This window comes from Thermoflexus sp. (assembly GCF_042408815.1).
Lineage (GTDB): Bacteria > Chloroflexota > Anaerolineae > Thermoflexales > Thermoflexaceae > Thermoflexus.
Genome location: NZ_JBHOQR010000014.1, coordinates 1 through 113,766, shown reverse-complemented (window position 1 = coordinate 113,766; position 113,766 = coordinate 1). Strand labels below are relative to the sequence as shown.

Here is a 113,766-nt window from a genome sequence, read left to right as displayed (position 1 = left end):
AGCGGCGCAGGAATCCGCGCACATGGGCGGAGCTGGGGAGAAGCGAGAAGGCCTCGTTCTCCAGCGCCTCCAAATAGAGGCGTTTGATCCGGGTTCCTGCCGCCGCTTCCTCCAGGGAGATCCCCCGGGCTTCCCGGGCTGCCCGCAACTGCTCCCCGATCCCCACGCTTACGCCTCCCGTTCCACCACCACCTGGACCTGGGCGGAGATCTCCGGTCCCAACCGCACCTTCACCGGGTGAGTGCCCAGAGTGCGGATAGGGGCCTCCATCTCGATCCGCCGTCGATCCACCTCCACCCCGAGCTGTTGAGCGATGGCCTCGGCGATCTGCTGGCTCGTGATCGCGCCGTAGAGTCGATCGCCCTGCCCGGCCCGAGCCCGGATGGTCACTACAGCTCCCTGGAGCCGAGCGGCCTTTTCCTGAGCCGTGCTCAGCTGACGGATCCGGCGTTGCTCGGCAGCCTGGCGGGTTTCCACCGCGTGGCGGATGAGACCTTCGGTAGCTGGCGTGGCCAGGCCTTTGGGGATCAGGAAATTGCGCGCGTAGCCGTCGGCGACCTCTTTCACCTCGCCGGCCCGCCCGAGGTTCGGGACATCCCGCAACAGCACCACCTTCATTGGGCGGATCCTCCAGGCTGAGATCCCTTGATCCGGATGGAACTCCTAGGGTATCTTATCAGGAATCCGATGGCGGGACAATCGCGATCCGGGAAACCGGCGAGCGCCCGGCCGGCTTGTTTCCAGGAGAACGCTGACCACGCTCCCTATTCCCAGGGCCCAGAGCATCTGTTCGTTGGGCTCCCGGCCAAGGAGGCGGGAAGGCCTCGCCCCTCTTTACCTCCCCCGCCGAGGCTTTTCGGGACCCCTTGACAAAAAATCAGGCGCGTGCTATATATAGCCCCAAACTTCGGGGGCGACCGAAGGCGATGATAGGGATGCACTCTACCCCACCGGCTCGCGCGAGGGGCGCTCCGCGGTTGCGGATCGCGCAGCGGGTGGACTTCATCTCCTCGATGAATACCTGTATCTGTCCTGAGCGGGGGCAGAAGGTGGCCGCCCGCTTAGGACGCGCGCCCCGCTGAGTGGAATCGACCCCCTTCTGCCTCCGCTTTCTCCCCTTCCTAATCCTTGCTCGGATCGGCAGGATATCCAGCCGGGCCATTCCTTTCGCCGGACGGAAGGGGCAGTTCTCATCAAATATTCCCACGGCCTCATCATCCCATTCGGGGGGATGGGGATCTATCGGTATGGATGAGCCATGGTGGTGTGGGAATCCCTTTTCCCAAAAATCGGACGGAGGAGGTTGTCATGGCGACGTATGCGGATCCGTTGGCCTTAGTGGACACCGAGTGGGTGGCGCAGCACCTTCATGATCCGAAGGTGCGCATTGTGGAGGTGGATTATGATCCGGCCAGCGCCTATCATCTGGGTCACATTCCGGGGGCAGTGCTCTTCGACTGGCGCAAGGATCTCAATGATCCGGTGCGGCGGGACATCCTGAGCAAGGAGGCCTTCGAGGCCCTCAACAGCCGGGCCGGGATTTCCAATGACACCACGGTGGTGCTTTACGGGGATTTCCGCAACTGGTTTGCGGCCTTTGCCTTCTGGATCTACAAGTATTACGGCCATGGGGATGTGCGGTTGCTGAACGGCGGCCGCAAGAAGTGGATCGAGGAGAAACGCCCCCTTACTGAGGAAGTCCCTTCGTATCCCCCAACCCCCTATCGGGCTCAGGATCCGGATGCTCGGCTGCGGGCACATCTGCCCTACGTCCTGAACGTGTTGGGCAAGCGCGGGGTGGCCCTGGTGGATGTGCGTTCCCCGGCGGAGTTCATCGGGGAGATCACCGCTCCGCCGGAGTATCCCAATGAGGCGGCCCAGCGCGGCGGCCATATCCCCGGCGCGGTGAACATCCCATGGTCGAAGGCCCTGAACGACGATGACACCTTCAAGGATGCCGAGTCCCTGCGTCGAATCTATGAGGAGGCGGGGATCACCCCGGACAAGGAGGTTATCACCTATTGCCGCATCGGGGAGCGTTCTTCGGTGACCTGGTTCGTGTTGCGCCATCTGCTGGGTTACCCCAATGTCCGCAACTATGACGGTTCCTGGTCGGAGTGGGGCAACACCATCGGCGTTCCGATCGAGCGCTAAGGCGAGGCAGGGGCGGGCCTCCGGTCGGAGGCCCGCCCTGCGGGAGACCGGAGGGAAGCCATGGCACGGATCGTGCGGACCGTGGATCTGCGGGCAGGGATCGAGCTGTGCACGGATTCCCCGATCGGGCGGGTTCAGCAGGCCCTGGCCGGCCTGGGGCCGGAGGAGGTGGTGGCGGTTTGGGTGAAAGGCTACGCCGACGAGTTCACGGTCACCGCGTGGGCCCGGCGGAACGGATATACGGTCCTGGAGGTGCAGCGGGAGGGGGAGGAGGTCCGCATCCTGCTCGGGGCATCTCCCGAGCAGGAAGGTGAGAAGTGATTTCTGCGTTCGGGAGGAGAAACCATGTTGCTTTTGATCGGGGCGACGCCGATGGCTTCGATCGATGCAAAGGCGGTGGCTCGGGCGTTGCAGTCCCGGGGAGATCGCTTGGTGGAAACTCAGGTGGCAGCGGATCTCTCCCGCTAATCGTCGAGGCCTCAGGGGGCGGGTCCGCCGAGCAGGCGGTGCGCGAGGTGGGGTTGGAGGTTCGGCTCGCCAAACCGGTGCGCCGGCTCGGTCAAGAGGTTGAAGAGATCTCCCGGAGCCCTTCCGCCGTGGATTTCATTGTGGAAGGGAATTTCCCTCCCGGGCTGGCGATGGAAGATGATCTGGCCCGTAAGCGGGCGGATTCCCCACGTTATGCCCTCGTCCCCGAGGTGCGCTTTCGGCGCACCTACGTGTGTGAGGATAGGAGCAAATGCATCTGCTTCTATGAGGCGGAGCGCTCAGTGTGTGTTTCGGACCCTCAGGAGGTGAGAGATGATGCTTTGGAGGCCTGATCCCAGCTTCTATCCGTCCCCGCGGCTCGCTATGCAGGCGCCCCCGGAGCGCCTGGCCTATGTGGCCACGGTGAACCCGAATCCCGATGGGCGGCCCGATGCCTTGGCCGTGGTGGATGTGGAGCCACGCTCTTCCACCTATGGGCAGGTGGTCGGGAGGTTGGAGCTTCCCTATGCCGGAGATGAGTTGCACCATTTCGGCTGGAACGCATGCAGCTCAGCGCTGTGCCCCTATGCGCCCCATCCCCACATCCAGCGCCGTTACCTGATCCTACCCGGGTTGCGCTCATCCCGGATTTATATCGTGGATACCCAACCGGACCCCCGTCGCCCTCGCCTGGTGAAAGTGATCGAACCGGAGGAGGTTTTCGCCCGGACGGGCTACGCGCGGCCTCACACGGTTCATTGCGGGCCCGACGGGATCTACATCAGCGCATTGGGGAACCCGCAGGGAGATGGGCCTGGCGGGATCTTTGTAATCGATCATTTCACGTTTGAGGTTCTGGGGCGCTGGGAGGTCGATCGGGGGCCGCAGTTCCTGGCTTACGATTTCTGGTGGCATCTGGGCTATGACGTGATGATCACCAGCGAGTGGGGAACGCCTCGCATGGTGGAGCGAGGGGTGGATGTGGAGGCCCTTCTCAACGGGCGTTACGGCCATCGCTTGCACATTTGGGACCTGCGGCGGCGGCGTCACGTGCAGAGCCTGGATCTGGGGGCGGAGCATCAGATGGTCCTGGAGCTCCGGCCGGCCCACGATCCGACGAAGACTTACGGGTTCGCCGGGGTGGTCCTCTCGTTGAAGGACCTTTCCGCCTCCGTTTGGCTGTGGTATCGCGAGAATGGCGCCTGGTCGATCCGCAAGGTCATTGAGATCCCGGCGGAGCCGGCGGATCCCGATCAGCTCCCGCCCATCCTGAGGGATTTCCGCGCCGTCCCGCCTCTGGTGACCGACATCAATCTCTCTCTGGATGATCGCTTTCTCTATGTCTCATGCTGGGGTACAGGGGAGCTGCGGCAATACGATGTCTCCGATCCTTTCCATCCGCAGCTGACGGGAGCGGTGCGTCTCGGGGGGATCGTGCGTCGTACTCCTCATCCGAGGGATCCCGCGCGACCGTTGAACGGCGGACCTCAGATGGTGGAGATCAGCCGGGATGGCCGTCGGGTCTATGTGACGAACTCCCTGTATATCCCCTGGGATCCGATCTTCTACCCGGATGGCATTCGCGGATGGCTGGCGAAGCTGGACGCGGGTCCCGACGGTGGGCTCACGGTGGATCCTGCGTTCTTTGTGGAATTCGGGGATGACCGGCCGCATCAGGTCCGGCTGGAGGGCGGAGACGCTTCCTCGGACTCCTTCTGCTATCCGTGAGGCAGCAGGGGCGACGCGTAGGGATGGCGGACTGGATCCCGTGGGGCGGGATGTTCTTGCTGGGGGCCTACCATGGCCTCAACCCGGCCATGGGGTGGCTTTTCGCCCTGGCCTTGGGCCTGCAGGAGCGGCGACGCTGGGCCCTTCTGCAGGCTTTGGGATCCATGGCCCTGGGCCACCTGCTGGCCGTTGGGCTGACCGCGGTGCCCCTCCTCGTGCTCCAGGTCGTTCTGCCGCTTCCGCTGCTGCGCGGCATGACGGCGGCGATCCTGGCGGCCTTCGGCGTTTACCGGCTGGCCCGCGCCTGGCATCCCCGCTGGGTGGGCATGCGGGTGGGGTTCCGGGACCTGATCGCCTGGTCGGCGTTGATGGCTTCCGGCCACGGTGCCGGTTTGATGCTGTCCCCTTTTCTGATGGGCCCGTTATGCATCGTCTCCGGAGGGCATGGAAGTGTGGGCCTGTATCCCGTGGGGATCCTGGTATTGCGGAACGGCCTGGGCGGGGTAGGAGCGCACACGCTCGGGTATGTGCTGACTGCCGGCCTCATCGCCTGGCTCATATATGAAGGCGGCCACTTGGCCTTCCTCCGCCAGGCTTGGATCAACCTGGATCTCCTCTGGGCCCTCGCCCTGATCGGTGCGGCGCTGATGATGCCCTTCTTGTAGGAAAAGCGCCTCCTCGATCGTTGCCCCCGCCGGCCTCCCGCTTCCCCCGCTTTGTTCCACGGCGCACGGAGGGTGGACGCGGCCTGCCCTTTGTGGTAAAATGAACAAAAGTTGTCAGGGGGCCATCGATGTGGACCAGGACGCTTTTGGACTACATGCCCATTGCGATGCTGTTCCTGATCGGGCTGGGGCTCGGGGGCGCGGCCATGCTGACGCCGGCCTTGCTGGCCCCAAAGCGGCCCAGCCGCCGCAAGCATCTCCCCTACGAGTCCGGCATGGTCCCCATCGGGCCGGCTCAGCGCCGCTTCCCCGTCAAGTTTTATCTCACCGCTTTGCTCTTTATCCTCTTCGATGTGGAGATCATCTTTTTTTATCCGTGGGCGCTGCAGGTGCGGGCCTTGCGGGCCCTGGCCCTGATGGAGATGGGGCTCTTCGTTCTGGTCCTGCTGATCGGGTATGTCTACGCCTGGCGGAAAGGAGCCTTCGAATGGGAGCGGTGAGCGGAGCGGTGGTGGATGGGACGTGGTCGCCCGACCGGAAGGACGGAGAGATGGGGGTGGTCCTGACCACCCTGGAGGAAGCTCTGGAGTGGGTGGCCGCCTGGGGGCGCACCCGGGCGATGTGGCCGCTGCTCTTCGGCCTGGCCTGCTGTGCCATTGAAATGATGGCCACCCAGGCCAGCCATTACGATCTTTCCCGTTTTGGGATGGAGATCATGCGGGCCTCTCCCCGTCAGGCGGATCTGATGATTGTGGCCGGGCGGGTGAGCCGGAAGATGGCCCCGGTGGTCCGGCGGCTCTACGATCAGATGACCGAGCCCAAGTGGGTGATCGCCATGGGGGACTGTGCGGCCACCGGCGGCATCTTCAACAACTACGCCATCGTCCAGGGGGTGGATGAGATCATCCCTGTGGACGTCTACGTTTCCGGCTGTCCCCCGCGCCCGGAAGGACTGATCGACGGCATTATGCGCCTTCACGAAAAGATCCGCCGAGGCGGGCGATCCCGGTGAGGGGGAAGGAAGCTCCCGTCGGCGGGGCGGGTGCCGGAGAGGCCCTCAGATGCCGAAGTGAATCTGGGTCTAGAGGAGGATGGCGGTGTCCATCTCGGAGGTGATTGAGCGGGCGCGTGCGCGGTTCGGCGAAGCTGTCCAGGAGGTCATTGAGTTCCGGGGAGAGACCACCCTGGTGATCCATCGGGAGGCACTGGTGGAGATCTGCCGTTTCCTGCGGGACGATCCGGTGTGTCGTTTCAATTTCCTGTCCGACCTGTGCGCAGTAGATTACTGGCCGGAGCGTCCTCGGTTCGCCGTGAACTATCATCTTTACTCCCTCCCCCACAACCTTCGGCTGCGGGTGAAGGTCTTCCTGGAAGAGGAGGACCCGGTGGTGCCTACGGTGAGCGGGATCTGGCCCACCGCGAACTGGCACGAGCGCGAGGTCTACGATCTCTTCGGCATCCGCTTCGAGGGCCATCCTGACTTGCGCCGCATCCTGTTGCCGGAGGACTGGGAGGGACATCCCCTGCGTCGGGATCATCCGCTGGTGGTGGAGCCGGTTCAGTTCTCCTTCAACTGGCGGGAGATCGACGCTCGCAAACCCTATGTGCGGGAATGAGAGGGCCGGCCATGGCCATCCGGGAAGGCGAGGTTCAGGAGTTCACCCTGGAGCAGCTGAAGCATCTGGTCTCCGAGCGCGCCCTGCGCGGGGAGACCCTTCTCCTCAACGTTGGGCCCCAGCATCCCAGCACCCACGGGGTGTTGCGCCTGCTGGTGGAGCTGGATGGGGAGACCATCGTCTCCGTGGTCCCGGACATCGGCTATCTCCACACCGGCATTGAGAAGACCTGTGAGTCCAAGACCTACACCAAGATCATCCCCCTCACCGACCGCATCGATTACCTCTCCCCGATGTCCAACAACCTGGCCTACGTGATGGCTGTGGAGAAGCTGATGGGGGTGGAGGTCCCTCTGCGGGCCCAATACATCCGGGTCATCCTCACGGAGCTGCAGCGCATCGCCAGCCATCTGGTCTGGCTGGGGACCCACGCGTTGGACATCGCGGCGATGAGCGTATTCCTGTACTGCTTCCGTGAGCGGGAGATGATCCTGGATATCTTCGAGATGGTCTCCGGCCAGCGGATGATGGTCTCCTATTTTCGGGTCGGAGGGCTTTGGCGAGACGTCCCTGAAGGATTCGAAGAAGCCGTGCGTGCCTTCCTGAAGCTCATGCCGGCCCGGATCGACGAATACGAGCGTCTGTTGAAGCGGAACCCCCTCTGGCTCCGGCGGACGAAAGGGGTCGGTGTGATCTCTCCGGAGGATGCCATCGCCTGGGGTGTCACGGGCCCCTCCTTGCGAGGCTCCGGGGTGAACTACGACGTCCGCAAGGCCCAGCCATATTCCTCATACGATCACTTCGAGTTCGATGTGCCGCTGGGGGAGAACGGGGACGTCTACGACCGCTTCATGGTGCGCCTTGAGGAGATGCGTCAGAGCCTGCGCATCATCGACCAGGCCCTGCGACGCCTTCCGAAGGGCCCTTATATCACCCCGGACCGGAAGGTGACGCCCCCGCCGAAGGAAGAGCTGGCTTGGAGCATGGAGGCGCTGATCCACCATTTCAAGTTCTGGACGGAGGGATTCAGCCCACCGCCGGGGGAGGTCTATCACGCTGTGGAATCCCCCCGTGGGGAGTTCGGGGTTTACATTAACAGCGATGGCTCGCCGAGGCCCCGTCGGGTCCATTTCCGGGCTCCCTCCTTTGTGAACCTCCAAGCCCTCCCGATCATGGCGAAGGGGTGTCTGGTGGCCGATCTCGTGGCCATTATTGGCAGCATCGACATCGTGCTGGGGGAGGTCGATCGATGAGCTCTCCGAAGGAGGAACCCATATGCCTGAGGTGACCCTGCGCGGATGCCGGATGTTCTACGAGGAGCACGGGAGAGGATTCCCGGTGTTGTTTGGGCACAGCTATTTGTGGGATGCCCGGATGTGGGAGCCCCAGGTGGCGGTCCTGTCGCGGGCCTACCGCTGCATTGTGCCCGAGATCTGGGCTCACGGCCGTTCAGACCCTCCACCGCATTCGCCCTACTCGGTGGACGAGCTGGCCGAAGACATGTGGGCCTTCGCTCAGGCCCTGGGCCTTTCCCGGTTCGCGGTGGTCGGCCTCTCGGTGGGTGGGATGTGGGGGATGCGCCTTGCCTTAAACCACCCCGAGGCCGTCGCCGCCTTGGTGCTGATGGACACCGATGCGGGCGCGGAGCCGGAGGAATCCCAGCAGCGATATTTCGCCATGATGGCCGCCGTGGAGCAGGCCGGGGCGCTCCCCCCACCTATCCTGGAGGCGCTCGTGCCGTTCTTTTTCTCGCCGGTCACAGTGCAGCGGGATCCGGATCTGATCGCCCGGTTCAAGGCATCCCTCGCGGCGATCCCGCCCGAACGCCTGCCGGGGATTTTGGCGGTCGGGCGGGGGATCTTCAGCCGGAGCTCGGTGCTGGAGCGGCTGGGGGAGATCCGGGCGCCGACCCTCGTGGTGGTGGGGGCGGATGACGTCTCCCGGCCGCCGCACGAGGCGGAGCGAATGGCCCGGGCGATCCCCGGGGCGCGCCTGGAGGTCATTCCCGAGGCTGGGCACATAGCCAACCTGGAGCGCCCAGATGTGGTGACGCCCTTGCTGGAGTCGTTCCTGGCCCAGGCGTTGGGGGAGGGAGGGCGATGAGCGGGCAGCTCACCTATCGTTATGCCCGCCAGATCCTGGACGCGGCCCGATCCATCATCGGTCCAGAGGCATGGCGGGATGCACTGCGGCAGGCCGGGCTGGCGCGTTATGAGGAGGCCTTACCACCCCTCAGCCCGGAGCTGGGGGTCACGTTCCAGGAGATCTCCGCTTTCTGCTACGCCATCCGGGAGCGGTTCGGCCCGGACGGGGGGTGGATGCTGCGCCGGATCGGCCACGAGGTTCTCCAGCGGGATCTTCAGGCCTATGGTTGGGTGGCGAACTTGATCCGCATGGTCTCTGGGTTCCTGCATGCACCCCGGGAGCGGGTTTACAACGCCTGGCAGCGGGCGGCTGCGGTGGTCCGCACGGAGACCGGATCCTCGCCCCGCGTGTGGCGGGAGGGGAATCGGATTGGTTGGGAGAACCCCTCCTGTCCTTACTGTGTGGATCTCCGCTGTGCGGAGCCGTGCTGTGATCTCCCCGCCGGCGTGCTGGAGGCACTGACGGCCTGGGTGCTGGAGCGGCCGGTGGAGGCGGTCCACGTGATCGAGGAATCCTGCCGTGGCCGGGGAGATGCCGCCTGCCGCTATCAGATCGAGGTGTGAGAGGAACTCTGCGGGCGCTGGGCTCTCCCATACGGGAAGCCGGGTTTTCCATCCTGAATCGAGGCGGAGAGGATGCTCCGGGAGAAATACGCACAGGAGATCGAGGCGATCTTAGCGAAATATCCGGTGAAGCGTTCGGCGATCCTCCCCCTGCTCTATCTGGTGCAGCAGGAATGTGGCTACTGCACCGAGGAGGGCATCCGGGAGGTGGCGGAGATCACTGGCGTCAGTCCCACGGAAGTTCGGGAGGTGGTGGGCTTCTACACCCTTTTCTATGATCGCCCCATCGGCCGCCATCGGATCCAGATCTGTGATGATCTCCCCTGTGCGCTGCGAGGGGCAGACGAACTGGTGGCGTATGCCATCCGCCGCCTGGGGATACGCCCGGGCGAGACCACGCCGGATGGCCGGTTCACCCTGGAGACCGTGATGTGCATCGGAGCGTGCCATCGAGCGCCCGCCATGCAAGTGGATCTGGAGTTTGTGGAGCATGTGACCCCTGAGGTTTTCGATCGAGTGATTGAAGATCTCTCCCGGGATGGGATGTGATGGGGCGCTATATCCTGTTGCGACATCGAGAGATCCCCGATCTCCATCGTCTGGAGGTCTATATCCGCCACGGCGGCTATGAGGCGTGGCGGAAGGCCCTCACCGCCATGACCCCGGAGCAGGTCATCGAGGAGGTGAAGGCCTCGGGCCTACGGGGGCGAGGAGGGGCGGGCTTCCCCACTGGGATGAAGTGGTCCTTCGTGCCAAAAGATGTGTTTCCGAAATATGTAGTGGTCAACGCCGATGAATCTGAACCGGGGACCTTCAAGGATCGCGAGCTTATGGAGGGGAACCCCCACCAGCTGATCGAGGGGGCGCTGCTGGCTGCTTATGCCATCCAGGCGGAGCGTGTTTACATCTATGTCCGTGGGGAATACCGCTCGGTGGCCCGACGCTTGGAAGCGGCCATCGCGGAAGCCTACGCCGCCGGCTTCATCGGCCGCAACGTCCTGGGCACGGGCTATTCGGTGGAGATGTTTGTCCACCTGGGGGCTGGAGCTTACATCTGCGGGGAAGAGACCGCCCTCCTGGAGTCCCTGGAGGGGAAGATCGGCCATCCCCGGGTGCGTCCACCCTTCCCGGCCACCCATGGCCTCTATGGCCAGCCGACAGTGGTCAACAACGTGGAGACGCTGGCCAACGTGCCCCCTATTATTCTTCACGGCGCAGCCTGGTATCGAACGATGGGAACGGAGAAAAGCCCGGGCCCCAAGATCTTCTGCCTGAGCGGGCGGGTGCGCCGGCCGGGCAATTATGAAGCGGAGCTGGGCAAGATCACCTTCCGGGACCTGATCTTTGGGGAGGAATATGGGCAAGGCCTCCTGGGGGAGGATCGCATGGTGAAAGCCATCCTTCCGGCCGGGGCCTCCGCCCCCATGCTGCCGGCCTCCGCCCTGGACACACCCCTGGATTATGAATCCGTCCAGGCCGCCGGTTCCATGCTGGGCTCAGCCTCCATTATCGTCCTGGACGACACGGTGGACATCGTCTGGGCGGCCTACAAGATGGTCCGTTTCTTCCAACATGAATCCTGCGGCAAATGCACGCCGTGCCGGGAGGGGACCTACTGGCTGCGGCGGGTCTACGAGCGGATCGTCGCCGGGCGCGGGCGGCCGGGGGACGCCGCGCTGCTGGAGAGCATCGCTCGCCAGATGGCCGGCAAGACCCTGTGCCCCCTGGGGGACTTCGCTACCAGCCCGGTCCTCTCCAGCCTGAAGTATTTCCGGAAGGAATACGAGGCCTATCTCCAGCGCGCGGCGAAGATGCCTGTGGAAATGCCTGCCTGAGCGGCGGGAGGCCCGGAGGCGCGAAGGGCCGGGCCAACCTCAGCGAGGGTAAGGTGGCGGCTGGATTCCGTGGGTGCCGATGGCGGGAGGGGCCAGGCCCCGGGCGCCTTTCTTGTGGAGCGGGGATTGAACCGATGAGGAGATCCAACGAATCCTTCACGAAGGGGATCCGGAGGAGCAAGCTCACCGGAGCGGGCAGAGTGCGGGATAAGCGACATCGCCCGTCAGGAAGGGCTGGCGGTGGCGCTCGAACTTGGAGGACTTCCGATAGTTCGATACCGACCTGGCGGAGACGTGGGTGTGTTGCTCCAGGCCGGATGTCTATGGGGGGGCGGAGGGGAGTGGTTAGAGCGCGGCGACATCGCAGCTCCCCGCCCCGAACTCATGATGAGGAGTGAGGGATGGCCGGAACGGTGCGGATGGTGATCGATGATCGCTCCATAGAGGTGCCGGCCGGCACGCTGGTGGTGGACGCGGCCAAGCAGGCTGGGATCGATATCCCGGTGTTCTGCTATCATCCCAAGCTGGAGCCGGCCGGGATGTGCCGGATGTGTCTGGTGGAGGTGGGGACGATCCAGGTGGATCCGAACACCCGGCAGCCCCTCCGGGATGAGGAGGGACGGCCGGTGGTGCGCTGGATGCCCCGCCTTCAGACCGCCTGCACCACCCGAGTCGCCGAAGGCATGGTGGTGCGAACGAACACCCTCCAGGTTCGGGAGGCCCAGCGGGCGATCCTGGAGTTCCTGCTGACCAGCCATCCTCTGGATTGCCCGATTTGCGACAAGGGCGGGGAATGTCCCCTCCAGAATCTCACGATGCGCTACGGCCCCGCCGAATCCCGCTTCGACTACTGGGATAAGATGCACCAGGAGAAGCGGGTCCCCTTGGGGGATCTCATTATCCTGGATCGGGAGCGGTGTATTCTCTGCGGCCGCTGTATTCGCTTCCAGGAGGAGATCGCCGATGATCCGGTGCTGGGGTTCTCCGATCGCGGGCGGGGCATGGAGATCATCACGTTCTCCGATCCACCCTTCGCCAGTTACTTCTCCGGCAACACCACGGACATATGCCCGGTGGGTGCCCTGACCACCACGGATTTCCGATTCCGGGCCCGGCCCTGGGAGATGACGCCGATCCCCAGCATCTGCCCCCACTGCCCGGTGGGCTGCAACATCACCTTGGACATACGGCCCTCGGCCCGCAAGGGTGGATGGGATATCCTTCGGGTGATGCCGCGCCAGCATGAGGAGGTCAACGAGATCTGGATCTGCGATAAGGGGCGCTTTGTGCATCACTTCGCCACGGCGGAAGATCGCCTTCGGCAACCCCTGATCCGGCGGGACGGCCAGCTGGTCCCGGCTTCCTGGGAGGAAGCGCTGGATCGCGTGGCGGAGGCCATGCGGCAGGCCGGGCCTCGGACCGCCGGCATGATCGGGGATCGTCTTCCCAACGAGGATCTTTATCTGTTTCGCAAATTGTTCGAAGAAGCTCTGGGATCCCCATGGGTGACGATGGATCCCCCCGTCTTTGGAGGGGAGTGGGTCGCCCGTTACGGGGTCGGGACCGGCACGGATTTCGGACGGATGGGGCCGGGAAGCCTGATCGTGGTGATGGCGGGCGATCTGGAGGAGGAAGCTCCCCTTTGGTTCCTGCGCGTCCGGGGGGCCGTGCGCCGGGGCGCCCGGCTGATCGTGGCAGGAGGCAAGCCCCAGAAGGCCGAACGCTATGCGAATCCGATCCTCCGATACCGCTTTGGGACAGAAGCCCTGGTCCTGGTCGGGGTGTTGCGGGTGTTGCTGGAGGAGAACTGGGTGGCCTCGGAGGCTTTACCCCGACTGGAGGGCCTGGAGATCCTGAGGAAGGTCGTAGCGGATTACCCGTTGGACGAGATCAGCGATCGGACGGGGGTCCCGGTGGAGCCGCTGAAGGCGTTCGCCCGGGCGATCGCCGAGGCCCATGAGGTGGTCTTCATATTCGGCCGGGAAGGAGTGATGGATGGCGAGGCGTTTGTTGGAATGGCAGCGAACGTGCTCGCCCTCACCGGCCATGTGGGCCGTCCGAACAACGGCTTGCTTCCCCTCTGGCCCCACGCCAACACCCAAGGAGCCCTCGATTTCATCGGCGTCCGCCCCCTCCCGGAGGAGGTCCCGGTCCTTTACGTGGTCGGGGCGGATCCGGCGGGGGATGGACGGGCGATGCCGCGGGCGGGTTTCCTGGTGGTCCAGGATCTCTTCCTCACGGAAACCGCCCGGATGGCCGACGTGGTGTTGCCGGCCCAGTCATGGGCGGAGCGGGATGGCACATTCACCAGTGGGGACCGTCGGGTGCAGCGGTTCTATAAGGCGATCCCGGCTGTTGGCGAGGCCCGAGGGGACTGGGAGATCTTCGTCGCCCTAGCCCTCCGCCTGGGTCAGCGATGGCTGTATCTCTCCCCCGAAGCGGTCATGGACGAGATCGCGCGGACGATCCCGCGCTATGCCGGGATGGATTATGGGGCGCTGGCCTGGACCCGGCCGCAGTGGCCGCCGGTAGGCACCGCGCGGGATCTCTACTTCGGTGGAACAGCTCGGCCGAACACGGCTGGGCTGGGCCGTGTCTGGGCGTCGGAAGCGGAGGACCCTGGGGCCCGATGGCCGCTGTTCTGGAAAGTCCTGGAGGTCCCCTCGGAAGAAGTGGTGCTGGCGGTTCCGACCCGTCGGCTCTATCACGCGGGGACGCTCATCGCCCGCACGCCCGATTTGCGGAGCTGGGTGGTTCCGTGGATGGCGCGCATGCATCCGGAGACCGCCCGGCGGTTGCAGCTGGAGGCGGGCCGGATGGTCATGATCCAGGCGAACCGCCAGATGCTCCGTCTGCCGGTGGAGGTGGACCCGGCGGTTCCGCCCCAGGTCATCCTGCTTCCGGCAAGCCTAGCCCCCCGCGCCGGCGCCGTGCAGGCCCTTCCGGTTGAATTCCGGGTGGAGGTCGGGGATGGTGCCCTTCCTCGTTGAGGCGATCATTAAGAGCGCGATCCTGGTTCTGCTGTTGCTGACCGGCTTCGCCTATCTCACCTTGGCGGAGCGCAAGCTGTTGGCTGATTTCCAGGCCCGCATCGGGCCGAACCGGGCGGGCCCTTACGGATTGCTCCAGCCGCTGGCCGATGCGGTGAAGCTGTTCTTCAAAGAGGACTTCATCCCCGCATACGCTGATCGTGTCCTCTTCGTGCTGGCGCCGCTGATCACCTTGATTCCGGCGATTCTGATCTTTGCCGTGATCCCCTTCGGCCCGGAGCTGACCCTGTTCGGGTATCGGACCCATCTCCAGTTGACGGATGTTAACGTGGGGGTTCTCTATATTGTAGCCATCACCTCGATCAGCGTGTATGGGATCACCCTGGCCGGATGGGCGTCGAACAACAAATACGCGCTGCTGGGAGGCATCCGGGCCTCGGCCCAGATGATCAGCTACGAGCTGGCGATGGGGCTGGCGATCGTGAGCGTGGTGCTGACCACGGGAACCCTCCAGGTGAGCGGGATCGTGGAAGCACAGCGCAATGGGTGGTTGCTCTTCCTCCAGCCGTTGGCGGCGATCATCTTCTTCATCACCGGGCTGGCTGAGATCAAACGGGCGCCTTTTGATCTGGTGGAAGCGGAACAGGAGCTGACAGCCGGGTATTTGACAGAATATAGCAGCATGAAGTTCGCCCTCTTTTTCATGGCCGAATACGTGAAAATGATCGGCTTCAGCGCCCTGATGACCACCTTCTTTCTGGGCGGATACCTGGGCCCCTTGGTGGACCAGTATCCCGCTCTAGGGGTGGTTTACTTCACCCTGAAGGTTGCCCTTCTTATCTTTTTGATGATCTGGATCCGGGCCACGCTCCCCCGGATCCGGTATGATCAGCTGATGGCCCTGGGATGGAAGGTGCTGTTGCCGCTCTCTCTGGCGAATGTGATGGGGACCGCGGTGGTGATGGCCTTAACGGCCTGAGACCAGGCCCCCGCTGCTTACTCACCGCGGGGGATGCCAATCGGTCCGCGGAGAGCGCCGATTCCACCGGCCGGGCAGGAGTTTGAACAGTGCAGATCTTTTTCCGAAAACTTCCCGCTCCGCAAGCGAGGTGATCCGATGGTCATGGAATTGGTCCGAGGATTATGGACGACCCTTCAGGAGTTCATCCGGACCAACTGGCGAGGCCCGGTGACGTATCCCTACCCGGAAGTGAAGCGGCCCCTGCGGGTGCGCTTTAAGGGGGTGCACGAGCTGCGTCGCTACAGCAATGGGCTGGAACGCTGCATCGGGTGCGCTCTGTGTGCCGCCGCCTGCCCGGCGGACGCCATTTACGTGGAGGCGGGGGAGAACACGGATGAGGAGCGTTACTCCCCAGGTGAGCGGTACGCGAAGGTCTATGAGATCAACCTGTTGCGTTGCATCTTCTGCGGCTACTGTGAGGATGCCTGTCCGACCAATGCGATCGTCCTGACCGATAAGATCCCGCCGGCAGGCTATACGCGGGAGTCCTTTATTGTTACCAAGGCACAGCTGCTGGTGCCGCCCCCGCCGGGCGTGCCGGGCACCCCCCAGCGGACCACGGATCCGGCCTTGCGCACGCGCTCCATCTGGGAGGAGGGGCTGGTGAATGAGCCGGTTTAGGGTCCGAAGCTGCCTGCAAACTTCAGATCGGAGGTTCTCTTGGGCGAGCTGGTCGTATTTTATCTGCTGGCCGGGATCGCCATCGCCACGGCCCTGGCGATGGTGATCACCCGGAATGCGGTGCACAGTGCCCTGTTCCTGGTGCTGAACCTGACCGTGGTGGCGGTTTTCTATCTTCTGTTGGGCGCCCCCTTTGTGGCGATGGTTCAGATCGCCGTTTATGCCGGGGCCGTGATGGTGTTGTTTCTGTTCGTGATCATGATGCTGGGAGCGGAGCGGGTGGAGGGGGCGACCGGCCTCCGCTGGCAGGCCCCGCTGGCGGGGGGTCTGGGAGCCGCGCTGGTCGGAGGAGCGCTGTTCGCTTTTCTGCGGACGTCGGCCAGCCGGACGCCCGCCGGGAACCTTCCCTTCCCCCTGGGGGATCCCGCGACCATTGGAGAGCGGCTGCTAACGACCTATGGACTTCCTTTCGAAATCACGTCGATTCTCCTGCTCATCGCCATGGTAGGCGTAGTGGTGCTGGCCCGGGATTCCCGATCGGAGGGGAAATGATGGTCCCACTGACCCATTATTTGGCCCTTAGCGCCATCCTCTTCGGGATCGGTGCCGTTGGTTTTCTAACTCGCCGGAATGCCTTGATCGTTTTTATGTGCGTGGAGTTGATGTTGAACGCGGCGGGCCTGGCCTTTGTGGCTGCTTCCCGCTACCGTGGCCTCCTGGAAGGGCAGCTGGTCGTCTTCTTTGTATTAACTGTGGCCGCTGCTGAAGTGGCGGTGGGCCTCGCCCTGATGGTCACCATCTTCCGCACCAAGAAGACCACGAACGTGGATGAGCTGAGCAGCTTGCGAGGCTGAAACGACCTAAGCCCGGAGGATATTTCCCGGTGGGTTTAAGCAGGATGCCGGAGGTGCCCTGTTCGACCCTTCTGAGGTTGAACCCGTTGCGAGGAGCCCGGAATGGAAACGCTGTTCGAGTGGTCCTGGCTGATCATCGCTTTCCCACTGCTTGGGTTTCTGATCAACCTGGTTTCCACCGGCCAGACCCGGGAGCGGACGGTGGGGGTGGTGTCCTCGATGGCCGCGGCCGCGTCCTTCGGGATGTCGGTTCTGATCTTTGCGGCCCTGCTGGCCTACCCGCCGGAGGCCCGGCTGGTGGAAGTCCGCCTATACCACTGGGCGATCGTTCCCCCACTGACGGCGGAGGTGGGATTGCGGATCGATCCCCTCTCCACGGCCATGGCGCTGATCGTCACCCTGGTGGGGACGCTGATTCACGTTTACTCCATCGGCTACATGGCGGGCGATCCCTATATCCGTCGCTTCTTCATGTTCCTGAACTTGTTCCTGGCCTCCATGCTCCTCCTGGTCCTGGCTGATAGCTTCCTCGTTCTTTTTGTGGGCTGGGAACTGGTGGGGCTCTGCTCCTATCTCCTGATCGGATTCTGGTTCGAGGTCCCCTATAACGCCTGGGCAGGCCGCAAAGCCTTCATTGTGAACCGCATTGGGGATTTCGGCTTCACCCTGGGCCTGTTGTTGCTCTTCTGGACCTTCGGCACGTTCCGCTATGGGCCGATTTTTGAGGCGGTGGAACACGGGGCGGTGGAGAAGGGGATGATCCCGCTCATCGCCCTGCTTCTGTTTGTGGGGGTGACCGGCAAAAGCGCCCAGATCCCGCTCTACGTCTGGCTGCCTGATGCGATGGCTGGCCCCACGCCGGTCTCCGCGCTGATCCATGCAGCGACCATGGTCACGGCTGGGGTTTACCTGATCGCCCGGGCCCATCCCCTTTTCGCGGCGGCGCCCGTCGTCCAGGGGGTGGTGACGTGGATGGGGGCAGTGACGGCGTTGTGGGCCGCCCTGATTGCCATCGGCCAGTTCGACATCAAGCGGGTGCTGGCCTTCTCCACGATCTCCCAGCTGGGCTACATGGTGGCGGCCGCCGGAGCTGGAGCCGTCGGGGCCGCGATCTTCCATCTGGGCACGCATGCCTTCTTTAAAGCCCTGCTCTTCCTGGGGGCAGGCTCTGTGATCCACGCCCTGGAGCATGCCCATCGCCATTATGGCGTGTCCTCGCCCTTTGACCCCAATGACATGCGCCGGATGGGAGGATTGGCCCGACGGATGCCCCTTACCTTCTGGACGTATGGGATCGGGGCGGCGGCGCTGGCGGGGCTCCCTCCGCTGGCCGGGTTCTGGAGCAAGGATGAGATCCTGGTCTCCCTGAGGGGTATAGGAGGATGGGCGACGTTCGCCTATGGGCTGCTGCTGGCGGCCGCTTTCCTTACGGCGTTCTATATGACCCGCCAAGTGGCGATGGTTTTCGCGGGCGCCCCCCGAAGCCATGCGGCCGCTCATGCCCACGAGAGCCCGTCGGTGATGACCGTGCCCTTGGCGATTCTCGCTTGCTTCTCCGTGGTGGCCGGCTGGATCAATGCCCCGGGGTTAGGGGCCCTCAGCGCCTGGCTGGAGCCCGAGCATCCTCCCGTTTTCCACCCGGAACCGGCGCTGTGGGGCACGCTGATCGCCCTGGCCGGGATCGGGGCGGCGTGGGCGATTTACCGGCCCCAGGCATGGCCGGAGGGGGTAGAGGACCCATTGCGCCCTGTGCTGCGGGGTTTCTTCACGGCGTTGAATCGGAAGCTCTATGTCGATGAGCTCTATGATCTCCTCTTCGTTCGCTCTTTCGAAAGGGTGGCCAGGTGGGTAGCGGAGGTGGTGGAGCCGCATGGGATCGATGGGGTGGTCAACGGTCTGGCCCGCCTGGTGCAATCGGCGGCCGGAAGGGTGCGCCGCTGGAGCAGCGGCTATGTGCGCCAGTATGGCCTCTCGGTGCTGATCGGCGCTGTTCTTCTGGTGTTCTATATTCTCTGGGTGTTGCGATAAGGAGCAGGAACCGATGGCGAGCTTCCCCATCTTGACGTGGATGCTGCTCCTGCCCCTCATGGGGGCCTCTCTGATCATGGGGATTCCCCGGGAGCGTGTGGGGCCCATCCGCTGGGTTGCCCTGGGAACCAGCCTGGGAGTCCTGGCGCTGGGGTTGGGGCTTCTATCCAGGTTCGACCCGGCCCAACCTGGCCCCCAGTTCGTTCACCAGTGGGACTGGGCGCCATCCATCGGGGCGGCTTATCGGGTGGGGGTGGATGGGATCAGCCTGTGGCTGGTGCTGCTCACCGCGCTGATCTTCCCCCTTGCCCTGCTGGCCTCGTGGGCCATCGAGGAGCGGGTGAAGGAATACATGGCGCTGATGCTGTTGTTGGAGACGGGGGTGCTGGGGGTATTCCTCGCCCTGGACCTTCTGCTGTTTTATATCTTCTGGGAATTCACCCTGGTCCCCATGACCCTGCTGATCGGGATCTGGGGCGGCCCACGACGGATCTATGCGGCGATCAAGTTCTTCCTGTATACGATGGCCGGATCTGGGTTCATGCTGGTGGCGATTGTAGCCATGTGGCTTCTCTCGCGCCCGCTCACAGGGACAGGGACCTTCGATCCGGTATGGATGGCCTCGCATTTGAGCCCGCTGCTCTCCCCGGCCGCCCAGCGCTGGTTGTTTCTGGCCTTCGGGCTGGCCTTCGCCATCAAGGTGCCGATGTGGCCTTTCCATTCATGGCTGCCGGATGCCCATGTGGAAGCCCCGACGGCGGGCTCCGTGATCCTGGCCGCCCTCCTGTTGAAGATGGGGGCTTATGGGTTCCTGCGGTTCAGCTTCTCGCTGTTCCCGGTGGCCGCTCGGGAGCTGGCTGTTCCTCTGGCTATCCTTGCGGTGGTGGCGATCCTGTATGGAGCGCTAGCTTCTTATGCCCAAGATGATTTCAAGCGCCTGGTGGCCTTCTCCAGCGTCTCTCATATGGGATTTGTCATGCTAGGGCTCTCGGCGCTGAACCCGTTAGGGGTGCAGGCGGCGCTTCTCCAGATGGTCAACCACGGCCTAAGCACCGGAGGGCTGTTCCTGCTGGTCGGGATGCTATATGAGCGGACCCACACCCGAGATTTCCGGGAGCTGGGCGGGTTGTGGAAGGCCCTTCCGGTATATGGCGGCATTCTCATGGTGGTAGGCCTCTCCTCGATGGGATTGCCTGGGTTGAACGGCTTCGTGGGGGAGTTCCTGATCCTGCTGGGGGCCTTTGGATCCGCAACGCTGGGCCCGGCTGCCCGCGGGTTGACGGCGGCAGCGGCCCTGGGGGTCGTGCTGGCGGCGATTTACATTCTGACGATGCTGATGCGCGTGCTCCATGGCCCGTTGCCGGACCGGTGGCGGGGATTGCCGGATCTGAGCAGCCGGGAGCTGGCGATCATGGCGCCGTTGCTGGCCCTGATCCTGCTGATCGGCCTTTATCCCATGCCGTTCTTCGCCGCGATGCAGGCTTCGATCCGGCAGGGCATGGAGGCTCTCGCTCAGGCAGCGCTTGCCGCGCGTTAATCCTTCAACGATCCCGCTTCCGCATTGGGTGCACCCTCTGGAGAGAAATCAACCGGGAGAACAGGGGCGGATGATGGGATGGCCGTTGCTGCCGACGCTGGTTTTGGCTGCAGGTGCCTTGGGATTGTTGCTCGTTGAGGCGTTCCGGCGTCCGGGATCGGCCGCTGGGATGGCCTGGGGGGCGTTGGGGATCACCGCACTGGCGTTGGGGGTTGTCGCCGCGCTGGCCGGCCGTGGGGAGGTCGAGGGCCCCTATCGGATGGTGCGCTGGGACCCCATGGCCTTCTGGTTGAGCCTGACCATCCTGATCGGTACCGGGCTTGCCATCCTGCTCTCGCGGCATTATCTGGCAGATCGAGGGATCGAGCGGGGGGAGTATTATGTGTTTCTCCTGCTGGCTGCTGCCGGGATGCTGCTGATGGCTGTGGCCACAGATCTGCTGATCTTGTTCCTCGCTCTGGAGTGGCTCTCCTTCCCTTTGTATGTGCTGGCCGGCTTTGCCCGCCCCCAGCTGGAATCCGAGGAGGCGGCCCTGAAGTATTTTCTGCTGGGCGCCTTTGCCTCGGCGTTCCTGGTGTTCGGAATCGCGTTGATTTTCGCCGGGACAGGCTTGACCAATTTGAGCGACCTGGCGGCATGGTGGAAGCGTCCGGATCCGGGGGCGCAACCGCTGGTCTGGATCGGCGGCGCCATGTTGCTGGTGGCCCTGGGATTCAAGGTGGCCGCGGTTCCCTTCCATCTCTGGACCCCCGATGTCTATGAGGGGGCGCCGACGCCGGTCACCGGTTTCATGGCGGCGGCCACCAAGACAGCCGCCGTGGCGGCTCTGATCCGAGTGTTCCTGCTCGGGCTGGGTCCTGCCGTGGCCCTGTGGAGCGGCCCGGTGGCCCTGATGGCGGCGGCGACCATGCTGGTGGGCAACGGGGTCGCTCTGATGCAGTCGAACTTCAAGCGGATGATGGCATACTCCAGCATCGCTCATGCCGGCTATCTGCTCATGGGATTATTGGGAGATCCTGGCCTGGCCGTGCCTGGCGTGATGTTCTATCTCCTGGCTTACACCCTGGCAACTATGGGGGCCTTCGCGGTGGCGGTGGGAATGGTCGGCCCCGAAGGAGAAGATCAATCCTTCCGGGCCTATGCAGGAGTCGCCCGGAGGTCGCCGGGGATGGGCATCGCAATGGCCCTCTTCATGCTGTCCCTCATCGGGGTGCCCCCCACCGCGGGGTTCTTCGCCAAGCTCCTGCTGTTTGCGGCGGCCTGGCAGGCCGGATGGATCGCCCTGGTGATCGTGGGCGTTGTCACAACCGTGATCTCCGCGTATTTCTATCTGCGCGTGGTGGTCGCGATGTGGATGGGTCCGGAGGTGCCGGCGCGCCTTCCGAGGCCCTATCCCTGGGTCCGCCTCTCTGTTTCCCTCGCCGGGGTGGGAACGCTTCTGCTGGGCATTCTATGGCTGATGCTCGGCAGGCTTTCGTTATGAAAACGCGCGCTGCCGCCAAGGAGCCCCTTGGAAAAATTCGCCTGGAGGGGGCGGGATCACTCCTACTCCCACGCCGGGAGGGTCTGATGATCAGATTCGGCCCTGGGGCGCTGGCCTGTTCACCCTCTCGCCCCGCATAGGCACACCCCCCTATTGACAAGGTGGAGAGAAAGGCATATAGTTATACGCAAAATTGATCTTTTCGAAAGACGGTGAACGGGAGGAGTAGGCCTCGGGCCGGCGCCCAGAGAGGCGGGGGAAGGTGGAAGCCCGCTGCGCACGCCGAGGCTGAATGGGCCCGGGAGTCGCCGGACGAACTGGGCGGACCCTGCCCACAGTAGTCCTGGCCGGAGTCGCCACCGTTATCGGGGCGGAGGGGATCGGATGGGAAGCCATCCCGTCCCCGCGAACGAGGGAGGCTGGCCAGCGGCTTTCCCCTTGCCTCACGCGCGGAGGGGATCGAGCCCTTCCATTCAGGAAAGCGCTGACCTGCCTCATGAGGGTGGCACCACGGGGCCACAACGGCGCCCGTCCCTCACAGAGGGACGGGCGCTTTTTTTATAGGCCCGGTGGAGGGGAAGGGAACGGATCAATTGGCTTTGCCTTCTCAAGGGGGGTCGCATGTCAAAAGAAGGCGTTTTCAGGGGCTCCGTGCGGGTGATCCGCTGGACGATGCCTGCCGATCTGTGGACGCCTATCCGCCTGTATCAGGTGCTCTGTCCGCAGGGGCCATCTTTCTTGTTCGAGAGCGTGGAGGGCGGTGCCTACCTGGCCCGATATTCGTTCATTGGCCTCATGCCTCGGGTGATCTACCGGGTGGATGGGGATCGGATGGAGGAGATCGGGCCGCAGGGCGATCGCGTCTATGATCTGCGCCGGCTCCATCCCTTCGCTGTCTGGAGGGAGGCCCTGGCCGCCATGACTCCGGAGGGCGATGCACAACCATGGCCCCGCTTCATCGGCGGGCTGGCCGGTTACCTGGGGTATGAGATGGCCGCCTTCTTCGATCGAGCGCCCCGGGCGCCCCGCATGGACCTGGCGTTCCCGGACGCCGTCTTGATGCAGGTGGAGACCTTGCTGGTCTTCGACCACGTGACCCAGACCCTCTCGCTCTTCAGCCTGGCGAAGCCAGGGGAGGAACGACAGGCAGAAAATCGCCTAACAGAACTTCAGCGGCGCCTGGAGGATCCTCCCCCGCCGGATTCCGCATGCCCTCGTCCAGGGAACGAAGCGGCTTCCTGGCGGGCGCACACGGATGCGGAGCGCTTCGGCGCGATGGTGCGGGCGGCGAAGGAATACATCGCTGCGGGAGATGCTTTTCAAATTGTCCTGGCCCGGCGCTGGAGCCGGCCGATCGGGGTCTCGCCCTTTGCTATCTACCGGGCGTTGCGTCGTCTAAACCCTTCCCCCTACTTGTTTTTCCTCCACCTGCCGGGCCTGGGACGGAACGGCGAGGATCTGACGTTGATTGGCGCATCGCCGGAGATGCTCGTGCGGGTGGAGGAGGGCGAGGCGACGATCCGCCCGATCGCCGGAACGCGCCCCCGGGGTCGAACCGTGGAGGAAGATCAGCGACTGGAAGCTGAGCTCCGGGCGGACCCCAAGGAGCAGGCGGAGCACGTGATGCTGGTGGATCTCGGCCGCAACGACCTCGGGCGGGTCTGCGCTTACGGAACGGTGCGGGTGGAGGCATTCATGGCCGTGGAGCGCTATTCCCACGTGATGCACTTGGTGTCCACGGTCCGCGGGCGGTTGCGCTCCGATTGCGATGCCTTCGATGCCCTGGCCGCCGCCTTCCCTGCGGGAACCGTCTCGGGGGCTCCCAAGGTGCGGGCGATGGAGATCATCGCGGAGCTGGAGGGAGCCGCGCGAGGGCCTTACGCCGGCGGCGTGGGGTATTTCGACCCCCGGGGGAACGCCGACTGGTGCATCACCATCCGCACCGTGATGGTGCAGGGAGACATGGCGATCGTGCAGGCGGGGGCCGGCATCGTGGCCGATTCGATCCCCGAACGGGAGGAGGAGGAAACCCGAAACAAGGCGCGGGCCATGCAGCGAGCTGTTGACGAGGCCCATGAGCCAAAGGGCGGGAGGACGGAGCGATCCTCCGTCGAGGAACTGTAAACAGGTGGATCGGCAGGGAAAGGAGGAGGAAATGCTCCTGGTCATTGATAACTATGACTCGTTCACCTATAACCTGGTTCAGATCCTGGGCCAGTTGCTTCTGGAAATCGGGCGTGCGGACATGCCCCTCCGGGTGATCCGGAACGATGCGATGGATGTCGAGGAGGTGGCCGAGCTGCGCCCTTCTGCGATCGTGATCTCACCGGGTCCGGGGCGCCCGGAGGATGCGGGCGTGACGATCCCGGTGATCCGCGCCCTGAGCGGTCAGGTCCCGATCCTAGGGGTCTGCTTAGGGCATCAGGCAATCGCCGCCGCCTTCGGCGGACGGGTGGTCCGCGCCGGGAGGTTGATGCACGGCAAGGCTTCGCCGATCCTGCACGATGGGCGGGATCTCTTCGCCGGGCTCCCGAATCCCTTTATAGCCGGCCGTTATCATTCCCTGCTGGTCGCGGAGCCGCTCCCCGAGGCCCTGGAGGTGGCCGCTCGCACGCCGGAGGGGGAAATCATGGCCCTCCGGCATCGCACGCATCCCACATTCGGTGTGCAGTTTCATCCGGAGTCCGTCCTCACGCCCGAGGGATTGCGCCTGTTACGGAATTTTCTCGCCATTGGGGGATACGGCGATGTCTCTTGCAGGGATGATGTGGTGGTTGGGCCGTGAGCGATCCGACGAAGCCCAGAAGCGGCCGGATGTCGATCGCAGTTCCGCCAAACATCGGGTTCGCCGGGGAGGTGGAAGATGATCCGGGAGGCGATTGCCAAGCTGGTCAAACAGGAGAACCTGACGGCGGAGGAAGCTCAGGCAGCGATGGAAGCGATTATGACGGGGGAAGCCACCCCGGCTCAGATCGGCGCGTTCCTGATCGCCTTGCGGATGAAGGGGGAAACCATTCCTGAGATCGTCGGATGCGCCCGGGCGATGCGCCGGGCGATGCAGCGGGTGCCCTATGAAGGCCTTGCGGTCGATACGTGTGGCACAGGGGGAGATGGCGCTCGGACCTTTAATCTTTCCACCGCCGCTGCGTTTGTCACGGCGGGGGCCGGTGTGCCGGTGGCCAAACACGGCAATCGCGCGGTCTCCAGCCCCAGCGGCAGCGCGGATCTCCTGGCGGCTCTGGGCGCCGAGCTGACCCTGACCCCACAGCATGCGGCCCGGGCGTTGGAGGAAATCGGATTCGCTTTCCTGTTCGCCCCCGCCTTTCATCCGGCGATGAAACATGCTATCGGCCCCCGCCGGGAGATCGGCGTCCGAACCATCTTCAATATCCTGGGGCCGCTGTGTAATCCGGCGGAGGTACCTTACCAGGTGATGGGCGTGTTCGATCCTCACCTGCTGGAGCCCCTGGCGGAGGTGCTGGGCGCCTTGGGGAGCCGGCATGCGCTGGTGATCTGCGGCGTGGGCAACGTCGATGAGGTGACGCCCTCTGGCCCCACCCGGGTGGCAGAATATGCCAACGGGCAGGTCCGCACCTGGATCTTTGATCCTGTGGATTACGGGATCCCTCGAGCGCCTCTGGAGGCCCTCCGCGGGGCCACTCCGGAGGAGAACGCTCAGCGGTTGCGGGCTCTGTTCCAGGGCCAGGAGAACGGGCCGCTTCGCATCGCGGTCTTGCTCAACGCTGCCTTCGCCTTGCGGGCCGCGGATCAGGTGGAGGATATCCGCGAAGGCCTGGCGCGGGCGGAGCAGGCGTTGGTGAGCGGAAGGGCTCTGGCGGTTCTGGAAGAATACGTCGCATATACCCGAAGGCTCGCCTCGGAGCATTGAGATGTCCGAGCTGGAAAAGATCCTGGCCTGGAAGCGGGAGGAACTGGCCGAGCGGATGCAAAGGCGACCGCTGGCGATCGTGCGGGCGGAGGCGGAAGCGGCCCCGCCCGCACGGGATTTCGCCGCGGTCCTCCTCCGGCACGGGGATCGACCGGCTCTGATCGCGGAGATCAAGCGGGCCTCTCCCTCGCGGGGACCTATTGCCCCGACCGTTGATCCGGTGGCCCTGGCCCGGGTTTACACCCAGGCTGGGGCTTCGGCCCTCTCGGTGCTCACGGATACGCGGTTCTTCCAGGGGGACTTGGCCCACCTGCAGGCGATCCGTCGGGCGTTCCCTGAAGTTCCCATTCTGCGCAAGGACTTTACCCTGGACCCTTATCACGTGTATGAAGCCCGGGCAGCTGGGGCGGATGCGGTGCTCCTGATCGTGGCCGCGCTGGAGCCTGCGCAGCTGATCGATCTGATCGCGCTATCGGCGTCCCTGGGAATGACGGCCCTCGTGGAAGTCCATCGAGAGGAGGAGCTGGAACAGGCTCTGAAAGCCGGGGCCCGGGTGGTCGGGATCAATCATCGCGATCTGCGCACCCTTCAGGTGGATCGAACCGTATCTGCCCGGTTGCGCCCCCGGATCCCCTCCGGGGTCCGGACCGTTGCGGAGAGCGGACTGCGGTCTCCGGAGGATGTGGGGGAGATGGCTGCCCTGGGCTATGATGCCGTGCTGATCGGGGAAGCGCTGGTGGAGGCGGGCGTGAGCCCGAGTGGTTTCGATTTCGAGGCGGTGGCCCGGCGTGTTCGATGGCTGGTCGAAGGAGGAATCGCGCCCTTGCCTTCCTCCGCAAGCCGTTGTCCTGCGAACCGAGGAGGCCGGGGATGGGGTTCGTGAAGATCTGCGGGATCACCGGTCTGGAGGATGCGCAGATGGCCATCGCGGCGGGGGCGGATGCCCTGGGCTTCGTGCTGTATCCGAAAAGCCCCCGTTTCATCTCTCCCGAGCAGGCGGCCGCTATCGCCACGGTCGTCCGTCGCGAAGCCCCCCATATCCGGTTGGTGGGGGTGTTCGTCAACGAACCGATCTCCCGAGTGCGATGGCTGATGGCGCGCATCGGTCTGGATTGGGCCCAGCTCCATGGGGAGGAGACCCCGGAGATCGTGGCCGCCCTGGCCGATCGCGCGTATAAGGTCCTGCGCCTGCGGATCCGGTCTTCCGATGGGATCCCGGTGGATCTCCCGGATCCGGAGCGTTACCGGAGTCAGCTGCCCGACGGGCCGACGCTGGGGGTGGACGCCTGGCATCCGACCGCGTATGGGGGAACCGGTCAGCGGGCGGACTGGGCGGTCGCGGCGGCATGGGCGCGGACCCATCGATTGCTCCTCGGCGGGGGGCTGACCCCCGAGAATGTCGCGGATGCGATTGTCCAGGTCTGTCCGTGGGGGGTGGATGTATCATCCGGCGTGGAACAGGAACCCGGGCGGAAGGATCCCGAGAAAGTGTGGGCCTTTGTCGCCCGCGCCCGCAAGGCTTTTCAGGAGGTGTTCCCCGGTGGCCGTTGACGCGCGGGCTGGATCCCCTTCATTTTCCATTTCGGCGCGGAGGTGAGCGCGGATGGCTGTCGCAGCAAGCGTGCGGATTCCGTGGGTTCCTCCCCCTGTTCAGGAGCGCCGGGGTTATTTCGGGCCTTACGGTGGGCGATATGTTCCGGAGACCCTGATCCCTGCCTTGGAGGAATTGGAGGTGGCATTCCGCGAGGCCGTGGAGGATCCAGAGTTCCAGAGGGAATTTGAAGGCCTTCTGCGCACCTATGTCGGCCGGCCCACCCCCCTGACGGAGGCCCGGCGGCTCGGCGAGACGGTAGGCACGCGGATCTTCCTCAAACGGGAGGACCTGGCGCACACGGGGGCTCATAAGATCAATAACGCCCTGGGCCAGGCCTTGCTGGCGAAGCGCCTGGGCAAGCGGCGGGTGGTGGCGGAGACCGGAGCAGGCCAGCACGGAGTGGCCACGGCCACGGCCTGCGCCCTCCTCGGCCTGGAGTGCGTGATCTACATGGGAACAGCCGATATAGCCCGTCAGCGGCCGAACGTGTTTCGGATGCAATTGCTCGGCGCGGAGGTGCGCCCGGTGGATGTCGGTTCGCGGACACTGAAGGATGCCATCAACGAAGCCATCCGGGACTGGGTGACCAACGTGCGCACTACCCATTATCTATTGGGCTCTGCCACGGGGCCCCATCCGTATCCTCTGATTGTCCGCACCTTTCAATCGGTGATCGGCGTCGAAGCCCGCGCGCAGATGCTGAATCAGTTCGGGCGGCTGCCCGATGTGGCGGTTGCATGCGTGGGCGGGGGGAGCAACGCCATCGGCCTCTTCGCTGCTTTCCTGGAGGATCCGGTGGAGCTGGTGGGGGTGGAAGCGGGCGGGGAGGGGATCCCCACGGGCCGCCATGCCGCCCGCTTCGCCGACGGCGAGCGGGGCCGTGTAGGTGTTCTCCACGGGGCTCGCACCTACGTGTTGCAGGATCCATGGGGGCAGATCTTGGATACCCACTCGATCTCCGCCGGCCTGGATTACCCAGCGGTGGGCCCCGAGCATGCCTGGTTGCGGGATCGAAATCGGGTCCGTTACACGGCGGTCACCGATGCGGAGGCGCTGGACGCCTTTCAGGCGCTGGCGCGGCTGGAGGGGATCCTCCCGGCCCTGGAATCCGCCCATGCGGTGGCTGAGGCCATGCGCCTCGCCCGGGCACGGCCGGGCCTCTGGATCCTGGTGAACCTCTCCGGGCGGGGGGATAAGGACCTGGAGACGGTGGCGAGGACACTGGGAGAGGGGGAGGCGATGGGGAAGCCCGAGCGCTCGGGGTGAAGCCCGCAAAGGGGAGGGACGAACATGAGCGGAATCGAAGCGGTGCGGGAAGCGTTCTGCCGGGCCCAGGCGCAGGGACGTCCAGCACTGATCTTTTACTGGCCGGTAGGCTACCCGGACCTTGAGGCCTCGATTCAGATCGTGGCCGCCCTGGCGGAGGCCGGTGCCGATCTCATCGAGCTGGGCCTGCCGTTCTCCGACCCCCTGGCCGATGGCCCGGTGATCCAGCGGGCCACACAGCGCGCGCTGGAGCGCGGGGTGCGCACCCCCCACGTCTTGGAGGCGGCCGCCCGGCTGCGAGCTATGGGGGTCCGACGGCCCCTGTGCTTGATGACTTATATCAACCCGGTCATGGCTTGGGGGATCCCACGTTTCCTCGCGGAGGCGATTCAGGCAGGAATCCATGGGCTGATCGTGCCGGATCTCCCGCTGGAGGAGGCGGAGGAGCTCCAGGTCGCGGCCGGCGCGCTGGGTCTGGCCTGGGTGCCCCTGGCGGCGCCCACCACGCCGGATGAGCGGCTGGCCCGGCTCGCGGCGACCGCCACGGGCTTCCTCTACCTGGTTTCCGTGACGGGGATCACGGGGGCGCGGGATCGTTTGCCGGTCGATGTGGTCACTCATCTGCGGCGGGCTCGCCGGGCTGCGAACGGCGTGCCGGTTGCCCTGGGCTTCGGGATCTCTCGACCGGAGCACGTCCGGGCGCTGGCCCCGGAGGCCGATGGCCTGATTATCGGCAGCGCCCTGCTCCAGCTTGGGGAAGCCTCCGGCTTTGATGAGGAAGCCCTCTCAGCGTTTGTGCGGACGCTCCGCGAGGCGATCTCGATTTCCGGCCTATCCGTTCGAGATGCATTTCTCCCGTGACCCCGGGAAGGTCAGGAGGAGCTTGGGCTTTTCCCTCTCCCCGTCCAGAGCCCGGCAGCCCCTGCCCTGTTTCGAATCCCAGCCATCCCCGCCGCCGGCAAAAGAAGGCCAGCCCCGCGCTGACTCCGGCCATCATGAGGAGCGCCATCGGATACCCTATGGCCATTCCAGCTCCGGCATATACCGGAAGTTCATCCCGTCGATCCCGGCGATAAGGGCGTTCGCCATCAGGATGATCGAGGCGATAGTCAGGACCTTCACGATCTCGTTCAACCGGTTGGACTGGATGGAGAGATAGCTCTCCAGAGCACCGGAGAGCATGTCCCGGTACAGATCGATACGCTCCGTCCATCGCACCAAACGGTCACATAGATCCTGAAGAAAAGACCACGAAATAATGATCTGGGTAAACATCCAGCTTTGGCCGCTCCCAGTCCCGGAAGGCCTCCTCCAGCGCCTCCCGAAGCCGTTCTCGATCGGTCTCCTCCGGCGGACAAAGATCCAGCCAGAGGAACCCATCGGCCTGCGCGATGGCCCTCCGGAGCGATTCCGGCGTCACCGGATCCATTCGCTGGGGAACCTAGCCAGTGGAAGGCGATCATCATGGGGGTGCTGCTACACCGATATACGCCGGGATGCGTTGCCGATCACTTCTGCAACAGCATGCAGCGCGCGATCGATATCGTTGTCGTCGATCCAGTAATGGGTCACCGCCCGGAAGCGCCGAGGACCCCACCGCAGGATCTGAACCCGATGGTCCGCCAGCGCGCCCAGGAATGCCTCATCCGCCAGCGGAAGACGGGGATCCAGCTCGAAGATCACGATGTTGGTTTGCACCCGATGGACCTCGAGCCGGATTCCGGGGATCTCCGCCAGCCCCTCGGCGAGCCAGCGGGCCCGCTGGTGGTCCTCGGCCAGCCGATCCACCATCGTTTCCAGGGCCACCAGCCCGGCGGCGGCCAGCACGCCGGCCTGTCGCATCCCTCCTCCGACCATTTTGCGGATCCGACGGGCTTCCCGGATGAACTCCCGGGGACCACAGATCAGGGAGCCCACAGGGGCGCATAACCCCTTGCTGAGGCAAAAGGTCACCGTGTCCGCATGGCGGGCCAGTTCCGCCGCTGGGACGCCCAGGGCGACGGCGGCGTTGAAGATCCGCGCGCCATCCACGTGCACTTTCAGGCCGTGGCAATCGGCCAGGGCGCGGACCCGGGCCATATATTCCGGCGGTAGCGCGGCGCCCATGCACCGGTTGTGGGTGTTCTCCAGGGCGATCAGCCGCGTGCGGGGATGATGCACATCCTCCGTCCGGATGGCTGCCTCGATGTCTTCCAGCCGCAGGGTGCCGTCGGGTTGGTTGGGGATCGGGCGGGGATGAATGCCCCCCAGGGCGGCCATTCCCCCGACCTCGGAGAGGAAGGTATGGGCCTGGTCGCCCACGATCACCTCATCTCCCCGGCCGCAGTGGGTGAGAAGGGACACCAGATTGGCCATGGTGCCGCTGGCCACCAAGAGAGCGGCCTCCTTCCCCATCCGTTCGGCGGCGGCTTCCTCCAGGCGCCGCACCGTGGGATCCTCCTCAAACACATCATCTCCCACCTCCGCCCGGGCCATGGCCTCCCGCATGGCCGGCGTGGGATGGGTGACCGTATCGCTGCGTAAATCGATCCACCCATTCAGCATCGCAGGACTCCGGGAAGGGATCATGCCATCTGGATGCGGAGGGCCGGGCAGCCCTCGAAGATGGCCTCCGGCCCCCAACCTCCTGAGCGCCTCTCCCCTGAACTCCTGCGCCAGGATCTCCGTTTCGACCTGCCACATGATTTCAGGGTCCCAGGCGGAATGCGGGCGGTTCCGATCGGGCCTGCAGGGATAACTCGATCTCCCGCATCGCGCCATCTTCCAGTGGTGGCCTGAACGCGCCCTCGATCCTCTCGAGTTGCTTATCCCACGGGCACAATCTCCTGTTCCCAGTTTATGGCGGAGGGCCTTCGCAGGGAAAGGGGGCTAATCGGGAGCAGAGGTGGCGGAAAGACGCAGCCGGCTCTTTCGGATCCATGGATAGCGATCGATGATGTGCTGGCGCATATAGCGCCCCTTCGAGTCCGCCCGTAGGAGCTCCTCGAAAATCTCCTGAGGAACCCCAAAATAGAGATACACGCCTTTGTTGAAGGCGACCTCCAGGATGCCCCGCTCCGCGTCGTAACGAACCGCGCTGATCATACTGGAATCTACGCCGATCCATCCCGCGGGAGAACCCCTCACCTCCGGGGAGAGCCCCAGGGCCTCCAGAATCGGACGCCATTTCCGCAGTGGGGCGATCGTGAGCCTCCCTTCCTCCCCCCGGATCTCCATTCGGATGGATCCCTCAGGCATTCCCTTCCAGCACAAGTGCAGGGCATCGGTTTCCGGATCGTATTCCACCCATCCCCAGGTGGCCATCAAACCCTCCTGCCTTTTCACGGATGAGCTCTACGGTTGGTCCCTTTCGAGGGCTGGCTTGGCCGTTTTTCTTGAAAGCGCTCACACACCCCTGGCCCCGCGTCGCACCTTCTCCTGCACTTCTTGGTAAAAATCCACCACCCGGCGGGCGATCTCATTCCAGTCATACTGTTGGGCCCGACGGCGGCCCGCTTCCCCCATCGATGCGCGAAGGGCGGGATCCCGCAGCACCTGTAAGAGGGCATTCGCCAGCGCATCCGGATCCTCCGGGGGAACTAAGAAGCCCTGGACGCCGTTTTCGACCACCTCGTTGTAGCCCGGGATATCGGTGGCCACAACCGGGACGCCGGCAGCCATTGCCTCCAGGAGCACGATGCCGAAGCTCTCCATGCCGATGGAGGGCGCGCAGAACACCGTGGCCGCCCGATAATAACGGGGCAGCTCCTCATCGGGGATATAGCCGATGAAGCGGACGTTGCGCAGACGCAGGGCCCAGGCCTGGGCGACGTAAGGGGCCTTCTCCGCCCGTCCGAAGGCGCCCACCACCAGCAGGCGGGCCTCCGGGCATCGGGCCTGCACCCGGGCGAAGGCCTCCAGGAGATACCGCAGCCCCTTGCGCCGCTCCAGCCGACCTACGAAGAGGATGGTCGGACGGCCGTCCGCGAATGGTTCCGGGGGGCGGAGCGCCGGATCTGCAAAGCGCGCATAATCAATCCCATTCGGGATCACCACATAGTCCGCTGGGAAGTAGCGCATATGGTATTGCCGGGCGGCCTCGGAGACAGCGATGCATCCATCCAGCCGTTTGAAAAACCGTCGCAGCAGCGGCTTCCCGTAGTAATAGGTCCGGCTGACCTCCCGATAAGCATGGAAAGTGCCCACCGCGATGGCCTGCGGCACCAGATCTCGGTGCCTCAACACGGCGAGAGGGAGCGCCGGGGTCAGGGGTTCGTGGAGGTGAAGCACATCGTAGGCGCCGGATTGAAGGATCGCTTTGATCCGGCGGTAGAGGCGTGGGGAGAGGGTGATCCGGGCGATGGAGCCGGCGAAAGGAAAAGCAATCACGGAGGCCGAGGCGTTGATGAATCCGTCCCCACTGATTCGCCCGTCCGAGGCGGGGGCAATGATATAAGCTTCATGGCCCAGGCGCTGCAGGCTCTGGGCCAGATGGGCGATGTGATTGTTCACCCCGCCGGGCACCGCGAAATCGTAAGGGGATACGAGGGCGATGCGCATCGGTGAGAAGCCCTCGCCGAACCACCGTTAAGGTTTTGAGGCTCGGAAGTTAGACCCCTGGCCTTCTCCCGAAATGGGAACGCCACTGCTCATGAGCGCCGGGAGGCGATCCCCCAGATCGGCGTGGTCAGCACCCATTGGTCTGGGACCTCCTGAAGGACCTGGGCGAAGATTTCCAGGACCTGAGCGACCAGCTTCTCCCGGTCCTGCTCGGACTTCCCGGCTGGGTGAAGAGGGGGCCAGATCTGTAGGCGAACACCCGCTCCCTCCCGCCGGGCGAAGGCGGGGAGCACCGGAACTCCCCGGCGGATGGCCAGCTCGGCGTATCCGTCGGGCAACCACGCGGGTTCCCCTAAAAAAGAATACACCCGACCGCTCCCTGTGGTATCCCGATCCATCGCCAGCGCGATGATCCCGCCCTGCTGCAGGGTTCGGAATACTACCCGCAGCGCTCCATTGGCGGGGATCAGTCGGAGTCCATGGGCGCTGCGCAGGCGGCAGAGATACCGGAACATGGCCGGAGGACGCACAGGCTCTGCAACCGCCAGGGCTGGGAGCCCGCTGGCCCCCAGGAATTGCAGGCCCCATTCCACGTGGCCGTAATGGGCGCTGACAGCGATCGCTCCCTTTCCGGCTTTCTGGATCTCTTCCAGGTATTCCCACCCTTCGATCTGGATGTGGGGAAACCATTGGGAGGGATGGCGGCGAGGGGCTTGAAAGAGGTCCACATAATTTTGCCAGAGCAGCCGGAAGGCCTTCTGGGCCGCCTGGTGGGCCGTGGGATCCTCCGGCGAAACCCTCAGGACATGGGCCAGGTTGTCTCGCAGCCCGGCGGCGGAGGGAAGGAGGGGATACCAGAAGTCCGCTAGGCGGAGCGCCAGATCATGAGCGGTTCGGGGCGGCAGCATCAGGGCCGCCGCCCCGAGACCCCGGAAAAGCCCATAAACGATCCAGGCGAGGGCTTCAGACCCCACGTCCGGCAATGAAATCCTCCACCATTTGCCGCGCGATGTGATCCGGGAATTGTCGGGGCGGTGACTTCATAAAGTAGGCAGAGGGGCCGATCAGGGCGCCCTTCAGCCCCCGGTCCAGGGCGATCTTCGCACAGCGCACCGCATCGATCACCACCCCGGCCGAATTCGGGCTATCCCACACCTCCAGCTTCGCCTCCAGATGGATCGGCGCACCGCCGAAAGTGGTCCCCTCGATTCGAATGTAGCACCATTTGCGGTCCTGGAGCCAGGGCACGTAGTCGCTGGGGCCGATGTGGATGTTCTCCGGCGGCAGCTCGTAAGGGATCAGGCTGGTCACCGCGCTGGTCTTGGAGATCTTCTTGGATTCCAGGCGCTCCCGCTCAAGCATGTTCAGGAAATCGGTGTTCCCCCCGAAGTTCAGCTGATAGGTCCGCTCGACCTTCACGCCCCGCTCAATGAATAACTGCATGAGCACCCGGTGCAGGATAGTGGCGCCCACCTGGGATTTCACATCGTCCCCGATGACGGGGAGGCCGGCCTCCTCGAACCGGTGCTGCCAGTAGGGCTCGCGGGCGATGAAGACCGGGATCCCGTTCACGAAGGCGCAGCCGGCATCCAGTACCTGTTCCACATACCATTTGGTGGCCTCTTCGCTGCCCACAGGGAGGAAATTCACCACCACATCAGTGCCCGTATCTCTCAGGATCCGCACGATGTTGTCCGTAGGGCCGGGGGCCTTGCGGATGATGCCTGAGAGATAACGGCCGATCCCATCATGGGTCATGCCTCGGTAAACTTTCACCCCCAGCTTCGGGACGTCGGCGAACTTCAGGGTGTTGTTGGGCGGGGTGAAGATGGCCTCGGCCAGGTCCTTGCCGACCTTGTTTACGTCGATATCAAAGGCGGCCGTGAACTCGATGTCCCGCACGTGATAGGGGCCCAGCCGTATGTGCATCAGGCCAGGGACCACGGTGTCGTCGGGCACATCGCGGTAATACCATACCCCCTGCACCAGGGCGGAAGCGCAGTTCCCCACGCCGATGATGGCGACACGAACTTTACGATCGGCCACGGTTGAACCTCCTGTTCGAATGGTTTTTCTTTCCCTCCGGGACCTCGCAGATCGCAGGAGGGGGGATGCCGATCCCTCCTTGCCCTCCATGCCCGATGGCGCCAGCCTGGCTTATCCCCTGGGTGGTTCGGGCTTTGCTTCATTATATGGTGGCCTGCCCCGTTCCGCGGGTCGCCGGTCATCCTGATCCCTGGCGGGGCTTTTGCCCCCTCTCCCTGCGGCCCTTCAGGCTATGGGGATCCAGAGGGAGGATGAACCTGATCTCATCGACTGGAATGCGAGCATCGGCGGCGCGGATGGTTAAGGTCGGATCCTGCGGATCGCCCAGCGGATCCAGGAGACGCCTACACATTGAAGGGCCAGTCCATAGATCCCGGCGCCGAGCAGAACGGCCAGCAACAGCCCGGGCCACCCGTGATCGGTCGCCCACGGCACCATCGGCCCCAGGGCCAGGCTCATAGCCAGCGTGGCCACGCCAGCCCGCCCCACCGTCCGCCCCCACTGCGCGGCGTCCAGTCCCTCTAAGCGTCGGGCCAGCAACCCCAGCAGGAGGATCCCTTCCAAGGTGGTCGCCACCGTGTTGGCGAGGGCGACCCCGCCGTGACCCAGGGGTCCGATCCAGGCCAGGCTAAGGACGATGTTCAGCGCCATCGTGCCCACCCCCACCCCTACCGGAGTCCGGGTGTCATGGAGTGCATAGAATGCCCGGGCCAGCAACTCCACACCGGCGTGGGCCGGCAGACCCATCGCATAAAACTGGAGGGCCTGGGCGGTCCATTCCGTGGAGGTCCCGCTGAAGGCCCCCCGCTGGAAGAGGACCGCAATCAGGGGCCGGCGCAGCAGGATCATCCCCGCGGCGATCGGGAAGGTGATCCCCAGCAGGACCGCGAGGGTCTCCCCCAGGGTCCGGCGTAGCGCTCCGCGCTCTTCCCGGGCGGCCAGCGTGGAAAGGGTGGGGAAGGCGGCGGTGGCCATCGCCTGCGCCAGCACGATCTGAGGTTGCAACATGAGCTGCCAGGCGAGATTCAGAGCCGCCAGATATCCAGGGCCTAGGCCGGAGACCAGATGGGTGTTGACCAGGAAGTTGACCTGCACCGCGGCCAGGCCCAGCATCCGGGGGATCATCAGGGTGATCACCTCCCGGACATCCGGGTCGCGCCATCCCAGGCGAGGATGGTAGCGTCCATGAACCTGCCACCAGCCTGGCGCCTGGATGAGGAGGTGAAAAAAAGCTCCCAGGACAACCCCCCAGGCCAGTCCGTGCACGCCTCCCCGGGGCGCCAGAAACAGGACTCCCGTAATGATCCCCAGGTTATACATAATGGGGGCAAGGGCGGTCCAGAGGAACCGCTGATGGGCCTGGAGGATTCCCATCACGATCCCGCTGATGCCAAACACGGTGGGTGTAATCAGCATAATCCGCATCAGGGAAGCAGTGAGCTGTTGCTGGAGGAGGGGAACCTGGGGGGCCAGAAGAAGCTTCACCAGCCAGGGAGCGGCCAGGCTGGCCAGTATGGAGGATCCTCCCACCCCGAGGGCCACCGTGGTCACAACCGCGCTGGCGAGCCGCCAGGCGGGTGTTTCCTCCCCTCGAGCCAGATGCGTGGCGAAGACCGGCAGGAAGGCGGAGATGAGCGCGCCCCCGGCCATTAATGTGAACAACAGGTCAGGGATCCGAAAAGCAGCCCAATACGCATCCAGCTCCGGACTGGTGCCGAAAGTCCCGTAGATCAGGATCTGGCGAAGCAGGCCGAGCAGGCCGTTGACCAGATACGCGGCCATCAACAAGGTGGCGGCTTGGGCGATCGTGCGAAGCGGGCTCACCGATGCCTTTCCCCCGGCTTGCGGCGGGCATTCGGGGGGATGGGACGGGCCGTGAAGCCCCTCATCCCGCCTCCGAACGGTTTTACCCGGGATGGCTGCCCGCGGAGCGTTCCAGCCAGATGGTGACCGGTCCGTCATTGTGGATCTCCACCAGCATATGGGCCCCGAAAACGCCCGTCTGGACTGGGATGCCTTCCGCCCGCAGGGACTCGGCGAAGCGTTCGATGAGAGGCCGGGCGTGCTCGGGCGGGGCGGCATGGATCAAGCTGGGGCGCCGCCCTTCATAAGGATCCGCGTACAGCGTGAACTGAGAGACGACCAGGGCTTCTCCCCCCATCTCTTTTAATGAGCGGTTCATCTTTCCGGCTTCGTCCTCGAAGATCCGAAGGTGGGCTACTTTCTTCGCCAGCCAGTCCGCCTCCACCGGGGTGTCCGTATGGGTAACCCCTACCAACAACACCACCCCGGGTCCGATGCGGGCCACAGTTTCTCCCCCCACGTGAACGGCCCCATAGCGAACCCGCTGAATCAGGACGCGCATCGTGTCCTTCTCTCCGGCTAACGTCGTCCGAAGGGAAAGGCCCCTACGCTGGCCAGGGCGATCAGGATCAGAGCCAGGGAAAGGGTGTAAGCGATCAGCATCCCGCGGGCGCGGATCGGATTCTCTCGCTCCCGGAAGGCGGCCGCAGCGTGGGCAGCCCCGGCCGCCAGCAGGCCCCAGACCGGATGGATCACCTGAATCGGGATCAGCGGCCCGCCCCCGAGACGCTGGGCCAACCAGAGCAGAATTCCCAGAGCGACTTGGATGTCTAGGATCACTGGATAAAAACGAATGAATGGCTTCCACCGAGCAGCAGGCTCAACCCCCCGAGCTTCCTGAATTAATCCATAGAGCGCGCCCAGGACAGCCAGAAGAACAGCCCAGCGCCAAAGGCTGTGAAGGATAAGCAGCCCGCTCATGGCAATCCCTCCAGGATTCACCGGATCCTTGCTCTCTTCTTTCATCGCCTCTCTGAAACCTTTCTTCCATCCCGGATAAACAAGGGAGGAGGGACCTCTTCGGCTGTCCCTCCCCCTGTATCCCCTCCATGGGGACATCCTTTCCCATCGGCTTACATCACCTCGACGGTCATCTCCTCGTGGACAATCTCCGCGAAGCGATCCAGATCCAGGATATTCAAACGCATCTGCTCGGGACCTTCCCCCTCATCCGGGGGATCCAGGATGATATCCGCCACGTCCTCCAGCAGAGCCCGTTTGGTGGCAATCCCCAGACGCCCGCGCAGCTGTTCTGGCGTGAGCTCCGGATAGTAGGCGGCCAGGGTGTCGAAATCGATAGCCGCCACTGCCAGATCTTCCAGGAAAAGCTGCTTGGCGATGACATCGGCCGCGTAGCGCTCCAGCGGGTTGGTCCGCCGGCGTCCCCGGCGTCCTTTCTGGAGAGATTCTTCAGCCATTGCGGTTTTCCTCACGGGGAATCCTGCTACCGAGTATATGCGATCCAAGTCGGTCCGACAAATTCACCCCTCGGCACACCGGATCCTCCTCCCTGCCCACAGTCTGGAGGATGCAAGGGCGTCCAGGATACCCTCTTCCCACATCTTGCTCCCCACCCCAAACCTCGCCGACCCCTCTTGACAGATCCTATGGACCCCCATAAAATAAAAGCGCTTTACAAAAGCGCTTCATCAACCAACGTCCCGTGTTGGGAGTCAGTGGACGGTTGGATGATCCTCGGCGAGTGCGAAGGCGGGTGTTCCGGCCGGGAGTCTCCTGCAGGCGGGGAAGGGCATGCCCACGATTTATGACATCGCGCGGGAAGCGGGCGTTTCCATCACCACGGTCTCCAACATCCTGAACAATAAGGGCCGGTTCAAGCCGGAGACTGTGGCGCGGGTGTTAGAGGCAGTCGAACGCCTCAAATACCGCCCGAATTTCGCCGCCAAGAGCCTGGCGGCCCGTCGGACGAACACGGTGGCCCTTTCCGCCCTGCTCACCCCAGAGTCCTTCGATCCCCTGAACCTCCAGTATTTTGGCGCCATTGCCCAGGCCGTTAGCCGCTCTGGCTTTAATTTCCTCCTTCAGATCAGTCACGATCGGGAATCCTTCGAGCGTTTTGCCGCCACCGGGATCTGCGATGGCTGGCTGCTGATGATGGTCCGCCGTCAGGATGAGCGCATCGCCCTCCTGAAAGAGCTGGACGTTCCTTTCGTCTCGATCGGGCGGCCTGATGAGATAGAAGGAGTGGATATAGTGGATACGGATTTTGCCCAGACGGCGCGGCTGGCACTGGAGCATTTGCTTGCCCTGGGGCACCGGCGGATCGCCTATCTGGCAGAGCCGCTGGAGTTCGGCTATTCCGCGATTCGTCTGCAGGCGTATCTGGCTTATCTCAAGGAATATGGCCTGGAGAGGAACACTGCCTTGGTGGTGGAGACCGATGGGACCGAGGCCGGGACGGTGCGGGCGTTGGAGGCGCTCTGGTCCAAAGGGCATGCCATCACGGCAATCATCACCCATGATATCCCGGCGCTCACGGTGCTGCGCGCCCTGAAGGAGTGGGGCCTGCGCATCCCGGAGGATGTCTCGGTGATCGGGTGTTCGGATTCCCCGCTGGCGGCGTTGGCGGATCCCCCGCTGACCACGATCAACCTCTATGTGGAGCGGATCGCTGAGGCGGCGGCGGAGGCCCTGGCCCGCCGGCTGCAGGAGCCGGAGGCCCCCCCCATCCAGGTTCTGATCCCTGCCCGACTGGTGGTGCGGGGCTCTACCGGTCCCGCCCGCCCCTGAATCACTTTCCAGGAGGGAGCCATGAGAACCCAGAACCGATGGCCTCGATGGGGGGTGATCCTGGCGCTGCTGGTCGCGGCCCTTGCGGTCCCGACCCCTTGGCGGGCCCGGGCGGCCACCCACGACAACAACGTGGAATGGTACGGACTGGGGCACAACAGCCGCGACCCCTTCTACCGCAACCCGACCATGGCGGTGCCTACCGGCCAGGCGGTCCGGCTGCGGCTGCGGGTCTACCGTTACGATATCACCGGGGCCACCGTCCGGGTGTGGAACAGCGCTGCCGGCCGCGAGGAGCTTTACCCCATGTCCTGGGTCACCAACGATGCCACCTATGATTACTGGGAGGCGACGATCCCCGCCCAGAGCACCCCCACTGTCCTCTGGTATCACTTCCGTATCTATGATGGGAGCGCGGTGGCCTACTACGCCGACGACGGAGCCCGAGACGGGGGCTGGGGCGCAGCCTACGGCAGCGAGTCCGACGCCCAGGCCAACGACTACAACATTACCGTCTACGATCCCAACTTCGCTACCCCTGATTGGCTGAAGAACGCGGTGATCTACCAAATCTTCCCCGACCGCTTCTACAACGGCAACACGGCCAACGATCCTACCTCCAGTGAGAAGGTCTACGGCGACAGTGTCCTTTTCCACACCAACTGGTTTGACCTGCCCGAGAACCCGCCCCGGGGCCGGGACTTCTACGGGGGGGATCTCCAGGGAGTGCGGGCCAAGCTGGGGGTCCTCCAGGATCTGGGGGTGACGGCGATCTACCTGAACCCCATCTTCCAGGCCCCTTCGAACCACAAATACGACACGGTGGACCATAAGCGGATCGATCCCCATTTCGGGGATCTCATTGGGTTCCAGAACCTGGCTGCCTCGGCCCACAACTGGGGTATCCGCCTGATCCTGGACGGGGTTTTCAACCATACCAGCGTGGCCCATCCCTTCTTCCAGGACGTGGTGGCCCGGGGCTCGTCCTCCCCCTATTGGTCCTGGTATACGGTTTACCGCTATCCCATTCGCTGGTTCGACGACATCAACCGCAACCACCTCTGGGACGCGGGTGAGCCCCAGGTGAACTGGGACAGCCCCCTGCAAGGCATCCTGGGGTCGCCCGATTATGCCAGCTGGTGGGGCTTCGCCACGCTGCCGGAGTGGACGGAGATCCAGGCGGTGCGAGATTACGTCTACAACAGCTCGGATTCGGTGGCCCGCTACTGGCTGAGCCAGGGGGCCGACGGCTGGCGGCTGGACGTAGCCGATGAGGTGAGCCATAGCTTCTGGCAGGGATTCCGGGCGGCGGTGAAGGCGACCAAGGCCGACGCCGCGGTGATCGGAGAGGTGTGGGGGGATGCCAGCGAATACCTCACCGGGCGCGAGATGGACAGCGTGATGAACTATCGTCTGAAGTTTGCCCTCACCGACTTCATCGCCAAGCGCACCATCTCACCCAGTGCCTTCCACAACCGCCTGCTGGCCATCCAGGAGGACTACCCACCCCAAGCCTGGTATGCGCTGATGAACTTGCTGGATTCCCACGACACGGCGCGTTTCCTTTACGATGCCGGCGGGGACAAGAGCCGGTTGCGGCTGGCTTATCTTTTCTTGATGACCTATCCAGGCGCGCCCACGATCTACTATGGAGACGAGGTCGGCCTGACGGGGGCCAACGATCCGGACAACCGGCGCACCTATCCCTGGGGGCAAGAGGACAACGCTTTGCGGGCCGATGTGAAGCGGCTGATCCGCATCCGTTCCGTCTATGCCGCTCTGCGCACAGGGAACATTGCCCACGGGGTGCCCCTTGATGACGCCAACGGGGTATACGGCTACCGGCGCTGGAACAGCACTCACAAGCTGATGGTGGCCTTGAACAACAGCAGCTCGGCCCGCACTCTCAGCCTCCCTGCATCGGGCTATCTGAGCGACGGAACCCGTGTCACCGACCTATGGAACGGCGGGCAGTATGTCGTCTCCGGTGGCGCGGTGGCTGTGCCTGTCCCTGCCACGGGAGGGACCATCCTGGTGGCCGGCACGACCAATGACGTCCAGGTGACCTTCACGGTGCAGGGATTCGTGACCGCCTACGGACAGAACATCTTTGTAGTGGGCAACACCCCCGAGCTGGGGTTCTGGGATCCGGCAAAGGCCCGGCCGCTCTCCTGGGTCAATTCGAACACCTGGTCCGGGACGGTCTACTTCACGGACTATAGCAAGTGCGCGGCGATCGAATACAAATACATCGTCAAGAACCCTGACGGCTCGGTGATCTGGGAGGGCGGATCCAATCACGTGCGCACGTTGCCTTGCTCCGGCTCGACGTCCTTCATCGATACCTGGCAATGGTAAAGGCGAGTCCGGCGGAGCACGCTTCAGGCGGCGCCTGCAGGTGCCCCTGTGGCAGAGGATTCCCTATATCTTGTTAAGGAGGTGGAAGATGGTTCCGCGGCGTCTCTATGTGGTGATGGCGGCCCTCGTCCTGGCGGGCCTGCTGTTGTCAGCGTGCGGGCCGGCGGCCACACCGGCGGCCGCACCCAGCCCCACGGCGGCGCCGGCGCCCACCGGGCAGCCGACCCAAGCGCCGTCCCCCACCCCCACTGCCGCCCCGAAGGTGAAGATCACCTTCTGGGAGCAGGAGAATGAGGAGGTGGACGCCTTCCTGGACCAGCTGGTGGCTGATTTTATGAAAGCCCACCCCAACATCACCGTGGAGCGGGTGCACTATGAGAACGAGCAGCTGCGCGACCAGTTCCAGGCAGCCGGGCTGGCCGGCTCCGCCCCTGAGCTGGTCCGCGTGCCTAATGACTTCGCCGGCCCCTTCAGCGCCCTGGGCATCATCGCCAAGGCCACCGAGGTCTTCGATCAGGCCTTCCTGGACCAGTTCATCCCCGAGGCTCTCAATGCTACCCGAGTGAAGGGGGAGATCTGGGGAGTCCCTGACAACTACGGCAACCACTTGATGCTGCTCTACAATAAGGACTTGGTGAAGGAGCCCCCGAAGGATACAGATGAGTTGATCAAGCTGGCCCAGCAGCTCACCCGAGGTGACGTCCAGGGCTTCGCCTACAACCTGAACGAGCCTTTCTGGTTGGCCCCCTGGCTGGGCGCCTTTGGGGCGTGGCCCCTGGATGAGAATGACAAGCCGGCCTTCAACAACGAGGGCACGGTGAAGGCGTTGCAGTTCGTCCAGGACTTGAAGTTTAAGCATAAGGTGGTGCCGCAGGAGTGCGATTACAACTGCGCCGACACCCTCTTTAAGGAGGGCAAGGCGGCGATGATCATCAATGGCGACTGGTCCCTGGGCGGCTACGCTCAGGCCCTGGGCGACAAGCTGGGGGTGGCTCCTATCCCGAAGGTCACCGCCACCGGGAAGTATCCCACCCCGATGACCGGCGGGAAATACTGGATGGTCTCCAAGGCCGTCCTCAAGGACCCCGCCAAGCTGGAGGCGGTGCGGACCTTCGTGGCCTACATGACCTCGGCCGATGTTCAGAAGAAGTGGATCGAGCAGTTCAAGCGGCTGCCCTCTCTGAAAGCCCTGAAGGACGACCCAACCATCCAGAAGGATCCCATCCTGAAGGGCTCCTTCGAGCAGCTGCTGCTGGGCCGGCCTATGCCTGCGGCCCCGGAGATGCGCTGCGCCTGGGATGCCATGCGGCCGAACCTGGAGGGGGTGATGGCAGGCAAGCTCCAGCCAGCCGACGCCGCCAAGGCGATGCAGGAGGCCGCCGAGAAGTGTGTGGCCGAGCTGGGGAAGAAATAACATCGAAGTAAGCCAGCAGGGGGCGAGGAGCAACGGCTCCTCGCCCCCTGTGTTCGATGGGAGCCGCAAGCGGCCGCTTTCAGGAGGTGATGGATGGGTGCTCTCACCCCGGAGTTGATGGCTCGATCCCTTAGCCAAGTCTTGGGTTTTCTGGCGGGGCTCACCCTCGGGGTGGCTCTGCTGGAAGGCTACGTTTACTTGCTTTTCTTCCGGCGGCCTCGCTCCCTCCCCGCCGCAGTGTTTGCCCGGGGAGTCCAGCTGCTGCTGGCCGGGCTGATCCTTTTAGTAACCCTTCGATTCTTGGAGCGGGTGGGGTTGATCGCCGACCTGATCGCCGCCCTCCGGCTTTCTCCCTGGGTGACCCTGCCGGAGCGGATATGGGCCACCTGGTCCGCGCTCGCACCGATGCCGTGGCGCTTGCTCGCTCCCTTCCTGGCGATCCTCGGATTGGAGGCAGCGATCTATGGGACCGGGGAGCCCCGCCCCTCCCGCCTGGGTCTGGCCTACGTGCTCATCCTCCCTGCCCTCCTCGGGGTGAGCTTTCTGATCATCATCCCCTTCCTCTTTGAGGTGCGTCTGGCCTTCTCGAACATGGCGATGTATACCGCTCAGGACCCCGAGTTCGGGCTGCGTTACGGCATGGAGAACTTCGTCAAGGTTTTCACGGGCCCCATCGCCAAAGACGCCACGTTCTTCGAGGTGTTTGGGCGGACGGTGCTGTGGACCTTCCTCAACGTGTCCCTCCACGTGACGGGGGGGCTGGTCCTGGCCCTGCTGCTCAACCGACCGATGCGTCTGCGCGGCCTCTACCGGGCCCTCCTCATCCTGCCCTGGGCCGTCCCCTCGACCATCACCGCCATGGCATGGCGCAATGAGTTTGACTACCGCTACGGCGTTTTCAACATCCTGCTGCGCAACGCCCAGGAACTGTTCCAAGATCTGGCCGCCCGCACGGCTTCCGTCCCCCTTGTCTTCGATCTCTTCGATACCCTTGCTCAGGCCATTCACCCGGTCCCCTGGCGCCAGGATCCCACTTGGGCGTTCATCTCGGTGGTGATGACGAATGTGTGGCTGGGGATCCCCTTCATGATGGTGGTGATCCTGGGCGGGCTGCAGGGGATCTCCCAGGAATACTATGAAGCGGCGGAGATCGACGGGGCCAGCAAGTGGCAGCAGTTCCGCCATATCACGCTACCGCTGCTGCGGCCGGTCCTGGTGCCGGCAACCATTCTGGGGACCATCTGGACCTTCAACCGCTTTGAGGTGATCTACCTGGTCACTCAAGGGGGACCACAGGAGAAGACGGACATCCTGGTTTCCTCTCTTTATAAGGCGGTCTTCCAGTTCTATCGCTATGGATTCGGTGCTGCCTTCGCCTTGGTACTCTTCTTCATCTTGCTGGCCTGGGCGGTGATCTACCTACGGGTGACCAAGGGCATGCAGGGGGTTTACGAATGAAGCGCGAAGGGATGTTCCCCTCGATCGCTGTGGAGGCACCAGCGGCGCCGGCTCGCGCGGCGGCCCGCCCTCGGCTGCGAGCTTTTCTCCGTCGGCCCCGGGGCGACAGCCCCCTGAGGCGCTTCTTCATCCACTTGGCACTGTGGATGGCTTGTGGGATCGCTGTTTATCCCGTCCTCCGGGTAGTGACCATCTCGCTGCGCCCGGCCAATCGCCTGCTCACCACAAGCCTGGCCATCATCCCCGAGGACGCCACCCTGGCCAATTATCTGGAGCTGCTGGTGGGACGGCCAGGGCGGCCGACGGAGTTCTATCTCTGGATCTGGAACAGCCTGATCATCACCGCTACCACCGCCACAGTGGGCCTGCTACTGGCAGCCACGGCGGCCTATGCTTTCTCCCGCTTCACCTTCCCCGGGCGAGGGGCAGGGTTGATCTTCCTCTTGAGCACCCAGATGTTCCCGGCGACGATGCTATTGCTCCCTCTGTTCATCATGCTCGCCCGCCTGAGCCTTATCGACTCCTACCTTGGCCTGATCATTGCCTACTCCGTCACTGCCGTGCCCTTCAGCATCTGGATGCTCAAAGGCTACTACGACACCATCCCACGGGATCTGGAGGAGGCGGCGATGATCGACGGAGCCTCCCGTCTGGGCGTCCTGTGGCACATCATCCGCCCCCTCTCCACCCCTGCCCTGGCTGTGGCCTTCCTGTTTAACTTCATGACCAGCTGGAACGAATACATCGTCGCCCGCATCATCATCCATCAGCGGTCGATGTATACCTGGCCCCTGGGGTTGTGGACCTTCGCGGAGCAATACACAGTGCTGTGGGGGAAGTTCGCCGCCGCCTCTATCCTGGTGGCGGTGCCGGTGACCCTGCTTTTCCTTTATTCCTCCCGCTGGCTGGTCTCAGGCCTCACCCTTGGAGCCACGAAGGGCTGATCCCTCTCCCACCCGGAGGCTGAAATGAGCCGCTCCCTATCTGCCCGACGTGCGGTCATGCTCGCCATGGCGTTCTTGCTTGGGGCCGCGATCTTCTCGGGGATCTGGCGAGTAGAGGGGTGGGGGGGTGAGCCAGACCCGGCGCCGACGAACAATATCTCAGAGGCCTCGCTGCTGCTACGCCGCTATATCAACTTCTTGCCACTCGTGGCCCGGTTCTCAACGCCTTAGATCCACCACCCCGGGGCTTTCCAATGGGCTTCCCAAAGAAGAGGCACTTCATGCTTCTTTTCGGGCTGGTGGCCCTCGCCTGCCAGCCTGTGCCGCGGCCCTCCGCCGTCTCCCCTACCCCTTTCCCGAGCCCGACGGCGACAGCCACACCCGAACCGAGTTGGTTTCGGAACGCCGTGCTGTATCTCATCTTCGTCCGCTCCTTCGCGGATCACAACGGGGATGGCATCGGGGACCTCCGGGGGATCATCGACCGGCTGGATTATCTGCAGGAGTTGGGGGTCACCGCTATCTGGCTAATGCCTATCCACCCTTCCCCCTCCGATCATGGCTATGATGTTATGGACTACTTCGCCGTCCGTCCGGAATACGGGACGCTCGAGGACTTGAGGGCCCTCGTCGAGGCGGCCCATGCCCGGAGGATGCGGGTGCTTCTGGATTTCGTCTCCTCGCATCTCTCCAGCCAGCATCCCTTCTTCCGCGACGCTCTCGGCCATCCGGACTCCTCTTACAGCGATTGGTTCCTCTGGCTCAACGAAGCCCACACTCGGTATCTCAGCTTCGATGGCGTAACCAGCATGCCGCGATTCAACCACCGTAACCCTGAGGTGGTGCGCTATCTCACCCGCGTTGCCCGCTTCTGGCTGGAGCAAGGCGTGGACGGCCTGCGGGTGGACAACGCCACCTTCCCGCCTAAGGCCTTCTTCGTGGAGCTGCGGGCCACAGTCCGGGCTGCCCGCCCAGATGCCCTGCTTCTGGGGGAGGTCTGGGAGCGGAAGGTCCCCACCCTGAGCGAGTATTTTGAGGTTTTCGATGCCCTTTTCGATTTCCCCCTCTACCACGCGCTAATGGGAAGCCCGGACCGCAACGGCGATGGTGTGCTGGCCGGCCAAGGCCATCCGGCCCTCCTCTCCGCCCTCTTCGAAGAGGAGGCCGCGCGCTTCCCGCCCACGGGGATGGCGGTCCGCTTCCTCTCCAACCACGATACCAACCGGCTGGCCAACGAGCTGGCAGGGGATCCGGATCGCCTGCGGCTGGCAGCCGCTTTGTGGAGCGCCCTGCCAGGGCCGCTCCAGCTTTACTACGGGGAGGAGATCGGCATGCGGGGACAGAAGGGCGGCCCGCCAGCGTGGGATAACTACCGTCGAGAGCCGATGGAGTGGTATGCCGCGGGAGAGGGACCCGGGCAGACCACCTGGTTCCGCCCGCCCGATCGCTGGAACCGCCCGAACGATGGGATCTCCGTGGAAGAAGAGGAGAAGGACCCTGCCTCGTTGCTCAACACCTACCGGCGGTTCCTCCGCCTGCGGGCGGCAACGCCGGCACTGCGGGAAGGGGATTTCACGCTGCTGCCCCTGGAGGCGCCCGCGCCAGGGCCGTGGGGGTTTATACGACGGGCCGGGGATCAAGCCGTGGTGGCCCTTTTCAACTTCGCCCGGGAGCCTCGACCGGCCACCATCCCCGCCTTCCCCTTCACGGCCCCCACGCTGCGGGATCTGTGGAGCGGGCAGATCTTCCCCAGCGCCCAGGCCGGCCAGCCTTACACCGTGACACTGCCGGGCGCGAGCGCTATGCTCCTGGCTGCCCCGTAGGCCCTATCCGCCCGCGGGCTCCTGGGCCCGGTCTGGCGGACACAGGAAGGGTGGGCCCTCCCGCCCGGCGTGATAGGCGTAGCGCTGTCCGGCCACCTCGAGGACAACCCGATAGCCGGGGGTGAGGACTTGGGCATACATCCGTCCGGGCTCCGGACACCCCAAGCTGGTGTCCGGCCAAGTCACCGCCCGGGCCTCGATCACCCGGATCTTCTCTTCCGGTACGCCTATGCGGGCGGCCAGGTCTTTCCGGGCCTGCTCGATTCGCCCCTCCAGTTCGGGTTCCATAGGGGATCCTCCCGAAGCGCCCTGTGCCGGTGTGGGTTGATGCGGCGCGGGAAGGGGGGAGAATCCTTCCAGCGGGGAAACCGCGGGGCGAGCCGGCGCGCACGCCCCGAGCACCCCCATGAGCACCCCCGCGATCCGGATCCAATGCCCTTGTCCCATCCTCATCGAACACCTCCTGGGAGCATATGGGAATGGTTGGCTCTTAGGAGCCGATGACTTCTCTTAAGAAGACGTTTCCCAGGAGGCGAGGGTTCCCTTTCGTCCGGCTCAGTCGTCATCCCGCGTGAGGCGGAGATATTTCTCGGCCAGGTCCGGGAACTCCTCCTTCTCTCCACGCGCCAGTTCCTCTAGGAACGAGGCGTCATAATCACGGGTCCGCACCACCACCGGCATGGGCACCGCGTGGCCCAGCAGCAGGGCTTGCTGTTTGGTCTCCAGGCGGGCCAGCACCTCACGCAGCCGGGAGGCCCCAGAGATCCCAGAAAGGGCAGCGCGCACATCTTCCTCATGGTCCAGCAGGCACAGCACCCGCGTGCCGATCTGGGAGAGCACCTCGCTGTCGATCCGGCTGGGCCGCTGGTCGACAATCAGCAACGTGACGTTATACTTGCGCAATTCCCGGGCGATGGTCCCGAACACGGTGTGCTCAGCGATGCCGGGCTGCAGAAACTTGTGCGCTTCCTCGACGACGATCACCAGATGCGGCGGTTCCCGACTGGAATCCCCCAGAGCAGCCTCCTTGCGGCGGACGTATTCCGCATGAATGCGACGGGTCAGGTAGTTGGCCACCAGCACATAGGCTGCCATATCGTTCCCATAGCGCCCGAATTCGAGCACCACGCTCTGGCCCTCGAGGATCCGGGAGAGGATCGCCTGGGCCACGTCCTCAGAGGCCTGGGGGACTAGAAACCGGAACCGATGAAAGAGGCCCAGTTTGCGCTGGAGGGCGCCCAGGGTGCCGCTGGTGATCAGATCCCGCCCCACCAGCTCCGCCAGAGGATCGGTCTTCGTTTCCTCCTCGTTTTCGTTCTCCCCCGCGAGCTCTCGATCCTCCTCCAGCAGGATCCGCAGCCAGTCCCGGCCCAGCCGGCGCCGCAGGCTATACATGGCGCCGATCTGGACCTCGTTCAGGCCGATGACGCCGCCCAGGAGCTCGACATCCTCCGGTTCGATCTGGTCGTAGCCGATGCGAACGATGAGATCATACCGGCTGCTCCGTCGCCGGGAGGACTCCTCGTCAAGGGTGGCGATGGCCACTCGGGAAAAGCACCCGGGCAATTGCTTCAGGCCCGCGACATGGCCTCCCTCCCCCGGGGCGCTCCATCCGTATTCGTTGTGCATGTCGAAGATCAGGGCCACAGAGGTATTGTGGTAGATCACCCCGGCCAGCAGCAGCCGGGTCAGGAAGGTCTTCCCTGTCCCACTCTTCCCGAACACGCCACTTGAGCGCTCGACGAAGCGATCCAGGTTGAGGGGGATTCGCACCCCCGGCATATCCAGGGGCTCCCCGATCACGAAATACCGCTCCTCCCGCCCCTTCACCCGGGGCCGGAAGATGGCATGGACGTCTTCCTCCGTTGCTTCATAGACCGGAGAGAAATGCGCGGGAACGGTTTTAACGGGCCGCGGAAGGGGATCATTTTCCTCCAAAACCAACATGGGCTGGACATGGATCTGGCCGAAGACCCCGATGCCGACCATCATCTCCCGGATCAGCGGGTCCTCAGGATCCGGAGGCATGCGAGCGAGGTCCGGGTTGACACTGTCCAGACGGATATCGGTGATCATCCCGAAGAAGCGCCGCCGGTATCCCTGGATCACTACGTAGCGGCCCACCGCCAGACCCTCGATGGCGATGCGAGGATCCAGCTTGACCACTAATCCCTCGGAGAGGGAACCACCGATCACCCGCCCCAGCCGGCGCGCCTCCATCGCGGGTGGAGCGGACCATATTCCCCGCGTCGCCGCTCGTTCCGAAGCCATAAAGAGCCTCCTATCCTCTGATGATGGGCCTTCCGCAGGGGCCTTTTCCTGTCGGCTTCCAGGATCGTGCGATCCCCCGAGGGGCCCAGTCTGCCTCTCAGGCTCAACCGGGCGCTTCTACCGCCATCCGGATCCGGCGCAGCACCTGCCCGAGGCGCGTGGGCTCATCGGCCAGCAGTCGCACCAGCTCCTGACCAACCTGGATCAGGAAGTCCCGCTGATGGGGTCCAGGCCGGATAGCGGCAGCGGCCCGGACGACCGCTGCGAGCACATCATCGGAGGCCTCGCGGGCCTCTACCAGGGTGCGGATGAAATCCGGCTGCTCGGTGAATCGCTGGATCTGGGCGGGCAGACAGGTGTAAACCGGCTCCAGCAGGGCCGGTGGCTGATGGGGAACGCCATAATATATAAAGCGGTCCCGCATGTAACCCAGCGTGAGCACCCCGATCTGAACGGGGATGTTGCGGTTCTCGATCATGTCCTGCTGGATCTCCTGAGGTGGGACGTCCTGAAGCGCGACCATGCGGGTGAGCTCATCGCCCTCGAGGATCAGATCGTAAATGATACCGATGATGGTTGTCTCTCCCCGGGCGGTCTGGACAAAGGAACCGAAAGCCGGGATATCCTCAGCGGTCAACCGACAGCCCACCAGAAAGGTGCGGGCACTGGATTCGATCACCCGTCCGATGAATGCGGGACCTGCGGATGGATTCGAACGACCCTGTGGGATGGCCATCTCGGGCTCCGGCTTCAAAGTCTCTGGCGTTGCGCCGTTGGTCTCCTCATCATGGGATGATGAGACGAAGCACCACGTATTATCCGCCCAGCCACTCCTTTTGACGGGCCTTGGCGGAGATAGAGATGGGAAGGCCGCGCCGGAGGAGGGCCTCCTGGATCATCCCTTCCAGTTGCTTTCGCTCTTCCGGGCGGATGCGGGCCAGCTCATGGGCCCGGGTGAGCAGATACGGATAAGGGGCTTCCGCCAGGATGCGACACTGATCCCAGATCGCCCGGTGGAGCCGATCCAGGCGAGCCCGATCCCGGGCCACCCACTCCGGGATTTCCACGCGGGCGAGATGGGGGCGGTCTTCCGTTCCCACATTGAGATAGAAGAACAGGAGGCGATGCCCTTCGCGATCCAGGTGATCGTTGATCGGCCATGTTGGGGCGAAGAGGGCCGAGCGCTCACCCGGCTTCAGCAGCTCGGCAAAGAGGGCCCGATCTCGCAACTGCCCAAACGGGTAGTTGGCCACCTTCTCCCGGGAGATCTCGCGCGGATCCAGAAGCCCCAGGGCCAGCAAGCGCAGCACCGCGTGGCCTGTGGGCCGATCCACGTATCCGGCGATGGCGCCCCCCGTCTCCTTCGCGGATTCCAGGGCTCCAATGGCGCGTTGGAAGAGCTCTCGATATCGTTCCGCAGAGACTGCCGCGAAGGGTTCGCCCCGGGCCAGGGCCCAGGGAAGCAGCAGGCCGTCCGCCAGCCCCACCGGTGGGCCGAAGGCATCATCGGCCCACCGGGCCATCGCCGCCGCCAGCTGCTCCAGCTCCTGGATGTCCCGCTCGGCCTCCAGGTCGTTCAGGGCGCGCATCTCCCCCTCCTCAGTGAAAAGCTCTTCCTCTCGGTACCAAAACACGAGATGGTGCCAGGTGTGAGGGGGGGCGCCCGAGCCGTGGCGCATCTCGATCAAACCGATGTTCAGAACAAAGTAGGGAATGACCCCGTGGCGATCCGGATAGATCTGAGAGCCGTCGGCCGCGATGACCCGCGCCTGGGGCTGTTCAGCGGGGAGGGGGAATCGGGCGGCGAGAGGCTCCCCCCAGGGGATCGCCCCGCGCCATCCTGCCTGCAGGGCTTCGTGCGCCATCCGCTGCAGGCGCTCCAGATCGTCAGAGAATCGATGGAGCAGGCTCAGGGCATATCGGAGCGTCGGCGGATGCATGCGCAAGCGATCCCTGGCGTAATCCGCCATCGCCTGTACGTGCCGTCTTACCTCCCGCCAGTCCAGCATTGTAAACCCCCTCGCCCAGGGAAGGCGTTTCCCCGGCCCCCACCGGACCAGGCTTTCACCCTCTATCATTATAGTCATGAACTCGGACCTCGCGCGGCATGTTTCGGCAAGGCTTATGCCGTTCCGATGGGGAAGACATTCGCGTCCCTCCGAAGCGAAGAGATGCAGCCGGACCATCCGTCCCGCCGCTCTGGCTTTCCTCGTTCTCCTGCTTGCGTCGGTTTCCTCTTTGACGGATCCGGCTGGGCTGGGTATAATAAGGGTGCTTCTGCCGCTTCCAGCATCGACCTCGAAAATCACCCATGCGCATCGGAGTTAGAGATTGCGCGACTTGCTACCCGGACATCTCTCCGGATGGATGATGAAAGGGCCCCTCGCCTTCTTTCCGGCGTTTCCCGGCTACGTTTAAGGAAAGCGCGATGCGCACAGGCCGGGGAGCGATTCAGGGCCGTTGTCCCTGAGTTCCGGAGGGCTCCATTCCGGGATAGGTAACAAGGGGCGTGAGGGTGTGAGGAGGGATATGCCGGATCTCCTCGGGGACTGGAGGACGGGATCAGCCCATGGAGGTTTTTGAGGATTTTTCTCTTCTCCTCGCATCCTGTACCCCGGGGAATGGGGGCTCCGGCCACCGGAAGCGCCTACATGCTGTGGCTCTCTGGATCTGATCCTCCAGCGGGTGCGATGTTGGGGCGGTGTCTATCCTCACAATGAGTGGAAAGGCCATGGAACAGACACAGGTTCAGGTTCCTATCCTGGATTTCGATTACATCCATTTGGAATCCAAAACCCTGGATGAGCTCCGGGAGCTGGCCCGGGCGCTGAAGATCCCCAGCTATAGCCGCCTGAAAAAGCAGGATCTGATTATGCGGCTCCTCCAGGCGAAGGCGGAGCAGCAGGGTTATGCCTTCGGTGGGGGGACGCTGGAGATCGTGGAAGATGATGCCCTGGGCACGATCGGGTTTCTCCGGGTGAACCCGAATTTCCTCCCCAGCCCTCAGGATATCTATGTCAGCCAGTCCCAGATCCGCCGTTTCGGCCTGCGCCGGGGCGATTTCGTCGTCGGTCAGATCCGGCCGCCGAAAGAGACGGAGAAATACTTCAGCCTCCTACGGGTGGAAGCCGTCAATGGCCTGGACCCTGAGCAGGCTCGTCTGCGGCCGCGATTCGAGGAGCTCACCCCCATCTTCCCGAATGAGCTCTTCGATCTGGAGACAGATCCGAAGAACCTCACCACCCGTTTGATTAACCTCGTGGCGCCGATCGGCCGGGGGCAGCGGGGCCTGATCGTCTCACCGCCCAAGGCGGGCAAGACCACTGTCCTCAAGCACATCGCCAACGCGATCTCCACCCGTTACCGGGACGTCCATCTCATGGTCGTGCTGGTGGGCGAGCGGCCGGAGGAGGTCACCGATATGGATCGCTCGGTGGAGGCTGAGGTAGTCCACAGCACCTTCGATGAGCCCCCGGAGAACCACATCAAGGTGGCGGAGCTTGCCCTGGAGCGGGCCAAGCGGATGGTAGAAGGGGGCAAGCATGTGGTCATCCTCTTGGATTCCATCACCCGGCTCACACGGGCCTATAACCTGGTGGTGGAACCCAGCGGCCGCACCTGGACGGGCGGTCTGGATCCCGCGGCGCTGTATCCGCCCAAGCGCTTCTTCGGAGCAGCCCGGAACATCGAGAATGGCGGCTCGCTGACCATCTTGGCCACCTGTCTGATCGATACAGGGAGCCGGATGGATGATGTGATCTATGAGGAATTCAAGGGGACCGGCAACTGGGAGTTGCACCTCTCCCGGAAGTTGGCCGAACGTCGGATTTTCCCAGCGATCGACATTGAGCGCTCGGGGACGCGGCGGGAGGAGCTCCTGCTGGATCCGGATGCGCTGGAGAAGGTGTGGTTGATGCGGCGGATGATCGCCCGGATGATGGCCCCGCCGCCCGATGGAGGCGGCTACGACCTGACCCAGGTGATGGAGTCCCTCCTCAACGCCCTGGCGAAAACCCGCAGCAACGCGGAGTTCCTCGCCCGCATCAAGAAGGGAGACTGGAGCTGAGCGTGGCGCATCGGGTCTCCTCGGGTTTTCTCTCCCTTCCCCGGGGCTCTTCGGACCCCGGGGAAGGGGCTATCCCGGGTTCCCGGCTCGAGACCGCCGGTGGTCCGTCTGGCCTGGGAAAGGGCGTCCGGGGATCCATTGGATCACCCCATTCCCTCCACAATGGTGGCCTCCCCCTGACCCACGCCCACGCAGAGGGCAGCCAATCCATAACGTGCCTTCCGCCGGCGCATCTCATAAAGCAGGGTGGTGAGGATGCGGGCCCCGCTGCAACCCAGGGGATGCCCCAGGGCGATGGCCCCACCGTTGACGTTCACTTTGTTGAGATCCAGCCCTAGCAGCTTTATGACGGCCAGGGTCTGGATTGCGAAGGCCTCGTTGATCTCCACCAGGTCGATCTGATCCAGGGTCAGCCCGGCCCGCTCCAGGACCTTGCGGGTGGCCGGGACCGGTCCGTAGCCCATCACCCGCGGGTTCACCCCCACAGCGGCGGAGGCCACCCATCGGGCCATAGGCGTCAGGCCCAGCGCCTGTGCCCTCTCCGCGCTCATCAGGAGCAACGCCGCGGCCCCATCGGCCAGCCCCGAGGAGTTCCCCGCGGTCACCGTCCCCCCCTTCCGGAACACCGGGGGCAGCCGAGAGAGGCGCTCCAGATCCGTATCCAGAACGATCTCCCCATTCTCTACCCGGTAGCGCGGCCCTTCGTCGGTGTCGATGACCAGCGGGGGTTGACCCGGCCGCTCGATGACCACGGGGACGATCTCCTCCCTGAATTTCCCGGAGCGAATGGCCTCCACCGCACGCTGATGCGAGAGGAGGGCGAAGCGGTCCTGCTCCTCGCGGGTGATCTCGGGGTGCTCTGCCGCGATGTTCTCCGCCGTCTCCCCCATGGATTCCAAAGGGAACATGGCCTCCATCCGGGGGTTCGGGAACCGCCATCCCAGCGCTGTATCGTAGACCGTGAAGTTGCCCCGGGGGAAGGGAACGGCCGCCTTGGGCATGACCCAGGGCGCTCGGGTCATGCTCTCCACCCCTCCCGCCACGATCACATCCGCCTCGCCGCACCGGATGGTCCGCGCGGCCAAGTTGACCGCCGTTAGCCCGGAGGCGCAAAGACGGTTCACCGTCATCCCGGCCACATACTCCGGGAAGCCCGCCAACAACAGGGCCATCCGGGCGACATTCCGGTTGTCCTCCCCAGCTTGGTTGGCGCAGCCCATATAGACTTCGTCCACCATCCCTGGGTCGATGCCGGCGCGGCGCACGACCTCGCGGATGACCAGAGCGGCCAGATCATCGGGACGCACGTCTTTTAAGATCCCTCCGTATTTGCCTATGGGCGTGCGCACGGCGGCAACGATCACTACCTCCCGCATCGATCCCTCCTGCCAGGAGTTTTTGTGGTCATCGATCGACCCCCGCCATGCCCAGCGGAGGGGAAGGGGATACCCCAGCCCCGGCTATGGAAGCCGGTTGATGTCGATCCATATCGAGCCCCCCATGATTCGGGCCGGATACGTGGGGAGCGGGGAAGCGCATGGGCCGGCCAGGGGGCGACCGTCCGCCGCGAAACGGCATCCGGCGCACTCCGCCACCAGCACCGGGCCTTCAATCTTCAGCAGGCAGGAAATGCCGGGCGGCTGCATGGGGAACGCCCGGATCTGCTCTCCGGTACGTACCAGGATCAGGGGATAAATCCGGCCGCTTCGGTCCGACAGAGTGATGGGGAAGGGAATCCCTTCGCTCAGACGATCCGGCGGCACGCCGGTATCCAGCCATCGGGGGGTCCAGGGGGCTCCAAAGATCGCCAGCCCAAAGATCCCACAGAGGCCCAGCCCCAGCAGGCTTCCAAAAAGGACAAGGAATACTTTCCCTTTTCGACCTGCCTGGGAGGGCAAACCTTCCTCTTCAACCGGAAAAGGAATACCCTCGCTTCGACCATTCCCTGCCCATGTCATCGTCGAGCTCCACTGCCCCTCCAGATGGTCAGCAGTCCGGGTTTGCGGATAAAAGATGCGGGGAGGAGAAGATCCCTCCCCGCGCCGATTCTTTCAGATGAATTCCGGCCGCTCACGCGCGTCCTTCCACTTCCAGAACCTGCACGCCCCGGTAAGTCCCGCAATACGGACAGACGTGATGGGGGAGGACCCGGTTCTTGCAGCGGGGGCATGGCACCAAATTCGGACGCTGAAGGGCATCGTGCGCCCGACGCATCCCCCGTCGCGTCCGGGTCACCCGGCGCTTCGGCAATGCGCCCATCGAAGATCACCTCCTCCTGAGATGTTGGGCTGGTTCGGTTACACCCATAATGATAAATCAGGGCGGAAAGAACCGCCATCTTCTTCGATCCACCGGACAGGTTCCCGACCGGAAGGACCCCGAGGGGCGAGGGATCCCGGAGGTGGCCTGCGCTTCGTCCCAGGAGCCCGCTGGACGCATCCGGCGCTGATCCGGCATCGCTCTCCGGGTGGGGCATTTTCCCGGGCGCTGCGCTCCGGGGTCTACCGGGGTTGGGGTTGCGCTTGCGATTGGATGGGAGGTGTATGAATATGGGTGGGGAGCAAGCGGGCGGTGGGGCTTGCCAGCCCGGAGTTTGCCGCGGCCGTGACGGTGGATGGGGCTCTCCCGGTTCTCCTCTTCAGAAAACTGGAAAGCCCTGCTCTTCCTGAGCGGCCCGTTGACAGGGTTCGCTGGGTCGGCTAAAATACGCCGTGTCTTTTTCCCAGGGCGCTGGGTTTATCCCCCAGCCGGGGGGTTCTCTCCGGAAGAGCTCCCTGCGGCGTCACGCGGCGGGTGGCCCATGGGGTTGTGAAATCTGGCCCAAGGCCTCTTCTCCCCTCCTGTGACTTTTTGGACGAGGGGGGTATGCTTTCCTGATCGGAGCTCCATAGCACAAGCCCGGTAAACCCTAAGCCAGAGGGATGAGAAGTATGCCCACGATCAACCAGCTGGTCCGCAAGGGCCGCAAGCCGAAAGTTCGGAAAAGCAAGTCCCCTGCCCTGCACTGGGTGTATAACTCCTTGACAGGGGAGCGTTACTGGGATCCGAAGGGGGCTCCACAGCGTCGTGGGGTCTGTGTGGTGGTGCGCACCATGACCCCCAAGAAGCCCAACTCGGCGCTGCGGAAGATTGCCCGGGTTCGCCTCACCAGTGGAGTGGAGGTCACCGCTTACATCCCCGGCGAGGGCCATAATCTCCAGGAGCACTCGGTGGTTCTGGTGCGTGGGGGGCGCGTGAAGGATCTCCCGGGGGTGCGCTATCACATTATCCGGGGCGCCCTGGATGCGGCAGGCGTGGAGAAGCGACGCCAGGGGCGCTCGAAATACGGCGCCAAGCGGCCCAAGGAGCAAAAGGGCCGGTGATGCCTTGTCTTGAGCGAGTGGATCCGCTTTATCCGGCTCGGGGGCGTGGGGGGGCTTTCGGAGTGTGCGCCTTCATGGTCCGAAGTTGCTGGAACTCCTGGGAGGTCAGGGGGCGCCACTGGCCGGGCTTGAGACGACCCAGCGTCACCGGTCCGATGCGGATGCGGATCAGGCGCCGCACCGGATGGCCCAGGCGGGCCGCGATCCGCCGGATCTGGCGCTTTCTTCCTTCCCGCATCTCCACGAGCAACCACGTTTGATTCCCCTCGTAGCGGATGATCTGCACCTTCGCCGGCCGGGTCCTCCGCCCTTCCAGGAAGATGCCCCGTCGCCATCGCTCCAGGGTTTCGGAATCCGGGCGCCCCTCTACCAGGACCTGATAAACTTTCGGGTGCTCATAGCGGGGATGAGTTAAGCGGTGGGCCAGATCCCCATCGTTGATGAGCAAGACCAGCCCCTCACTCCGCGCATCCAGGCGTCCGACGACATAGAGCGGTTTCACCGGTGGAACCAGATCATAAACGCTGGGCTTCCCAGAGCCCGGCATCGGATCCGAGAGCACGCCCCGAGGCTTATAGAGGGCAAAGCCGGTGAGCGGTGGGATCCGGATGCGGCGGCCATCTACCTGGATCTCATCCCGCTCCGGATCCGCGCTCATCCCAAGACGGGCTGGGGTCCCATTCACGGTCACCCTTCCCTGCCGGATCAGCTCTTCACCTTCCCGTCGGGAGCCCAACCCCGCACGGGCCAGGATCTTTTGAAGCCGTTCGCGCATGCTTATCCCCCCAGGATGCGACAGGGCTTTACCTCGTTCAGGGAGAGGGCGTGGTTTTCAGAAGGCTTAATTTCCACGCTAGCATCTTCCCATCATCCGTGCCGCGGATCCGAATCCGTGGCCACACGAAACGGTTCTCCAGGCGCTCATCTGCCCCGTAGACTGTGGTTACCGCACCCCAGAAGGAATGTCCTTCCAGAAACCGAAGCAGGTTCCTGTCATAGCGCGAGGAGGGATAGGCGAAGAAACGCACAGGACGGCCCGTATGGGCTTCGATAGACTGTTTCCCACCGATGATGTGATAGAAGAGAAAGGCATCGTCCCTCCCGCTCAGCGGGACATGCTCGCGCCCATGGAGTTGGATATCCATTCCCGCTTCGCTCATCTGCCGGATCTGTTCCCAGGACAGATAGCGGGGATCTCCCTCATCGGCCCGACCGGTCAGAACAAAGAACGTCCCATGAAAACCGTAGCGCAGGAGCCTGGGGAACGCTTCCTCATAGGCATCCCGGTAGCCATCATCGAAAGTCAGCACCACCGGTTGGGGCGGAAGTGGGCGCCCCTGCGTTAAATAGAGGATCAGATCGCTGAGGGATACCGTCTCATAACCTGCTTGGCGCAGATATTGAAGGTGGGCTTCGAACATGGAGGGCCGCACGGAGAGATCCAGCCGGAAGCGGTCGGCCCCGGCTGGGGGATCCGAGATGTAATGATACATCAGAATGGGCACCCGGAGAGCCCGCGCCTGACCATCGGCATGCGGCAGGGGCTCTTGAAAGAACGGATAGGGCGTCGGAGTGGGCGACCTGGCCGGCGATGGCTTAACGATCGAGGTTTGGGGAGGCGCTGGAGAGTGCCTCGATGCTGCGGTTGTGGAAAGCAGATCGGCCGAGAGGTTTTCCGCGACAGGAGCCGAGAGGGGAGCTTTGGCATAGATAGAAAGCAACCCGCGAGCGGTTCCTATCGGGGCCTCGGTTGCAGGGCGCAGGATCCGCATGGTCAGGGCGATTGGCCCGCCGACAATGATCATCCCCAGGATCAGGGGTATGAACCGCCGTCGCGTTCGCTGCCACTGGGGACCCGTTATCTTTCCCATCGTGAACTTGGATTGGGGCGGAATCGATCAGCGGAGAGCGAAAATCCTCTGGGCACCGCTCATCGATCACATGGGAATCCTGCACGAGCCCCTGGGGCTGCAGGAAGAAACCGTGGCTGATCCTTACTGATCCCCAGGGTTCCTCCACTAAACCTGCGCACCCCGGGGAAGGCCCAGGATGCGGGGACGGAGAAGTGCCCCCGAGGGGATTCGAACCCCTGATCTCCGCCTTGAAAGGGCGGCGTCCTAGGCCACTAGACGACGGGGGCATTGCAGGTTAATTATACCACACGATGCCGTGGTGGTCCCAGAAGGACGTAGGATTTTTCTGGATTCTCCCGAATCCCCCCTTCGGACCGGAATCCGGGAGGCCAAATGGCCTACCGATCCTCCGCTCTGGCCGCAAGGTTATCGATCCACAGGTTCCATGGGGCGGACACCCTCAATGCCCCGGCGCAGCTCCCAGGGATAGATGATGTAGGCATCCGTCACTGCGGCATAGTAGGTTGGGCCGTGGCGGAAGAGCGATTCTCGGGGCTTGTAATGGAGCACCGCAGTTTCCGGATAGCCGCCGGCGGCCTCCACCCGGCTTCGAACGGTGTTGATAGTGCGCCCGCTGGCCCAGACATCGTCCACGACCAGCACTCGACGGCCGCGCAGCAGTTCATCCTCAGGGAACTGAAGGAATGTGGGCCAGGTGAAGAGCTTGACCTGACTTAAGTCCTGGGCGTCCGGAAAACGAACGGCGGCCGTCAGGATGTATTTGATATCCAGGGCCTCTGCGATCATTCCCCCGGGCACGATTCCTCCTCGGGTGATCATGAGCAGGGCATCAAAAGGCCCTCGAAGTTGAGGCAACAGATGATCCATTAAGGCTTCCACATCTCCCCATGAAAGGATTTCTCGCCGCATGATCGCCGCCTCTCCACCTTGGAGGGGATGAAGTTCAAAGCGGGCACTTCCGGGCCATTCTCCGATCCGCAAAGGCGATGCATTGCGGAGGAACTTTCCACTATTTTATTCCCTTCTTTTCTTTGAGGTAGGAGCGGAGAGGGTTTATCTCCCTTTACGGGAAGATCGCCCGCGAGGACATGGGGGGGCGGGCCAGCCAGAGAGGTCAGCTGGCCCGCCCCGGGGGAAAGAGGAGCCATCAGGCATACCGGATGGAAGCCGAAGGGCGCCCGTTCGGCGGTCACGGGGTTCCGCGCTGTGCCTTCTGGAGCAGCGCGGTGGTGAAGACCCGATCGATCTCGACGGGTTGGGTGATGGCATTGTAACGCCGCAGGATCTCATATAGAGCTGCCCACTGTTCTCGGGTTTGCCATCCGATTCCATGGGCTCGGGTGACTTCCGATTCGGCGTCCTTCAGCTCGGTCTCCAGCATGAACCGCATGTGCCCTCGATCCGCCTGCGGCGCGTATTTCAGAACGATGTCCACCGCTTCCTCCGGGTTCATCCGCGCGTCCTCGATCCCCTTTATGGCCGCTCGCAGGAAGCGGATCAGGAGATCTGGATCCCGCTGGATCTGCTCTTCGCTGGTGGCATACGTGAGCCCCAGGGTGGGCACCCCATAGTCCGCGGCATCCCAGATCACCAGCTCATAGCCCATCTGCCGCAGCAGATAGGGCTCGTTGGATTTGAAGAGCGGATACACATCCACCAGCCCCTGAACCAGCACTCGGGGATCGAAGCCGACGTTCACTAGCTCCACCCGGCTTCGATCCACCCCCGCTGCCTCCATGATGGCGAAGAGATCCGGCGGCGGCGTCCCTTTATACCCTACCTTTTTCCCCTCCCAATCCTTCGGCGTTCGCATCCCAGAGGACCTCAGAGCGGCGAAGGCCTGTTGCCCGCGCTGGCCGATGAGGGCGATCGAGACTAAGGGAAGACCCGGATCGGCCCGCCGCTGGAGCAACACCGCGGCGTCCTGCGTGGTCACCTGGACGGCGCCGGCCATCAGAAGCTGGAGATGCTCCCCGCGCCCGGTGGAGTGCTGAATCTCCACATCCAGCCCTTCGGAGAGGAAATACCCTTTCTCTTTGGCGACGTAGACGCCCACAAAGGGGAGGTTGGCCTGGGGCTTGTAGCCGGCCATGAAGACCATATGGCGGAGCGCCACCGTGGGCGTGGCCGTCGGTGTCGGCGTGGCGCAGCCCGCCATTCCCACCACCAGACCTGCGACGAGCACGAGGTGGATCATCCGGCTGATTCGGAGCATCGCCCATACCTCCTTGTGAGATCATCCCGTTGACGCTGCCGGATTCCGATGGGAAGGATGGGAAGGCCTCAACCCTGGAAGAAGGATCGAGCTTCTCGAACATCCTCCTGGTGAAAGCGTGTGCCTTGGCTTATGCGCGCCACCAGGCCACGTGCCGTTCCCCCCAGGCGGCGAGGCCATAACCGGTCAAGCTCATGGCCGCAAGAAGGAACGCCCCGGCGAACAGACGGGGCATATCCAGGTTGGTCTGCGCCAGCCACATCGCCCGCCCCAATCCGCCCGAGGCCCCTGTCCACTCCGCCACCACGGCTCCGATGAAGGCCAGAGGGATGGCGGTTTTCAACGCCGTGAAGGTATACGGCCATGCTGATGGCCATCGCAGATGTCGGAGGATCTCCCAATCCGAGGCATTCCATGCCCGCATGAGCTCCAGGGCGGCTGGATCCACCGCCTGCAGTCCCGTCATCCAGGACACCAGCGCCGGGTAGAAGGTGAGCAGCGCGGTCATCAGAACCTTGGGGATCGGGCCGAAGCCGAACCAGAGGGTGAGGATCGGCGCGATGGCCACCAAGGGGATCGCCTTGAGCAGGAGCACGAGGGGCATCACCGCTCGCTCCAGAGGGGGATAGAAGGTGGAAGCCACTGCCAGCCCCAGCGCGATCCCCATTCCCAGAGCCAGCCCGGCCATTGCTTCCCCCAGGGTCGCCATGGCGGCTTGAAGATAAAGCGCTCGCTCGCTCCAGAGCACTGCGAAGATCCGGGAAGGCGGCGGGACCAGATAGATCGGCACCTGGAAGATTCGAACCGTGAGCTCCCACGCAAGCAACGCTGCCGGCAGCGTGAAGGGCAGCGCGATCCGAAGCCAGCGCCGCGCCGGCTGGGCCGTTCGAAGGATAAGGTGGGCAGAGGCTTGCAGAAGGGCACGAGAGCTCATCGGGTGCCTCCAGCGAGGGCCTGACGGATCCTCTGCGCCCATTCGCCAATCCGTCGCTCATCTTGCCGCGGCCGGGGATCCGGGATGGGAAAGCGGGCCCGGATCCGAGCGGGGCGCCCGGCGAGGACAACCACCTCATCCGCCAGGCGTGCGGCCTCATACAGGTCGTGGGTGACCCACAGGACCGTCGCCCGGAACCGCTGCCAGAGCCGCTCCACTTCCTCTAAGAGCTGCTCGCGGGTCAGGGCATCTAGGGCCGCGAACGGCTCGTCCATCAACCACACCCGCGGGCCCGGGGCCAGGGTCCGGGCCAGGGCCACGCGCTGCTGCATCCCGCCGGAGAGCATATGGGGATAGGCCCGCTCGAACCCGCTCAGGCCAACCAGTCCGATCAGCTCCTGGATGGCGAGGGCCGGTCGGAGCGATCGGCCGTTGACCTCCAGGGCGAGCCGGATGTTGCCTTCCACCGTGCGCCATGGAAGGAGGGCCGGCCCCTGTCCCATCCAGCCGATCCATCGGGCCGCGCGCGCCTCCTCCGGGGAAAAGGTGCCCAGACGGACCTGACCGGCGGTGGGGCGCAGGAGGCCGGCGACGATCCGGAGCAGGGTGGACTTTCCGCACCCGCTGGGCCCCACGATGACGGTGAAGGAGCCGGGAGGGATCTCCAGGTTCAGATCCTTGAAGACCACCCACTCCCCTTGGGGAGTGGGGAATCCCTGATGCACATGCCGGATTTGGATCTCCAGCATTCGGAATGCTCCATGGCGGATCTTCTGGATTCCCTGAAAAGGCCTGCGCAGCGGAGCGCCTGCCGTCGCCCTTACGAAGCCATCAATCCACGCCGTCCTTCCAGGCGCTCCGGAAGGATCCGGAAGGTATCCAGGCCATGACGAAGGGGGGGCCAGTCCACGCCATACCGATGCGTGAGGCGGGTGATCAATCCCTCGGGCCCTTCTGGGAAGGGGACGGGGCGCGCTTCTCCTTCCACCCGAACGCGTCGCAGAGGGGGCCACGGCTCATCGATCAGCATGGTAATCCGTGGGCGGGCCCGTACATATTCGGGCCAGCGGGAGCCGGGGAAGGCGGCAATCCAGATGGCCGGCCGCTCCCATACATACCAGACCGGAACGGCGTAAGGGCGCCCGTCGGTCCGCAAGCCGATCAATCGAGCCACCCATGGCCCTTCCAGGAAAGCGGCGATCTCCGGTGGGCGAAGCGGACGCAGCGGGAGCTCCGGCGGCTCGACGGCGTAGGGCTGGTAGACCGGCGCGCCCAGGCGGAAGGAGAGACGGGCGGCCGCGGCCCGTAGCTTTTCCAAGAGGGCATGGCTCGTTCGGGCAGCAGGCAGGCGCACCGCCAGGGCCGCGGCGGGCCGATAACCATCCGGACAGATCGGCGCCGCGATCTCCAGCAGCGATCCCACCGCGCGGCGGGCGATCCCCTTCCGGCGGATCCGTTCCCAACGCCGGCCGGTCTCGCGATCCGCCAGGAACACCCAGCCGGCCGCGCTTTCGGAGAGCGGAAACTGTTCCCCTACTTCCCAACGGCCGATCAACGGGTAGCGTCCCAGGATGGTTTCCATCACCACGCCTTCATTCCCGACGGGGCGCACTAAGGCAATGCTCTCGGGAAATCCCTGGACCTCCGCCCGGAACAGCTCTCGCAACCTTCGCTCCGGGTGCGCTCGGGCTGCGAGGGTCCACCAGCGCGGGCCCAGGCGGTAGCGCCCCCGGGGGCCACTTTGTTCCAGATACCCGCGGGCCTTCAGCGTGTTGAGCAGCGCAAAGGTCCCGGTGCGGGAGAGGCCCAGGTGTTCCATCAAATCCGAGGGGGAAGCCCCCTCCGGCCGCTCCGCGATCCATTCCAGGATCTGGAGCGCGCGCTCCAGGGCGGGCACGCGATGAATATACGCCACGGCAGGCCTCTCCAGTTGAGCTGGAGTTTATTATACACAATGTAAGTTTGCTATACAAGACTTCAGGAAGGAGTAGAGGGGAGCGTGGCGATCGTCTGGGGACCGGGTCTCTGGCCTCGGGATGGTCGTGGGGCTTCTCGCCCGGGAATGGGCCGGTTCTATGGACACCGCTGGAAATTCTTCAGGTGCTCTTCCTGGGTGCGGGCGAACCAGTGGCTGCCGTCCTTTTTCACGCAGTCCGCCATGAAATAAAAATAATCTGTCTCCGCTGGGCTCAGCACGGCTTCAATGGAGGCCAGGCCCGGGTTGGCAATGGGCCCTGGGGGCAACCCAGGGTATCGATAGGTGTTGTAGGGGGAATCCACCTGTAGGTCGTCCAGGGTCAGGGGGCTCTTCCACCACGTTTTCTGGTCCGCTTGATAACCCAGGGCGTATTGCACCGTGGGATCGGCGTCCAGCTTCATGCCCGCGGCCAGTCGGTTGAGGTAGACGCTGGCGATGAGGGGACGCTCGGCGGGGAGAACGGCCTCCCGCTCCACAATGGAGGCCAGGGTGACCACCTGGTGAAGGGTGAGCCCCCGGGTCCGGGCGGCAGCGATCTTCTCCGGGGTCACCTTACGCCCGAAGTTCTCCAGCATGCGCGCGATAAGGTCTTCAGCTGTGGCGTCTCGGGCGAACCGGTATGTGTCGGGGAACAGGTAGCCTTCCAGGGTCGCTCCGGGCGGCAGGTCGGCGAGGAAGGCGAAGCGGGCACGCCAGCGCGTCCCATCCCGCGCGGCTGTGAGGACCGCAGAGGCGGAAAGATGGGTCTGGGCAGCAACGGCTTCGGCGACCTCCTCCAGGCGCAGGCCCTCCCGAATGCGGACCGTCCACTCCGCCTTGCGGCCCGACCGGAGGGCCTCGGCGACCTGCGGGATGGTCATCGTTTTGCGGAGCGTGTATTCCCCCGCTTGGATCTCCCGATCCAGGCCGTGGTAGCGCACATAGGCCCGGAAGAGGAAAGCATCCCGGATCAAGCCAGCCTCCGCCAGGGCTTGAGCGACCTCGGTCACCGACTGGCCAGGCTGGATGACGAAGAGGACAGGGGCGGGATCATCGCCGGCTGGCCGCTCCAAGTCGCCCCGGCGCAGGAGCAGGTAAAAGCCCAGACCCCAGTCCAGAGGGGAGTTGGAGAGGGCCGGGCCGGGTCCCACGTCCGGGCGCCCGAGGTGGGGGAGGAGGACTGCTCCCAGGGTGCCGCAGAAGAAAGCAGCGGTCCCGAGGGCGAGGAGCCACCGTAAGGTCTGGCGAGGGGGGCGTCGTCGGGCCATTCCGCTCACTCCGAGGAGAGCTCCGGGCCGGCGGCAGCGGCCCGCTGCGCTTCCAGGTAGTCCTGAAGGATCACCGCTGCCGCCTCGGCGTCCAGGGGATCTCGGCGTCGTGCGCCCCGCAGGGCGCGATAGGTGGCCGCGGTGACCGTGGACAGCCGTTCGTCCCACCACACCACCGGGACCGGCAGCTGTCGGGCCAGGGCTTCAGCTTCCCGGCGGACCCACTGGGCCTGAGGCCCTTCCGCTCCGGAGAGGCTACGGGGGAGGCCGATGACGATCGCTTCCACTTCGTGCGCGGCGATCAGGCGGCGCAGGGCCTCCACCACGGCCCGCCGGGAGGTGCGTGGGAGGACGACCAAGGGGCGGGCGATGGTGCGGGTGGGGTCACTGAGGGCGACCCCGATGCGCTTCTCCCCGAGATCCAACGCCATCACCCGTCCCATCCGGCCGACTCCATCGGCAGGGGAGGCTGGGTCGCCTCGCCAGGGTAGGGGAGGCCCAGGTGCTCGTAGGCGCGGCGGGTGAGCACCCGGCCCCGGGGTGTGCGGTCTAAAAAGCCCAGCTGCAGCAGGTAAGGTTCCACTACATCCATGATTGTATCGGGCTCCTCGGAGAGGGCCGCGGCCAGGGTCTCCAGGCCGACAGGGCCGCCGCCGAACTTCTCCGCCATCGTGCGCATCAGCCGCCGGTCCAGCTCGTCCAGCCCCAGAGGGTCTACCTCCATCAGCCGAAGGGCCTCAGCGGCCACCGGCCCGGTGATGACGCCGTCCGCGCGGACTTGGGCGTAATCGCGGACGCGGCGCAGGAGGCGAAGGGCCACGCGGGGAGTGCCGCGGGCGCGGCGCGCGATCTCCCGCACCCCGCTCGCGTCGATCTCTACCCCCAACACGCGGGCGGCGCGGCGGACGATGGTCTCCATCGCCGGCAGATCGTAGAAGTCCAGGCGGAAAATGGCGCCGAAGCGGGCACGCAACGGGGCGGTGAGCAGAGCCAGGCGGGTGGTGGCACCGATGACGGTAAAACGGGGCAAGCTCAGGCGGATGCTGCGGGCGGCCGGACCTTTCCCGATGATGATGTCCAAAGCGAAGTCCTCCATGGCGGGATAGAGGATCTCCTCCACGGCCCGGGGGAGACGGTGGATCTCGTCGATGAAAAGGATCTCGCCCGCCCGCAGGTTAGTGAGGATGGCCGCCAGATCCCCTGCCCGCTCGATGGCCGGGCCGGAGGTGATGCGGATGGGGACTCCCATCTCAGCGGCGATGACGGTGGCCAGGGTGGTCTTGCCCAGGCCGGGGGGGCCGTAGAAGAGCAGGTGATCGAGGGGCTCCCCACGGGCCCGCGCGGCCTCGATCAGGATGCGCAGGTTCTCCTTCACCCGCTCCTGGCCGATGAATTCCTCCAACCGCTGGGGCCGGAGAGCCATCTCCATCGCATGTTCCTCCGATCGCCCGTAGGGGGAGATCGGGCGCTCCGGCCTCCCTGGCTCAGCGGATGGATTTCCAGGCGGTTGCCCTTCCAGCGAATCCTTCCGACGCTTCAACCGGCCGCTCCCACTCTGGGATCTATATCGATTATACTTCCTTCAAGGGATAACGAAGCCATCCCCATAAAGAATCGTTCAGCCCCGCCGTTAAGAGACTATGATTTGGATATCCGTTCGCCTCCGCAGGTTCTGGCGTTCCATCACGCCTGGGCACCTGCTGGCCCTCACCGCGCTGGTGGGGATCTTCGTGTTCGTCAGCACCCACCCCATCCGCCCCCACGATTTTTGGTGGCACCTTGCCGTCGGGCGGGAGATCCTTCAAACCGGTCGCATCCCCACGGTGGACACCTTCTCGTATACCCGGGCCGGCGCGCCGTATCCGTCCTATGCGATGTTCTGGTTGGCTGATGTGTTGATGTATGGGCTTTACGCCTTGGGCGGCCCGGCGCTGAACGTATTCGCTCACAGCCTGTTGATCACGTCCGCCTACGGCTTGATCCTGTGGACGGCATGGGAGGCCAGCGGGCCGCGGGCTGCAGCCCTGGGGATTGTCGTGGCGGCCGCCTTGGGGCTCGACGACTGGAATGTGCGGCCCCAGGCCTTCGCCTTCCTGGCCGGCGCGCTGTTCCTCCGGGGGCTCGCCGGGCTGGAACGCTCCCTGCGCTGGCTCTGGATCTTCCCCGTCGGGATGGCCCTCTGGGTCAACACCCATGGATCTTTTCCGCTCGGCCTGATGCTGATCGGATCGACGCTGGTGGGGAAGGCGCTTGAGGGCGGGATCCCTGAGGGACGCGGGATGTCGGTGCGCCCTTTCCTTCTGGCCTTGGGGCTGACCGTTCTGACCACTGGGCTGAACCCCCAGGGTTTCGGCGTGTATGCGTATTCGATCCATATGGCCCGTCACCCGGTGATCCGGACCCTGGTTCCGGAGTGGGCCCCGCCGGGCCTGGACCGCCACGGGCTACTGTTTTATGCCGCGGTGGCGTTGACGGGGTTGCTGTTGGCGATGCCCCCGCGTCGCCTTTCGCCCCCTCATCTCCTGATCGCCGGGGCGTTCGCCCTGCTGGGGCTCCAGACCTCCCGGGGGGTGGTGTGGTTCGGGATGGTGGCGGCGCCGATCCTCGCGGCGCGGATCCAGGCCCTCTGGCCGGAACGGCCGGAGCGAACTCGGATCCCTGCCCTGAACGGATTGTTCCTGGGATTGCTGGGCGGGATGGTCTTCGCGGCGCTTCCCTGGTTCAAAGCGTGGTGGCCGATGCCTGCCGCCAAGGCCGGGCTGATCTCGAGGGAAACGCCGGTTGCGGCGACGGCCTTCCTGCTTCAGGAACGACCGCCGGGGCCGATGTTCCATGCCCTCTCGTTCGGCAGCTACTTGATCTGGGCGGCCCATCCCGATTATCCGGTGTTCGTGGATACCCGGCTGGAGCTTTATCCGATGGCGATCTGGGAGGATTATCTGGGGATCAGCGTGGCGGCGCCGGACTGGGAGGAGCGGCTGGCTCGCTATGGGGTGTGTCTATTGATGTTGAGCTCGCAGGAGCAACCGGCCCTCGTGGAAGCGGTCGCGCATTCGCCGCGCTGGAAGCGGATGTATCAGGATGAGACGGCCTCTATTTGGCTCAGGAAGGAAGGCGCATGCGGCGGCTCATCGGAATTCCCGACCCCTTAGGGGGTGTGCGAAAAACTCCCGCGGGGCGTCTTCGGTTTCCCGCACGTTCCTAAAGTCTCCAGAGGCCAAGGAGCGCGATGGGCTGGGATCCTGCGGAAGTACTTCAGATAGCGGAAAGGATTCCATGGGTACAGGATCTCCACCTCTATGAAGAGGTGGGTTCCACCAATGATATCGCCCGGGATCTGGGGGAAATGGGGGCCCCGGAGGGCGTGGTGGTGCTGGCTGATGCCCAGCGGGCCGGGCGAGGGCGGGCCGGGCGCTCCTGGTGGACCCCGCCCGGGACGGCGTTGGCCGTTTCGATCCTGGTGCGTCCGCGCCGCCTGCCTGAAGATTGGCCCCAGCTGACGATGATCGCAGGGCTGGCTGCTGTGGAAAGCATAGAGGCGGTTGGCTGTCCCGTGGGCCTGAAATGGCCCAACGACATCATGATCCCTCCGGATCGAAATCGGGAGATCCCCGTGTCCGCCTGGCGGAAGGCCGGTGGGATCCTGGTGGAATCGGCTCCCCCTGCCTTCGCGGTGATTGGGATCGGGATCAATGTGAATACTCCCCTCGCAGCGGCGCCTCCCGAACTCGCCGAGACGATGGGCAGCATCTGCGAGACCATCGGGCATGTGGTCCCTCGGCGGGTCGTGCTGGAAGGCCTATTGCGGGCCTTCGTCCGCCTGTATATCGAATGGAGCGAAGGGGCCAGTGTGCTGGAGCGCTGGGCGGCTCGCCTGATCATGCTGGGCCGCCCGGTCCGGATCCACACTCCCGAGAAGGTCTGGGAGGGGGTTGCCGAATCCGTCGGCCCGGAGGGCGGACTCTGGTTGCGCCTGCCCGATGGACATCGGGAATATTTCCGGGTGGGGGATGTCTCTCTGCGCTGGTGATCAAGGATCATGGCTTCCGTTAGTTATCTTTGCGGAATCCCACCGGACTGACTATAATGGGGGAAAGCCTTTTGCGGAGCCGGCGCGGCGCTCCGCGGTCCAACGATTCGAATCTGCCATCAGGGAGTAGGCTCCGTGATGAACGAAGAGATCCAGCAGGACCGCCCCGAAAGCGCTATGGCCGAGATGGGCGAATGGCTGGAGATGGCCCCTTCCTCCCTTCGGCGGGGGGATATCGTGCAGGGGACGATCGTGCAGATCACCCCGACGCAGATCCTGGTGGATATCGGAATGAAGGCGGAAGGGGTGATCACAGGTCGCGAGCTGGAACGGGTGCCCAAAGAGATCCGGGAGGTCCTGCGAGAGGGAGACGTGATCCAGGTCCAGGTGGTGAATCCCGAGGATCGCAGCGGGAACATCCTGCTTTCCCTCCAACGGGCGCTGATGGAGGAGGACTGGCAGCAAGCCCGGCGGATGATGGAGGAAGGAGAGATCCTGGAGCTCACGGTCAACAGTTATAACAAGGGCGGGCTGGTGGTGAGGGTCGGCCGGCTTCGCGGGTTCATTCCCGCATCCCAGGTGGTTCCGCAGGAGGTGGGGGAGGAAAAACTGCCTGTGGAGCAGCGGCTGAAGCGCCGGGTGGGCCAGAAAATCCATGTCCGGATCATCGAGGTGAATCCGGAGGCCAACCGGTTGATCCTCTCGGAGCGAGCCGCCCAGGAGGAGCTTCGGCGTCGTCAGAAGGAAGAGCTGCTCGCCCGTCTCGAGCCGGGCATGCGCGTGAAAGGGCGCGTGATCAGCCTGACGGACTTTGGAGCGTTCGTCGATCTGGGCGGCGCAGAGGGTCTGATCCATATCAGCGAGCTCTCCTGGCATCGGGTGAACCATCCCCGAGAGGTTCTCTCTGTCGGCCAGGAGGTTGAGGTGGAAGTGATCCGGGTGGATCGGGAGCGGAAACGGATCGCCCTGAGCCGCAAACGGGTGGAGCCGGACCCCTGGCAGCAGGCGGTGGCTCAACTCCGGGAAGGGCAGCTGGTCGAGGCCGTGATCACCCGGCTGACCAATTTCGGAGCCTTCGCGGCGCTGAAGGAGTTCCCGGGCGTGGAGGGCCTGATCCACGTCTCTGAGCTGGCCGAACATCGAGTGCATCATCCCAAAGAGGTGGTTCGGGAAGGGGAAGAGCGGGTGGTGCGCCTGATCCGGATCGATCGGGAGAACCGGCGCCTGGCCCTCAGCTTGCGTCGCGTGGCTTCCCCTGAATACGCGATGCTGGATTGGGAGATGGCCCAGGCCCGCCTGCAAGCGGAGGAAAGGGGGAGCGCGGGGGAATCTTCCTAATCCCCTCGACGGTGGAAGGCTTGGGGAGGGAGTGAGCGGGGCGCTGCAGGCGCCCCGCTTTCTCTATCTCAACCCGAAGCATCGAGCTTAAGGATTCCATGCCAGTGAATGGGGTTTGCGGCCTTTGAGGGGTGGTCGTGGTGCGCTCTGTTGTCTCTCCGACAAATGGTCAACCATGGGATCCCTGAACTAACTGAAAAAGGGGCGACGTGTTATACTAACATCAGAGCCGGCTGCGCGTTCGCCTCTGGAAACTTTGCAGTCGGTTTGGAGGAGGGCGCTGTGTCCAGCAAGCTGGATCGATTTACCCAGCGGGCCAGGCGGGTGCTGGCGTTGGCTCAGGAGGAAGCCGAACGCCTGAACCACACGTACATCGGCACCGAACACCTGCTCCTGGGCCTGGTCAAGGAAGAGAACGGCATCGCCGGCCAGGTGCTCCGACGCCTGGGCGTCACCCCACAGAAGGTGGAGGAAATGGTCCTTCGGATGTCAGGGCCTGGCCGCCGCACCCCCCATAGCAAGCCCGACCTAACGCCCCGCATCCGTCGGGTGATCGAGCTGGCTGTCGATGAGGCCCGACGCATGGGGCATCATTACATTGGCACCGAACATCTCCTCCTCGGGCTGGTCCGCCTGGGTGATGGGATGGCGGTGGATATCCTCAAGAGTCTGGGGCTGTCCCTGGAGCAGATCCGGCGGGAAACCAATCGGGCGATCCAGGAGACGACGGCAGCCGCCCGACCCCGGCGGGAGCGCCCGAAGACGCCGTTGCTCGATCAGCTGGCCATCGACCTGACCGCCCTGGCTGAGGAGGGGAAGCTGGATCCTGTCATCGGACGGGAACAGGAGATCGAGCGGGTGATCCAGATTCTCTCCCGCCGGACCAAGAACAACCCGGCGCTGATCGGGGAACCCGGGGTGGGCAAGACGGCCATCGTGGAGGGGCTGGCCCAGCGCATCGTGGCCGGCGAGGTCCCCGAGCCGCTCCTCAGCAAGCGGGTCCTGCAGCTGGATGTGGCCTCCCTGGTGGCGGGGACGATGTATCGAGGCCAGTTCGAGGAACGGCTGAAGCGGGTGCTGGAGGAGCTCAAGAGCGCCGATTGCATTCTGTTCATCGATGAAATGCATATGCTGGTGGGCGCCGGGGCGGCGGGGAGCGCGGTGGATGCGGCCAACATCCTGAAGCCGGCCCTGGCCCGGGGAGAGATCCAGTGCATCGGCGCCACGACCTTCGATGAGTATCGCAAATACATCGAAAGCGACGCGGCGCTCGAGCGCCGGTTCCAGCCGGTGGTGGTAGAGGAGCCCACGATTGAAGAAACTATTGAGATCCTGCGGGGCATCCGCCATCGCTACGAGGAACACCACAAGTTAACCATCACGGATGAGGCGATCGAGGCGGCTGCCCGGCTCTCCGCGCGCTATATCCCCGAACGCTATCTCCCGGACAAGGCGATCGATCTGATCGATGAGGCGGCAGCTCGGGTGCGGATGTATAAGGCCTCCCGCTGGCCGAGCCTTCAGAAGGTATACACCGAGCTGCGCACGGTGCAGCGCGAGCGGGAGGAAGCCCTGGCCGAACGCCGTTACGAAGACGTGGCCGATCTCAAAGCCCGAGAGGAGGAACTCCAGGCTCAGCTTCAGCAATTGCGGATGCGCAGCGAGACCGAGGAGGGACCTCGGGTCACGGCGGAGGATATCGCCGAGGTGGTCTCCATGTGGACGGGCATCCCGGTCAGCCGCATCGCCGGGGATGAGTCCCAGCGTCTTCTCCAGATGGAGGAGGAGCTTAAGAAGCGCATTGTGGGGCAGGATGAGGCCATCAGCGTGATCTCCCGGGCGGTGCGGCGGGCCCGTGCTGGCCTCAAGGACCCCCGCCGTCCCATCGGCTCCTTCATCTTCCTCGGGCCGACCGGGGTGGGCAAGACCGAGCTCACCAAGGCCCTGGCGGAGTTCCTCTTCGGCTCCGAAGACGCACTGCTCCAACTGGACATGTCGGAGTTCATGGAGCGCCATAACGTCTCCCGCCTGGTAGGAGCGCCCCCTGGTTACGTGGGCTATGAAGACGCCGGTCAGCTCACCGAGTATGTGCGTCGGCGGCCCTATTGCATTGTGGTCTTCGACGAGATCGAAAAGGCCCATCCCGATGTGTTCAACATGCTCCTCCAGATCATGGAGGAAGGCCGGCTGACGGACGCCCGGGGCCGCAAGGTGGACTTCCGCAACACGATCATCATTATGACTTCTAACATCGGCGCGGAGACCATCCGCAAGGCGCACCTGGGCTTCCCCACCCAGAAACAGGAGGAGGTGGACCTGGAGCGGCGCTACCGGGAGATGCGGGAGAAGCTTCTCAATGAGCTGCGCAAGGTCTTCCGGCCGGAGTTCCTGAACCGAGTAGATCAGGTGGTGGTCTTCCGGCCGCTGAGCCGGGAGGACATCCTGAAGATCGTGGACCTGGAGCTGAACAAAGTGGCGGCCCGTCTCCAGGAGCACCGCCTGCGCATCGAGGCCACGCCGGCGGCCAAGGCCTTCCTGGCCGATAGGGGCTACGATCCCGAATACGGCGCGCGGCCGCTGCGCCGGGTGATCCAGAACCTGGTGGAGGACGCCCTCTCAGAGGGGATGCTGGCGGGCCGCTTCGGCCCTGGCGATACGGTGATCATCGACGTGGAGGGCGATCGGCTGACCTTCCGCCCGAAGGGGATCGAGGAGCTGACCCCACCGCCGGCGCTGATCGTGGAAGGATAAGCAGGGGCATCCGGGGGCGCAGGACGCGCCCCCGGGTTTTTTAAAAGGCAGGAGTTACCCGGTGGGTCTCCTCGGGCCTTAGGGGAGCCCGTATTCTTCCCACCGTCGATCCACCAGCGCCCGGATCTCCGGGCTCATCTCGATGCGCTCGGGCCAGCCCCGGGGATGCCCCTCCTCAGGCCCCTTGGCGGTGGCGTCGATGCCGATTTTTCCCCCATATGCCCGCACGGGCGCGACATGATCCAGATGATCCACCGGCCCTTCCACAATCACCACATCCCGCTTCCAGTCCACATTCCCCAGCACCTGCCATGCCACCTCAGATAAGTTGTGCACATCCACCCAGCTATCCACGACCACAATGCATTTGGCCAGGCTCAGCAGCCCCAGGCCCCACAGGCCGAAGATCACTTTGCGGGCATGCCCGGGGAACCGCTTGCGGATGCTGACGATCACCAGGTTGTGGAAAACCCCTTCCGCCGGCATGTTGTAATCGACCACCTCCGGCAGGAACAGGCGGATCAGCGGGAGGAAGAGCCGCTCCGTGGCCTTGCCCATCCAGTAATCCTCCATCGGTGGGCGGCCGACGATCGTGGCGGGATAGATCGGATCCCGCCGGTGGGTGATCGCGGTGATGTGCATCACCGGGAAGGGCTCCGGGGGCGTGTAATAGCCGGTGTGATCGCCGAAGGGGCCCTCCATGCGCTGTTCCCGAGGATCGATATAGCCCTCGATGACGATTTCCGCATGGGCAGGGACTTCGAGGGGTTGGGTGATGCAAGGGGCCATTTCCACCGGCCGTCCCCGAAGCCATCCGGCCAGCAGATACTCATCGATGTCTGGAGGGAGCGGCGCGCTTGCTGCCCAGATGCAGGCGGGATCCCCTCCCAGCGCCACGGCGATGGGGATCCGCTCCACCCCCGCTTCTCGGGCGGCTCGTTCATGCTCCGCGCCGCCCTTGTGGATCTGCCAGTGGACCCCCAGGGTGCGCTCATCGTGAACCTGGAGACGATACAGCCCGACATTGCGTTTCCCAGTGCGGGGATCCCGGGTGATCACCTGGCCTAGGGTGATGTAGCGGCCCGCATCTTTGGGCCAGCATTTCAGGATCGGCAGGCGATCCAGGGATGGGCGCTCGGTTTCCACGATCTCCTGACAGGGCGCCCGGGAGACCCGCCGGGGGCCTAGCCCGATGCGCCGCAGGGTCCCCAGCACCTGGCCCAGGCGTTCAAAGGCCTCCCCCAGGCTCTGAGGGAGCTCCGGGCGCAGCAGTGTTTCCAGCCGCTTTCGAAGCTCCTCCAGGTCTTCAACCCCCAGCGCCCAGGCCATGCGCTGTCGGGTCCCAAACAGGTTAATGGCAACGGGGATCCCTTTGCCGTCCACGTTTTCAAAAAGGAGGGCCTTGTTGCGGGGGGGCGGACTCTTCATCACCCGATCGGCGATCTCGGTGATCTCGAGCTCGGCAGAGACCGGTGTGCGGATGCGGACCAGCTCCCCGGCCTGTTCCAGACGGTTGAGGAAATCCCGAAGATCCTGATAAGCCATCGGATCATCTCCTCGCCGGTTATGAGGATCTGGGTTTATCATACCGTAGCTCTCCCGATAATCTACCGATCCGCAATTGCTATTTAGACCAGGCCAATGTCGCTATAATGGAGGTAACCTGGAGCACGAAGGAGGTCAGGATGCCTGTGGTGCGTAAAGTTCAAGGGGTCTTGTATCGGGTGCAAGATCTGGCGCGGGCCAAAACCTTCTACGGGGAAACCCTGGGCCTGCCGGTGCGCGGGGAGGATCCGGAAGGGCGCTGGGTGGAATTTGGCCCGCCTCGTGGGCCGCGGATCCTGCTGCATCAGAGCCCGGAGGGACCGGGGGGGAACGCCGGAGGCGGCGCGCTCTTTGAGGTGCGCAACGCCCGGCGCGTCCTCAACCGCCTGAAGCGCCAGGGGGTCCGGGTCGGGGATCTGGTGGAGATCCCGGGCGTGATGGTGCTGGGGACGTTCTATGATCTGGATGGGAATCCCCTGCACGTGGTCCAATCGTTGCTTCCGAAATCTCCCCGCCGCCGGAAAGCCCCGCAGGAGGGCGAGGCGGGGCCCCTGGAGGGGAGCGCTCCGGACAGCTGATCCTTTTATCCTGGAACGATCCGCCGATCCTCTCGGAGGGGCATCCTTCGCGATGGGGCGACCGTTGCGAATTGCCATTGATGGGCCGGCGGCTTCGGGGAAGAGCACGCTGGCTCAGCGCCTGGCGGCTCATCTCGGGTACACCTACATCGATACCGGGGTCATGTATCGAGCGGTGACCTGGGCCGCCCTGCAGCGAGGCATCCCGGTGACGGACGAAGAGGCCCTGACCCGTCTGGCCGAGACCCTGGACCTGGACCTTTTGCCTCCTACCGAGGCCGATGGCCGCCCCTATACCGTGCGGGTGGAGGGAGAGGATATCACGTGGGCCCTGCGAAGCCCGGAGGTGGACGCGGCGGTCTCCCAGGTGTCGGCGTATCCAGGCGTCCGTCGCGCCCTCACCCAGCGTCAGCGCTGGATCGGGCTGCGGGGCCGGGTGGTGATGGTCGGGCGGGACATCGGAACGGTGGTCCTTCCTGAGGCCGATTTCAAGCTGTATCTGGACGCGGATCTAAAGACCCGGGCCTGGCGTCGTTATCGGGAGCTTCAGGGTCGTGGAGAAGCTGTGTCCTTCGAGGAGGTCCTGGAGACCATGCGGCAGCGAGACGCTCTGGATCAGGGGCGGGAAGTCGCGCCGCTTCGCCCGGCCCCTGACGCGGTGGTCCTGGACACCACAACGATGGATATTGAGGAAGTGTTCCAGCGCGTGCTGGCCCTCCTCGAAGCCCGGTGTCAGGAGACATCCCATGTGGCGGGTTGAGCTCCACGCCCATACGCGTTGCTCGCCGGACAGCCTGGTTTCCCTCGAGGATTTCCTCGCCGCCTGCCGTCGGAAAGGCCTGGACCGCGTGGCGGTGACGGATCACAACACCATCCAGGGGGCGTTGCGGCTGAAGGAACGGGCCCCGGATCTGATCATCGTGGGCGAGGAGATCCGCACCCGGGAAGGGGAGGTGCTTGCTTACTTCATCGAGCGGGAGATTCCGCAAGGTCTTCCCCTGGTGGAAACCATCGATCGGATCCGGGAGCAGGGCGGGGTGGTGGCGCTTCCCCATCCCTGTGACCGGGCGCGGGGCTCCGCGGTGGGCCGGGAGGTCGCCGAGGCGGTGCTCCCTATGGTGGACGCGGTGGAGATCTTCAACGCGCGCTGCGTGTTTCCGGGCGACAATGCCTGCGCCGCAGCGCTGGCCACGCGGTTCGGCAAGCCGGGCTTCTCCGGCAGCGACGCCCACACCCTCTGGGAGCTGGGGCGAGCGTGGACGGCCCTTCCGCCTTTCGAAGACGCGGCGGGTTTCCTGCAAGCCTTGCGCCATGCCCGCCCCACCCTCCGTCTGAGCCCGGTGTGGGTCCACCTGTTTTCCATGTGGGCGAAGTGGCGCCGTGCCCGGCTGGCCTCCTCCTGAGAGCCTGGAGGAATGGGGCTCTCAGGCCGGCCAGATCAACCACCCGGCTTCCGGATGGCGCTCCACACCCATTGGGATCTCATAAGCGGCTTCCAGGAGGGCCGGCTGAAGGACCTCCTCCGGGGGCCCGAAAGCCAGCGCCCGGCCGTTTTTCAACAGCAGCAGCCGATCGCAGAAGCGGGCCGCCAGATGGAGATCATGGATCGCCAGCACCCCCACCATACGATCTGTCCAGAGCATCCGGCGGATCAGTTGGAGAAGCCGGAGCTGATACTTCAGATCCAGATGGGCGAAGGCCTCATCCAGCAGCAGGATGCGTGGGGTCTGAGCGAAAGCGCGGGCGATGAGCAGGCGCTGACGCTCCCCTCCCGAAAGCGTCCCCACCAGCCGCTCTGCAAACGCCCGCGTTTCCGTCCGGATCATCGCCTGCTCGATGTGCATCCGGTCCGTTTCGGAGAGCGCGGATAGCCAGGAAAGGTAGGGAGTGCGCCCGAAGGAGACCACCTCTTCCCCGGTGAAGGCCTCGGGAAGCGAAGCCCCCTGAGGGACCACGGCGATCCACCGCGCCCGATGTTCCGGTGGAAGCGTATGCAGCGGAACGTCCTCCCAGAAGATCGCGCCGGCCTGAAGGGGGATCACGCCGCTCAGGGCGCGGAGCACCGTGGTCTTTCCGGCGCCATTGGGGCCGATTAATCCCAGCGCCTGGCCCGGCTCCACGAAGAAGCTTAATCCCGGGATGACCACTTGATCCCCATAGGCGACTCGTAAACGCTCTACCCGGAGCATGGAGCTTCCCTCCGCTTCCCAGGCGATGGATGTCCACATCCGAGGCGGTCCCGCCTCCCCAGGGAATCTTCCGCTTCGATGGATATAAAGGATCTCATAGCCCCCGATCCCTTTTGCCCTTCAGTCTAATGTCTCTCCCAGCCTCCGCAAAGCTGAAGATCTCCTCTGGAACAGACCCGCCGCCCGGTTGTGGAGACTCCTCCGAGCCGCTCCACTTTCCCCTCCCCTGCGGCACATCGCAGCGCAGGGGAGATCTTTGGGTTTATCTTGCTCGATTTACTTGACATAAATCAAACCAATTACTAAAATAACCTTGATGCTAACGCGTGTTAGCAAGCGATGATCAAGCGACGATCGCCGACCGCTGAGGATGTGGCCCGACTGGCGGGGGTTTCCCGGACCACCGTTTCGCTGGTGCTGAACGGGGTCCCGGATGTCCGGATCCCTCCGGAGACCCGGCAGCGGGTTCTGGAGGCAGCGGCTCGCCTGAACTACCGTCCCCACGCGGGAGCCCGGCATCTCGTCCGCGGGCGCTCCGAATTGATCGCCTTTGTGATGCGTCAGACCCCCGATCAGGTTTTCGCCGATGCTTTCCTTCCAGAAGTACTGCGGGGCCTGAGCGATGTCCTTCGAGAGGCGAATCTGCATCTGCTGCTCTTCCCCCTTGCCCCTGATCACGCTCCTGAGGAAACGACCCGCCTGCTTCAGGAGCGTCGGGTCGATGGGCTAATCCTCTCTGGTCCGCGCTTTGAGGATCGGGAGTGGCTGGGACGCTGGGGGCAGGAAACGCCTGTGGTTCTCCTGGGTCATCTGGCCGGCACTTCGCTCCCCTCGGTCGATGTGGACAACAGGCAGGCAGCCGCCATGGCCACGCATCATCTGGTCCGGCTGGGCCATCGACGGATCGGGTTGATCACCAACGCGCCGTTATCGTATACGGCCAGTTACGAGCGCTGGCTCGGCTATCGTCAGGCCCTGGAGGAGGCGGGCCTGCCTTACGATGAAACCCTGGTCGCCTTGGGGGCTTTCACCCCGGCCAGCGGCGCGGCGGCGATGGAGCGATTGCTGAAACTTCCGGATCCCCCCACCGCGGTCTTTGTGGCCAGCGACGTGGTCGCCTTTGGCGCCCTTCTGGCCATCCGCCGCCACGGCCTGCGGGTTCCCCAGGACTTGGCTCTCGTGAGCTTTGATGATGTGCCGCTCTCTGCTTACGTGGATCCACCGCTCACCACCGTTCACCTGCCGGCAGAGGATCTGGGGCGGGAAGCGGGCCGGCTGTTACTTCAGTGGATTCAGGAGGGAAGGCCTCCGATCGCAACGATCCGGTTGGCCACCGGGCTGGTGATCCGTCAATCCTGTGGCGCGGGAGGTGGAGCATGAAACGTATCGGGTTTGTGTTGGTGGTTTTGATGCTGGCGGTCAGCGCCTGTGTGCCGGCCGCCACGCCGACCCCTGAGCGGATCGTGGAGACCCGGGTCGTTGAGCGGACGGTGCCGGTCGAAAAGACCGTCGAGGTCACCAAGGTGATCCCCACCCTGACCGTCATCGGCCCCTGGGCGGGCGCAGAGATGGACCAGTTTCTCCCTGTCCTGAAGGCGGCGGAGGAGAAGCTCGGCGTTCAGATCCGCTACCGGATCTACCGGGCGGAGGATCTCTCGCAGATTTTGCCTCCTCAGTTTGAGGCGAAGCAGGCCCCGGGTGATGTGATTTTCATGTGGGACTGGTGGATCCGGAAGAACAAAGATCACGCGGTGGATCTCACGGACGTATGGCAGAAGGAGGCCGATCAGTTCGTGCTCCAGCCCGCCCCTGTGGATGGCCGGGTTTACGCTGTCCCCTATGTTCTCTTTGTGAAGCCCGGCTTCTGGTATAAGAAATCTTTCTTCCAGAAGCATAACCTGAAGCCGCCGGCCACGTGGGAGGAGTTCCTGGCCCTCCTGGATCAGATCTCCAAGATCCCCGGCATCAAGAAGGCGATCATCAGCGGCGATGGTGTGGGCTGGCCGCTGAGCGACATCGTGGAGCACTTTCTGATCACCTTCGGCGGGCCGGAGCTCCAGGAGAATCTGATCGCTGGCAAGGCCCGGTTCACCGATCCCCAGGTCCGCGCCATCTTCGCTGAGCGCCTGGTCCCTCTGCTCGGCAAATACTTCAGCGACCCGGTGGAATGGACCCAGGCCATTGACCTTTGGTGGAATGAGGAATACGGCTTGTTCTTCATGGGGAACTGGCTGACCGGGATGGTGAAGGACCCGAACGACCTGGGCGTGTTCACTCTGCCCGGGGCGCGCGGGGTAGTGGGGGGCACTGACTGGGCCTTCATCCCCAAATACAGCGAGAATGTGGAGGCCGCCAAGCAGCTCGTTGCCTTCCTGATCAGCAAGGAGGGGATGGAGATCCGGGCCAAACAGGGCGGCAAGCTCGCCAGCCGCAAGGATATCTCCCCCGAGGTTTACCCGCCGGCCGACCGAGCCCTGGCGGAGGCCCTGGCGAAGATCGAGCGGCCGAACGTCCCGGACCTGGATGACACGGTGGGCGGGGACTGGCAGCGCACGTTTTGGGATCAGCTGAAGCTCCTCTGGGTGCGCCCCCAGGCGCTGGATAGCGTGCTCCGCACCCTGGACGCTCGCTTCCCGACTCGATAGCGGGCTCCTCTGGATCCCGGGGAGCTCTCCTCCAGTCTCTCCGCGTTCTCCCTCTCCCCGCGGCCTGAGGGGCCGCGGGGAGAGGCTATCCGGCCTCCCTTCTAGGAGGTCGAGCGGCGATTGTTCTGTAAAGGCCAGGGGATAGAGGCGGACCGATTCGCAGGCTGCGCTCATTCCCTGTTCCTCTGAATTCTAAATTCAGATCCGGAGCCGGGGACCATGCGGACATGGCGAGGGTGGAAGCGAATCGGGCGCTGGGGAAGTTTTCTGGGGTTCACCGCACCGGCCCTGCTTCTTATCCTCTTCTTTATCATCCTCCCCGCTTTGCAGACCATCGCCCTCAGCTTCACGGACCGGCAGGGGGACTTTGTGGGCCTGCGGAATTTCGTTCAGGTCCTCTCCGATCCGGACACCTTCAATCTCCCAGGCTTCCCACCCGGTCCGCCCCCGTGGGGCTCCATCGTCCACAATGCGGTGTGGATCCTGCTCCATCTTCCGCTGACGATCGGATTAGGTTTGATCTTGGCGGTGTTGCTGGATCGGGTCTGGGGGGCTACCTTTCTTAAATCCATCATCTTCCTGGGGATGGTCACGCCAATGATTGTCGGGGGTGTGATCATTCGCTTCCTGTTCGATGAGAACGCCGGGATCGCCACCGCGATCCTGCGGGCGGTGGGGCTGACGGAGCTGGGGCGGAGCTGGACGGCTTACCCAGAGACGGCATTGCCGGCGTTGATCCTCGGGTCCGTCTGGCTCTGGGTCGGGTTCAGCATGATCCTTTACAGCGCCGGCCTGGCGACGATCCCGCGCGATTACTATGAGGCCGCCGCCGTGGATGGAGCAGGCCCTCTTCAGCAGTTCTGGTATATCACTATCCCCAGCCTCCGCCCGGTCACCATGGTGATCGTGGCCATGACGGTCCTCTGGGAGTTGAAGATCTTCGACATCGTCTACACGGCGACGCTGGGCGGCCCGGGTGGGGCCACCATGGTGCTCGCCCTCCAGATGTATTTCTACGCCTTCCGGGCCCTGGAGTTCCATCGGGCGGCGGCGGTGGCCACCCTGCTGACGCTCTTCACGCTGATCGTCGGCCTCTGGTTCGTGCGGACTACACGTTCTCCGGAGTGAAGCGCGATGCGGCGGTGGGGACGGGAACTGGCGGTGAACGTGCTGGCATGGGGAGTGGGCCTGATCTGGATTGTCCCCTTCATCGGCATCTTGATGAGCGCTCTGCGTCCCCAGAGCGAGCTGATCCACGGGTGGTGGCAGTTCTCTTCCTTTACTGTCTCCCTGGATAACTTCCTGAAAGCATGGAACCATCCCACCGCCCCTATCGGACAGGGGATCCGCAACTCCTTGGTAGTGGTCATCCCGGCCACGGTTCTGCCGATATTCATCGGGGCGATGGCCGCTTACGCGTTGCTTCGTTTCCCCTTCCCGCTGCGGGATCCCCTCTTCCTGACAATCGTTCTCCTGATGGCGATCCCTCAGCAGATGGTGGCTGTTCCCCTCTTCCGGTTCCTGCGGGATCTGGGGCTGATCAACAGCTATCTCGGGCTGATCCTGGTGCACACGGCGTGGGCGCTGCCCTGGGTGATCCTCTTTCTGCGGAACTATTTCTCCACCCTGCCGCCGGAGATCGAAGAGGCGGCCAGCCTGGATGGAGCGAACCGGTTTCAGATCTTCACCCGGATGGTGCTGCCTCTCAGCCTGCCTGGCCTGGCCTCAGCCGCTGCCTTGCAACTGACCTGGGCCTGGAACGATTTCTTCATGGCCCTGATCCTGATCTATGATCCAGATATGCTGGTGGCCACCCAGCGCATTCCCTTGTTGCGGGGCCAGTATCATATCGATTGGGGCGTGCTGACCGCGGCTTCCATCCTGACCATGAGTGTGCCGATCCTGGTGTTCGCCCTGCTCCAGCGCTATTACATTCGGGGCCTGATTGGGTGGACCCTGAAATAGGGATCGGCAGGGGAGTGGCCGAGATCCTGGCCACCCATATTCCCTTGCTGCGGGATCTCGGCCTGGAGGCGGAGTGGCAGATAATCCACGGGAACGATGCCTTCTTCCGGGTCACCAAGGCGATGCCTAACGGCCTCCAGGGGATGGACCTCACCTGCTGCGGGAACGCCGCGGGGCCCGGTTCTGGATCTGGCGCTGTCATATCGATACCAGCACCCCGAATTGGGCTTTCTGGGCGTTCCTGTTCCCCTTTCTTGCTGTTTACGATGCGGCGGTTTTCACCATGGCGGGATACGTGGGGCCCGGCTTTCCGGTCTCCCGAGTGGCCATCATCCCCTCGACCATCGATCCCCTCTCCCCCGAAAACGCGATGATAGATCTGGGGGAAGCACGGGCTATCGTGGCCCGGTTCGGGGTGGATGTGAACCGGCCCCTGCTTCTGCAGGTCTCCCGCTTCGATCCATGGAAGGATCCCCGTGGGATTCCTGGTGAGCAGCGTGGAGGAGTGCGCGGCGAGGGCGATGGAGTTGCTGGCCCACCCGGAGAAAGCCCGGGCGCTAGGAGAGCGAGGCCGGGAACATGTGCGACAGCGCTTCCTCTGCACCTGGGCTCTGCGGGATGAACTGATGCTGCTCCGATCGCTCCTGGATGGGCACGCTCACTGACCCATGCCGGTTAAGGAAGAACTCACCCATTGCGTTCCTCCAGGAACCTCTGGAGCTCCGGAGCCTGCTCCGGGTTCAGCGTGCGGATCCGATGTAAAAGGGCCTCAAAGCCCTCTGGGGTGATCCGGAAAACTGTGCCGTGGTGAACGCGGAGGAACTCGAAGTGAGCGCGCGCCTGAGGGATCTGGCGCACCAGGAAAAGAGGAACGGGCTCATGGAGCCATACGGTGGGGGCCGGGGCCAGGTCAAAGGTATCATAAGGCCCCCCTTCCACCTCCGGGTAGCCATCCGAGGCCAGCCGGGCCAGACCGATGATCCCCTCGCCGGCCTGGTAGGCTACCACAATATCTCCCTTCCGCATCTCCCGGATCCGGGCCCATGAGACCGGCGAGCGGATCCATTCCCGACCTCCCCAGTTCGGCCCTTCCTCCGCCGGGTTCTGAAAGAAGTCCCGCCAGTGCCACCGCCCTGCGGAAGTGCTGGCCACCGCCCACCCCGCGCGGTCATCATGCTTTTTCGAGTGGAGCTGTCGCGCGGGCGGGCGGCTTCGGCGGCCTGCCCGCGCAGAAAAGGGGAAGGGGGGCTTCTGCCCCTTCCGGGTTCCAGGCGGTCTGTATCCTGAAATCATCACGGGACGAGGCGCTAATCCGACACGCATGGGTGATCTCGAATATAAAACCGCCATGGTCGGGTGCGGGCGAGGAGATCCCCGCGCACCCGGACGCGGGGGCTTGTGGCCACCTGATCATCGGGAATGGGCTCTCCGATCTCGAGCCAGAGCCGGGCATCTGGCGCGCACAGGTCGTGGCCGTTCAGCCTCCGGTCGATGCCCAGCCCGGCGCAGACCCGCCCGGGGCCTCGCAACCAGTCCCGCTCCGGGATCCCGGGGCGCCGACGGGCGATCCATAAGAGCCCCTCCTCGGGCTCCAGCGCCCGGATCAGAATAGCCGCCGGGAAGCCTTCCGGTTCCGTGACGACGTTCAGGCAATAGTGCTGGCCGTAGATCATATAGACATAAGCATGTCCGGGCGGGCCATACATCACCGCATTGCGAGCGGTGCGACCGACGGCGGCATGGCAGGCCTGGTCATCCTCTCCGATGTAAGCCTCTACCTCCACAATGCGCCCCGAGATCCGATGTCCACGGACCAGATGCACGAGGCGTCGCCCCAGGAGATCCCGGGCGACCTCTAAGGTGGGCCGCTCGAAGAACGTGCGGGGTAGCCGTTGCATCGTCTCTGGAACCGGCGGTTTGGAAAGGGCGCCTCGCATGGCCAGCTCATGCGGGAAGAAGAGTGTCCTTTTGGGGGATCGGGGCGCTGCAGACACCTCCATCCCAAAGAATATTTTTCCCCTCTTCCCCGGGGCCTGAAAGGCTCGGGGGAGGGGCTACCCCGCCTTGCTCATCGGAGCCCCACCATGGAAGTTCGGTTCAGGATCCGAAGCCCAGCTCGCTCAAACGGGTCATGGGATCCCGAGCGCTCAGGAGGGGTTCCTCGAAAATCACCGCATGAAAGCCCAGCGCCTGGATTTCTTCGATCTCCTGGCGGGTGGAGATCCCTCCAGCGACGATCCGAATGGCCTCCCTGGGGAGCAGCGAATGCAGCCGCGCAGGCAGCGTGGGATCCACCTCAAAGGTCCGCCAGTCCCGCCGCTGGACAATGAGGGCATCCAGGCCAGCCGCCTGGGCAGCTTCCACTTCAGCCTCGGTTCGAACCTCCGCCAGGACCTCCAGGCCGCATTCCGCAGCGGCTTCCAGAAGGGCTCGAAGGCCAGAGGGGCTCAGCATGCCCATGCTGATCCAGATGGCGTCGGCCCCGAAGGCCCGGGCCTCCAGTGCCTGGAAGGGATCGAGGAAAAAATCGTGGCGGATCACCGGGATGCTCAGCCGCCGGCGGAGCAGGGCCTGTTTCACCGCTGCCAGATGTTCCAGGCGGCCCTGATAGTAACGCGCGTCGGTCATGACCACGAGGGCGGCGATCCCACGAGTCGCCAGGGAGAGAGCGAGGCGGACCGGATCATAAGAGGGGCGTAGCAGGCCATGGAAGGGGGCAGCTCGCATCAGGGCGACCACGGGGCGGAGCCGGCTCTGGGGATCGGGAAGGACGGTTCGAAGGGGAATGGGGGCAGGCCACAGGCGGGTTTGCAGGCGCAAGGTCCCTTCATCCAGCACGCGCCGTCGTCGCGCCAGCTCCTCCCGCTTATCTTCCAGAATCAACTCCAGGAAGCGGCCGCGCCGTCGGGCCCGTTCCCAAACGCTCATAAGACCCTGGAGGAGCGTGAGGAGGTTTTGGCGGCCCGCGCCCTGGAGGCGGGCCGGACCTCTGAGCTGAGGCGCTGATACAGCGCGATCAGGTTGCGGTGGTGCAGCTGCGGGGCCAGGCCGTTCAGGGCAATGCGGGGGATCCCACAGCTTTCCACATCCAGTTCCCGCAGCGCTTCCCGGGGCTTCCCCTGCTGGAGGTAGCGTCGAACCTCGCTCACAATCGTGTTCAGGTAATTGATGTTGGCCTGAATCGCGTCCAGCACCTCCCCCCGAAGGATCGGCTCGCCGTGGCCGGGGACCATGATCTCGATCTGAAGCTCCCGGAAGCGCTGAAGGGTGGCAATGGTCTGCTCGATATCGCCATCCACGATGTAAGGGATGGGCATCATGACATCTCCGGTGAAAAGAATTCGATCCTCACGAACATAGACGGCCAGCCCATCCGAGGAGTGACCGGGCGCGTGGAACAGCTGCAGCGTTTTGTTCCCCAGACGCAGCAGGAGGTCGCCTTCTTCCACAACGACCTCAGGAAGGCGAAGGCTCAACGGAGCAAAGGCAGGGTCCTGCGCTTTCGCCTTCCGAAGGGCCTCTTCCCCATGTTCTTCCAGGCGCTTTCGGCAAAGGATATGGGCGATGGCGATCGCCTTCGGAAAGAAACACGCACCAAAGGTGTGATCCGTGTGATAATGGGTGAGGACCAGATAGATCGGACGCCCTGCGGCTTCTTTCTCCACGAGCCTGAGGATTTCCTGCGTTTCCTCGGGAAATGGAAGGGTATCGATCACCACGACCCCCTCGGAGGCGAGGACCACCCCCGCGTTCACCTGGGCATACTGGTCGCTGGTGAGGACATAAATGTCATCGGTAATTCGATCCCGTTGCATAGGCGGACGTGATCTCCTCGGAAATTCCCGATCCCAGGCGGGTGTTCCACGGGTCTAATGGGATCATGGCTCACAGCACGCATTTTAAGAGGACGCCCTGAGATCGTCAACAACATCCGACTTTTCCAGAATCCGAGCCCGCTTGTATCCTAATCACAGGTCGAGAGGGTGCAGTCGAGTTCCATCCTGGGAGAGGCATATGGGAGAGCCGACCGTTCTGATCACGGGGGCAAGCAGTGGAATTGGAGCGGCCACCGCTCGGTGGCTGGCCCGCCAGGGCATGCGCGTGATCCTGACTGCCCGGCGCCGGGATCGCCTGGAGGCCTTGGCTCAGGAGATCCGCGCTCAAGGCGGCGCCGCCCTGGTGATCCCCGCGGACCTGGCCAGCTGCTCTGACCGTCAGGCCCTGGTGCGCCAAGCGGAGGAGGCATGGGGCCCGGTGGAGGTGCTGATTAACAACGCGGGCTTCGGCTACTACGGGACCGTGGCCCAGACTCCCTGGGAGGTGATCGAGCGGATGTTCCAGGTGAATATCCTGGCGGTGATCCATTTGGTGCAGCTGGTGTTGCCGGGCATGCGACGGCTGGGGCGCGGTCATATCATCAACGTCGCCTCCGTCGCCGGGCATATCTCCACCCCGCCTCTCACGGTCTATTCCGCCACGAAGTTCGCCGTGGTGGGATTCAGTGAGGGGTTGCGACGTGAGCTGGAGCCCTACGGCATTCACGTCACTGTGATCAGCCCGGGGCCGGTTCGCACGGAGTTCGGACAGGCCGCCAGCGGGCTGGCGGTGGATCCCGGTGAAGTGCCCGGGGGGCTGAACCCTGAAGCGATCGCCCGGGCGATCGCCCGGGCCTTGCGCCGGCCGGTGCCCGAGATCGTGATCCCCGCCCGCTACGTCCCGGTCATCTGGATCAACCGGGCGCTCCCTCGCCTGGTCGATTGGGGGGCTGCACGGCAGGGCCGCGCGTGGCTACGCCATCTGGAGAAAGCTCGGGGCGAGGGAAGCGAATGAAGCGGCCCCACCCCGGGGCCGGGTCATGCGAAATCGTTTTTCACATCTCCGTTGCGCTCCAGGAGCAGTCGCCGGATCACCGGCTCGATGCTCAGGATGTCCGGGACGTGGAAGTCCACCCCGTCCTCCGTCTGGTCATCCACGAGGATGGTGATCATCCCCAGCGCTCGCGCCGGGCGGAGGTTGCGAGCCGAGTCATCCACGAAGATGCATTCCGGCCCCTGGGCCCGCAGGTGCTGGAGGATCCGCCGGTAAGCCTCGGGGTCCGGCTTGTTGTAATATTCCAGGCGACGCACATCCAGGATGATCGGGAAGTGGTGGGCGATCCCCAGACGCTCGATCACCCGCCGCGCATGCTCCTCGCTGGCGTTCGTGAAGATCACCTTCGTCAGAGGGATCCGGCCCAGCATCCGATCCAGGGCGGGATTGGGCTGGATATAGGCCTCGAGCGGCACATCGTGGACGTAAGCGAGATAATCCTCGGGGTCGATGGAATGTTCCTCCATCAGCCCCCGCAGGGTGGTCCCATACTGGGTGTAGTAGCGCTGCCGCAGCGCTTCCGCCTCAGCAGGGGGAAATCCCAGACGCTCCACCATGTAGCGGCCGATCCGCTCACTGATGAGATCCATTAACCCGGAGCGGCGGGGATACAGCGTATCGTCCAGGTCCAGGATCAGATAGCGCAACCGGAGGCCGCCCATGGCCGACTTCCCCCTTCCATGTTTCTCCTTCGTCGCGGGGATATTCAGTTTAATGCGAGGCAGGAGTTTGGCCAAAATCCGGGCGAAGAGGACAGCGGGGAAAAGTCTCCTTTCGGCCCTGAGGGCCGCACCATGCGATGGGCACTGGCGGAGGTAGAGCAGGGGGAGCGGTCGGCAACGATCTGGCTGGCCATCGCCTTTTCGGGCCGGGCCGTGGCCTTCGTTCCGGGGGAGGATGTAACGAGGATAGAAGGGGATTTTCGGGAACACCCCTGGGAGTTCAGGATGGTGGGATCGACAGGCCGCAGGAATCGACCTGAAGCCTGGGGATCGGGATGATCGCCCCGATCCCTCGTAGGGGTTTCATGGGGATGGATGTCGTGGGATCGGGGAAGGAGTGAGCGGAATTCGAAAGGGAGTTTCCCGATCCCGAGAAGGGGCAGTTTCCACCACGCCGATGAGGTCATAGGTCATCGCACCGGTAATTCGCACCGGGAGGAACTGGCCCACGGGCCATTCCCCTTCCACCAGCACCAGGCCATCGATTTCCGGGGCATCCCGATACGTCCGCCCCACACTCAGGCCGTCTCCCACCCCCTCGATCAGCACCTCCAGGGTTTTCCCGACCAGCGCCTGGTTCTTGCGGAGGGAGATCGGCTGCTGGGCTGCCATCAGCCGCTCATAACGCTCCTGTTTGACTTCCTCCGGGAGATGGCCGGGTTGCCGGGCCGAAGGGGTCTCCGGCTCGTAAGAATACGTAAAACACCCGACGCGGTCGAACTCCAGATCCTGAAGGAACCGGATCAGCGCCTCGAACTCCTCCTCGGTCTCCCCAGGATAGCCCACGATGAAGGTCGTGCGGATCGCAATATCGGGCATGGCCTTCCGGAGCTTCTCGATGGTGCGATAGACCCACTCGATATTTGCCGGACGGCGCATCCGGCGCAGGACGGCGGGATGGCCGTGCTGTAGCGGCAGATCCAGATAATGGGCCACCTGGGGATAGCGGGCCATCCCTTCGATCAGGCGATCGGAGATGGCGCCTGGGTAGGCATACATAATGCGAATCCATTTCACTTCTGGAACCCGTTGGGCCAGGCCCTCGATCAAGGTAGGCAGCCCATCTCGCATCCCCAGATCATGGCCGTAATCCGTGGTGTCCTGGGCGATGAGGATGAGCTCCCGCACCCCTTGGTCCACCAGCCGTCGGGCCTCCGCCCAGATAACTTCCGGCGGACGGCTGACGGCCGGACCCTTGATCAAGGGGATGGCGCAGAAGGCACAGGGGCGGCGGCATCCATCGGCGATCTTCAGATAGGCACTCACCCCCTGCACCGCGGCCCGCAACACGCCGCGTTCCTCCCGGCGGATCGGTCCCTCCTCGGGGAGGTGGAAAAGAGGCTCCGGGGCGGAGCGCCCGCGCAGGGCCTCCATGAACTCCAGGATATCCATCCATTGCCGGGTGCCGATGACCCCATCGATCCCGGGCACCTCCTCCACCAGGCGGGCTCCCCACCGCTGGGCGAGGCATCCGGCGGCGATGAGCAGTTGCCCTTTCTTCTTGCGGGCCGCCAGCTCCCGCAACACTTGAAGGGATTCCTGCCGGGCGGCTTCGATGAAGCCGCAGGTGTTCACAATGAGCACGTCCGCCCGGGCCGGGCGATCCACGGACTCATACCCGGCTTCCTCCAGCAGCTGGGCCATGCTGGCGGAGTCCACCACGTTCTTCGCGCAGCCCAGCGTGATCAGGTGATAGCGTTTGCGGGATGCGAAGGCCCTGGGCATCGTCCACGCTCCGCCGTTGTGATCCTTCCGGCGCAGGGCCGGATGGGCAAGCGTCTATGGAACTCCCTTTGGGGAGTTGGAGACGGGTTCTGTCACAGGACATCCAGAGGATCCACATCCACCCGCCAATCCGGCGGCAGCGGGAAATCCCGAAGCCAGGCCACCGGATCAGGCCCTCGAAGGAGGATCTGCCACCGGTAAAGCCCCCGCAGACGACTGAAATAGCATGGGGCCGGGCCGATCATCGCGGTGGGAGGGGCCCCTTTTCGTTCCAGGTGATGGCGCAGGGCCTCCCCCATCCGCTCCGCCGCCTCCTGGGCCCGCTCTGGATCCGCATGCCAGTAAAGCAGACGGACCAGGCGCTGGAAGGGTGGGTATCCGTGGGCCTTCCGGAAGGCCAGTTCTTTGCGATAAAACCATTCTAAATCATAACGCGCCGCTGCGGCAATCGCCGGATGATCCGGCCGGTAAGTCTGAAGGATCACCCGCCCTCCGAAGATCCCTCGTCCTGCCCGGCCGGCCACCTGGATCAGCAGCTGGAAGGTCCGCTCGGCAGCCCGGAAATCCGGCAGCCCTAACCCCACGTCGGCCAGGATCACTCCCACCAGGGTCACCAGGGGTAGATCCAGCCCCTTGGTTAGCACCTGGGTCCCGATCAGGACATCCGCCTCCCCGTTGGCGAAACGCTGCCAGATCAACGCATGGGCAGCGCGAGTTGGGGCGGCGTCCAGATCCCAGCGCAGCACGCGGGCATTGGGCCAGCGTTTCCGCACCGCTTCTTCCACCGCCTGTGTGCCAATGCCCATGCCCTTCAGCCGCCGGGATCCGCATTGGGGACAGCGAGCGTCTGGTTTCTCCACCGCGCCGCAATGATGACAGATCCAGCGGGTGGGATGAAGGTGCTCCGCAAGGGGGAGATCACAGCGGGCACATCGGATCAAATGCCCGCAATCCCGGCAAAACAGAAAGGGCGCAGCTCCCCGCCGGTTCAGGAACAGGATCGCCTGCTGTCCGTGGCGGAGCACCTGATCGAGGGCTTTCTCCAGCACCCGGCTGAAGATGCCGGTGTTCCCGGCTTTCAGCTCCTGTCGCATATCCACAAGCTCAACCGGTGGCAGGCCGCTCTCCAGGGCTTCGGTCTCCACCTCCACAAACCGATCGAGGGATGCCCCGAATTGTCGGGCCTGCTCCATCAGCCGCTGGCGATACCCGCGCAGGCGGCGGGGGAGAGTCAACTCCTCGAGCACGCCCCGTTCCGCCAGATGGCGCAGCTCCACCCCGGGCGTCGCGGTGCCCAGGATGACCACCGCCTCCACCAGGCGGGCCAGGGCCAGCGCGGCGTCCACCGCATGGTAGGCGGGCAGGAGATAGGGGATGTGGGGCTGGATGTCCTGCTTGTAGCTCGGATCATGGGCCTCGTCGATGACGATCAACCCCAGATCGGGGATGGGAATGAAAAGGGCAGAGCGAGTGCCCACGATCACCCGGGCATGGCGACGACGCACCCGCTCCCACAAAGCCCGTTCCTGAGCCGGAGAGAGCCCGCCGGTCCAGATGACGACCTGGCCCGGGAAGCGCGCTTCAAAGCGGCGCGCCGTCTGGGGGGTCAAGGCCAGTTCCGGCACCAGGACGATCGCCCCCTTCCCCCGACGCAGGGTCTCCGCCACAGCCCGCAGGTAGAGCTCGGTTTTCCCGCTGCCGGTGATCCCGTGGAGCAGGAAGGCGTGGAACCGCCCGGCCTCCAGGGCTCGGGCGATCGATCGCCATGCCAGCGCCTGGTCGGGGGTCAGATTCGGCGGCTCCTCCGGAACCGGGTAAGGATCGAAGGTTTCCCACGCCGGCTGTTCGAAGAGCTCCAGGAAGCCCCAGCGGGCCAGCTGTTGCAGATCATGCGCGCGGCAGCCGGTCTCCGCCTGCAGCCAATCGGCTGGCAATGGCCGCGCCATTTGTTGGAGATACTCCAGCAACCGCTGTCGGCGCTCGCTCACCGCCCGGTTTCGTCCCAGGCGGAAGGTCGGATCCGGTAGGGTTTTCAAGCGAACCCAGCGGAACATCGGAGGACGGCGTTCACCGATTCGCCAGCTCCGCCGGATCCATCCCCGCTGGAGCAAGCGCTGGAGCGCGCGTCGCCGTTCCGCCAGGGGGAAATCCCGCAGGACGGCATGCGCCTCGCTATGGGTCAGCGGTCCCTCCGCCAGCGCGGTGAGCAGAACATGTTCCGCGAACGAGACCGCCACTGCTTGTTCCCGTTCCCCGCCCGTGGGGCCGGAGACCCGCTCATAGACCGGCTCTCGTCGGGGGATCAGGCCGGAGGGGATCATCAGGCGAAGGCACTCATTGATCGGAGCCAGATATGTCTGGCTCAGCCAGGCCGCCCATTCCAGGCGCGGGGGGTCCAGAATGGGGGCCTCTTCCAGACAGCGCAGCACCACTTTCCGGGCGTGGCCGTTCTCCATCCGGTCGCCCTTTTGGGGAGGGGCGGGGCTCCTTCCTGAGATCCGGCGTAGCACAATCCCCGGCTCGGGCCGCCCGCTTCGCCCGAACGGCACCAGCACGAGGTGCCCGGGCCGGAGATGACCATCCGGGCCCTCGGGCTCTTCGTAGATGAAAAGACCGCCGGCATAGGCTGCGCTGGCGGCGAGGACAGCGATCTCCAGAGCCATCGGAATCTACTCGCTGAAAATCCCCTCTCGAGAAGGGGGAGGCGGATCTCCTCCTCTCTCCTACCCCTTCTGATGGCACCAGGTCGGGAAATCACGGACCTCCCGGAGACCATGGAAGAGCCTGGAACCTCTTTCCGGGCGCCGCTGGGCTCCACCCGGGAGGGCCGGAGGGTTTCTTCCCGGATATAAGGGGCCAGCCGCATGGCTTTCGTTCAGGGGGCCTGTTTGGGCCCCTCTTTGCGGATGGCCGTTCCTTTCACCCGATCGGGATACAACCCCGCATAGACCCGGTCCGGGGTCAATGGGAACGCCTCGAACCAGACGCCCGTGGCATCGTGAACGGCCGCGATGAGGGCAGGGGCCAGCGGCAGGAAGGGCATCTCAGCCATCCCCCTGACCCCCCATGGGCCCAATGGGTCCGGGTGCTCGAGGATCAGGCTTTCGATCTCTTCAGGAATATCGTAGATCCCGGGGATCAGATAGGTGCTGAGGTGGCGGGTGAGGATACGACCCTGCTGCACGATGAAATTCTCAGTGATGGCGTAACCGACGGCCTGCACGATCCCGCCCTCGATCTGACCCATGACGCTGAGCGGATTCACCGCCCGCCCCACATCATCCGCGCAGATCACCTTCACCGGCCGCACCTGACCGGTCTCCCCATCCACCTCGACGAGGACCGCCTCGGCGACGTAGCCGTAGGTCACGTTGGGGCGTTCGGAGAAGCCTGTCTCCGGATCAAAGGGGAAGGTGCGCACTGGCCGGTAGGTGAATTCACCGACGGCTGGCCGCTCCTCGTTGCGCCATGCGGCCAGGGCCCGTTCCGCTGCGCCCCGGATAGCGTGGCCCGCCATAAAGGTCATGCGGGAGGCGGAGGAGCTCCCCGAGCTTTCCGTGAAGGCGGTATCCGAGGCGCGCAGTTCGATCCGCTCCGGCGGCACCCCGAGGGCCTCGGCCGCCATCTGGATCATCACCGTATGGGCTCCCTGTCCCACGTCGGCGCCGGCGTGGAAGACGATGGCCTTCTCGATATGGGCGTCGCCGTGCAGCTCCACGCGGGCCCAGCAATGCTCCGGGAAGCCGAAGCTGTAGGCGATGTTCTTGAAACCGCAGGCGAACCCCCAGCCGTATCGTTTCGTCGGATCCGTTGAGGAGGGTGCCTCCGGCCGGATCCAGCCGCTCGCCGTCTGGCGCCAGCCGGCCGCCCGAGCACATGCTTGGATGACTTCGGGAAGGCTCACCCCCTCCGGGACGATCCCGCCGGTGGGCATGCGAGAGCCATCGCGCCATGCGTTTTTCAAGCGGATCTCGACTGGATCCATCCCCAGGGCTTGGGCGAGTTTGTTCATCTGGGTCTCCGCGATGAAGAGGGCTTGAGGCGCTCCGAAGCCTCGCATCGCTCCGGTGGGGGGGTTGTTCGTGAGCGCCCCCCGGATATCGACCCGAACGTTGGGGACCTCGTAGGGGCCGCAGATCGACATAGTGATGTTGCCCAGGACCTTGGTGGAGGTATACGCATAGGCGCCGACGTCGGCGATTACATCGGCCTCCACCGCCAGCAATCGCCCCTCCCGATTCGCCGCCCAGCGCACCCTGGCCACCACCGGGTGGCGCTTGTGATGGCCGATGATGGATTCCTCGCGGCTCCAGAGAATTTTCACCGGGCGGCCCAGCTTCCATGCCGCCAGAGCCAGGAGGATCTGCACCGACATATCCTCCCGGCCGCCGAAGGCCCCGCCGATCGCTACGTAGATTACCCGGATCCGATCCTCGGGGAGCCCCAGGGCATGGGCGATCTGATGGCGATCCTCGTGGGCCCACTGCCCAGCGGTCACCACCGTGATGCGTCCCTCCTCATCGATATAGGCAACCCCTGCCTCCGGTTGGAGGTAGGCGTGTTCCTGGAACGGCGTCCGGTAGGTTCCCTCCACGATCACCGCCGCCTCCCGGAAGGCCGCCTCCACATCTCCCTGGCGGATTCGGTAATGGCACAGCAAGTTCCCCGGATAATCCGGGTGAACCTGCGGGGCGCCCGGGCGCAGGGCCTCCTCGGGATCATAGACGCCGGGGAGATCCTCGTATTCCACTTCAATGAGATCGACCGCCCGGGCCGCGATGGTCTCGCTTTCCGCGGCCACCAGGGCGACCACATCCCCCTCGTAGCGAACCACATCCGCCCCCGGCTTGCTCCCCGGTCCACAGATCACCGGTTGATCGAAGTAAATCAGACCGTATTCGTTCACCGGCACATCCTTCGCGGTGAACACCGCCGTCACGCCCGGCAATGCCTCCGCCCGGCGTGTATCGATTCGCCGAATCCGGGCCGGGGCCCGACCCGCCCATTTCACCTTCAGGAACAGCTGTCCGGGTAGATCCAGATCTCCCGGATAGGGAGTCCGACCGGTAACCTTTCCTTCTGCGTCTATCCGCGGGATGGAGATCCCGATGGCCATAGTTGGATTCCTCCGCTGAAGAGCTCATCCGATCGCGCCGAGAGGCGCGCAGCCATAGAAAGCATGGAAAGCGCTCAGGGGGTCTCCGGCTCCTTCCGGACCGTTGAGCCCCTCCCGCCGGCGGCTTCTTCCACCGCGCGGATGATGCTGTAATAGCCTGTACATCGGCAGAGATTCCCCGCAAAAGCTTGACGGATCTCCTCCAACGTGGGTTGGGGCACTTCTTCCAGCAACACAACGCCGGACATAATAAAGCCTGGCGTGCAGTATCCGCACTGGACGGCTCCCTGGCGGATGAAAGCGGCCTGCAGCGGGTGAAGGTTCTCCCCGGCCGCCACGCCTTCCACAGTCACGATCTCCGCCCCATGGGCTCGGGGCGCTGGGACCAAGCAGGACATGACCGCCATGCCGTCCAGGATCACCGTGCATGCTCCACATTCTCCCTCGGCGCATCCCTCCTTCGTGCCCACCAACCCCAGATCTTCCCGCAGCATGCGCAGGAGGGTCTTGTCGCTGGCGCCATGCACCCTATAGCGACGCCCGTTGACCGTGGTAACGATCGGCTCGGGGCCCTCCGCCTGATGACGAACCCGGCCGTTCCAGGTGATGAGCTCCGAGGGGATGGAGAGCCAGGGGCGGGGCTGCCCGTCGGAGCGCCCCCAGAGCAGCACCGGACGCTCGGGGAAGCCCATCCGCTCGGTTCCTTCCCGCAGCTGGCGCAGGGCGCGCATGGTGAGCACCCGGACCATCTCCGCGCGATACCAGGCCGGCCCGCGGATATCGTCGATGGGGCGGGCTGCGGCTTGGGCGAGTTCCCCCGCCTGTTGGATCACGTCCTCGGTCAAGCGTTGCCCCTGCAGGAATGCCTCCGCTTCCCGAGCCCGGACAATGGTCGGTGCCACCGCCCCCAGGGCGATCCGGGCCCGGACTACCCGGTCGCCATCCAGAGCGACGATAGCGGCGACGCTGACCACGGAAATCGCCTGAAACCGGCGCAATCCCAGCTTGAGGAAAGTTCCTCGCTCGTTCGGCTTCAGGGGCTCAACCGCGATGTCCACCAGCATCTCATCAGGGGCCATGGCCGTCCGGCGGACTCCCTGATAAAACTCCTCGAAGGAGAGGGTGCGCCGGCCCCGCACGCTTTGGAGGGTCACGGTGGCCTCCATAGCCCACAGGGGCACGATGGTGTCATTCGCCGGCGAGGCGGTGATCAGGTTGCCGGCCACCGTGCCCCGATTCCGGATCTGGGGGGATCCCACCTCCCAGCAAGCCCGGGCCAGCGGGAAGGCCCGCTCGCGGCAGAGGAGGGAGGCCACCACCTGATTATGCGTGACCAGAGGCCCCAGATGCAGGCGCCCATCCGGGCCGATGGTGATGGCATCCAGGTGGGGAATCCGGGTAATGTCAATCAGGATCTCCACGCCGGGGCGCTGACCCCTTTCCAGCTCCAGGAGCAAATCGGTGCCCCCGGCGATGATCCGCGCCCGGTTGCCATATTCCGCCAGCAGGCTCAGAACCTCCTCCAGGGACACGGGAGTGTAGTAAGCTTTCCACATCGGAATCCCCCTTGGATGAGCGGATGGGTTTATCTTCTATTCCAGTCGGGGAACGCTTTTCCCACCTAAGTTTAACGGGATTCGGATGATCTCTCCAACTCCCTGGATCTCAGGGCATGGGCCGCCTTCGGCGGGCCTGCTATTCCCATCCTCCGACTTTCAAATAGAGCGTTATCATTATCATAAAACCCACGCCGTTCGGCTTCGATCGACAAAGGTGGGTGTCCGCTTTCCCACACCCTTTCCCTGGGGGGGCCCTGGCTCGGTATGGAAGAAAGGGGCATCCGCGGCGTTTGCCTCTTCAGGCTCACGGCCTGAACCGGAAGCTGGGGGCTTGTGGAGCATCGGATGGGGAAGCGACCAGTTTTGATTGGCCTGACCGGGAATATCGCATGTGGCAAAAGCACGGTGGCCCGCATGCTGGCGGAGAAGGGGGCATATATCATAGATGCGGACGCGATCGCCCATGAGGTGATCCGGAAGGGCACTCCGGCCTATGAATCCATCCTCCGCCGCTTTGGGGAGGAAATCCTTGGGCCGGATGGGGAGATCGATCGCCGACGTCTGGGGGCGATCGTCTTCCGGGATCCCCGCGCCATGCAGGATCTGGAAGCCGTCGTTCATCCGGCGGTGCTGGAGGAGATTCAGCGACGGGTTCAGGCCTGTTCACAAGCCCCTGCGATTGTCATCGAGGCGATCAAGCTCATCGAGTCTGGGTTGGCCTGGGCTTGCGATACCCTGTGGGTGGTCACCTGCCCGGAGCCTGAGCAGATCCGTCGCCTGGTGATCGAGCGCGGGTTCGCGGAGGAGGAGGCCCGCATTCGGGTTCATGCCCAGCCTCCCCAAGAGGAAAAGATCCGGCATGCCGATGTCATCATCGATAACAGTGGGGATCTGGAAATGACCCGTCGTCAGGTTGAGCGTGCATGGCGCGAATGGGTGGACCCGTGCATCCATAGTTGAGGAACGTTGAAAGGGCTCCGCGGCGATTTCATCCTACGCGCTGGAGGAACTGTGAAAATCACCATTCGTCGGGCTCGACCTGCGGATGTGGACGCCATTCGGGATCTCGTCCGCCGGGCCACCCGGGGACGATTGGATCCCTCCGGGGATGAGGTGTTTGATCGGCTGGCCGAGCGGGGGATGCTGCTGGCCTTCAACCCAGAGCGGGAGCTGGTTGGCCTGATTAGCTGGCGGGTGGAGAACCTGGTGGCCCGCATTCTGGATTTCGTGGTTGATCCTCTTGATCTGCGGCCCACGGTCGGCCGGCAGCTCATCGAGGCCGTCGAAGAGGAAGCGCGCCGTCTGGAGTGCGAGGCTTGCATGATTTACGTTTCCCCAGAGATGTCCTCTGGAGCTCTTGCCTTTTATATGGGTCTGGGGTATACCCGGTGGCCGGAGGAAAGCTTATCCGAACCGTGGCGAGAGGCCGCCCATGAATTCGATGCTTTCGGTCGCGTGGCGTTGATCAAGCAGATCCGCGCCGAGCGCGTCACACGACCGATTTGAAGCACCCATCCTCCTAAGGAGGGAACGCGCGATGTGGGCCGCCATCAAAGGATTTGCGGAACGGCATCCTCGCCTGGCCGCGTGGATCGCCCTGGCCATCGGGATGGTGGCCATCCTCCTGTGGTCGGCACGGGACGTGGGGTTGACTCCCTCTCAGCTCCTGGCCTTGGTGATCGCGACCATCGTGCTGGCCGGGTTGTGTGTCTGGATCATCAGTTGGGAGGATGAAGAGGAAGAGACAGGCTCCTCTGGTCCGTCATCGAAGCCATAAGCCCAAAGGTTCTGCCCGCAGCCGTTTCGGCTTTTGTTCGTCCACGGGGGGTGTTTCTCCTTTCCTCTCCTCCAAGCCTGAAAGGCCCAGGGGGCAATGAAAGGATCCTGTTATGGAACTTCTGGAGGCGTTGAAAGAGATTCGGTCCGCCCAGGACCTGTTCAGCTGGCTGGATGTCTTCAACATGTGGGCACGCGCCCGGGCTGCTGGTCCAGAAGGATCTGTGGTACAGGCCACAGCGGAAGCAGCGCTGGAGAATCTGGCCGAGAGCTTCTCCCAACCCTCTTATGAGGCGATCCGCCTGCTGGCCCGGGCGATCCTGGGCTGGTGGTCCCTAGCGGTGGATGCAGTTGGGGCCGGTGAGGAGGCCGCCGGCCTGCGGGTTCGAGCGCTGGCGCTCGCTCGACAGCTGGATGAAGTGACCGGGCAACGCTGGGCGCTGGCTGACTGGCTGGAGACCCATCGCGCCTAATCCCACCGACGGCAGGCCCGTCGGGGAGGACCTGGGGGTAAGGACAGACCCACTGGAAACAAACAGCGCTTGTTCGGAAAACAAAAAGCCCCGCCATGCCGTGGGCCGCCGGGCTGATGCACCCTCTCGCTCAAGTGGGGACCTCCTGCCGGTTGCCGCCTGGACGGGCCCCGCGCGCAGGCCGTCTAACGCGTCCCCGGGCCAGAGTCCGGCCCCCGCTCTATCAGGTGTTGGCGCAAGCCGCTGAGCACGACCTCACGCACATGGCCGGGCTGTCCTCATTGTAAGTCAAAATCCCCGGAGAAGGCAAATGCCGAAAATTCCCGGAGGGACCTCTCAGCCTCCCTCTTCTCCGGTGGATTCCCGGCGGGGGTATGGCGTGCGGGGTGCCCTGCCGCTGCCTCGCCCTCCCCGAGGAGGCCGACGATGAACATGCCCCCTTCAGGTCGCTTACTTCAGCTCGAAGGATCCGCCTGGTTCCAGCACCACCACTTTCAAACCCTTCACGGCGGCCTTTGCCTTCCGGGCCCAAGCGTGGGGATCCTGCTGGATCAATTCCCAGGTGTTATAGTGCATGGGGATGACGACTTTCGGCTTCAGAAGGCGAACCGCCTCCAGGGCATCCGCCGGGCCCATCGTAAAGTTATCCCCAATGGGCAGGAGGGCAAGGTCCAGCTTCTCCGCGCCGATGAGCTTCATGTCTCCGAACAGGCCGGTGTCGCCGGCGTGGTAGATCCGATGCTTCCCCAGGTAGAGCAAGATCCCCGCCGGGTTTCCACCATACGATCCATCGGGCAGGACGGAACCGTGGAGCGCGGGGGTGAGCTTCACCCGGCCGAAGTCGAAATCGCGGCCTCCGCCGATGTGCAGGGGATGGGTGTTCGGAATCCCTTTGCTCTGAAACCATGAGATGATTTCATAGTTGCTGATCACCAGGGCCCCAGTTCGCCGGGCAATGTCCACCGCGTCCCCCACGTGATCTGCATGGCCATGGGTGATCAGGATCACATCGGCATGGACCTCCTCTGCTTTCACGGGAGCCATGGGGTTGCCGCTGAGGAAAGGATCGATCAGAATGCGCTTGCCGTCGCTCTCGATCAGAAAGGCAGCATGGCCATACCAGGTGATCCGAATGGCCATAAGCACCTCCTTATTCCGGGGTGGAAGGGGAGTTGTCCTTGTTTCTTTATCATGATAGCTGAATTCACAGTAACCTGCGATCCTTTTCCAGCCTTTTGCCCGCTTCGGTGAAGGATCGCGCCGCTGGCTGGGCGGCGGGAGTCGGTGGAATGGTTCATCCTTCTCTGGAGGATCCGGATGTCGGATTGGATGCGCTGGCAAATTGAGTGGATCGCTCAACTGCAGAGGCTTCAGCCTCCATGGGCCATCGCCTTCTGGCGCGTGATGTCGTTCCTGGGGGAGGAGCAGGCGTTCCTCCTCATCCTTTCTGCCCTGTTGTGGGGCTATCGGAAGCGTGAGGCCCTCTATACGGCCACCGGTCTTTTGCTGGGCAGTTACCTCACGTTCGTCTTAAAGGATCTCTTCGCCATGCCCCGCCCCTTCCAGGTCGCCCCGGATCAAGTTCGAGTGCTGTTGCCCGGCGGAGAGAGTCTGGGATATGGGCTGCCCAGTGGGCATGCTGTGAGCGCCGCCGCCCTCTGGGGAACGCTGGCGGGGATGGTCGGGCATCCGCTTTTCACGATCCTCGCGATCGGGCTCGTCTTTCTCATTGGCCTCTCACGAATCCTCCTGGGCGTGCATTTTCTCCACGACGTGCTGGTCGGCTGGGGGGTTGGGATACTGGTGGCGCTCCTGATGGTGTATGTCGCCCCCTGGGTGGTCCGCCGGCTGGCCACTTCTCGCGGGCAGAGCGCACTGCTCGCCACGGGGGCGGTGATCCTCCTTTTTCTTGTTCATCGAACCCGGGAAACGGCGGCCCCGCTCGGCGCATGGCTGGGCATGGCATGGGGGGCGATCCAGGAATCCGGTGGGAACGGATTCCACCCAGGCGGACCGTTATGGCAGCGGGGGTTGCGTCTGGGGATCGGTCTCGTCACCCTGGGGGTGATCTATGGAGGCCTGACCGCCATGTTTGCTCTCCTCCCATCTTTCCTTTCCGAGGAGCCGGCCCTCCGGTTATTGCGGTATGCGGGGATCGGGCTCTGGGTGACCTGGGGCGCGCCGATCGTCTTCCGCCGGCTGGGGCTGGCTCGGCCCCGTCGGGCGATGGAGCGCCTCCCGACGGATTCCCAACCATGGGACCTCTAAGATCACTGTAGTCCCTGCGCCGGGTTGGCTCTGGATCTCCAGATGTCCATTCAGTAGATGGGCGCGTTCCTCCATATTGCGCAGGCCGAAGCCGGGCTGGACTTCCGGGCCGAATCCTCGGCCGTCATCGGCGATCCGGATCTGCAGCAGGTCATTGTGCAGAGCGGCGCGGATGTGGACCCGTCGGGCTCGGGCATGGCGGACAACGTTGCTTAAGGCTTCGGAAACGATGGCCAGGATATGACGCAACTGAGCCGGGGGCAATTGGGCATCTGAGGGGATCTCCCATTCGGTCTCTACATCCATGAGAGCCGGCAGGCCGTACTCCCGAATGAGGCGCTCCAGTCCATCGATCAGGCTGGCCATGGCCGGGCGGGCCTGGAGTTCCTGAAGGATCTCCCGCAGGCTCTGCACCGCCTGGTCCAGCAGGCGAACCACCGGATCAAGGGCCCTCGCGGCGGCAGGTTCCATCTGAGCCTGAACATTGCGAACCAGCAGGCCGGCCCCGTAGATCATCTGGAGGGTGCGATCATGCAATTCCCGGCTCATCCGTTCCCGCTCGCTGGCCAGGATCTGGGCTTCCTCCAGGCTGCTCAGCCGGCTGCTCAGTTCGATCTCAAAGATCTCCAAGGCGCGCAGCATGCCCCCCACCAGCACGATCCCTGTGAGACTGCGCAACAGGAAGATGGGGACGCCGGTGAGATCTTGCAGGGCTTCTTCATGGATCCGATCCAGTGGGAAGACCGGGATCGCAGGCCCAACGAGGCCGGCCAGAAGGCTGTAGGCGGCGATGGCCAGCCCAGCGGTGCGGAGCATCCCGATGATGTGCGGCTGGGCCATGGGAACCAGGAGATGGAAGGTATGGCGGCGCAGGGCATAGGCCGCCAGCAATCCGCCGGGCAATCCCAGGAGACAACGCGCGCCGGCCTCCACCCAGCGTGCCCATTGCCACAGGGAAAGAGCAGAAAGAAGGCCGAGGGCGAAGGCCCCTGCGCTCCATCCCAGGAAGAGGATCATCCCGATGGACCGCAGCCATAGCCAGCGCGGGCCGAGGGGAGCCACAATGTCAGCGCCAAACTCGAAAAGGCAAAAGAAAGCCAGCGCCAGACTTATGATCCGCCCGATCATGAACAGGCTCGCCTCCTCCGCTGTGAGGGGCGAGCGAACGGGTAGGAGGAGCGCCCCGCTCCATTCATAGATGGCATGGAGGATCCCGAAGCCGGCCAGCCAGGGGAGGCTGCGGGCCAGGCGCAGGCGGCTGTGACCCCGAGATTGCAAGATCAGGCTGAGGCCAAGCGTGTAATAGACAAGACCGGCGAAGAACCGAAAGGCCGGCTCCTGATTCAGGAACAGATCCCGGATCATCCCCGCTCTCCTTTTGCCCGGAGTCCCATCACCAGGGAAGGCGATTCAGGAAAATCCAGTCATAATTCCATCGATAACCATCGGGTGGAACTCGAAACGTCAGAAGGGCGAAATTGCCTCCTCCTTCCCAGAATACCTGATAACGTCCCGGCGCAAGCGGTTCTTTCCACTCCCAGATCTCCGCCACGACCTCGCCCGCCGATCGAGCCCCTGGGAACCACCCTTCAGGAGGCGTCAGGCCCACTACGATCCCGTCAGGGGATCGAAGGAGCAAGCGGTGTGTATCCTCTTCCATGGGCCGATCCGCTCGCCAGACGAGATGCACCCGCCATCGCGGCGTGCCGTCGATCTCCGTGTGCCACGCCTGGCTTTCCAGTATGGTGATCCCGATGGGGAGCGTGGGTCCCGGACGATGGGATTCGTCGAGCAGCGGACGGATCTCGACGAAGCCGATCGATACCGCATCCTCCCCCGTTTCGGTTCGCAGGCGCCGCCATCCAGATCCCACCGGCTCATACAGGCCGATCGCGACCCGATACTGGCCGGCGGGCAGAAAGGGCGGCACGCCGATGGCGATGGTCTGGGTGATGGGCAACCCGACCTCCCACGCCTCCGTGGGCGGCGCCGGTTCGCGGTCCGTCCCGGCCCGGTAGCGCCCCTCTGAATCCCAGAGATGGGCGAAAACCACGTAACGGTGGGCAACCGGGTGATCGGCCCGCCAGCGCAGGGCGATCCGAATGCTCCTCCGGGGCTCGGCAACCGGATCCAGCAAGGCGATGGCCTCCAGGCGAATCCCCTCCTCAAAGCGGACATGGAGAGGCTGCCAAGATAGGGAGTCCGGCCATGGCACGAAGCGGAAGACTTCCGCCATGGGATACCAGGCATGGCGGTCAAATGGTCCCTGTCGGGCGAGGGCCTCCGCCACCGGCCGGTAAAGTTCCTGGAAGAAGGTCACACCGATCAACCAGGTGGGCTCATGCAGCCGACCCTCCTGGCGAATGAAATCCTCCAGCGAGCGCAGGCGGGGTCGGGTCTCCGGGTAGAAGAGGGCCATTTCCGCCTGGTTCCAGTACCCATGAAAGACCAGGCGATCGGTCGGATAGGCAAGGGTATGGAGGGTGGCGTAGAGCTCCCGCTGGGCTTCGACATAAATCGGCGCGTTCTCATAAACCGCCCACGTTCGCCCGATGCCGTAAATCCCCAGGATGAGGAAAAGGGGGGTCAGGATGCGCCGCCATCGGCGGCTCCAGCCGGTGGCCAGCATCCATACATAGAAAGGCAGGATCGGGGAAAAATAACGGGCGGCATAGAAGGGGAAACGGAGGGCCAGCGCCAGCCCGATCCCGATGGGAAGGACCATCGCCAGCCCGGGGCGGAGGGTTTGAGCGGAGATCGCCGCCCCGATCTCAACAGCCGTGAGCATGGCCCCGACCCCGCCCAGCAGCCCATCGGCTCCAATGCCGATCCCCAGAGCGCCCATCAGGTTGGCCAGAACTTCGAAAGGGGTAGGGCGAATGGGGATCCGCGCCAGGGTCTGCACCGTATGGGCCAGCGAGGGGCCCAGCGCCCCGATCGACCAGAGGAGCAGGGGAAGGGTTGCCAGGGTGATGAGGAGGGTTTCTCGAAACCAGGCGCGCGGACCCCGGGCTAGAAGGCGCTGGGCGGGGAGGAAGAAGACCCCATAGAAGTGGGTAAGGGTCAACCCCCAGGCGCTGAGTAACCATCCCCGATCACGCCCACGCAGGGCATGCCATGCCCCCAGGGCGCTCCAGGCAATCGCCATGGAATACATCCGGCCGATCGTAGCCATGGCGAAGAACAGCGGGTTCAGCCCGAGCAGGAGCATCGCCAGCGCTGCGGTGCGCTGGTCGGCCGCCGCCCTTACCAGACGGTAAACGAGCGCGAGGGCCAGGAGGGCGAAGAACAGCGAAACGAATTTCAGGGCGAAGGGGTGCGGAACCAGCCGGAGCCATCCCCAGAGCAGAACATAATAGAGGGGCGGGTGGCTGTCCCGGGCCACCGCTCGCAGAGTGTCCGGCAGATTGTAGATCAGGACGATGGCTCCATGGGCCTCGTCGTTGTGCACAAAGGCTGAAGGAAGTGCGATCAGCCCTAGCGCGAAGAAAAGAGCGAGCAGACCCAGAGGGATCGCTGGGGATCCCCGCTGGCTGGATCCAATCGAATGGGGCTGGCTGAGGCGTCGGGCGTTCATGAGAGTTTGCCGGAGATGAAAAAGCGGATCCGGGATCTCCACTACGGCCGTCCGTGGCTTTCCTCGCACAATCGAAGGCCCTTCGATGCGTTTTCCTCCTGGGGCGAGAGGGAAAGCGCAAGCGCGAACCAGGGGCGCGCCTTTTCGCAATCCCCCAGATAATACTGAGAGAGCCCCAGGATGTAGGCCATCTCCACCAGACGGGCGCAACGGGGTTCCTCGCTCACCGTCTCTGGGGTGCAGGCCTTTCCTTCTTGGCGCAGGACCTCCTGGAGCCGGGCGATGCCTCGGGGGAGATGATCCTCCCGAACGACCTCCTCATACCGGCGGCGGGCATACAGGATGATCCCCAGATGGTAAAGGATCCGCCAGTCATCGGGGCCATAGGTTCGCGCCCGCTCCAGGGTTTGCTGGGCCTCCTCCAGACGCCCTAGGTTGTAATAGAGCCAGCCCAGCTCATCCAGAACCCGCGGGTCCTCAGGCCGCAGGGCGGCCGCTCGCTGGAACGCCTCCACCGCGACTGGGGTCTGGCGAAGAACCAGGGCGTTGCGCCCCAGGGCCAGCCAAACGATCACCATATGGGGGTCCCGGGTCAGGGCTTCCCGATAGGCCGCCATGGCCTCGGCGTAGCGCCCCATCGTCTCATACACATAGCCCAGCGCTCGATGGGCGTCCGGATGTTCTGGATCCAGGGACAGGGCTTTCTGGGCCGCAGCCAGGGCCGCTTGCGGACGATGGGCGTCCGCGTAGGCTTCCGCCAGATAGGCGTGGAGGGGGGCGGATTCCGGTGCCCGGGCGATGGCCTGCTCCCCCGCCTGGAGCGCTTCCGGGATCTTCCCCTGCCAGTCCAGGATCAGCGTCGCCATCCCGAGGACCATGGGATCCTCCGGGGCCAGCCGTCGGGCGCGTTCCATCCAGGTTGCTGCTTCTTCCAGGCGATTGCTGAACGCCAGAAGGCGGATCAGAGGAGGATACCGGGCTGGATTTTCGGGTTCCAGGGAAAGGGCCAGCCGGTAGCTTTCCTCTGCCCGCCGGAGATCCCCTGCCCGGTAGGCGGCTTCTGCCTGCTGAGCATAATGAGCCGCGGAGGGAGTCGGGGTGGGGGGAGCGCCTTCACCGATTGGCGAACGGTTCGCCCCCAGCGACCGATCGATCCAGATCAGAACGGCCAGGGCCACGAGATCCAGGACCAGCCAGAACAGCCAGCGGCGCCGGCTCATCCTTCCTCCAGCCCCCGGAGGACCATCGAGGCGGTGGCCAGGTTGGTGGCCAGCGGAACGTTATGCACATTGCACAGCCGCATCACTGTGCGGATGTCCGGTTCGTGGGGGTGGGCATAAAGGGGATCCACCAGGAAAATCACGGCGTCGATCTTCCCCTCTACCACCATCGCGGCGATCTGGGCATCCCCTCCCTGGGGACCGGAGCGGACGCAGGCCACTTCCAGGCCCAGGGCTTCCTGGAGCGTGCGCCCAGTTGTCGCCGTCGCCACCAGATCATAGCGGGCCAGGCGGTCCCGCTCGTGCCGGGCCCACTCCACCAGCTCCCCTTTCTTTCCATCGTGGGCGATGATCGCGATCCGCTTGGGCATGGCCGGCGATCCGGATGAGGATGGATTTCCTTATCGAGTTTAGCTCAATCGGATGCGGGGGAGGGCCGGCCACGCGGTTCACGAGCTCCGGAACATCCGGGGCTTCTCGCCTGCTCTCCGATTCCCATCGGGAACGTCCTCCGGTTATACTGGGAGCCGGATGCTTCCCCTCCGTGGAGCTCTGAAAGGTTGGAGGTCGCTCCATGCGCATCCTTCTCGTGGGAGGTCTTGTCCTCAGCGGTTTCCTGTTGCTGGCCGCCCTGATCGGTCTCCAGCCCATCCAGGCAAACCATTTCTCCGTTTCGATCGCCTCCCCCTCGGATCCGGTGGTCCCGGTTCCCCTCGCCGAAACCCTCCTGGATCCCGGACCGGGCTTATCTCCGGGGGTCGCCAGAGTCCATCCGGTCTCCGGAGATGTGTGGATCTGCCGGGCCGGCGGGGCCACCGTCCTCCGGGGCGCCGCGCTCCGGGAGATCGTGCCCGGCTTCTGCGCCATGAGTTTCCATGCGCAAACCCCGCACTGGTTCACAGCGGATGGCCGCTCGGTGGTGATCATGAGCGGGACCATCCCGATCGCGTGGGTGAACCTGCCGTATACGGTGACTGGAGGGGTTTTCCATCCCCGGACCCAGCTGCTGTATGTGACCATGCAGGCAGACCCCTATCCGCCGATCTCGACCCACCTGGCCGTCATCAGCGCCACGTCCGTTCTAACGATCATGAGCGCTCCCGGCGCGTCTCTTCCAGTCCCGCATCCGGAGAGCGGGGATCTGTATCTGGGCGTTTACACCGGCACCCAGAGGCTGTGGATCCTGAACGGGACGGAGCGGGTGGCCTCCCTTCCTCTGAATGGCTCCCTTCGCTTCATCGTCTATCATCCTTACAGCCGCCTCACCTATGTGGCCAGCGAGAACGAGATGAAGATCCTCCACGGCCGCTCGGTGAGCGCCACCCTCCCGGTGACCGAGACCCACGAGATCGCGGTGGATCCAGATAGCGAGCGAGCGTATGCGACCCATCAGATTCCGGATTTCATCACGGTCCTCTCGCGGACGGAGGTGATCACCCGTATTCCCTTCCCGCACGGTTACAATCCGATCGGTGTCATCCCCTCCTCTGGGGAGATCGTGGTGGGGGCTTTCTTCGATCAAGAGATCCACATCTTCTCCCGCGAGCTGTCCCGCTTAACCGTGATCCCCATGCCCGTTCGTCCTCGCTTCATCGCGGCCACCCCCTCCCAGTGGGTCTACATAACCGGGAAGGCATCCGAGCCCGGGCTGTCCACGGATCTTCGGGTGCTCAGTCGGACCACTCCGGTTGCCGAATACCCAAATGGGTTCGGCCTAGGCTCCCTGGCGCTCTCTCCCGACGGGAAGCGGCTTTACGCCCTGAACACGTTCGAAGGCACATTGTATGTCCTGTCCGGAACTGAAGTCCTAACGGTTAGTCATCTTGCCCCATGGAGCTCTTCGATTCTTTTGCCTTCGAAACGATGGATGACGGTGGACGCGGGAACCGGATGGGTATATGTGGCGCATCCTCAGTTCCCGTTGTTATGGATCCTTCGCGAGGGAGAATGGATCACCCAGCCCCTGAGCGCTTCTGTCTCGACCCTGTTTTCGGATCCGGCGCATGGCGTGGTCTGGGGAGGGGCCTCGGACCAGCCGTGGCTGCTGGCGATCACGGGGACGACGGTCCACACCCTTCCGATCGGGGACATGCCGTTCTGGCTTCCCGTTGAGGAGATCGCGGTGGATCCTGGACGCCATTACCTCTATGTGAGGGGCAGCGCTCAGGTGGCGGTTTTCTCTTTGACCAATCCCATCACGGCTTCTTTCTGGCTGACCACGACGGGGGAAGTGTATCCTCCCCGGGCCCTAACGGTGCAGCCGGCGAACGGCCTGGCCTATGTGGGATCTGGGATCGGGACCACCGGCACGGTGTGGATCCTGGAGGGCCCCACGCGCGTGGCCCGTCGAACGGTCCGGGGGGTGCCCGTGGCCCTCGGGGCGGATCCGGAATCCGGCTGGGTCTACGTGGCCTTGAGTGGGACCCGTCAGGTGGCCGTGCTGACCGGGACGCAATGGGCCTTCACCATCTCTCTCCCCTTCGAACCCCGTCGGATCTGGGTCAGCCCCTGGAGCCGGCTAACGTATGTGGCCGGCGATTTCCAGATCGCAGCCCTGGAGGGCCCCAGCGTTCGGAAGATCATCACCACCGGGATCTTCCCGCGGGATATGGTCTTTGATCCCGTTGCCCGGCTTGCCATCCTCAGCCATGAAGGGGACAATCGCCTCGTGTGGATCGAGGAGCGGATCCTGGATCGTCGCGTCTGGCTTCCTGTGATCATGAAGGGGCCTTAGCCCAACGGTGATCTGATCAGGGTCTCCAAAAGGGGCCCCTCGAAAGGAATGGTCCCACGAGGTTAAGGGCCCATTCTTCAGGCTTCGGTGTGCATGGTGGCGGTTGATGAAGGGGGGAGGAGAACTCAGAGCGATGGAGTGGATTATCCTGGCGTGGATAACCATGGGGATCGGGATCCTGGGCGTTGGAGTAGGGCGACGGCTTCTCGGCCGGCGGGGGGCCAGCCTGGCCATGGGCCTCGCCCTCACCGGAGCCCTGGGGCTCTGGCTGCTGGCGTGGCGCCAGCCTCCCCAGGAAGTTGCCCTGCGCCTGGAGCGGCCCTTCTCCGTCTTTCAGACGGCTTGGGTCTTCCGTCTCACTCCTTCGGTCTGGGGGCAGGGCCTGGGGGTTCTGCTGGCTGGGCTCCTGGTGGCCTGGATGTGGGTGGCCCATCCCGGTCAGGGCCGGGGATGGCCGCGGGCCCTGGCCCTCGGGATGGTGATTGTGGCCACCGGGGCTGCCCTCACGGCAGATCTCTTCACCCTTCTCATGGCCTGGGCCGCCCTGGACGCGATGTTCCTGGCTTTCCTTCTGATTCGGCGGGGCCAGGCCGTCGCGGATCGGGCGGTTATGGCCGGCCTGGTGAACGGGGCAGCCCTTTTGAGCCTCTGGGCGGCGGCCTGGCAGATCTGGCGTTCCGGCGACAGCCTCTTCTGGAGCCGCATGGAGGGGATCGCTCCGCTCCCCTTCCTGGTGCTCGCCGTGCTGATCCGCCTGGATATTTACCCGTTTCATGTCGGGCGCCCGCCGGAGCTGGCCGATGAGGTCCATCGCGTCGCCTTGTTGTATGTCTTGCCGACTGCCGTGGGGTTGATGCTATGGGGCCATCTTGTCCCTTGGATCCGCGCATGGCCGGGGATGCCGTGGGTGGCCACGGCTCTGGCGGTGACGGCTCTACTGGGGGGACTCTGGGCATGGGCGGAGCCTGATCCGCGGGCGGGGCTGGTGGAGGCGGCATGGGGAAGCGCCGCCTGGTGGGCGCTGGCCGGGCTGGCCCATCCGGATGTCGCTCCGCTGGCGGCCATCTTGTGGCCGGTTGGCTTTGCGCTGATCTTCGCTGGCCGTCCCTTCGATCGAACGTCCCTGTGGGGGGTTCCGGCCCTGGCGGCGATCCTGACGATCGCCGGCCTGCCCATGATGCCGGGCATGCGGATCGCTGTGGCTCCCTTTCAGGCATGGCCTTTCTGGGCCTGGCCCCTCCTGACGATTCCCTCAGCTTTGCTGCTGGGCGCTCTATGCCGGGACTGGCTTCGGGCGGTGGAGGAGCCTCTGCCTTCCGAACGAATCGGGCGAGCCGCTTATGGCCTTGCCCTGGCGCTAGGGATGTTCGGGTTGATCTCACTGGGCGGGCTGTTCGGGGCCTGGCAAGATGTGCCGGTGGTTTTTCGCCTTCCCCTGCTCACGAGTCTCGGGCTGGGGATCATCGGCCTATGGCAGGCGGATAAGTTGCACGCAGCGGCTCGGGGCTGGGCCCGGGTGCGTCCGTTCCTATCGCTGGAATGGATGTATGAGGGCCTCACGCATCTCATCTCCCATCCTGCCAGGGCTTTGCAGCAGGGTCTGGAATTTCTCAGCCACCCCGCTGTGATGTGGCTGTGGGCACTGGTGATCGCGGGGATTCTCTTCCTCTTCTGGCAGGAAACTTCCCGCTAGCGCTTTTCAAGGACGTTATTGGAGCGGGTTCCAGCGATCGCTGATCGTTGGAACCTCGTTCTTGCGTGGTTTGACAGGTTTTCCCTCTGCCGCTATAATTTTGCGTTGCGTCTGCCGGGTAGGGCTTCCCCGGGATCCTCTCTCCCGCTGCCGTGCTGCGAGGGCGTTCCGCAGTGTGGCAAGCCCAGCAGGGTGGTAACGAACGGCTCTTCGGAGCTTCCGGAATCCAGAGGAGATCCATTTGTCCTCCCCGAGGCAGACGAATGCATCTCGGTCGACAGGAAGGAGATCCATGCGACGGGGTCGTGCACCGAAACGAGAGATCGCTCCTGATATCCGCTATAACAGCGTGTTGGTCGCCAAGCTGATCAACAAAGTGATGATGAATGGCAAAAAGAGCCTGGCGATGCGGATTGTCTACAGCGCTTTCGATTTAATCGAGCGCCGCACCGGGCGGCCGGCCATGGAGATTTTTGAGAAAGCCCTGGCGAACACCAAGCCCCTGTTGGAGGTTCGCCCGCGCCGGGTGGGCGGTGCCACCTATCAGATCCCTCTGGAGGTGCCGCCGGATCGCCAGGTCAGCTTAGCGCTGCGCTGGATTGTGAACGCTGCCCGGGAACGTCCTGGGAAGTCAATGATCGAGAAGCTGGCGGCCGAGCTGATCGACGCGGCCAATGGGACGGGGGCGGCGGTTAAAAAACGTGAGGATACCCATCGCATGGCGGAGGCCAACCGGGCCTTTGCGCATTATCGGTGGTGAGCGGCCGATCCCGGCTTGGGGAAGGGTGTTCCCTTCCCGAGATTTCCGGATCGGCGTTACGCCGTTAACCCTCTCGGGGGAAGGGCTCTCCTGCAGAAGCCCAACGGCGTCGGTCTGTGGAAGAGGATGGCCGTTCGCGGCAGGCGAGACGGCTTAGAGCCGTGACCCTGTCGCTGAACAACCCGCTGGTTTCCCGCCGGTTTCCGAAAAATGGGCCAGCCGCTAAAGGCATCTGGCCGGAAAATCTTTTTGGGACAGACGGGACAACAAGGGAGAGGAGAAAGGGCTTGATTTCCCCTCAATGTTCCATTGCGTCCATCCAGCTCATCCGACAGAGTTACAGGAGCAAGGAGAGATGCCGCGGGAAGTTCCCATTGATAAGATTCGGAATATCGGAATCATCGCTCATATCGATGCGGGCAAAACCACCACCACCGAACGCATCCTGTTCTATACCGGCAAAACCTATAAGCTGGGCTCCGTCGATGAGGGGACCACGGTTACGGATTATATGGAACTGGAGCGCGAGCGGGGGATCACCATCACTGCTGCGACAGTAGCCTGTTACTGGCGGGGACACCAGATCAACATCATCGACACCCCCGGGCACATCGATTTCACCGCTGAGGTCCAACGGAGCCTGCGTGTGCTGGACGGGGGTGTCGTTGTTTTTGACGCAGTGCATGGGGTGGAGCCTCAATCCGAGACGGTGTGGCGTCAGGCGGATCGTTACGGTGTTCCCCGCATCTGTTTCGTAAACAAGATGGATCGGGTGGGAGCGGATTTCTGGAACACGATCCAGATGATCCGGGATCGCCTGGGGGCGAATCCGGTTCCGATTCAGATCCCGATCGGGGCAGAGGCGGATTTCCGGGGGGTGGTGGATCTCCTGGAGATGCGGGCGATTTACTGGGTGGATGAGCTGGGGACCCAGATGGCCTATGAACCGATCCCCCCCGACCTGGAGGAGGAAGCCCGGCAGGCCCGGGAGACTCTGGTGGAACGGATCGCCGAGACGGATGATGAGCTGACGATGAAATACCTGGAGGGCGAGCCCATCACCACCGAAGAGCTCCGGGCCGCCCTCCGCCGGGCCACGATCGCCGGAAAGCTGGTCCCGGTGCTGTGCGGCTCCGCGCTCCGCAATAAAGGGATCCAGCCGCTGCTGGACGCGATCGTGGATTACCTGCCCTCTCCCGTGGATATCCCGCCCGTGAGGGGGGTGAATCCGATCACCGGTCAAGAGGAAACCCGGCCGGCTTCGGACGACGCCCCGCTGGCCGCGCTGGTGTTCAAAGTGGTGACCGATCCATATGTCGGTCGTCTGGTCTATTTCCGGGTCTATTCGGGGAAGATCACGGCAGGCCAGCAGATCACCAACTCCACTCGTGGGAACAAGCGGGAGCGTGTGGGTCGGGTCCTGCGGATGCATGCGGATCGTCGGGAGGAGATCAAAGAGGTCTATGCAGGGGATATCGCGGCCACGCTGGGCCTGAAGGATACATTCACCGGCGACACCCTGTGCGATCCGGAAGCTCCGATTATCCTGGAAAGCATCACCTTCCCGGAGCCGGTGGTCTCCGTAGCCATCGAGCCCAAGACGATAGCGGATCAGGATCGCCTGAGCGAGGCCCTGCGCAAACTGGCGGAGGAGGATCCGACTTTCCGGGTCCGCACGGATCCGGAAACGGGCCAGACCATCATCTCCGGGATGGGGGAGTTGCACCTGGAGGTCCTGATCGAGCGGATGAAGCGGGAGTTCCGGGTGCAGGCGAATGTGGGGCGCCCGCGGGTGGCTTATCGGGAGACGTTCACCCGGCCGGTGAAGGGCGTGGAGGGGCGTTTCGTGCGGCAGACGGGCGGCCGGGGCCAGTATGGGCACGTGATCATCGATTTCGAGCCCTTGGAACGGGGCAAGGGGTTTGAGTTCGTTGATGCCACCGTCGGCGGGATTATCCCTAAGGAGTTCATCCCGGCCATCGAGAAGGGCCTGATCGAGGCGATGGAGGCCGGGGTGCTGGCCGGGTATCCGCTGACGGATATCCGGGCCACGCTGGTCGGCGGCTCCTATCACGAGGTGGACTCCTCGGAGATGGCCTTCAAGGTGGCGGCCTCGCTGGCGCTCCGGAACGCGGCGGAGAAGGCCGCTCCGGTGCTGCTCGAACCCATCATGCGTGTGGAGGTCATCGTCCCGGAGACCTACACTGGCGATGTGGTGGGGGATCTCTCCTCCCGTCGGGCTCAGATCCAGGGGATCGAGAACCGAGGGAAAGGCATCCAGGCCATCCGGGCGCTGGTGCCGCTGGCCGAGATGTTCGGCTATGCGACCACCCTGCGCTCGATCACCCAGGGCCGCGGCACTTTCTCGATGGAATTCGACCATTACGCTGAGGTGCCGCCGCACATCGCGGAATCGATCATTCGAGCGGGTGAGAAGAAGCCGGTAGGCCGATAGCGGCAAGGATCTTGCATCCAGATCACCTTAGGGAGGTGCAACGATGTCGAAGGCGGTGTTTGTGCGGGCGAAGCCGCATGTGAATGTAGGGACGATTGGGCATATTGATCATGGGAAGACGACGCTGACGTCGGCGATTACGAAGGTGTTATCGTTGCGGGGGTTAGCGGAGTATGTG

General features: G+C 64.2%; 106 protein-coding genes, 1 tRNA gene and 3 pseudogenes (1 of these 110 only partly in view). 63 read left to right on the top strand and 47 right to left on the bottom strand.

All coding sequences use genetic code 11. The features are described 5' to 3' along the window. Together ACFMO3_RS05140 and rplI are read right to left on the bottom strand one after the other, a co-directional pair. A protein-coding gene (locus tag ACFMO3_RS05140; protein WP_376789361.1) for a helix-turn-helix domain-containing protein crosses the window boundary here: on the bottom strand, positions 1-166 show its beginning. The gene continues 548 nt to the left of window position 1, outside the view; 166 of the gene's 714 nt are visible here — the first part of the coding sequence; the start codon lies at positions 164-166; its stop codon lies off the left edge, out of view. A 2-nt stretch (positions 167-168) separates the two neighbouring features. Next, positions 169-618, bottom strand: coding sequence for a 50S ribosomal protein L9 (gene rplI, locus ACFMO3_RS05135; protein WP_376789360.1), 450 nt, complete (start codon positions 616-618; stop codon positions 169-171). 690 nt (positions 619-1,308) lie between these two features. On the opposite strand from rplI, the gene ACFMO3_RS05130 reads away from it, so the two are divergent. The 29 genes from ACFMO3_RS05130 to trpA all read left to right on the top strand — a co-directional run bounded on the left by ACFMO3_RS05130 (position 1,309) and on the right by trpA (position 29,318). After that, a complete protein-coding gene (locus ACFMO3_RS05130) occupies positions 1,309-2,154 on the top strand; it encodes a sulfurtransferase (RefSeq protein ID WP_376789359.1) in 846 nt (281 codons plus the stop codon). Positions 2,155-2,214: 60 nt separating this feature from the next. Next, positions 2,215-2,475 carry a sulfurtransferase TusA family protein gene (locus tag ACFMO3_RS05125; RefSeq protein ID WP_376789358.1) on the top strand — a complete coding sequence of 87 codons (261 nt, stop codon included), beginning with the start codon at positions 2,215-2,217 and terminating at the stop codon, positions 2,473-2,475. 24 nt (positions 2,476-2,499) lie between these two features. Further along, positions 2,500-2,622 (top strand): hypothetical protein, encoded by a 123-nt coding sequence (locus ACFMO3_RS05120; protein ID WP_376789357.1) that lies wholly within the window; start codon positions 2,500-2,502, stop codon positions 2,620-2,622. 47 nt (positions 2,623-2,669) lie between these two features. Continuing rightward, positions 2,670-2,975, top strand: coding sequence for a DUF4242 domain-containing protein (locus tag ACFMO3_RS05115; RefSeq protein WP_376789356.1), 306 nt, complete (start codon positions 2,670-2,672; stop codon positions 2,973-2,975). Further along, positions 2,956-4,350, top strand: a complete 1,395-nt coding sequence (locus ACFMO3_RS05110) for a selenium-binding family protein (protein ID WP_376789355.1) — start codon at positions 2,956-2,958, stop codon at positions 4,348-4,350. The genes ACFMO3_RS05115 and ACFMO3_RS05110 overlap by 20 nt, the downstream gene beginning before the upstream one ends. A 23-nt stretch (positions 4,351-4,373) precedes the next feature. Next, positions 4,374-5,015 (top strand): hypothetical protein, encoded by a 642-nt coding sequence (locus tag ACFMO3_RS05105; RefSeq protein WP_376789354.1) that lies wholly within the window; start codon positions 4,374-4,376, stop codon positions 5,013-5,015. Positions 5,016-5,143: 128 nt separating this feature from the next. Continuing rightward, a complete protein-coding gene (locus ACFMO3_RS05100; protein WP_376789353.1) occupies positions 5,144-5,515 on the top strand; it encodes an NADH-quinone oxidoreductase subunit A in 372 nt (123 codons plus the stop codon). Continuing rightward, complete coding sequence (locus ACFMO3_RS05095) at positions 5,503-6,027, top strand: NADH-quinone oxidoreductase subunit B (protein WP_376789352.1); 525 nt, start codon at positions 5,503-5,505, stop codon at positions 6,025-6,027. Before ACFMO3_RS05100 ends, ACFMO3_RS05095 begins: the two co-directional genes overlap by 13 nt. A 79-nt stretch (positions 6,028-6,106) precedes the next feature. Then, the gene (locus tag ACFMO3_RS05090; protein WP_376789351.1) at positions 6,107-6,631 is read left to right on the top strand and encodes an NADH-quinone oxidoreductase subunit C; all 525 of its coding nucleotides are present in this window, start codon (positions 6,107-6,109) and stop codon (positions 6,629-6,631) included. 17 nt (positions 6,632-6,648) lie between these two features. Beyond that, positions 6,649-7,884, top strand: coding sequence for an NADH dehydrogenase (quinone) subunit D (gene nuoD, locus ACFMO3_RS05085; protein ID WP_376789404.1), 1,236 nt, complete (start codon positions 6,649-6,651; stop codon positions 7,882-7,884). A gap of 22 nt (positions 7,885-7,906) precedes the next feature. Next, on the top strand, positions 7,907-8,734 hold the full coding sequence (locus ACFMO3_RS05080; RefSeq protein WP_376789350.1) for an alpha/beta fold hydrolase: 828 nt from the start codon (positions 7,907-7,909) through the stop codon (positions 8,732-8,734). Continuing rightward, positions 8,731-9,339 carry a hypothetical protein gene (locus ACFMO3_RS05075; protein ID WP_376789349.1) on the top strand — a complete coding sequence of 203 codons (609 nt, stop codon included), beginning with the start codon at positions 8,731-8,733 and terminating at the stop codon, positions 9,337-9,339. Before ACFMO3_RS05080 ends, ACFMO3_RS05075 begins: the two co-directional genes overlap by 4 nt. Positions 9,340-9,411: 72 nt before the next feature. Beyond that, entirely contained in the window at positions 9,412-9,888 is a 477-nt protein-coding gene (nuoE, locus tag ACFMO3_RS05070; protein ID WP_376789348.1) for an NADH-quinone oxidoreductase subunit NuoE, read from the top strand. After that, positions 9,888-11,174, top strand: coding sequence for an NADH-quinone oxidoreductase subunit NuoF (gene nuoF, locus ACFMO3_RS05065; protein WP_376789347.1), 1,287 nt, complete (start codon positions 9,888-9,890; stop codon positions 11,172-11,174). The genes nuoE and nuoF overlap by 1 nt, the downstream gene beginning before the upstream one ends. A 401-nt stretch (positions 11,175-11,575) precedes the next feature. Then, positions 11,576-14,164 (top strand): NADH-quinone oxidoreductase subunit NuoG, encoded by a 2,589-nt coding sequence (gene nuoG, locus ACFMO3_RS05060; protein WP_376789346.1) that lies wholly within the window; start codon positions 11,576-11,578, stop codon positions 14,162-14,164. Then, positions 14,145-15,143, top strand: a complete 999-nt coding sequence (nuoH, locus tag ACFMO3_RS05055; protein WP_376789345.1) for an NADH-quinone oxidoreductase subunit NuoH — start codon at positions 14,145-14,147, stop codon at positions 15,141-15,143. Before nuoG ends, nuoH begins: the two co-directional genes overlap by 20 nt. A gap of 138 nt (positions 15,144-15,281) precedes the next feature. After that, positions 15,282-15,806 carry an NADH-quinone oxidoreductase subunit NuoI gene (nuoI, locus tag ACFMO3_RS05050; RefSeq protein WP_376789344.1) on the top strand — a complete coding sequence of 175 codons (525 nt, stop codon included), beginning with the start codon at positions 15,282-15,284 and terminating at the stop codon, positions 15,804-15,806. A gap of 39 nt (positions 15,807-15,845) precedes the next feature. Further along, positions 15,846-16,358 (top strand): NADH-quinone oxidoreductase subunit J, encoded by a 513-nt coding sequence (locus ACFMO3_RS05045; RefSeq protein WP_376789343.1) that lies wholly within the window; start codon positions 15,846-15,848, stop codon positions 16,356-16,358. Beyond that, on the top strand, positions 16,358-16,660 hold the full coding sequence (nuoK, locus tag ACFMO3_RS05040; protein WP_376789403.1) for an NADH-quinone oxidoreductase subunit NuoK: 303 nt from the start codon (positions 16,358-16,360) through the stop codon (positions 16,658-16,660). The genes ACFMO3_RS05045 and nuoK overlap by 1 nt, the downstream gene beginning before the upstream one ends. Positions 16,661-16,762: 102 nt before the next feature. Beyond that, complete coding sequence (nuoL, locus tag ACFMO3_RS05035) at positions 16,763-18,688, top strand: NADH-quinone oxidoreductase subunit L (protein ID WP_376789342.1); 1,926 nt, start codon at positions 16,763-16,765, stop codon at positions 18,686-18,688. 13 nt (positions 18,689-18,701) lie between these two features. Then, positions 18,702-20,225: a NuoM family protein gene (locus tag ACFMO3_RS05030; protein ID WP_376789341.1), complete on the top strand. Its 1,524-nt coding sequence runs from the start codon at positions 18,702-18,704 to the stop codon at positions 20,223-20,225. 70 nt (positions 20,226-20,295) lie between these two features. After that, positions 20,296-21,708 carry an NADH-quinone oxidoreductase subunit N gene (locus ACFMO3_RS05025; RefSeq protein ID WP_376789340.1) on the top strand — a complete coding sequence of 471 codons (1,413 nt, stop codon included), beginning with the start codon at positions 20,296-20,298 and terminating at the stop codon, positions 21,706-21,708. Between the two features lie 621 nt (positions 21,709-22,329). Further along, positions 22,330-23,832: an anthranilate synthase component I gene (gene trpE / locus ACFMO3_RS05020; protein ID WP_376789339.1), complete on the top strand. Its 1,503-nt coding sequence runs from the start codon at positions 22,330-22,332 to the stop codon at positions 23,830-23,832. A 31-nt stretch (positions 23,833-23,863) separates the two neighbouring features. Next, positions 23,864-24,493, top strand: a complete 630-nt coding sequence (locus ACFMO3_RS05015) for an anthranilate synthase component II (RefSeq protein ID WP_376789338.1) — start codon at positions 23,864-23,866, stop codon at positions 24,491-24,493. 78 nt (positions 24,494-24,571) lie between these two features. Next, the gene (trpD, locus tag ACFMO3_RS05010; protein WP_376789337.1) at positions 24,572-25,597 is read left to right on the top strand and encodes an anthranilate phosphoribosyltransferase; all 1,026 of its coding nucleotides are present in this window, start codon (positions 24,572-24,574) and stop codon (positions 25,595-25,597) included. 1 nt (position 25,598) lies between these two features. After that, a complete protein-coding gene (gene trpC, locus ACFMO3_RS05005; protein ID WP_376789336.1) occupies positions 25,599-26,480 on the top strand; it encodes an indole-3-glycerol phosphate synthase TrpC in 882 nt (293 codons plus the stop codon). Continuing rightward, positions 26,468-27,148 (top strand): N-(5'-phosphoribosyl)anthranilate isomerase, encoded by a 681-nt coding sequence (locus ACFMO3_RS05000; RefSeq protein ID WP_376789335.1) that lies wholly within the window; start codon positions 26,468-26,470, stop codon positions 27,146-27,148. The genes trpC and ACFMO3_RS05000 overlap by 13 nt, the downstream gene beginning before the upstream one ends. Positions 27,149-27,200: 52 nt before the next feature. Further along, on the top strand, positions 27,201-28,457 hold the full coding sequence (gene trpB / locus ACFMO3_RS04995) for a tryptophan synthase subunit beta (RefSeq protein ID WP_376789334.1): 1,257 nt from the start codon (positions 27,201-27,203) through the stop codon (positions 28,455-28,457). Positions 28,458-28,481: 24 nt separating this feature from the next. Beyond that, positions 28,482-29,318 (top strand): tryptophan synthase subunit alpha, encoded by an 837-nt coding sequence (gene trpA, locus ACFMO3_RS04990; RefSeq protein ID WP_376789333.1) that lies wholly within the window; start codon positions 28,482-28,484, stop codon positions 29,316-29,318. 156 nt (positions 29,319-29,474) lie between these two features. Here trpA and ACFMO3_RS04985 read toward each other — a convergent pair whose 3' ends face one another. The 11 genes from ACFMO3_RS04985 to ACFMO3_RS04935 form a co-directional block, all read right to left on the bottom strand. Continuing rightward, a complete protein-coding gene (locus tag ACFMO3_RS04985; protein WP_376789402.1) occupies positions 29,475-29,675 on the bottom strand; it encodes a CorA family divalent cation transporter in 201 nt (66 codons plus the stop codon). A 7-nt stretch (positions 29,676-29,682) separates the two neighbouring features. Then, the gene (locus ACFMO3_RS04980; RefSeq protein WP_376789332.1) at positions 29,683-29,886 is read right to left on the bottom strand and encodes a hypothetical protein; all 204 of its coding nucleotides are present in this window, start codon (positions 29,884-29,886) and stop codon (positions 29,683-29,685) included. A 47-nt stretch (positions 29,887-29,933) separates the two neighbouring features. Further along, the gene (gene ltaE / locus ACFMO3_RS04975) at positions 29,934-31,001 is read right to left on the bottom strand and encodes a low-specificity L-threonine aldolase (RefSeq protein WP_376789331.1); all 1,068 of its coding nucleotides are present in this window, start codon (positions 30,999-31,001) and stop codon (positions 29,934-29,936) included. A gap of 324 nt (positions 31,002-31,325) precedes the next feature. Further along, positions 31,326-31,760, bottom strand: coding sequence for a KTSC domain-containing protein (locus ACFMO3_RS04970; RefSeq protein WP_376789330.1), 435 nt, complete (start codon positions 31,758-31,760; stop codon positions 31,326-31,328). Between the two features lie 81 nt (positions 31,761-31,841). After that, positions 31,842-32,996, bottom strand: a complete 1,155-nt coding sequence (locus tag ACFMO3_RS04965; protein ID WP_376789329.1) for a glycosyltransferase family 4 protein — start codon at positions 32,994-32,996, stop codon at positions 31,842-31,844. 89 nt (positions 32,997-33,085) lie between these two features. Beyond that, on the bottom strand, positions 33,086-33,970 hold the full coding sequence (locus ACFMO3_RS04960) for a lysophospholipid acyltransferase family protein (protein ID WP_376789401.1): 885 nt from the start codon (positions 33,968-33,970) through the stop codon (positions 33,086-33,088). Next, entirely contained in the window at positions 33,960-35,042 is a 1,083-nt protein-coding gene (locus ACFMO3_RS04955; protein ID WP_376789328.1) for an inositol-3-phosphate synthase, read from the bottom strand. The genes ACFMO3_RS04960 and ACFMO3_RS04955 overlap by 11 nt, the downstream gene beginning before the upstream one ends. Before the next feature lie 300 nt (positions 35,043-35,342). Further along, on the bottom strand, positions 35,343-36,866 hold the full coding sequence (murJ, locus tag ACFMO3_RS04950; RefSeq protein WP_376789327.1) for a murein biosynthesis integral membrane protein MurJ: 1,524 nt from the start codon (positions 36,864-36,866) through the stop codon (positions 35,343-35,345). Positions 36,867-36,948: 82 nt separating this feature from the next. After that, the gene (dtd, locus tag ACFMO3_RS04945) at positions 36,949-37,407 is read right to left on the bottom strand and encodes a D-aminoacyl-tRNA deacylase (RefSeq protein ID WP_376789326.1); all 459 of its coding nucleotides are present in this window, start codon (positions 37,405-37,407) and stop codon (positions 36,949-36,951) included. A 17-nt stretch (positions 37,408-37,424) separates the two neighbouring features. Next, complete coding sequence (locus tag ACFMO3_RS04940) at positions 37,425-37,826, bottom strand: hypothetical protein (RefSeq protein WP_376789325.1); 402 nt, start codon at positions 37,824-37,826, stop codon at positions 37,425-37,427. Positions 37,827-37,978: 152 nt separating this feature from the next. Next, positions 37,979-38,323 (bottom strand): hypothetical protein, encoded by a 345-nt coding sequence (locus ACFMO3_RS04935; RefSeq protein ID WP_376789324.1) that lies wholly within the window; start codon positions 38,321-38,323, stop codon positions 37,979-37,981. Positions 38,324-38,657: 334 nt separating this feature from the next. Between ACFMO3_RS04935 and ACFMO3_RS04930 the strand changes: the two genes are divergently transcribed. From ACFMO3_RS04930 to ACFMO3_RS04900, 7 genes are all read left to right on the top strand, one after another. Continuing rightward, positions 38,658-39,656: a LacI family DNA-binding transcriptional regulator gene (locus tag ACFMO3_RS04930; RefSeq protein ID WP_376789323.1), complete on the top strand. Its 999-nt coding sequence runs from the start codon at positions 38,658-38,660 to the stop codon at positions 39,654-39,656. A 21-nt stretch (positions 39,657-39,677) separates the two neighbouring features. After that, complete coding sequence (locus ACFMO3_RS04925) at positions 39,678-42,014, top strand: alpha amylase N-terminal ig-like domain-containing protein (protein ID WP_376789322.1); 2,337 nt, start codon at positions 39,678-39,680, stop codon at positions 42,012-42,014. 88 nt (positions 42,015-42,102) lie between these two features. Next, a complete protein-coding gene (locus ACFMO3_RS04920) occupies positions 42,103-43,428 on the top strand; it encodes an extracellular solute-binding protein (protein ID WP_376789321.1) in 1,326 nt (441 codons plus the stop codon). A 93-nt stretch (positions 43,429-43,521) separates the two neighbouring features. Then, complete coding sequence (locus ACFMO3_RS04915) at positions 43,522-44,886, top strand: carbohydrate ABC transporter permease (RefSeq protein ID WP_376789320.1); 1,365 nt, start codon at positions 43,522-43,524, stop codon at positions 44,884-44,886. Next, on the top strand, positions 44,883-45,830 hold the full coding sequence (locus tag ACFMO3_RS04910) for a sugar ABC transporter permease (RefSeq protein ID WP_376789319.1): 948 nt from the start codon (positions 44,883-44,885) through the stop codon (positions 45,828-45,830). Before ACFMO3_RS04915 ends, ACFMO3_RS04910 begins: the two co-directional genes overlap by 4 nt. Positions 45,831-45,854: 24 nt before the next feature. After that, on the top strand, positions 45,855-46,061 hold the full coding sequence (locus ACFMO3_RS04905; protein ID WP_376789318.1) for a hypothetical protein: 207 nt from the start codon (positions 45,855-45,857) through the stop codon (positions 46,059-46,061). 50 nt (positions 46,062-46,111) lie between these two features. Continuing rightward, complete coding sequence (locus tag ACFMO3_RS04900) at positions 46,112-47,653, top strand: alpha-amylase family glycosyl hydrolase (RefSeq protein ID WP_376789317.1); 1,542 nt, start codon at positions 46,112-46,114, stop codon at positions 47,651-47,653. Between the two features lie 3 nt (positions 47,654-47,656). Here the strand turns inward: ACFMO3_RS04900 and ACFMO3_RS04895 are convergent, their stop codons facing one another. From ACFMO3_RS04895 to ACFMO3_RS04880, 4 genes are all read right to left on the bottom strand, one after another. Beyond that, the gene (locus ACFMO3_RS04895; RefSeq protein WP_376789316.1) at positions 47,657-47,941 is read right to left on the bottom strand and encodes a hypothetical protein; all 285 of its coding nucleotides are present in this window, start codon (positions 47,939-47,941) and stop codon (positions 47,657-47,659) included. Between the two features lie 267 nt (positions 47,942-48,208). Continuing rightward, positions 48,209-49,924 carry a helicase HerA domain-containing protein gene (locus tag ACFMO3_RS04890; protein ID WP_376789315.1) on the bottom strand — a complete coding sequence of 572 codons (1,716 nt, stop codon included), beginning with the start codon at positions 49,922-49,924 and terminating at the stop codon, positions 48,209-48,211. 103 nt (positions 49,925-50,027) lie between these two features. Next, positions 50,028-50,660 (bottom strand): hypothetical protein, encoded by a 633-nt coding sequence (locus ACFMO3_RS04885; RefSeq protein ID WP_376789314.1) that lies wholly within the window; start codon positions 50,658-50,660, stop codon positions 50,028-50,030. A 79-nt stretch (positions 50,661-50,739) separates the two neighbouring features. Then, a complete protein-coding gene (locus ACFMO3_RS04880) occupies positions 50,740-51,933 on the bottom strand; it encodes a DNA double-strand break repair nuclease NurA (RefSeq protein WP_376789313.1) in 1,194 nt (397 codons plus the stop codon). A gap of 722 nt (positions 51,934-52,655) precedes the next feature. Between ACFMO3_RS04880 and rho the strand changes: the two genes are divergently transcribed. Continuing rightward, positions 52,656-53,990, top strand: a complete 1,335-nt coding sequence (rho, locus tag ACFMO3_RS04875; RefSeq protein WP_376789312.1) for a transcription termination factor Rho — start codon at positions 52,656-52,658, stop codon at positions 53,988-53,990. Between the two features lie 143 nt (positions 53,991-54,133). Here rho and ACFMO3_RS04870 read toward each other — a convergent pair whose 3' ends face one another. From ACFMO3_RS04870 to rpmF, 3 genes are all read right to left on the bottom strand, one after another. Continuing rightward, positions 54,134-55,366, bottom strand: a complete 1,233-nt coding sequence (locus ACFMO3_RS04870) for a thiolase family protein (protein ID WP_376789311.1) — start codon at positions 55,364-55,366, stop codon at positions 54,134-54,136. Between the two features lie 84 nt (positions 55,367-55,450). Beyond that, positions 55,451-55,888, bottom strand: coding sequence for a Rieske (2Fe-2S) protein (locus ACFMO3_RS04865; protein WP_376789310.1), 438 nt, complete (start codon positions 55,886-55,888; stop codon positions 55,451-55,453). A gap of 172 nt (positions 55,889-56,060) precedes the next feature. After that, positions 56,061-56,249 (bottom strand): 50S ribosomal protein L32, encoded by a 189-nt coding sequence (rpmF, locus tag ACFMO3_RS04860; protein ID WP_376789309.1) that lies wholly within the window; start codon positions 56,247-56,249, stop codon positions 56,061-56,063. 671 nt (positions 56,250-56,920) lie between these two features. Between rpmF and rpsL the strand changes: the two genes are divergently transcribed. Then, the gene (rpsL, locus tag ACFMO3_RS04855; protein ID WP_322802581.1) at positions 56,921-57,352 is read left to right on the top strand and encodes a 30S ribosomal protein S12; all 432 of its coding nucleotides are present in this window, start codon (positions 56,921-56,923) and stop codon (positions 57,350-57,352) included. Between the two features lie 28 nt (positions 57,353-57,380). Here the strand turns inward: rpsL and ACFMO3_RS04850 are convergent, their stop codons facing one another. From ACFMO3_RS04850 to ruvB, 11 genes are all read right to left on the bottom strand, one after another. Then, positions 57,381-58,127: a pseudouridine synthase gene (locus ACFMO3_RS04850; RefSeq protein WP_376789308.1), complete on the bottom strand. Its 747-nt coding sequence runs from the start codon at positions 58,125-58,127 to the stop codon at positions 57,381-57,383. A 37-nt stretch (positions 58,128-58,164) separates the two neighbouring features. Continuing rightward, complete coding sequence (locus tag ACFMO3_RS04845; protein WP_376789307.1) at positions 58,165-58,857, bottom strand: polysaccharide deacetylase family protein; 693 nt, start codon at positions 58,855-58,857, stop codon at positions 58,165-58,167. 561 nt (positions 58,858-59,418) lie between these two features. After that, a tRNA-Glu gene (locus ACFMO3_RS04840) sits at positions 59,419-59,492 on the bottom strand. Between the two features lie 139 nt (positions 59,493-59,631). After that, a complete protein-coding gene (locus tag ACFMO3_RS04835; protein WP_376789306.1) occupies positions 59,632-60,135 on the bottom strand; it encodes a phosphoribosyltransferase in 504 nt (167 codons plus the stop codon). A 280-nt stretch (positions 60,136-60,415) separates the two neighbouring features. After that, complete coding sequence (locus ACFMO3_RS04830) at positions 60,416-61,441, bottom strand: ABC transporter substrate-binding protein (RefSeq protein WP_376789305.1); 1,026 nt, start codon at positions 61,439-61,441, stop codon at positions 60,416-60,418. Between the two features lie 130 nt (positions 61,442-61,571). Next, the gene (locus ACFMO3_RS04825) at positions 61,572-62,375 is read right to left on the bottom strand and encodes an ABC transporter permease (protein ID WP_376789304.1); all 804 of its coding nucleotides are present in this window, start codon (positions 62,373-62,375) and stop codon (positions 61,572-61,574) included. Further along, complete coding sequence (locus tag ACFMO3_RS04820) at positions 62,372-63,124, bottom strand: ABC transporter ATP-binding protein (RefSeq protein ID WP_376789303.1); 753 nt, start codon at positions 63,122-63,124, stop codon at positions 62,372-62,374. The genes ACFMO3_RS04825 and ACFMO3_RS04820 overlap by 4 nt, the downstream gene beginning before the upstream one ends. A gap of 71 nt (positions 63,125-63,195) precedes the next feature. Then, the gene (locus tag ACFMO3_RS04815) at positions 63,196-64,290 is read right to left on the bottom strand and encodes a helix-turn-helix domain-containing protein (RefSeq protein ID WP_376789302.1); all 1,095 of its coding nucleotides are present in this window, start codon (positions 64,288-64,290) and stop codon (positions 63,196-63,198) included. A gap of 158 nt (positions 64,291-64,448) precedes the next feature. Then, on the bottom strand, positions 64,449-65,600 hold the full coding sequence (mltG, locus tag ACFMO3_RS04810; RefSeq protein WP_376789301.1) for an endolytic transglycosylase MltG: 1,152 nt from the start codon (positions 65,598-65,600) through the stop codon (positions 64,449-64,451). A 5-nt stretch (positions 65,601-65,605) separates the two neighbouring features. After that, entirely contained in the window at positions 65,606-66,043 is a 438-nt protein-coding gene (gene ruvX / locus ACFMO3_RS04805) for a Holliday junction resolvase RuvX (RefSeq protein ID WP_376789300.1), read from the bottom strand. After that, positions 66,031-67,029, bottom strand: a complete 999-nt coding sequence (gene ruvB, locus ACFMO3_RS04800; RefSeq protein ID WP_376789299.1) for a Holliday junction branch migration DNA helicase RuvB — start codon at positions 67,027-67,029, stop codon at positions 66,031-66,033. The genes ruvX and ruvB overlap by 13 nt, the downstream gene beginning before the upstream one ends. Positions 67,030-67,240: 211 nt before the next feature. Between ruvB and ACFMO3_RS04795 the strand changes: the two genes are divergently transcribed. The 4 genes from ACFMO3_RS04795 (at position 67,241) to ACFMO3_RS04780 (ending at position 73,719) form a co-directional block, all read left to right on the top strand. Beyond that, complete coding sequence (locus ACFMO3_RS04795) at positions 67,241-68,752, top strand: hypothetical protein (protein WP_376789298.1); 1,512 nt, start codon at positions 67,241-67,243, stop codon at positions 68,750-68,752. Between the two features lie 77 nt (positions 68,753-68,829). Next, positions 68,830-69,630: a biotin--[acetyl-CoA-carboxylase] ligase gene (locus tag ACFMO3_RS04790; RefSeq protein WP_376789297.1), complete on the top strand. Its 801-nt coding sequence runs from the start codon at positions 68,830-68,832 to the stop codon at positions 69,628-69,630. Positions 69,631-69,768: 138 nt separating this feature from the next. Next, the gene (locus ACFMO3_RS04785; RefSeq protein ID WP_376789296.1) at positions 69,769-70,968 is read left to right on the top strand and encodes a 30S ribosomal protein S1; all 1,200 of its coding nucleotides are present in this window, start codon (positions 69,769-69,771) and stop codon (positions 70,966-70,968) included. Between the two features lie 282 nt (positions 70,969-71,250). Further along, on the top strand, positions 71,251-73,719 hold the full coding sequence (locus ACFMO3_RS04780; RefSeq protein WP_376789295.1) for an ATP-dependent Clp protease ATP-binding subunit: 2,469 nt from the start codon (positions 71,251-71,253) through the stop codon (positions 73,717-73,719). Positions 73,720-73,797: 78 nt separating this feature from the next. Here the strand turns inward: ACFMO3_RS04780 and ACFMO3_RS04775 are convergent, their stop codons facing one another. Then, complete coding sequence (locus ACFMO3_RS04775; protein ID WP_376789294.1) at positions 73,798-75,264, bottom strand: menaquinone biosynthesis decarboxylase; 1,467 nt, start codon at positions 75,262-75,264, stop codon at positions 73,798-73,800. 140 nt (positions 75,265-75,404) lie between these two features. Here ACFMO3_RS04775 and ACFMO3_RS04770 point away from each other — a divergent pair, with 140 nt between their 5' ends. The 3 genes from ACFMO3_RS04770 to ACFMO3_RS04760 are packed head-to-tail and all read left to right on the top strand — an operon-like array spanning position 75,405 to position 77,245. Further along, on the top strand, positions 75,405-75,842 hold the full coding sequence (locus ACFMO3_RS04770) for a VOC family protein (RefSeq protein ID WP_376789293.1): 438 nt from the start codon (positions 75,405-75,407) through the stop codon (positions 75,840-75,842). A gap of 52 nt (positions 75,843-75,894) precedes the next feature. Continuing rightward, entirely contained in the window at positions 75,895-76,602 is a 708-nt protein-coding gene (cmk, locus tag ACFMO3_RS04765; protein WP_376789292.1) for a (d)CMP kinase, read from the top strand. Continuing rightward, entirely contained in the window at positions 76,589-77,245 is a 657-nt protein-coding gene (locus ACFMO3_RS04760) for a PHP domain-containing protein (RefSeq protein WP_376789291.1), read from the top strand. Before cmk ends, ACFMO3_RS04760 begins: the two co-directional genes overlap by 14 nt. A gap of 21 nt (positions 77,246-77,266) precedes the next feature. Here the strand turns inward: ACFMO3_RS04760 and ACFMO3_RS04755 are convergent, their stop codons facing one another. Further along, the gene (locus tag ACFMO3_RS04755) at positions 77,267-78,070 is read right to left on the bottom strand and encodes an ABC transporter ATP-binding protein (protein ID WP_376789290.1); all 804 of its coding nucleotides are present in this window, start codon (positions 78,068-78,070) and stop codon (positions 77,267-77,269) included. Between the two features lie 300 nt (positions 78,071-78,370). On the opposite strand from ACFMO3_RS04755, the gene ACFMO3_RS04750 reads away from it, so the two are divergent. The 7 genes and pseudogenes from ACFMO3_RS04750 (at position 78,371) to ACFMO3_RS04720 (ending at position 83,306) form a co-directional block, all read left to right on the top strand. Then, positions 78,371-79,411 carry a LacI family DNA-binding transcriptional regulator gene (locus ACFMO3_RS04750; RefSeq protein WP_376789289.1) on the top strand — a complete coding sequence of 347 codons (1,041 nt, stop codon included), beginning with the start codon at positions 78,371-78,373 and terminating at the stop codon, positions 79,409-79,411. Further along, a complete protein-coding gene (locus ACFMO3_RS04745; protein ID WP_376789288.1) occupies positions 79,408-80,676 on the top strand; it encodes an ABC transporter substrate-binding protein in 1,269 nt (422 codons plus the stop codon). The genes ACFMO3_RS04750 and ACFMO3_RS04745 overlap by 4 nt, the downstream gene beginning before the upstream one ends. Before the next feature lie 219 nt (positions 80,677-80,895). After that, a complete protein-coding gene (locus ACFMO3_RS04740; RefSeq protein WP_376789287.1) occupies positions 80,896-81,804 on the top strand; it encodes a carbohydrate ABC transporter permease in 909 nt (302 codons plus the stop codon). A gap of 6 nt (positions 81,805-81,810) precedes the next feature. Continuing rightward, on the top strand, positions 81,811-82,641 hold the full coding sequence (locus tag ACFMO3_RS04735) for a carbohydrate ABC transporter permease (protein WP_376789286.1): 831 nt from the start codon (positions 81,811-81,813) through the stop codon (positions 82,639-82,641). After that, a pseudogene (locus ACFMO3_RS04730) lies at positions 82,626-82,778 on the top strand (hypothetical protein); the annotation flags it as partial. The gene ACFMO3_RS04735 and the pseudogene ACFMO3_RS04730, both read left to right, overlap by 16 nt. 17 nt (positions 82,779-82,795) lie before the next feature. Continuing rightward, positions 82,796-82,927, top strand: a pseudogene (locus ACFMO3_RS04725) (glycosyl transferase family 1); the annotation flags it as partial. Between the two features lie 190 nt (positions 82,928-83,117). Next, the gene (locus ACFMO3_RS04720; RefSeq protein ID WP_376789285.1) at positions 83,118-83,306 is read left to right on the top strand and encodes a glycosyltransferase; all 189 of its coding nucleotides are present in this window, start codon (positions 83,118-83,120) and stop codon (positions 83,304-83,306) included. Between the two features lie 22 nt (positions 83,307-83,328). Here the strand turns inward: ACFMO3_RS04720 and ACFMO3_RS04715 are convergent, their stop codons facing one another. From ACFMO3_RS04715 to ACFMO3_RS04700, 4 genes are all read right to left on the bottom strand, one after another. Continuing rightward, a complete protein-coding gene (locus ACFMO3_RS04715) occupies positions 83,329-83,793 on the bottom strand; it encodes an EVE domain-containing protein (protein ID WP_376789284.1) in 465 nt (154 codons plus the stop codon). A 155-nt stretch (positions 83,794-83,948) separates the two neighbouring features. After that, positions 83,949-84,578, bottom strand: coding sequence for a DNA-3-methyladenine glycosylase (locus ACFMO3_RS04710; RefSeq protein ID WP_376789283.1), 630 nt, complete (start codon positions 84,576-84,578; stop codon positions 83,949-83,951). A 160-nt stretch (positions 84,579-84,738) separates the two neighbouring features. Further along, entirely contained in the window at positions 84,739-85,569 is an 831-nt protein-coding gene (locus ACFMO3_RS04705) for an indole-3-glycerol-phosphate synthase (protein WP_376789282.1), read from the bottom strand. After that, complete coding sequence (locus ACFMO3_RS04700) at positions 85,566-86,456, bottom strand: MBL fold metallo-hydrolase (RefSeq protein ID WP_376789281.1); 891 nt, start codon at positions 86,454-86,456, stop codon at positions 85,566-85,568. The genes ACFMO3_RS04705 and ACFMO3_RS04700 overlap by 4 nt, the downstream gene beginning before the upstream one ends. A 199-nt stretch (positions 86,457-86,655) precedes the next feature. On the opposite strand from ACFMO3_RS04700, the gene ACFMO3_RS04695 reads away from it, so the two are divergent. Next, on the top strand, positions 86,656-87,471 hold the full coding sequence (locus ACFMO3_RS04695) for an SDR family NAD(P)-dependent oxidoreductase (RefSeq protein WP_376789280.1): 816 nt from the start codon (positions 86,656-86,658) through the stop codon (positions 87,469-87,471). Positions 87,472-87,494: 23 nt separating this feature from the next. On the opposite strand, the gene ACFMO3_RS04690 is transcribed toward ACFMO3_RS04695, so the two are convergent. The 5 genes from ACFMO3_RS04690 to ACFMO3_RS04670 all read right to left on the bottom strand — a co-directional run bounded on the left by ACFMO3_RS04690 (position 87,495) and on the right by ACFMO3_RS04670 (position 96,629). Continuing rightward, positions 87,495-88,172 (bottom strand): pyrimidine 5'-nucleotidase, encoded by a 678-nt coding sequence (locus ACFMO3_RS04690; RefSeq protein WP_376789279.1) that lies wholly within the window; start codon positions 88,170-88,172, stop codon positions 87,495-87,497. Positions 88,173-88,535: 363 nt separating this feature from the next. Next, positions 88,536-89,957 (bottom strand): 30S ribosomal protein S12 methylthiotransferase RimO, encoded by a 1,422-nt coding sequence (rimO, locus tag ACFMO3_RS04685; RefSeq protein WP_376789278.1) that lies wholly within the window; start codon positions 89,955-89,957, stop codon positions 88,536-88,538. 92 nt (positions 89,958-90,049) lie between these two features. After that, on the bottom strand, positions 90,050-92,620 hold the full coding sequence (gene priA / locus ACFMO3_RS04680) for a primosomal protein N' (protein ID WP_376789277.1): 2,571 nt from the start codon (positions 92,618-92,620) through the stop codon (positions 90,050-90,052). 212 nt (positions 92,621-92,832) lie between these two features. Further along, positions 92,833-95,073: a xanthine dehydrogenase family protein molybdopterin-binding subunit gene (locus tag ACFMO3_RS04675; protein ID WP_376789276.1), complete on the bottom strand. Its 2,241-nt coding sequence runs from the start codon at positions 95,071-95,073 to the stop codon at positions 92,833-92,835. A gap of 74 nt (positions 95,074-95,147) precedes the next feature. Then, positions 95,148-96,629: an FAD binding domain-containing protein gene (locus tag ACFMO3_RS04670; protein ID WP_376789275.1), complete on the bottom strand. Its 1,482-nt coding sequence runs from the start codon at positions 96,627-96,629 to the stop codon at positions 95,148-95,150. Between the two features lie 348 nt (positions 96,630-96,977). Here ACFMO3_RS04670 and coaE point away from each other — a divergent pair, with 348 nt between their 5' ends. The 4 genes from coaE (at position 96,978) to ACFMO3_RS04650 (ending at position 98,881) form a co-directional block, all read left to right on the top strand. Beyond that, positions 96,978-97,592 (top strand): dephospho-CoA kinase, encoded by a 615-nt coding sequence (coaE, locus tag ACFMO3_RS04665; protein ID WP_376789274.1) that lies wholly within the window; start codon positions 96,978-96,980, stop codon positions 97,590-97,592. Between the two features lie 51 nt (positions 97,593-97,643). Next, positions 97,644-98,138, top strand: a complete 495-nt coding sequence (locus ACFMO3_RS04660) for a GNAT family N-acetyltransferase (protein WP_376789273.1) — start codon at positions 97,644-97,646, stop codon at positions 98,136-98,138. A 31-nt stretch (positions 98,139-98,169) separates the two neighbouring features. Then, positions 98,170-98,409 carry a hypothetical protein gene (locus ACFMO3_RS04655; RefSeq protein ID WP_376789272.1) on the top strand — a complete coding sequence of 80 codons (240 nt, stop codon included), beginning with the start codon at positions 98,170-98,172 and terminating at the stop codon, positions 98,407-98,409. Between the two features lie 112 nt (positions 98,410-98,521). Continuing rightward, complete coding sequence (locus ACFMO3_RS04650; protein WP_376789271.1) at positions 98,522-98,881, top strand: hypothetical protein; 360 nt, start codon at positions 98,522-98,524, stop codon at positions 98,879-98,881. A 450-nt stretch (positions 98,882-99,331) separates the two neighbouring features. On the opposite strand, the gene ACFMO3_RS04645 is transcribed toward ACFMO3_RS04650, so the two are convergent. Continuing rightward, positions 99,332-100,021: a metal-dependent hydrolase gene (locus tag ACFMO3_RS04645; RefSeq protein ID WP_376789270.1), complete on the bottom strand. Its 690-nt coding sequence runs from the start codon at positions 100,019-100,021 to the stop codon at positions 99,332-99,334. 177 nt (positions 100,022-100,198) lie between these two features. On the opposite strand from ACFMO3_RS04645, the pseudogene ACFMO3_RS04640 reads away from it, so the two are divergent. Then, positions 100,199-100,705: pseudogene (locus ACFMO3_RS04640) on the top strand (phosphatase PAP2 family protein); the annotation flags it as partial. Between the two features lie 312 nt (positions 100,706-101,017). Here the strand turns inward: ACFMO3_RS04640 and ACFMO3_RS04635 are convergent. From ACFMO3_RS04635 to ACFMO3_RS04620, 4 genes are read right to left on the bottom strand one after another with little or no spacing between them, the layout of a single operon-like run. Next, complete coding sequence (locus tag ACFMO3_RS04635; RefSeq protein WP_376789269.1) at positions 101,018-102,514, bottom strand: sensor histidine kinase; 1,497 nt, start codon at positions 102,512-102,514, stop codon at positions 101,018-101,020. A 28-nt stretch (positions 102,515-102,542) separates the two neighbouring features. Next, the gene (locus ACFMO3_RS04630; RefSeq protein WP_376789268.1) at positions 102,543-104,795 is read right to left on the bottom strand and encodes a hypothetical protein; all 2,253 of its coding nucleotides are present in this window, start codon (positions 104,793-104,795) and stop codon (positions 102,543-102,545) included. Next, the gene (locus ACFMO3_RS04625; RefSeq protein WP_376789267.1) at positions 104,768-105,946 is read right to left on the bottom strand and encodes a tetratricopeptide repeat protein; all 1,179 of its coding nucleotides are present in this window, start codon (positions 105,944-105,946) and stop codon (positions 104,768-104,770) included. The genes ACFMO3_RS04630 and ACFMO3_RS04625 overlap by 28 nt, the downstream gene beginning before the upstream one ends. Further along, positions 105,943-106,317, bottom strand: coding sequence for a methylglyoxal synthase (locus tag ACFMO3_RS04620; protein WP_376789266.1), 375 nt, complete (start codon positions 106,315-106,317; stop codon positions 105,943-105,945). Before ACFMO3_RS04620 ends, ACFMO3_RS04625 begins: the two co-directional genes overlap by 4 nt. Positions 106,318-106,520: 203 nt before the next feature. Here ACFMO3_RS04620 and ACFMO3_RS04615 point away from each other — a divergent pair, with 203 nt between their 5' ends. From ACFMO3_RS04615 to ACFMO3_RS04595, 5 genes are all read left to right on the top strand, one after another. Further along, positions 106,521-108,680 carry a hypothetical protein gene (locus ACFMO3_RS04615; RefSeq protein ID WP_376789265.1) on the top strand — a complete coding sequence of 720 codons (2,160 nt, stop codon included), beginning with the start codon at positions 106,521-106,523 and terminating at the stop codon, positions 108,678-108,680. 133 nt (positions 108,681-108,813) lie between these two features. Then, positions 108,814-110,373: a hypothetical protein gene (locus ACFMO3_RS04610; protein WP_376789264.1), complete on the top strand. Its 1,560-nt coding sequence runs from the start codon at positions 108,814-108,816 to the stop codon at positions 110,371-110,373. 292 nt (positions 110,374-110,665) lie between these two features. Then, the gene (rpsG, locus tag ACFMO3_RS04605; protein ID WP_322801328.1) at positions 110,666-111,133 is read left to right on the top strand and encodes a 30S ribosomal protein S7; all 468 of its coding nucleotides are present in this window, start codon (positions 110,666-110,668) and stop codon (positions 111,131-111,133) included. Positions 111,134-111,488: 355 nt separating this feature from the next. Continuing rightward, positions 111,489-113,588: an elongation factor G gene (gene fusA, locus ACFMO3_RS04600; protein WP_376789263.1), complete on the top strand. Its 2,100-nt coding sequence runs from the start codon at positions 111,489-111,491 to the stop codon at positions 113,586-113,588. A 43-nt stretch (positions 113,589-113,631) separates the two neighbouring features. Beyond that, a partial coding sequence (locus tag ACFMO3_RS04595; RefSeq protein WP_376789400.1) for a GTP-binding protein occupies positions 113,632-113,766 on the top strand: 135 nt, incomplete at its 3' end.

Coding starts and splice junctions, on each gene's coding strand:
- ACFMO3_RS04785 (WP_376789296.1), top strand. CDS start 69,769: ATGAACGAAGAGATCCAGCAGGACCGCCCCGAAAGCGCTATGGCCGAG.
- dtd (WP_376789326.1), bottom strand. CDS start 37,407: ATGCGCGTCCTGATTCAGCGGGTTCGCTATGGGGCCGTTCACGTGGGG.
- ACFMO3_RS04695 (WP_376789280.1), top strand. CDS start 86,656: ATGGGAGAGCCGACCGTTCTGATCACGGGGGCAAGCAGTGGAATTGGA.
- ACFMO3_RS04970 (WP_376789330.1), bottom strand. CDS start 31,760: ATGGCCACCTGGGGATGGGTGGAATACGATCCGGAAACCGATGCCCTG.
- ACFMO3_RS05120 (WP_376789357.1), top strand. CDS start 2,500: ATGTTGCTTTTGATCGGGGCGACGCCGATGGCTTCGATCGATGCAAAG.
- ACFMO3_RS04790 (WP_376789297.1), top strand. CDS start 68,830: ATGGGCTGGGATCCTGCGGAAGTACTTCAGATAGCGGAAAGGATTCCA.
- ACFMO3_RS04820 (WP_376789303.1), bottom strand. CDS start 63,124: ATGCTGGAGATCCAAATCCGGCATGTGCATCAGGGATTCCCCACTCCC.
- ACFMO3_RS05080 (WP_376789350.1), top strand. CDS start 7,907: ATGCCTGAGGTGACCCTGCGCGGATGCCGGATGTTCTACGAGGAGCAC.
- ACFMO3_RS04895 (WP_376789316.1), bottom strand. CDS start 47,941: ATGGAACCCGAACTGGAGGGGCGAATCGAGCAGGCCCGGAAAGACCTG.
- ACFMO3_RS05100 (WP_376789353.1), top strand. CDS start 5,144: ATGTGGACCAGGACGCTTTTGGACTACATGCCCATTGCGATGCTGTTC.
- ACFMO3_RS04650 (WP_376789271.1), top strand. CDS start 98,522: ATGGAACTTCTGGAGGCGTTGAAAGAGATTCGGTCCGCCCAGGACCTG.
- ltaE (WP_376789331.1), bottom strand. CDS start 31,001: ATGCTGAATGGGTGGATCGATTTACGCAGCGATACGGTCACCCATCCC.
- fusA (WP_376789263.1), top strand. CDS start 111,489: ATGCCGCGGGAAGTTCCCATTGATAAGATTCGGAATATCGGAATCATC.
- nuoI (WP_376789344.1), top strand. CDS start 15,282: ATGGTCATGGAATTGGTCCGAGGATTATGGACGACCCTTCAGGAGTTC.
- ACFMO3_RS04755 (WP_376789290.1), bottom strand. CDS start 78,070: ATGTGGACATCCATCGCCTGGGAAGCGGAGGGAAGCTCCATGCTCCGG.
- rpmF (WP_376789309.1), bottom strand. CDS start 56,249: ATGGGCGCATTGCCGAAGCGCCGGGTGACCCGGACGCGACGGGGGATG.
- ruvB (WP_376789299.1), bottom strand. CDS start 67,029: ATGGAGATGGCTCTCCGGCCCCAGCGGTTGGAGGAATTCATCGGCCAG.
- ACFMO3_RS04870 (WP_376789311.1), bottom strand. CDS start 55,366: ATGCGGGAGGTAGTGATCGTTGCCGCCGTGCGCACGCCCATAGGCAAA.
- ACFMO3_RS04940 (WP_376789325.1), bottom strand. CDS start 37,826: ATGAGCGGGCTGCTTATCCTTCACAGCCTTTGGCGCTGGGCTGTTCTT.
- trpA (WP_376789333.1), top strand. CDS start 28,482: ATGAGCGGAATCGAAGCGGTGCGGGAAGCGTTCTGCCGGGCCCAGGCG.
- ACFMO3_RS04615 (WP_376789265.1), top strand. CDS start 106,521: ATGCGCATCCTTCTCGTGGGAGGTCTTGTCCTCAGCGGTTTCCTGTTG.
- priA (WP_376789277.1), bottom strand. CDS start 92,620: ATGGCTCTGGAGATCGCTGTCCTCGCCGCCAGCGCAGCCTATGCCGGC.
- trpC (WP_376789336.1), top strand. CDS start 25,599: ATGTCCGAGCTGGAAAAGATCCTGGCCTGGAAGCGGGAGGAACTGGCC.
- ACFMO3_RS04910 (WP_376789319.1), top strand. CDS start 44,883: ATGAAGCGCGAAGGGATGTTCCCCTCGATCGCTGTGGAGGCACCAGCG.
- nuoE (WP_376789348.1), top strand. CDS start 9,412: ATGCTCCGGGAGAAATACGCACAGGAGATCGAGGCGATCTTAGCGAAA.
- mltG (WP_376789301.1), bottom strand. CDS start 65,600: ATGGCCCGACGACGCCCCCCTCGCCAGACCTTACGGTGGCTCCTCGCC.
- rplI (WP_376789360.1), bottom strand. CDS start 618: ATGAAGGTGGTGCTGTTGCGGGATGTCCCGAACCTCGGGCGGGCCGGC.
- ACFMO3_RS04655 (WP_376789272.1), top strand. CDS start 98,170: ATGTGGGCCGCCATCAAAGGATTTGCGGAACGGCATCCTCGCCTGGCC.
- ACFMO3_RS04980 (WP_376789332.1), bottom strand. CDS start 29,886: ATGGATCCGGTGACGCCGGAATCGCTCCGGAGGGCCATCGCGCAGGCC.
- ACFMO3_RS04920 (WP_376789321.1), top strand. CDS start 42,103: ATGGTTCCGCGGCGTCTCTATGTGGTGATGGCGGCCCTCGTCCTGGCG.
- trpD (WP_376789337.1), top strand. CDS start 24,572: ATGATCCGGGAGGCGATTGCCAAGCTGGTCAAACAGGAGAACCTGACG.
- nuoF (WP_376789347.1), top strand. CDS start 9,888: ATGGGGCGCTATATCCTGTTGCGACATCGAGAGATCCCCGATCTCCAT.
- ACFMO3_RS04690 (WP_376789279.1), bottom strand. CDS start 88,172: ATGGGCGGCCTCCGGTTGCGCTATCTGATCCTGGACCTGGACGATACG.
- ACFMO3_RS04915 (WP_376789320.1), top strand. CDS start 43,522: ATGGGTGCTCTCACCCCGGAGTTGATGGCTCGATCCCTTAGCCAAGTC.
- ACFMO3_RS05090 (WP_376789351.1), top strand. CDS start 6,107: ATGGCGGTGTCCATCTCGGAGGTGATTGAGCGGGCGCGTGCGCGGTTC.
- ACFMO3_RS04885 (WP_376789314.1), bottom strand. CDS start 50,660: ATGGCCATCCCACAGGGTCGTTCGAATCCATCCGCAGGTCCCGCATTC.
- ACFMO3_RS04670 (WP_376789275.1), bottom strand. CDS start 96,629: ATGTGGAAAGCTTACTACACTCCCGTGTCCCTGGAGGAGGTTCTGAGC.
- rimO (WP_376789278.1), bottom strand. CDS start 89,957: ATGCCCAGGGCCTTCGCATCCCGCAAACGCTATCACCTGATCACGCTG.
- ruvX (WP_376789300.1), bottom strand. CDS start 66,043: ATGGGACGGGTGATGGCGTTGGATCTCGGGGAGAAGCGCATCGGGGTC.
- ACFMO3_RS04620 (WP_376789266.1), bottom strand. CDS start 106,317: ATGCCCAAGCGGATCGCGATCATCGCCCACGATGGAAAGAAAGGGGAG.
- ACFMO3_RS04710 (WP_376789283.1), bottom strand. CDS start 84,578: ATGCGAGGCGCCCTTTCCAAACCGCCGGTTCCAGAGACGATGCAACGG.
- ACFMO3_RS05110 (WP_376789355.1), top strand. CDS start 2,956: ATGATGCTTTGGAGGCCTGATCCCAGCTTCTATCCGTCCCCGCGGCTC.
- ACFMO3_RS04825 (WP_376789304.1), bottom strand. CDS start 62,375: ATGAGCTCTCGTGCCCTTCTGCAAGCCTCTGCCCACCTTATCCTTCGA.
- ACFMO3_RS04905 (WP_376789318.1), top strand. CDS start 45,855: ATGAGCCGCTCCCTATCTGCCCGACGTGCGGTCATGCTCGCCATGGCG.
- ACFMO3_RS04745 (WP_376789288.1), top strand. CDS start 79,408: ATGAAACGTATCGGGTTTGTGTTGGTGGTTTTGATGCTGGCGGTCAGC.
- coaE (WP_376789274.1), top strand. CDS start 96,978: ATGGGGAAGCGACCAGTTTTGATTGGCCTGACCGGGAATATCGCATGT.
- rpsG (WP_322801328.1), top strand. CDS start 110,666: ATGCGACGGGGTCGTGCACCGAAACGAGAGATCGCTCCTGATATCCGC.
- ACFMO3_RS04735 (WP_376789286.1), top strand. CDS start 81,811: ATGCGGCGGTGGGGACGGGAACTGGCGGTGAACGTGCTGGCATGGGGA.
- ACFMO3_RS05105 (WP_376789354.1), top strand. CDS start 4,374: ATGGCGGACTGGATCCCGTGGGGCGGGATGTTCTTGCTGGGGGCCTAC.
- ACFMO3_RS04850 (WP_376789308.1), bottom strand. CDS start 58,127: ATGCGCGAACGGCTTCAAAAGATCCTGGCCCGTGCGGGGTTGGGCTCC.
- ACFMO3_RS04740 (WP_376789287.1), top strand. CDS start 80,896: ATGCGGACATGGCGAGGGTGGAAGCGAATCGGGCGCTGGGGAAGTTTT.
- nuoG (WP_376789346.1), top strand. CDS start 11,576: ATGGCCGGAACGGTGCGGATGGTGATCGATGATCGCTCCATAGAGGTG.
- ACFMO3_RS04750 (WP_376789289.1), top strand. CDS start 78,371: ATGATCAAGCGACGATCGCCGACCGCTGAGGATGTGGCCCGACTGGCG.
- nuoK (WP_376789403.1), top strand. CDS start 16,358: ATGGTCCCACTGACCCATTATTTGGCCCTTAGCGCCATCCTCTTCGGG.
- ACFMO3_RS05125 (WP_376789358.1), top strand. CDS start 2,215: ATGGCACGGATCGTGCGGACCGTGGATCTGCGGGCAGGGATCGAGCTG.
- ACFMO3_RS04705 (WP_376789282.1), bottom strand. CDS start 85,569: ATGAGCGTTTGGGAACGGGCCCGACGGCGCGGCCGCTTCCTGGAGTTG.
- ACFMO3_RS04645 (WP_376789270.1), bottom strand. CDS start 100,021: ATGGCCATTCGGATCACCTGGTATGGCCATGCTGCCTTTCTGATCGAG.
- ACFMO3_RS04935 (WP_376789324.1), bottom strand. CDS start 38,323: ATGGCTGAAGAATCTCTCCAGAAAGGACGCCGGGGACGCCGGCGGACC.
- ACFMO3_RS04900 (WP_376789317.1), top strand. CDS start 46,112: ATGCTTCTTTTCGGGCTGGTGGCCCTCGCCTGCCAGCCTGTGCCGCGG.
- ACFMO3_RS04795 (WP_376789298.1), top strand. CDS start 67,241: ATGATTTGGATATCCGTTCGCCTCCGCAGGTTCTGGCGTTCCATCACG.
- ACFMO3_RS04925 (WP_376789322.1), top strand. CDS start 39,678: ATGAGAACCCAGAACCGATGGCCTCGATGGGGGGTGATCCTGGCGCTG.
- ACFMO3_RS04965 (WP_376789329.1), bottom strand. CDS start 32,996: ATGCGCATCGCCCTCGTATCCCCTTACGATTTCGCGGTGCCCGGCGGG.
- ACFMO3_RS05130 (WP_376789359.1), top strand. CDS start 1,309: ATGGCGACGTATGCGGATCCGTTGGCCTTAGTGGACACCGAGTGGGTG.
- ACFMO3_RS05015 (WP_376789338.1), top strand. CDS start 23,864: ATGCTCCTGGTCATTGATAACTATGACTCGTTCACCTATAACCTGGTT.
- ACFMO3_RS04610 (WP_376789264.1), top strand. CDS start 108,814: ATGGAGTGGATTATCCTGGCGTGGATAACCATGGGGATCGGGATCCTG.
- ACFMO3_RS04675 (WP_376789276.1), bottom strand. CDS start 95,073: ATGGCCATCGGGATCTCCATCCCGCGGATAGACGCAGAAGGAAAGGTT.
- ACFMO3_RS04770 (WP_376789293.1), top strand. CDS start 75,405: ATGCCTGTGGTGCGTAAAGTTCAAGGGGTCTTGTATCGGGTGCAAGAT.
- ACFMO3_RS04880 (WP_376789313.1), bottom strand. CDS start 51,933: ATGCTGGACTGGCGGGAGGTAAGACGGCACGTACAGGCGATGGCGGAT.
- ACFMO3_RS04635 (WP_376789269.1), bottom strand. CDS start 102,514: ATGATCCGGGATCTGTTCCTGAATCAGGAGCCGGCCTTTCGGTTCTTC.
- ACFMO3_RS04700 (WP_376789281.1), bottom strand. CDS start 86,456: ATGCAACGGGATCGAATTACCGATGACATTTATGTCCTCACCAGCGAC.
- ACFMO3_RS05025 (WP_376789340.1), top strand. CDS start 20,296: ATGATGGGATGGCCGTTGCTGCCGACGCTGGTTTTGGCTGCAGGTGCC.
- nuoL (WP_376789342.1), top strand. CDS start 16,763: ATGGAAACGCTGTTCGAGTGGTCCTGGCTGATCATCGCTTTCCCACTG.
- ACFMO3_RS05030 (WP_376789341.1), top strand. CDS start 18,702: ATGGCGAGCTTCCCCATCTTGACGTGGATGCTGCTCCTGCCCCTCATG.
- trpE (WP_376789339.1), top strand. CDS start 22,330: ATGTCAAAAGAAGGCGTTTTCAGGGGCTCCGTGCGGGTGATCCGCTGG.
- ACFMO3_RS05095 (WP_376789352.1), top strand. CDS start 5,503: ATGGGAGCGGTGAGCGGAGCGGTGGTGGATGGGACGTGGTCGCCCGAC.
- trpB (WP_376789334.1), top strand. CDS start 27,201: ATGGCTGTCGCAGCAAGCGTGCGGATTCCGTGGGTTCCTCCCCCTGTT.
- ACFMO3_RS05000 (WP_376789335.1), top strand. CDS start 26,468: ATGGGGTTCGTGAAGATCTGCGGGATCACCGGTCTGGAGGATGCGCAG.
- ACFMO3_RS05075 (WP_376789349.1), top strand. CDS start 8,731: ATGAGCGGGCAGCTCACCTATCGTTATGCCCGCCAGATCCTGGACGCG.
- cmk (WP_376789292.1), top strand. CDS start 75,895: ATGGGGCGACCGTTGCGAATTGCCATTGATGGGCCGGCGGCTTCGGGG.
- ACFMO3_RS04760 (WP_376789291.1), top strand. CDS start 76,589: ATGTGGCGGGTTGAGCTCCACGCCCATACGCGTTGCTCGCCGGACAGC.
- ACFMO3_RS04835 (WP_376789306.1), bottom strand. CDS start 60,135: ATGCGGCGAGAAATCCTTTCATGGGGAGATGTGGAAGCCTTAATGGAT.
- ACFMO3_RS04625 (WP_376789267.1), bottom strand. CDS start 105,946: ATGAGCCGGCGCCGCTGGCTGTTCTGGCTGGTCCTGGATCTCGTGGCC.
- rho (WP_376789312.1), top strand. CDS start 52,656: ATGGAACAGACACAGGTTCAGGTTCCTATCCTGGATTTCGATTACATC.
- ACFMO3_RS04830 (WP_376789305.1), bottom strand. CDS start 61,441: ATGCTCCGAATCAGCCGGATGATCCACCTCGTGCTCGTCGCAGGTCTG.
- ACFMO3_RS04930 (WP_376789323.1), top strand. CDS start 38,658: ATGCCCACGATTTATGACATCGCGCGGGAAGCGGGCGTTTCCATCACC.
- rpsL (WP_322802581.1), top strand. CDS start 56,921: ATGCCCACGATCAACCAGCTGGTCCGCAAGGGCCGCAAGCCGAAAGTT.
- ACFMO3_RS04775 (WP_376789294.1), bottom strand. CDS start 75,264: ATGGCTTATCAGGATCTTCGGGATTTCCTCAACCGTCTGGAACAGGCC.
- ACFMO3_RS04890 (WP_376789315.1), bottom strand. CDS start 49,924: ATGGCTTCGGAACGAGCGGCGACGCGGGGAATATGGTCCGCTCCACCC.
- nuoH (WP_376789345.1), top strand. CDS start 14,145: ATGGTGCCCTTCCTCGTTGAGGCGATCATTAAGAGCGCGATCCTGGTT.